Raw genomic sequence first — 97,512 nt, forward strand, 5'->3', positions numbered from 1 at the left:
CATCGACATGGCGTTCTCCTGGTCAGATAGAAGTTCTTCGTCCGCATTGTCCACACGGATGCGGTCAATAGCCTCTTCAATTATATCGCTGCCGAAGTTCGGCAACTTGTCGCTGTCGGCGGCGTGGTTCAGCAGATACAGCCATGCATCCACGGGACCGGACACCTCTTCGGCGGACTTCTTGAAGTTAGGCAGACTAAAGAAAATATACCTATTTTTCGGGAAAATCGGTTCGGCAGAACCGTTCTTGACTGCAGTTTTGCTATAGATCGCCCATTCATCCACATACTCATTTTCTGCGCCAAGCAGCTTAAAGTTGCAAATCCAAATGGAAATGGTCTCCGGCAACTCATAAAGCCTCTTTTTCTTGTCCTTCTTGGAAAGGGTCTTGTATTCAGCGGAAAGCTCCATTTCCTTCTTGCCCTTGATGATCAAGAACGCCTTGTAGAGAATGATTCGGTCGGCGAAGAATTCGTGCTCAAGGTTCTGCATCTCGATATTCAGAAAACGCCCCGTACCCGTTGTCGCAAAGACATCCAGGATAATCTTTTTCCTTTGCGGAACGCGGAAGCGGAGTTCCTTGTCGAAGGTGAATGACAAGTTCTTGATTTTGTCGTCACCTTCCAATTCAAGCACACCATTTAGAAAATCCTTCAGAGCGTCTTCACTGTCAAAGAATTCCTTAAACGCAGGATCCAGCCGAGGATCGAGATAGGTCTGGTTTGCAAAAACTTCATGTTTTTTATTCATATTATTTCAAATCAACCGGGAACGCCCCCGTATGGCGAATAGAGTTTGTCCCTATCTATGTATTAACACGCCATTTTCGAAAAATCGGTTCAAAACATCCCCCGTTTCAAGCAGTTTTCAGCGTAAAAAGATTTTTGCTGGAATTTTTCTATATTCTTGCCATGCTCGCTGCTTTAGTCAAAATGTCCCGGCCGGTCAATATCGTCATCGCCATGGTGACGCTCGCTATCGGCTACTACCTGCTTTCGGCTTTGCCCGTCAACCAGGGCGGCATCGAATGGGCACCCCTTGTTTTGCAAGCGCTGGGTTTTGCATTCGCCATCGCTTTTGCGAACATCCAGAACGACGTTTTAGACTTGGCCAGCGACAAGTTGAACCGGCCGGAGCGTCCACTCGTAAGCGGCAAGGTGTCGGTTACGGCGGCGCGGAGGGCGTGGATTGTATTACTTGCCCTCACAATCGCATGCGGACTTGCTGACAGCATTATCGCCACAAACGGAACCGCCTGCATCTTCTTTATCCTGCTTTCGGGGCTCTTGATTGCCTACAACAAGTGGCTCAAGCACATTCCGCTACTCAAGAACATGACGGTTGCCTTCCTGTGCGCCACCCCCCTCATCCTTTGTCTTTTCTACCCCGCAGGCTTGAACGCGTCCGACACCCTCGTCTCGGCGCTCTCCCATAAAATCGGACTTCTCTACCCCGCTATGTTGTTCGCATTCCTGCTGACCACGGCCCGCGAAATCTACAAGGACCTGGAAGACGAAACCGGCGACCTCAAGGCGGGCATCATGACATTCCCGCTGATTGCAGGGGCCCCCACCGCAAGGCGCCTCGCAGGCCTGATTTGCCTGTTCACCTGGGCCATTTTACCGCTCCCGGTCGCCCAGGGCTACTACCCCATGCTATTCCTGATTATTACCGGAATCGCCTTCACCCCCGCGGTGATCGCCATTCTCGTATTCGCAAACAAGCGTAATTACCGAAATTCCCAAAAATTGGTGAAAATCGCCATGTTTGCAGGCCTTATCGCCCTCGTCGTGAGTTGCTAAAAAGCCAAAAACAAATCATCACCAACAACTTCAGATTGAGCAATAGATCTGTATTTTCCTTGCATCAGCCCAACACAAACATTTAGACAAACAATCATGCATTTCATGTCTAAATCACATAAAAAATCATAGATTTAGACAACAAATCATTTTTAAAGCAATAAATGTTGGACAAATCCGACAAAGCATAGCCTACATTTACACAAATTGTAAATAAACCCACAAGGTTTTACACAAGTTGTAAAACCTTTTTGTTTTGCAACCTGTAATTTGGCGTTTTTGAGCCAAAATCGCCAAAATGGCACATTTTTTGCTTTACAGGGGCGGCCGCTTCCTTGCTTGCACCCGTCTGGGTGGGCTGTGACCTTCGAGGTAGGGGAAGCATACATTTCAAAGAGGCGTTATGCTCGACGAATTGCACGAAGAATGCGGAGTGATCGGCATTTATAATGGCGACACTGTCGTAAGGAATATTACCATGGGGCTTTACGCCCTGCAACACCGCGGGCAGGAAAGTGCCGGATTCGCGGTCACCGACGGAGACAAGATTCGCGTCCGCAAGTCAATGGGACTTGTATCGACCCTTCTCCGGGAACACAACATCGACGAATTTGACGGATTTGCAGGCATCGGGCACGTACGCTACAGCACCACCGGAGCCTCCACCCTGGCAAACGCCCAGCCGATTCTCGTCAGCTGCAAGTGGGGTCAAATCGCAGTCGCCCACAACGGTAATATCACCAACGCCGCAGAACTTCGCGCCGAGATGGAAGCCGACGGCCACATTTTCCAGACCACATCAGACTCCGAAATTCTCCTGCACGAAATCGCCCGCACAGATGCCGTCGATTTAGGCGAAGCCATCAAAAAGGCCGTCACGAAATTTACCGGCAGTTTCTGCCTTGTATTCATCAGCAAAGATACCATGTACGTAGCCCGCGACGGATTCGGATTCCGCCCGATGTCACTGGCGCGCATGGGCAAAGCCTGGTGTGTCGCCAGCGAAACCTGCGCCTTTGATTTGCTGGGCGCCCACTACATTCGCGACATTCAGGCCGGCGAATTCTTGACCATCACCAAGAACGGCCTCCATTCCGAGCGCTTTACGCAGAAGGATCGCCTCGCCCACTGCATTTTCGAATACATCTACTTCAGCCGCCCGGATTCCAAGATTTTTGAACAGAGCTGCGACAAGGTCCGCCGCAAAATGGGCAAGCAGCTCGCCAAGGAATGCCCTGTCGATGCCGACATCGTGATTTCGGTGCCCGACAGCGCCACTACCGCTGCCCTCGGCTACGCCCAGGCCAGCGGCATCCGCTTCGAAATCGGACTTCTCCGTAACCACTACGTGGGCCGAACCTTCATTGACCCCACGCAGAACGTGCGCGAACAGAAAGTCAAGCTCAAGTTCAACCCCATCGAAGGCGTGCTCAAGAACAAGCGCGTCTGTGTTGTCGAAGATTCCATCGTGCGCGGCACCACGCTCAAGATCCTATCCAAGATGCTGCGCGATGCCGGCGCCTTAGAAGTCCACATCCGCATAGCATCGCCTCCGGTAGCACACCCCTGCTTCTTCGGCATGGATTTCCCGAGCCAGGGCGAACTTGCCGCAAGCTCCATGACTCCTGCCGAAATCGCCAAGATGCTCGGCGTCGAGAGCCTGGGCTACCTGAGCGTAGAAGGCATGAAGGAATGTACCGGCGAAGGTGAAAACTACTGCGCCGCCTGCTTCGATAACGACTACCCCGACTACATCGGGACTGATTTAAGCAAGACTCGTTGCGGTTAAATCTGGTTGTACGTCCACTTGACGTGATCCAGCATGAATTCGTGGGCATCAAAGGCGAGCCCGAACTGTTCCTGAATCTTGCTCACGTCGAACAGCATGGGTTCATCGCCCCAGCCCAGGTCAGCTTCAATCACTTTGGACTTGCAGCCAGGCTTCATGGAAATCATCATTTCGGCGATTTCCTTCCAGCTCATCCAAACTTCGCCAAGACCGAGGAAGATTTCTTCGTTCTTGTCAGATTCCAGAACGCTCATGTAGAGCTTAGCCTGCTGACTGGCGTGAATAAACTGGGTACCGTCATTCTTGATGATGTTGATGTCACGGTTTTCCTTGACGGCCTGGGCCATAGAGAAAAATCTGCGGTCCGGCTGAGAACAGCCATCGGGCCAAGCGGGGTTACCGAAGGTATAACCCGGACGAATGATATTGCGGGTCATCTTGACTTCGGGGAACTGGGTTCCGTAACCGTGAGTAAAGCCCAGCACGAAAGCTTCGCCAGCGGCCTTGGTGGCTCCGTAAAGATCCACGGGCAAGTTGCTCGTGACTTCGCGCATGGTCGGGCGCATGCGGCCCATTGCCGCCGTGCTGCTGGTATAGATAAACTTCTTGCAACCGGCCTTTGCCGCATTTTCAAGCAGCATTACCGTTGCACGCGTGTCGTTTGTCAGCATGGTACTCGGCGTATCGCCCCAACCGAGAGCAATGTGGATACAGGCGTCGCAACCCTTGAGGCCTTCGGCCATCTGGTCAAAATCAGTCAAGGCACATTCCACAAAAGAAACGTTAGGCATTGCCTTGAGAGTCGGAACCTTGTTAGGATGCCTTGTGGCAATCACTACTTCATGCCCTTTTTCCAAAAGAGCCTTTACTACGTAGTGGCCAATGAAACCAGTACCGCCTGTAACAAAAACACGCATAAAAACCTCTCTTCACCTACAAAATACAAACCTTTTGCTATACAGGCAAGTGGGGCAAAGAAAAACTATTAACTATTAACTTGATAACTGCGGCAAAGTCACATATAATTGCTACATTATTCATACAGATTTTTCTAAAGAGGTTTAACGATGGCTCGTATGCGCGTTTTGGTTTTAATGGGTGGCCCGTCCACCGAACATGATGTTTCCGTTGTCAGTGGCACCGGCGTTGTTCGTGCCATGAACCCGGACCGTTACAACATTCACCCGGTGCTCATCGACAAAGACGGCACCTGGCACTGGTCTTCCCGCGAACTCTCCCCTTACCAGAAGGACAACTTCTCGGTGAACTATTTCCGCGGTCTCGAAGGCACTGCAGCCAACTGCAAAAAGAATCCTGCCCTTTCTGAACTCCCCGATGCCGACATCGCATTCCTCGCCTTGCACGGCAAATGGGGCGAAGACGGCCACATTCAGGCCTTGCTCGAAAACTGGGGCATTCCCTACACCGGTTGCGGCCTTTTGGCTTCTGCCCTCGCCATGGACAAGGTGAAGTCCAAGGAAATTTACAAGGCCAACGGTATTCCGACTCCGCCGTACCGCGTGATTTGGAAGCACGACTTCACGGGCGACACTCTGGTGTCTGTCTCCGACGAACTGGGTTTCCCGCTGGTGATCAAGGACCCGCTGGGCGGCTCCTCTATCGGTATCGGCATTGCCAAGGACCTGGACGAAGCCGGCAAGATTGCACAGGACCTGTTCAAGGATTCTAACCGCCTGCTCTGCGAAAAGTTCATTGCCGGCGAAGAAGCCAGCTGCGGCTACATCGAAGGCGAAAAGCCCCTGCCGCCCACCGAAATGCGCATGACCACCCGCGAATACTTTGACTATGAAGCCAAGTACAACGGCGAATGCAAGGAAATCACTCCGGCCGAATTCGATGCCGACCTTACGGCCCGCATCCAGGAACTGGTGAAGAACGCCCACTACGCCCTCGGCGGTGCAGGCTACAGCCGTACCGACGTCCGCATCACCAAGGACAAGCAGCTGTTCGCCATCGAAACCAACACGCTGCCGGGCATGACACCCACATCGCTCTTGCCGCAACAGGCAGCCTGCAACGGCATTACCTACAGCCAGCTCATCGACTTGATTATCGACAAGAGCCTCTACATCAAACGCTAAGTCACGGATAGCTTCATGCAATTCGACTTGTTTGTAGATACTTCGCGTAAGGGCATTTCCATGGCGCTTCTGGAATCGGATGCGCCGCGCCCCCGCTACACAGAATGCGTCGACGAAACGGCCCGCGGCGAAACCGCCTCGGCCATGCTAGACGCTCTCCTAGAAAAGACAGGCGCCACCCTTGACCAGATTACACGAGTCATGGTAACGGTGGGCCCCGGTTCTTTCAGCGGACTGCGCACGGGAGTCGCCTTTTGCGAAGGCTTATGCTTTAGCGGCAAGCGCAAGCTCTACGGCGTCTCTACGCTGCAGGCCCTCTCCTGCTTTGCAGCGGAGCCCGACAAGGCTGCAGTAGTCATTCGCGCACGCAAGGACTACTGGTACATGCGCCTGAACGAAAAAGAAAGCTTCATCGAAACGGAACAGGTGATAAAGGCCCTCAAGTCCAGCGAGGTAAACTACGTGGTGGTAGACGAATGTGCCGCCAGCGACGAAACCTTGAAATCGCTGTTCAGCGAAATCGGCGCCACCACCGTTATCGACAAGGGCAAACCCTTGAGCGACTGGGCCCGCCTATTCGAAAGAGTGGCCCCGAGCCTCATGCAAGAAGCAAACTACATCCAGCCGTCCTATTTCGAAAAACTGCACTGATAGGAAGTTCTATGCCCATCCGCAAGATGAATTCCGCCGACATTCCTGCCGTACTGAGGATTCAGGGCGAACTTGCTTTTCAGGACTGGAACGAACGGCAATACGAGCAAGAAATCAAGGCACCCTACACCTACGCCATCGTTTACGAAAACGAAAGCGGTATTTTAGGGTATGCCGTATTTCACTTGCTGGGGGCAGACTCCGAACTGCTATCCATCGCCGTCAGCGAGTCCGCACAGCGCAGCGGAATCGGGTCGCAGCTTTTGCAAGCAGGACTCGTACAGCTCGACCTGGACAAGTCGGACTGCTGCTTTCTAGAAGTCCGCGAAAACAATGTCAAGGCTCGCCGTTTCTACGAAAACCACGGATTTAATTTGTTTGGAATCCGAAAGAAATATTACGCCGACGGCGAAAACGCGGCCCTGTACCGCACCGAAGGAGCTAAAATTGACTAAGCTACCCACCAAAAAACAGATTCAGAAAAAGAAGATTATCTTGAGCGTCGTTGCGGCCGCCGCCGTGTTACTTGTCATTGCGTTCTACCTGATTATGACACAGAGCGGGCACTGGCTTATCGACGACGACGATTTCGAGCACGTAAAATGGGCCGTCGTTCTTGACGGACAATCCGCCGACATGGAACGTACCGACCTGGCCGCCGAACTGATGGCCAGCGGAAAGGTGGACTCCGTAATGATTCTCGGACGTCGCATCCTGCACAACAGAAGCAACGCCGAATTGTATCTGGAAGACTTCATGCGCCTTGGGGATTTCGACAGCAACGCCGTCTATATCGCCCGCCACGACGATCCCTCCACCATTGGCGAAGCCTTCACCATTATTCCCTGGCTCAAGAAACACAATGTCGACACCGTGTTGATCCTTACGGGAGCCTCTTCCACTTATCGCGTCAAGCGCATTTTCTCGAAGCTTTCGGGCGATTCTCCGGTCTACCTCACCAAGGACGTGCACCATTACTTCTACAACCCCGATTCGTGGTACACCAACCGTGAATCCCGCAAGGAATGGCTCCGGGGCTGGGCGGCCCTAGCAGTCTCCTATATCGACCTGCTGCCGGCAGGGCTCCTCACCGCAGAAGACTCCTTCTATTACAAGCCCATCGTCTCGGCCAAGGAATACGAAGCCGAAAAGAATCCCATCGTGGACTTGCAATCCCTATTGCCCAAAGTGCAAGAAAAGATGGTAGAAAATGCCGTCGAAGCCGCTGCCAAAGATACAACGGTAAAAGATTCTACGGTCAAGGATACGACTCAGAAAGAGTCCAAAAAAGAACCGGCCTCCAAGGCCGACTCGTCAAAAACAAAGTAGCGCAAGCACCGCCGTCAGCGGCGCATTCCAGTTAATGGCCGTTTCGTTACTTGCAAAGGAACAACGTTCGTCAGTATACGAATAACCGGAAAGTTCTCCCGGGTAATGAGGAGCACGGTGCATATCCTGACGGTCGCTGTTAATGCCGCCCACCAAAAGTCCCGGAATAGGATCATCCACGCCATCAGAATGGCTTAGCCTATGGTGCGGATCTTTAGGCGAACTCCAGGCAGAACCTGTCACAAAGCTAACGTCTACCGGATTACGTCCATAAATAAAGTTCAGCAATTCTCGGCACCAGAAATCCAGGGAATTTCCGCCCAGGCTGGGAGCCCAGCGTTTTACAATGGCCAGCGTCAACGCATGGTTTGCGATGTCGCCGTTGCTGCCCCAAATAAACTTGCGCATCGGGACACCGTAGGCATCGCAATTCTGCAAGTCAATGATTTCACGGGCCGTCATGTTCAGCGTCGTGCGGGCGTACAGCTGGAATTCCCTGTCAAAGTCCTGCAAGGCAAGGGCGATCCAGCCAAGATTCTGAGTATCACGCCAGTCCAAGCCCGACTTGGGGGGAATCACCTTCATGTCTTCCAACAGCAAGGGACGCAAACTTTCGGCCGAAACACCGTCAATGGCTTCGCCGCGGGCGTGCAATTCGCGGTATAGCATGGCGCGCGCCCAGAAAAACTCATCTTCCGCATGTTCGTCGCCGTAACCGCCACTGCCTTCGGTATTGTGGGGCCAGTCCACGAAGGGGCGCGAAACCGCCCACTTGTACGCCGACACCGCGGATTGCAAGCAGCGTTCTGCGAACGCCGTATCGCGATCGCGATACACGCGGGAAGCCGCCGCCAAGGCACCTGCAAAATTCAGGGTCGATGTCGTAGACTTTCCAAGAATCATGCGTTTCTGCAACAGGTCAGAATCTTTTGGCGAAACAAAGCCGTCCCAATGTTCAGGGGTCACCTTGAAGAACACGCCACCGTCCGTATCTTGCATGCGCAAGAAGAACTCCAGTTCAAAGCGAACTTCTTCCTTAAGGCTATACATCTTGAGCCCGTCGGGGCCCACAAAGGGTTCCTTAGCGTTTATAGACTTGTTCAACGGACTTTCGCATTCGCAATCGCCAACCATCTCGCAGGCAAGTAACAAGGTCGCCACAGAGACGCCGCCATTCACAATGTACTTGCCGTAGTCACCGGCGTCATACCAGCCACCGTGGGCATTCCAGGTGCCTTCGCGGTGCATGCTGGGGTGAAACCCTATACAGTCATCCAAATGGGCCGCAGGCCGGGCCCACTTCCCCGCAAAATCGGGCAGTAGTTCTACACCGCTGCGCTGGTAATAAAAAGACTTGATGTTTGCAAGCAACTGACGGAAAAGCCAGTCGTTCGATATTTCGAAGGGTTCCGTTTCAAAAAGGAGCGTTTCCTTCTCAGCGACTCCTTTTCGGAAAACCTGGACAATGAATATCCCCGTTAGGTTAACACCCGAAAAATCTCCGGACCAAAGCGTTTCCCCAGTATACTTACAAACACCGGAATGCTCAAAAGTCCCCTCGACAAATGAGCCTTCCCATAGAGTTGTTAATTCCGAGTTCTCAACTTGCCTTACCACACGGAAAAAGTAATCTTCCACATTACCGCAAACAGGTTCAAGCTCCTTGGGGTTCACAAAGATAATCTTTGCAGAATCAGGAGCATAACCGACATGGTTATAGCGAACAGGAATCTTCATGTTACAAGAATAGCTTTTCATGTGAAATTTCGAAGTTCCTGTGTTTACAAATCTGTTTACCGTTGCAACCGACTAAAAATCGTAGTTCAATGCAGCAATTATATAAAAATCCTTGTACTGGTCAGCTTTGCTATCCGGTCGATAATTGAAAATCGAGCCCAATGTCCAATCCGAATAAAGGGAACGGGAATGATGTATCCGCAATTTTGCAGAAGCGTCTAAATCCAGTTCCATTTCGTCGTAATCGGTGTCATCGATCTCGTAAGACAATAAATTCTGGCGCAGGCCACCCGACAGCGTAAGTTCCATGAATTCGGGAGACAGTTCGATTTCCATATTGTCCCCGAAGTTCCATTCAAATTCACGCATTTCGTTTCGGTTGTAAATCTTGTACCTGGGCATCAGGGAGAGCGTATTTTTCAACCCGTCCAAAGTGGTCGTCAAAGAAATCGGATAACGCTGTTCCAGATAATCGCTACCGTGGAAATAATATCCTAAGGCACCATAGGTTTCGTTCCTGAAATTGAAGGGCACCAGCAATTCATCCTGCTTGAATTCCGACATGTCCACAAAGGCCACCAAAGTAGCTCCCACCTTCAGCACATTCTTGGGCAGCTTAAATGCCAGGCCCAATTCAAGGGTATGCTTCATCAGTTTTTCTTCGAACTGGGTAGCCAGATATTCCTCTTCCGCAAGTTCATAGTACTTTGCAGCACTGATGGAGTCAATCTTGATGGAATCGGTACCGTTGAACACCTTCAACGTAGAACGACCGCTCCTGGGGCTAAACCAGGGATCATCATAGATACCCGAGGTGGCCGAATAATTGGCATACAGGCGCTGCGGTGTACTGCGAGTCCTGTAATTAAGGGCATACTTGAAAGTCAGACCCACCACTTCATTCAATTCAAAATCGTTCTTCAAGTAACCGTCATGAATGTACACCGTGCGCACCGGATCCTGCTCGTGTTTCCTAAGCCAGTCATCGTCAGCCCCGGTAAAGAGGCCCCAGCGGGAACCTTCGCCCATACCGAATATGTTGTAGTCGTCGCCTTCACCGGCCGCATTTTCGACATTCATGGTATAGCCAAAGCCCAGGTTCCAGAATTCGTAGACCTTGTGCTTCAAGTTACCGCCAATCATGCGGGTGTTCTGCAGCAAGTCTTCGGAACCGGCGCTGTAATATTCGCTACCCACGAACCTCAAGAAGCCCTCGATAAAGGTGGTAGAATTGGACCACTGGTACGATCCGGCAAAAGCCCAATGTTCATGGCCCCAGAATTCACCGCCCGTGGGTCGACTGTCATTCACGTAAGTCTGCTTCGCCACCTTAGAAGCCTTTGCCAACAGGGTCTTCAATTCGGCACGCATTTCAGAAGGAGTCTTCATGGAATTTTCACCGAAGATCGATTCCAACTGGGCGGTGCTGAGGGAATTCACCTGTTTTTCGTTGCTCATCAACTTGTTCAGCAACGCAAAATTCGACGGATCAAGCCCGGCATCCGAGAACACCTGGTTTATGGCGCGGATCTTGGCGGCATTCACCGTATCGGCGCCACCCACCGCAATCTGGCCGTTCAACTTGACATCACCCGGGTAAAAGAGCCAGTTTCCGTCAGCAAAGAAGGTTCTCGAAGATACCAGCGGGTTTGCCGTATTGGTTTCGGGCATTCCGCCGTCTCTCAAGAAGGGATCTTCCAGGTAATCCTTGCTAGCCACAAAACCCAAGGTTCCGTTAAAGCGGCGGTGCATGTTCCAGCGTACCTTGCCGCCAATCACCATTCTCTGGGCCTCGGCCTCGCCATCGTCAATGTAGTCCTGATACACATCGTAATTGCGGTTGCCTTCCAATTTAGGGGCATTCATTTCGCCTGCAAATACGGAACCCACAAACATGGGATCATTGGCAGAATTCTTGAACAGGGACAAATCGTACATGCCGCCAAAAGCATTGACTCCGGCCAAATAGAGTTCGCCACCATTCGCATAGAAATCACCCAAAATCAACCGCTGCATTTCGTCTGTATAGCTGGCTTGCAGCTGGTACAGCTTAAGGTTATCCCAGGAATCGCTAGAAGCGTCAACCGTAAATTCCAAAAGGGCTCCCGACGGCGATTTCATGGACAAGTTCGCATTCCAGTTCGTAAAGAATCCCGGAACCTGGAAATAATTGATAAAACGCTCGCCCGGCTGCACAGTGTCTTTGTCAGAAACGTAGGCTTCGCCCGTCGAATTATGGCGAGTGAGCACCTTGTGATAGCCCAGTTCAACACCTACGCTACCCGAAACAGTCCAACTTGAATCCGTAGGAGGCTCGTTGTGGCCCCTGGCATACTTAACCGCATCGGCATAGGGGTTGACCGGTTCATCGCCCAAGGTATTCTGATAATACCCGGAATTCCTCGAATACATGGTCTTGTTCTTTTCCAGGGACTGGCGAATATCTTCGGGAGGAATATCATTGGACACTATGCCAATCTCGTTCCCGTCGATAATGGAACTTCTCTGCCTAAGATTGTTTTCGCCAAAATCAAGAATGGCCACCTCGTTCACATCCAGGTGGGCACGTTTCAAGCTCACCGAAGACCCCTCACCGGCAACCACGGCAATGCGGTTGTTCGATAAAGAGGTGGCGTCAAGATCCACTACAGCACTGGCTGTAGCCCACACGCCAATGTTGGGGCAATCTTCAATCTGGGACCACTGCATAGAAACAGCGCCGTTGCGCACGTAGACTGCCGCACGGGAAGCATTCCTGACGATACCGTCACGAACTTCCAGGGTACCGCTTTCCACGGCTACGCCAAAGACGGCGTTTTCGATACTGACCCCTTGCAATTCGGAACGCTTCACACCCGTAATGGAAATACCGTTCCAGGATTTGCCCCCCTCGGCAGAAGTCATCACAACCTGATTGTAATGTTCACCCATTACGGCAAGGGAACCACCACGGACATCGATTCCGGTTCCCTCGTTAAAGAAGATCTCGGTTCCCGCTTCCACAACCAAGGCCCTGCCTTCGGGCACAACCAAGGTCTCTTGCACTAGATACGGAGACTTGTCTTTTTTCAAGAATCCGCCAATTTCACCCCCAATAATACTCCCCTGCTGGCTCCCCTTATCAACGGCAAAAGCACTCACGTGGAGTGCTGCCATACATATTGCGGTTGATATCCAAACCCTAAGTTTCATCAACGCACCTCGTAGTCCTTCTTAGCTCTTGATGTGTAACCACTCTTGTGAACGACTTCGATATCAAAATGATTTCTTGCGTCACGCGAGAGGTTTACTGGAATCTGGTAATCCAGGTTATGGATTTGCGAAAGAGATTCCTGCAAGATAACCTTGCCGTTTTGTCGAACCGTTACCTTGTACAAAAATTCGGGATCGTTTTCGGGAATTCGGATTCTAAACTGCAAAGTCTGTGAAATGCGGTCCGCGATATCCTTGGGCGGAGGCGGCACCCTCAAGATTTCCTTCGAAGGCCCCATGACATCTACCGTAAATCTCTTGTTCGGGTAGCAACCCATGACCTTGGACGCTTCGGCCTTGTTCGAAGCCTGGTCTTCGACGCGCACCACATATTCATGGCGGCCCTTTTGCAGTTTGAGTCTCTTTTGAGAATTCTTGGTCACCGTTTCTTCGGAGACCCTGCTTCCGTCCGCTTCAAAGGTCAGCACGCCAGCATCGTTTTGCATGTCGTCCACCACCACATTGGCTACACAGCGCAAGGAGTCGTAAGAGGCAATCAATACCGACGGAGACTTGGTGTTGACACCAGAGCAAGCCTTGTTCATCTGGAGATCAATACTCTTGGTGCTCGTCAGTCCGGCACCCTTGAATTCCAAGGTAGCCTTGTCCGCAGTCCAAAGACCGTTTTCGTCGTTAATCAGCACCGATTCGGAGAAAGCATGGATCTGTCCATCTGCGGCGCGAACCAGGTTGTTAGAGGTAAAGCCGTTACCCACCTTCAAGATGAGGGAAGCGGATTCGTCAGAGGTACGGTAAGAACCGTCGACCGTAAGGCCATCTTCGCAAATTTCAGCCGGAGAGCTTGTGCTTACCACAAAGCCGTTCTCGGGAACCGCGGCAGCGGCCTGCCGGGCCTCTTCTTTCAGCTGTTCCTGGAATTCCTTGTCGGCCTTCTGCATTTCGGCCTGCAATTCCCTTACAGACTTGGACTTGTCGGCAAGAATCTGCATCAAGCGCTTTGCAAAGCGGGCTTCACCCGAAGATGCAAGCTTTACCACCACCAGCGAATCCGTACCGAAGGTCGTCTCGCCAGCACCAATCATGACAGACCTGTTAGAACCAACAGGTTCAATTTCAAGCTTACCCGTCTTCAAACCCGCAAAGAAGGTCCCTTCGCCACCGATGTAGCCTTCTGTACCGCGGATCGATGCAGTTGCAGTCCCCGTCTTAAAGATGAATTTCGACTTCTTGTTTTTGAGCTTGTGTACGGCAAAGTTCAAGAAACCCTTTTCCACGTCAATCTTGGTTTCAAAGCCGCCCTCTTCGTTGGGCTCAAAAAGGCTTTCCATTTCGACAATGGTCTTTTCGCCGATCATGATAGAGCTGCCGTCAGGGAGACCGAAGACCACTTCGGATTCTACGCCCGTGCGCACCTTGTCGGATTGATAAATCTTATCGCCGGCACCGATAGCTTTCCATGTGCTCTGTTTGGCCTTCCAGCGGTCCACATCGCCCAATGCCATGCGAACTTTGCCGACTGCCGGAGCAGAAAATACCATCGCTGGCACCACGGCAAGAATCATCAACGAACGTAAAAACATTTTGCTTGAATCGGAAAATCTGACCATCGTAAGCCCTCTTCTCTATCTCTCAAAAAATATTCTTTTTTTTTGAAAAAAGCACTCACTTTTTTTATCAGGTGATATAAATCAAGCCTCCCCTCCCCACAATCTTTAGCCACCGGCCAACTTCACCGTATAGCCCCGCTTTTCCAGTTCCGTTTTAAGCAGATTTCGCTTGTCGCCCTGGATTTCTATGACAAAGTCCTTGACGGAGCCGCCAACGCCGCACTTTTGCTTGAGTTCGCGGCCCAATTCCTTGAGTTCCGGCTCGTCGAGAGGCACGCCGGTCACCACGCTGGCCATTTTTCCGCCACCCAGACGCTTAAGCTGGATGCGCACAACGCCATCGCCCTGGGGACGCTCGGCCTTGGGCTTTTCTTGCTTTACACGGCCCCCTAGAGCCGTAGAATATACCAATGTAGAACGATCTTCAATACTCATACTTAGAACTTAGAAATTTTCCCTATAAATAGGAGATGCCCGCCTGTGCGGGCATGACATCTCCAATATCTTCAACGTCTCGGCTTATTTGTGCTTCGGACGGCGGTAACCGAAGGACTTCAAGAGCTCATCGCTATTCTTGATATTGTCGCCCTTACGCTTCGTCGTTTCGCCGTAGCCATCGCAATCACGTTCCTTGGCGTTGCAGTTCTTCTTGTTATCCGGGTTGTAAGTATTGTCCGGAATTGTACAACGTGCCTTGGAATGGATTGTAGCCTGGACCTTGTAAACGAAGGCGCCCGTAGCATATTGCTTGCCATTGTCGGCCTTCACAAAGCCATCCTTATCCGGTTTCATTTCGAAGTACATCTTCAAGAGACCAGCTTCGTCCGTGTAGCTCGGGTCATTCAGTTCCTGAGTGAAGCTGAAGTAATCCACAAAGTTACCCAGAGACGTGTACACCCAGATCTGGGCTTTCAGCTTGGTGTCGAAGAGGTTCACCTGGCTTACGTCGCTCGGGATCTTGAAGCCGTCTTCGCAGAATTCCGCGACATATTCTTCCACCGTAATCTTGTGGGCCTTCTTGGCATCCGTACGTTCGAGAGCGATCAATCCATCCGGAGTAATCAAGTCATCCAAAGTAGCGAGGCCAGCCACACCGTCGATCACAGGCACCTTGATATCCAAGGCAAGGGTCGGGCCCAAGTGCTTGGAAGACCCAGATACACCCGGATAGGGTTCCTTACCGCTACCCTCCTTGGTCTTGAAGCTGCCACCGATCAAGGTTTCCACTTCATCGCCCGTAGTCGGGTTCCTGATGCTCACAGCGAAGGTTTCACCCTTTTCAGGCGGATTCACGGCATAGTACTCGTCAATCTTATCCTTCGAAATTTCAGTCACCGGCTGTTCGATAGAAATGTCAACATCCTTGCTGTCCTTCATGTAAACATAAACCACAGCGGAGTCTTCGTTGCCAGCCTTGTCGCGGTAGAAGCGAACAATCACGTTCGGGCCCTTTGAAAGTCCCTGGAGGTTCAACGTATCCTGTTCGACACCGTCAACCGTCCAAACCACCTTCACAGAATTCGAACGAACCACTTCCTTGTCGACCGGCGAGATGATTTCGACCTTCGGACCAACCTGGTCAACCACAATGAACACGGATTCCGTAGCAACGTTGCCGTACTTGTTCATGTAGGAGTAGGTCACAGAGTAACCGACATCGCCTTCGGTGTTCTTGACCATCTTGCCGTTCTTGTCGACCGCGTAAGAAATCACCCTGTCGTTTCCGAGGATATCCTTGCCACCCGTAGTAATGGTGAACATACCTTCGGTCACGCTATTGCCGGACTTGGAATTCTTGCCAGAACCGTAGATCTTCTTGGAGGCACCCTGTTCCATCAGTTCACCAGCCGGGCCCTTCACAAAGACTTCACCGGTCAAAGCGTCAGCCTGGTAAGAGACTTCCACTTCCTTGCCGTCGATAGTCGTCGTGTAGGTCACCGTGATGACTTCAACAGAATCAACCTTGCCCTTTTCGTTGATCACCGGAACCTTTATGGGTTCACCGTCCTTATCGGTCATGTAAGAGACCTTCACCGTATCCTTACCAACGATTTCCTTGTAAGTATACTTGTACTGGTTGCGGTTCACCAGCGTTTCGACCACATTCTTTGCGGTTTCGTCGCGCATGATCTTGCTGTCGGCAACCTTGGTCATCTTGTCCAAAGATCCCTGAATCTTGGATGCCTCAACAGGTCCGAGGCTAACTTCGATACCGATAGCGGTATCAAGCTTGCTTGCGGGGTCCTTGATCTTCACCCAGATAGAATCCTTGGACTTGTTGACATAGATATTGGTATCGGCCTCACCCATGTCTTCCACAATGGTGAACACGTTGTCGGCATCGACCAGAGTCTTCTTGCCCGTAACCGTCACAGACGGGATAGAGTTGCTGTAGTAGATCCGCAACGTATCGCGACCGGCGTAATCCTTGGTCGGATTCCTCCATTCCACGATAATCGTGGTATCCTTCGCAATCTTCAGACCTTCCTTACAAAGGGAGTCGCCATCCTGGACCCAGCAAAGCTTGTTAATCGGTTCGTTGATATAGATTACGTCAGGATTTTCCCAATCCTTTCTCTTGGATTCGGCTTCGATAATCTTGACCTTGGTCCATTCCTTCACGTTACCGATATTGATCTTGACCTTGGCGGTATCAGCAAATTCACCGTCATCCACACGAACAGTCACATAGTAACTGCTCTTGGCTTCGTAGTCAAGCGTATCCTTCAAAATCAGGGCGCCAGTCTTCGGCTCGATCTTGAAGGTAGCCGTATCGCCACCGATAAGCGTATAGGTCAGGTCCGTGTATTCCGGAACGATATCCGGATCGGTTGCACGCACCGTATCCACCACCGAACCCTTCTTGGTGTCTTCCTTGACGGTAATCGTCTTGTCCGTAATAGAAGGCGGTTCGTTCACATCGTGGACATTCACCGTAATAATCTTCTTGACCGTATTGGGACCACCAGAAATCAGGCTGCGATCCGTGACATCCACCATGTCCGTAATAGCCACTTCGATTTTTAAGGTCGGGTTCTTTTCATAGTTAAGATCAGCACAGTTGTCCTTCTTAACCGTTACAACACCAGTCTTTTCGTCGATATCGAAACAACCGCTCGGATCGTTGGAAATTTCAAAGTGCATTGTAGTATCGAAGCGGTCCCAATCAAACCACTTGATGGTATCGACAACGGTACCCTTCGGAGAATTTTCAGCGACACCGATAGTGTCGGTCCTAAACTCAGGCGGTTCGTTCAAGTCGAGAACCTTCACCGGGATTCTAATGTTGTTATACACCGTTTTGAGCGAGGTATCACCGTAGGTCAATTCAACCCAGTAGACGGAATCCACGCCGCAGATATAGCTTCCATCTTCGCAGTCAATGGAATCAAGAGCAGCAAGCATGACTCGCATCAAGTCCGTAGAATCCTTTCTCAGTTCGAAACGAGTAGTATCGCCACCGGTCATCTTGAAGTCGTTATCATACAAGGCCGGATTCCTGGACAAGGAGTCGATATCGCTGGGGTGTTCCACATGACCAATGGAATCGCCCGGATGGTTGCCTTCGACAACTACACAAGGTTCAGCAGTATAGAGCGGCTTTTCGTTCACGTCAACCACGCGGATTATACGATAGAGAGTATCCTTCAATCCCTTCGGGTCTGTCACGACAATGCCCATCGTGTATTCCGGATCCGGATCATCACGAGACGTTGCGTTTCTGAGCTTTTCGTAATCAAGCAGCTTCTGGTCCTTGACGGTCACCGTAATCACACCGTTTTTGCCCTCAATGTTAAAGAGGTCGGAACCCTTCGTAGACACACTCGAAATTGTCGAGCCAGCATCGAACCAGGTAACCTTGGCACCAGCAACATGGCCCGTATCTTCGTCGACGTAATGGTACTGGAACAAGACCATACCCGTCTTAGAGAGCAAACTATCGTCGGTATTTTCCTTGACACCTACCGTAAGGATAGAATCCTTCCAAACACCACGATCCGTGGTATCGCAATGGGCAACGCAGAACGGCTCAGAATCGTCACCACCGTCCGGAGTAGGACCGTCAATGATGATTTCCGGCTTTTCGTTGACATCCTGAATATTGACAACCACATTGGCAGTGTCATACAGGCATTCACCATCATACCTGCCTGATGTCTTATTCCATTCGCAGTTTTTAACCAGAACATCGAATGTGTAATTATGAACAGGCAATTCGTAATCCATCTTGGACGGGTCATTCACAATAACCCTATTGGAGTCCATTGCAAATACGAAGGTTTCATCCTTACCGATAATCGAATATTCCAAGTGACCAAATTCCTTGACATGCTTGGTATCCAGTTCAACAACCTTCAGTTCACCAATGACAGCACTATCCGGCAGGTTTTCATCGGGTTCAAACTTGGCATCGTCGGCAATCGGAGCTTCGTTCACGTCCACGACCTTGATGATACGGAGGAGCGAATCATACATGCCATCCGGATCATCGGGATCACTTACGTAAATTGTCAGCTCATGAGTTTCCTTAATCTTTTCGTAGTCAAGCTTGGAACTGTCCTTCACAGAAACAATCAGTCGCCATTCACCACTTACCTTCTTCATTTCAGCAACAAAGAGGGATTTGGCGTCCGAATTGTTAGTGTTACTAAAGGTTGCTTCCAACTTGGTATGGTTGACAAGAAGATCCTCATCGCTAACAGCATAGTTAATGATTTCATAACCCGTCGGCGAATTTTCATTCACCGTCACAGTCAAGACCTTAGCCGGATTACGAGGTTCATCGCAGTTTTCGGTGCAAGTTTCATGGCAGGTTTCGCCAGAGCAAACTTCGCAATTATCGTCCTTGCAGATTTCGATGCACTTATCACCTTCGCATTCAGGAATAATATGCGGCGGTTCGGGGACATCCTGAATCTTAACAAATACAGTCTGCTTTGCAGGCTCAGCGCACTTCGGCGGATTAACCTTTTCATACTTGCCGGCACTATTCTTTGCTCTTTCGCAGTTATTTACAATAACATCGAATTTATAGACCTTGGAATCATTCTCGTAATCCAACTTTTTCGTCAGGACTAACAGGGAGTCCTTCATTTCGAACGGATAGTTATTGGGATTATCGAGAGTGAATTCGCGATAGCCGAATTCATCCTTATGCAATGTATCCGGATCATACGTATGGACATAGCCCACAGAACCACCCGCAGCGAGATCTTCCTTCGGGTAGAAGGTATAGTCATCCTTATCTGCAGCCTTAATATCATTATTCAAGTCTTCAACACCCGTGATAACCGGATCTTCGTTCACGTCAACAACCTTGATGATACGGAGGAGCGAGTCTCGCAAGCCCTCCCGGTCATCGGGATCTCTAACGTAAATTGTCAACTCATGAGTTTCTTTGATTTTTTCATAGTCTAGCGCAGAGCCATCATTCACAGAAATAATCAGTCGCCATTGACCACTCACCTTCTTCATTTCGGCAACAAAGAGGGATTTGGCGTCCGAGTTGTTAGTGTTATCGAAAGTTACTTCCAACTTGGTATGGTTGACAAGAAGGTCTTCATCACTAACTGCATAGTTGATAATTTCAAAACCCGTCGGAGAATTTTCATCCACGGTCACGGTCAAGACCTTAGCCGGATTACGAGGTTCATCGCAGTGGTCGATGCAAGTTTCATGGCAGCTTTCACCCTCGCAAACTTCACACTTATCGCCCTTGCAGATTTCAATGCACTTTTCACCTTCGCATTCAGGAATAATATGTGGAGGTTCGTCATCGTCAGACAAGGTGATTATCACCGGGGTGGTTATCGGGAATTCACCATCAGTCACCTGGACCAAGAATTCAAACTTGTGATCAAGAATGCTGGGATCTTCAAAGTCCAAAGCTTCTTTATTGGCAACAGTGATCTTACCAGACTTTTTATCCACAATAGCAAACGGGACATCGTTATCCGGATCGTCATCTTCGTTCACCGGAATCGTATAGTAAAGCGTATTGAATTTGGGCTTAATATCATCGTCAGCGGCTATTACTTCACCAACAAAGGTTCCCACTTCAGAATTTTCCTTAACATCGAACGGGCCCACATCCGTAAAGTACGGTTTTTCATTCACGTCGGTTACAGCGATTTTTTTGGCAATCATAGTATCCAGACCAGCACCAGCCTGATCCGTAAAGGTCAAAGTCACGTCAAACACAGAATCACCGTGAGCAGCCATAATGGCTTCGAAGTCAAGTTCATCCTTAACCTTCAGCACGGCCCAATACTTGTCAACGCCACTTACATCCTTCGTCTTTTCCATGACCATTTTGAACAAATCTTCAGCAGATTTCTTTCCGGTTTTCTTGTTATTATCCGTAATAGTCGGAACAATCTGAGTCAACAAATTGGCCATATCATCTGCATCCGGATCAGTCACTTCAAAGTAAGCCATCGCCAGGCCAATCGTCGAATTTTCAGCAACCCGAATAGTATCACCAGTTGTGTCAATAATGACAGGCGGTTCGTTGACATCAAGAATATAAATCTCGACTTCCTGCGGGACCTTATTCAAATTATCGAAAACTTCAACATTGAATACATAAGGCAACGAATGAGTTTCATAGTCAAGCTTTGACTTATCCGCAACCGTAATCACACCCGTTTGAGGATGGATCGTAAAAGGAACATCATTCGTTTTATCGGCATCTTCATTCACAGGAATCGAATAGACCAACGTGTTAAATGCAACATCCTTATCGGGATCTTCTGCATGAGCACGATTCGGGTCAACTTTAGTACCAACTTCAGAATTTTCAGGAATCGTGTAAGGACCGAACTCAACAAAGTAAGGAGGTTCGTTCACATCGGTAATTTTAAGGGTTGTTTGCGCTGTAACAGTTTTGCAACCTTCTACACCGCCCTTATCTTTAAGGCTCAATGTAACCAGATATTCCAATTTTATTCTGTCGCTTTCATAATCCAATTCATCATGTTTTGCAACTGTAATCGCAACGAATTTTTCAGTTTCATTGATAGCGATATTAAACAAATCATTAAGCTTTACAGGATGTTCGTCAGAACCAGCCTTATCAACCATTTCAATGACAAAATCCGTAAAATCTTGTCCTTCAATAGGAATTTTAGCAACAGTATCATTCGGTGAAACTGAATTTTCTGCAATCTTGTATTCTTTTTCAACATCACCAAAATCAAACAGCGGAACATTCAGAATATTCAAGTCAAACAGACCATCACTACCTTTAGGCAAAACCGCACCATTCAAGTCATAAATTTTCATTTTAAGAATTTCGGTCGGTTCATCACCATCATCATCCAAGAACACATTAAGGTAAACCTTTTCTTCCGGTTCCTTAGCATTTCGAGGAATTACAACATCCCCAGAACTAGTTCCGCACACAGGGAATTTAGGATAATAATTTCCATCTTTATCTTTATTAGGATACACATTAAAGTCCGCAAGTTCAGCAGTAGACTTAGACAAATCAAAGCAATACTTAAAGCTAGCACCATTTTTAGTTTCGGCACTCAATTTTATAGGAATAACCGTAGTCGTATTATTTTCAACAAAGCCACCCATAGCAGATGCAGTCGCAAGTTTAGGCGGAAAAACAGGAACATATCTAAAAGCTTCATCGCCTCTAATTTCATTTCCTATAACAATTTTATTAGCAATCATCTGCCCGGCAAACTTCATATTACATTTAGTTGTAATCGTTCCGGTGCAAATAAAAGTTCCCTGCAAAGTTCTATCATTTGTATTTTCAAAAACAATATCTCCATCCACATAAATCATAAACATACCTTCGTACTCTTTATTCGACAAAAGAGTACCATCATACATCACCTGAACTTCAGCCTGATTACCAAAGGTTATGCTTTTTGTAAAGATTCTTGTCAGACGACCGCCCTTAGGCATATTAATATGCAATTTGGAATCACTATTAATTGTAACGCTTTCATAATAAAGATCATAGGGTCCCTCTTCATCAGGCACATTAATTCTATGTTCTCCTTGCGCTACCAATGTTTTACCATTATATGGAGCACTGCTCAAAGAAGGGACCGTTGTTTTTTTCTCAACAAAGGCAACCTGATCATTAGCACATACACCTGTCGTTGCCGCTGAGCCAACCTTTAAATCCCCATCAATACTCTTATACACTCCATTTTCCATTTCTTCTGTATGCCACGGAAGACCTGATGGAATAACAGTATCCCCCTGAACACAGACCGTACCTTTAAAATGACCTTCAGTACTAAAAGTCAGTGTCTTTTCAACACGGAGAGGCCCTGTTAAAAACTCTGTTCCTTTTGCATCACTCGCTGCATGCAAATCAACATTACCACCAATGATAACAGGTCCACCCACAAGAGCGCCCGGACCAGCTATTACAAAGTCACCATCAGAAGTTCCGACCCACCCCTTTTCTTCTTTTACCTCTAAGCGATTACCGACCTTAAAGCCGGTCGTAGCCCAGAGTTTGTACTTCATCAACTCGCTCCAAATTTCCTGAGCTTCATCATCAGTCGCACCAGGAAAATATAACGGCTCAAGAGGAAAAGTTTCCTCTTCTTCATCCGCAGCAAAAGATGGGACCGCCAGGGCCAGTACAAGGCCGAGTTTAGCAATTATGTTCTTTCCAAACCACATAATTAACTCCTAAAAAGCTTTAGTGTATAATACACCCCTGTATTTTACCATTATAAAAGATACAAAACTTTTATAATTATTACAATAGTAATATAGAAAAAGCATTCATTTTTATTCCAATTTATTCACAAGATACTCACATTTTGTCAAAAGTGCAAAAATGCGTGACCTGAGACACGCATTTTCGTTTTCAATTTTGGAAATTTGGACTACTTTTTCTTCTTGTTGGACGGGCGCTTGTAACCGAAAGGTTTCAGCAGTTCGTCGTTGGAACTGAAGTTGTCGCCAGCGACCTTGGCATTGGCGCCGTCGAAGGGCGGAACGGAGCAGCGCAGGTGGTTGCTCAACTTCGCATCGACCTTGTACACGTAGGCACCGGTAGCCATAAGCTTCTTGTTCCCTGCATGCACGTAGCCATCGTTATCCGGTTTCAGTTCGAGGAACATCTGCGTCAGGCCGGCTTCATTTGCAAAGCTAGGATCGTTCAGTTCCTGTGTAAAGCCGATATCGTTCACATAGTTACCCAGCGAGGTATAGACCCAGACTCTGGCTTTCAGCTTGATATCGTACAGGTTGAACTGGCTCAGGTCACTGGGAACAGGGGTTCCCGGCTCGCAGAATTCCGATACGTATTCTTCGACAGTATATTCCCTATAGCCAGCCTTGGCATCGTCGTCAAGGCCCGTCGTATCAACACCGACACCCTTATTCGAGATTTTTCCATTCGGAAGAACCAAGTCGTCGAGGGTGGCCAGGCCACTAACGCCGCTTACGGTAGGCAACTTGACATCAAGAGCAAGGGTCGGGCCCAAATGCTTGGAGCTCTTGACTCCCGGATACGGAGCCTCGCCGCTACCCTTCTGGGTCTTGAAGCTGCCACCGATCAAGGTTTCCACTTCTTCTTCGGTAGAGGGGTTCCTGATGCTTACGGCAAAGGTCTGGCCCTTCTTAGGCGGATTCACGGCATAGTATTCGTCTACCTTATCCTTGGTCACAACCGTTACGGGCTGTTCCACAGAGATATCGATATCCTTGCTATCCTTCATAATCACGTAAGTGGTGTCAGAAGCCTCGTTGCCAGCCTTATCCTTATAGAAGCGCACGATTACGTTGGGTCCCTTTTCCAGTCCCTGTAACACGAGGGTATCCTGCTTTACGCCGTCGATGGTCCATTCCACCGTCACAGAATTGGAGTGGATAACCTGCTTATTGGTCGGAGAAAGGATTTCAACCACCGGAAGCGTCTGGTCAAGCACCACGAACACAGCCTGCTTGGCAGCATTGCCGTACTTGTCCACATAGGTGTAAGACACCTGGTAGCCGCGGTCGCCATCCGGGTTCTTGACCATGTTGCCCTTACGGTCAACAACATAGGTCAGTTCCACAGAATTACCCGTAGCCTTGTCCACGTAGTCGTAAGAGACCTTGAAGATTCCGCTGGAGCGGTCCGCGTTCTTGGAGGCGATAAAGCCGCCATTACCGTCCACGTAGAGTGCCTTGCCGGTTTCGGCATCAGCCTGGTAAGAAATCGTCACCGTCTGGCCGTCAATCACCGTTTCGTAAGAGATGGTAATGACTTCAATGGAGTCGATCTTGCCCTTCTCGTTTACAATAGCCTGTTTCACCACGTTGCCCTTGTTGTCGGTGACGTAGCTAACGGTCACGTCCACGCCGGCAACCTTCGCCGGGTAAGAATTCAAGACGCTGTTGCCATTGATCGGCGTGCTTGTCGTATTGGCGTGCAGCACGTCAAGAGCCACCGTCTGGTTCGCCACCGCAGAAAGCGCATCGTAAGTGGCCTGCGGAACATCAACCTTCTTGGTCAAGTCCACAGGAATGGTAAAGCTGTATGTGGTATCGCCGTCAATGGGATCCTTGTCTGTAACGGTCACCGTAATGCGGCTCACCGTATCCTTGACATACACGTTGGTATCGGAATCGGCAGGACGTTCTACAATCGTATAGATGTTGCTGGCCAAGTTGGCATCGTTTGCAGCAGAAACCGTAACCACCGGCGAAATATCGCTGTAGTACGCAGTAAAGCAATCCTGGGCGCAACCCTCGAAGCCGTCCACATCGCAGACTTCCTTACAGATTCTGTTGATGCCCGGTTTAAGGGTCGTATCGGCGCAAGGCTGTCTTACCTTGTTCACTTCCCAGCATACATTGAGAGAATCCCTGTTCGTATAGATGACTTCGGGATACTTCCATGTCGTATCTTCGTTGCTGGCTTCGACAATGTCAATCGTCGGACCCGGAACATCGTCCACCACGACGGTAACATTCTTTATATGAGAAAGTCCGCCAACATCCGTGACTTTCACCGTAATCTGAACAAACGGAGTCTTTTCGCGATCCAGGCAGTTGTCCTTCTTGACTGTAACAGAACCGTCCGGAGCCATTTCAAAGCAATCGCTATCATCCTTGACCAGGGTAAAGGTCCAGGTATCGCCCACATCAGGATCCTTCGCCTCAACAACACCCACGTCCGTCCCCTTCTTGGGATTTTCCGTGACATGTAACGTATCGGTGGTAATAACCGGCGGTTCGTTCACGTTGTGCACATGAATCGTCATCGTGTCGATATCGAAGAGTGCCGGATTATTCTTGTCAACCAACTTGACCACCAAGATATAAGTGGTTTCCATGGTTTCGTAATCCAGTTCTTTCTTCGTGGTGATTACACCGGTCGAATCAACAGCGAACACATCTGTAGCCCCACCGATTGCTTCAAAAATATCCTGCCTAAATTCAGGTATGGAATCATGTTCCTTCCACTTTATAGAATCAACACGAGTTTTAGGCGGCATATGTTCGGCAATATCAAATTCCTGAGCATCAAGAATCGGGGATTCGTTCACATTGAGAACAGGGATTGTAACCGTGGTATCAGAAGTCTTTTGATACAAGGTATCTATCACAAATACACGAATCTTGATTTCAGTAATCGATTCGTAGTCCAAAATAGAGCTATCCTTAACAGTCACCAAGCCGGATTCAGACACATTCACATAGTCGGTAGAGTCCACAAGAGCGAATTTACAATGCGTGCAGAACTTGTCTCCACGGATTGCAATTAGGCTATCGATACGTGTACCGACAGGCGAATTTTCAGGAACGGAATCCAGGACAATCTTCTTAAGGGATGCCGGAGTCGGATCATCGATAATCGGGAGCGGGAAAGAGCCCTGACGCTTGTTACCCGGCAACACGGCCCCAGCCAGACCAAACACCTTCATCGGAAGGGTTTCTTGTCCTTCGAAGAGAGTATCTATAGCGACGTTGATGTAAACCTCATAAACGCCACGAGGAACTGTATCGCCCAGCAGGATCTTTACAGAACCCGTATCGACCCCACAAACGTGAGGAATACTGTTAAAGTCCTGAATAGAGGCAATCTTGGACGTCGGATCCGTAAGGCTGGAATCCTTTATGTCAAAGCAATACTTAAAGCTGACATCCACCGACGAAAGCGTATCAAGCTTAATCGGCACAAGAACGGTCAAGTTATTTTCAATGAACTTGCCTTCGGCAAGGGCCGTCGGGTCAAAGTCCAATGTAACCGGATTAAACGGAACGAAGATAAAGTTACTTCCGTCAAAATTATAGTTTATGTAGATAGAATCCGCGAGCAACTGACCAGCCAGCTTAATATGGTCTTTAATGGTAATTGTACCAGTCGTGAGAATTGAACCCTGAAGTGACGGATGGCTGTTCTGGTTGGTAGACGGGAACATAATGTCTTCTGTTGTATAGAAGAGCAACGTTCCATTATAGTCCTCGTTATCTTGTCTTATATAGGTTCCATTGTCCAATGTATCATATTGAACAGCAATATTTGTTTGCGACGAAAAAGATATTCCATTCTCCAGGAAAATTCTAGTAAGGCGACCTCCATTTTGCATATTAAACAAAAGGGTCGCATCATTTGTCAATGTAATGTGATCAAGATAAATATCGAAAGGCTCCTTAGAATCGCCTTCAGGAACATAAATTTCGTAGATTCCATTATCGACTTCAATAGCTGTTTCAGCTCTTGAATTCTCAGTAACAACTCCCGTATTAAGATTGGTGACACGGGTATTCAATACTGTGGAATAGGTAGGAACACTACTCAATGTCGGCATATAGAGATTGTTTCTAACCTCGGGAACTTTAAGTCCTTTAGTGGTGTCAAAGCAATCTTTATAGCCATCATTACTATTGACAGAAGCTGTTCCTTCAACACCAAAATGTCTGTACTCGTCTCCTATAAGCGAAGCATACACACCAGGAACATCTCCTTGAACACACTGATGTCCATGGAATTCATTAGACTTAGATGCAAAATTGGTTTCCTGACCAATAACAATACTTCCCGTCACATTCACAGGTCCGTTAGTAAAAACCTCGGGCCCCATCTTAATCTTAATATCTCCACCAATCAAAATGGGTCCACCTACAGTATCAAGCCCATTGTCAAAATAAAGATTTCCATGAGAAGTACCGAACCACCCCGTAGAGTCCGTTACACGAATAAAGCCGTTTCCAAAATCAATGGCTCTCGCACCGAACATTTTATACTTCATCAGGTAGTCCCATTCGTCTTCTTGGGATTTCGGGTCAAGCCCAGACGCGTTTTCAAAGTAAAACGGCGCAATATCCATAGCAGAGGCAACCCCCACTACGGCAAAAATCATCCATAATTTGTCTAACATTTTTTTTACATTCTTCATGATTTACCCCCTGCAACCACAGGTTTTACGCTCCTACCCTCAAAAATAATTAATTTTGTTTACATAGGTTACTTTTTTTTCACATTTCCCGATGAATTTCATGGATTAGATGTCCAAAGTCATGGAATTTTGCAGTTTAAGCCGCTTTATCTTGACAAAAATCACGATATATTGCTAAATTGCGGGTTCCTAGGCCCTGCGCAATGACTATTTGCGGGCAAATCGCCAGGGCGAAAGCAGCAACGGACTTGCGGATTTTTATGTGCTCAGGTAGCCTAGGATTTCTTTTTGCAACCCTCAAGGTTGCCTTTTTTGTTGAGATTTTATGATTCTTTGGACGATCCGTCATACGAAACCATATAACCCGAATGACGTCTGTTACGGCAGACTGGACTTTGACGTCTCCCCTACTTTTGAAAGCGAAAGCGACGGAGCACTGAAGGCTTTGCTGGAAGCAGGCGCAAAACCCACGCGCATGTACACCAGCCCCCTAAAGCGCTGCCTGCGCCTGGCCGAAAAGGCCGAAAAGGCCACCGGGCTTACCATGGAAAAGCGCGACGAGATCATCGAAATGAATTTTGGTTCCTGGGAAGGCCAAAAGCTCACGGAAGTCCCCCGCGAAGAAATGGCAGCCTGGGCCCACGACCTGCGCGGCTACAAGTTCAAGGACGGCGAATGTTTTTACGACATCGACCGCCGCGTGCAGTCCCTGCTGGACACCCTGGATGACGACGGCGAATTCCTGTGGATTACCCACGCCGGCGTGATTGCGGCACTCCAGCATTTCGCCTGCGGGCTCCCCGACTCCGACTTTGTAGAAGGCGCATTCAGCTACGCCATGGTGACCCGCTTCGAATTCAAGCGCGACGCCAACGGACACTACCGCGGAACCTTTACGAAAATTCACGACGGTATCCAGATGCAGCCGCTTAAGATTGGATAACGTTTAAAGAAACGTATGGATTCTCGCCTGTGCGAGAATGACTTAGAAATCAAACGACATCAGGGCCTGGACGCCGCCTTCGAGACGCGGCAAAACGGCCAAGTGCATGGGGTTGTCAAAGTCGCTCAACAGGGCGTCGACGGCAGCATCACCCACGGAATACAAATAAAGTAAGGCAATCGCCCAAATATATTGGTTGCGGTTCTTGCGGTAATAGGTCACGCGCTCACTGACGCGTTCGTATTCTTCGGAAGTGGTACTTTCTTGTTCTACGATATGCTTGCGGTCCAGGTAATATTCCACCATATTCTGGGACGTCCAGATACTGGTGGCAGAACCGATGAACGCCATATACAATAGGCCCATCTTGCCGAACTCTCGGTTGTACATCTGTCCAAAACCGGGAATAATGGACCATAGCAAGGCAGTCTTCATGCTCTTGAGTTCAACGCTGCGGTAGTTGTTGTTGTACCAGATTCCAAAGGCATCAAAGAAGCTGTACAGGTAAAGGCCATACATCCAGGCGGTTTCTGCCTTTCGCAAGTCTTCCTGTTCCATCTTCTTGTCGCTCTTTTCGTGAACGCGACCAATAAATTCGGTTCGCTTTTCGTGGTAGTACGCAAGACTATCGCGATTTTTCTCGCGTAAGACCCTGTCGGTATAGAACGCCACGGAATCGCGCAAGGGTTCGGCCTGTTCGAGCACTCGCTTATGCTGGTAGCTCTTGTTCGCCGTAACCTCGTACAAAAGCAAAAGTTCGATACCCGTGATAAAACCGCCTCGCACATAATGTTCCGTATAGTACTGACCGCCACCCGGGAAAATGGCGAAAAGCATGGTCATGGCAAGGGAATTGCGCTTGGTGGGGATATCCCATTCGTTTACGGTGAGCGTGTCGATAGCGGTGATGCCAGTCTTCCCTTTTTGCAAAGGGTCTGCCGCAACAACGGAATCTGCCACCATAGAATCAACTTTCACAGAATCGGCCTGCGCCCACACCGCCGTCCCAAAAGACAGTGTCAAAACAAAGCATAAAATAAGCGAGCGCAAAAACATCGGGAGGAAAGATAGTAAAATGAACAGCGAAAAAAATTTCCAAAACAGCGGTCTACAGCAAATAGAATTTCTATTTTCAGGGCACCATTTTTGGTGAGGAGACAATAACGTGCTCTTTTACCTTTACGATGGCAAGAAGGAAAACAGCGCCAATGGTGCTGGGGACCTTGAAACAATGTTTAGGTACCAATTCTTGCCGAACATGAACGCCTTCTTGGACGTTACCGTTCCTACTGCCAGCTCAGAAGTGTACTACCCGGATTATCCGTTCGTCTTCCATTTTGGTGTTCAATTTTCAGAGAAGTTCGGCTTCGTGAATCTTGGTTCCGAACTTGGCTACAGAATCGAAACTCGTGGCGAAGACAAGGTTTCGCCCCCGAACGAACTGAACGTGGGTATCGAATCGGACTTTGAATTTTCACAGATTGTAACCCCGTACGTCGGACTTAACCTGTACATGCTCGTCGGCAAGTATAGCGAAGAAGGCAAAAATGTGGGGAAAAGCCACACGGGCAAACTAGGAATCAATCCCTATGCCGGTTTGAACATCGCCTTCAACGATATCGTTTCGCTCGATATTCATGGAAGTATTCTCACTGGCAAGAAATACCTGGAACACACGACTCTTAACGACAAGGTTGTAATTACAGCCGGCACCGGTATCTACGTCAATTTCTAGTTCCAATTCATATCTTTTTAAAAGACCCCAGGTCACACCTGGGGTTTAATTTTTTACTTTTTTTAGCGGAGATACTCCATTGTCAAAATATGACACAAACTTTATGTATATTTGACAACGTAAAGGAAACGACATGACGCACAACATGGACAACGAAATGAATATCAAGGAACTTGCACAAGAGATCCAGAAAGCGCTTTTGGCACGCGGCGAAATGATGGCCACTGCCGAATCGCTCACGGGCGGCCTTGTGGCAAGCCACATTGTAGATATTCCGGGAAGTTCCGCCATTCTGGCCGGGGGCATTGTGGCCTACCAGAACGAGGTGAAGGAATCCCTGCTCGGCGTCCCGCACCAGGTGCTCGAAAACGAGGGTGCAGTCTCGGCCGAAACGGTAAAAGCCATGGCCGAAGGCGCCCGCAAGAAGTTCGGTTGCGAATGGGCAATCGCCACTTCCGGAATCGCAGGCCCTACCGGGGCAGAACCCGGCAAACCTGTCGGTACGGTATGGATGGCTGTCGCCAATAGTTTGCAAAACGAGGCTTTTTGTAAAATTTTCGAAGGAAACCGCACCGAAGTGCGCGAAAAAAGCGTGTATAGTGTATTGGGCAAGCTACTTTTTTTACTGAATAACCAAAAAAGCACTTGCACAAGTGAACACTAAATATTATATTTAAAAACGAAAAAACAAAATGGAGTCCAAAATGGCTAAGAAAACAACAAACACCCCGACTAGCAACCTTTCCGCAGACAAGGCCAAGGCAGTAGAAGCCGCCATCGCCCAAATCGAGAAGAATTATGGTAAAGGTTCCATCATGGCTCTAGGCCAGCAGCCTGTCGAAGACATCCCCGTCATTCCTACGGGTTGTATCCAGCTGGACATGGCTCTTGGCGTGGGTGGTTTCCCCCGCGGCCGTATTATTGAAATTTATGGACCGGAATCTTCGGGTAAGACGACCTTGACCCTGCACGCCATTGCCGAAGCCCAGAAGCTCGGCGGTGTGGCGGCCTTCATCGACGCAGAACACGCTTTTGACGCAGTCTACGCCCGCAAGCTCGGCGTGGACATCGAATCCCTCCTGGTTTCTCAGCCGGACACCGGTGAACAGGCCCTGGACATCGCCGAAACCCTCGTCCGTTCCGGCGCCATCGACATCATCGTCATTGACTCCGTGGCAGCCCTCGTGCCCCAAGCCGAAATCAACGGCGAAATGGGCGACAACCATGTGGGTCTGCAGGCCCGCCTCATGAGCCAGGCCCTGCGTAAGCTCACCGGCATCCTTTCGAAGTCCAACACCTGCATGCTGTTCATCAACCAGCTGCGTATGAAGATCGGCGTGATGTTCGGCAACCCCGAAACCACCACCGGCGGTAACGCCCTGAAGTTCTACGCTACCCAGCGTATCGACATCCGCCGCATTGCCGCTATCAAGGACGGCGAAGAAGTCATCGGTAACCGTACCCGCGTGAAGGTGGTAAAGAACAAGGTGGCAGCGCCCTTCACCCAGTGCGAATTCGACATCCTTTACGGTTGCGGCATTTCCCGCGAAGCCTCTATTCTTGACCTCGCTACCGAACTGGACATCATCCAGAAGAGCGGTTCCTGGTTCAGCTACAACAACGAACGTATTGGCCAGGGTCGTGAAAACACCCGCCTGTTCCTGAAGGACAACGTGGAACTCTGCAACGAAATCGAGCAGAAAATCCGCGAAAGCATGAAGGACGTGGAACTGTTCAAGCTGAACGAAGGTGACGCCATCGAAGCTGACGACAGTGAAAGCGTAAGCGTCGAAGAGGACGCATAAAACCTATTCAAGTTCAACTTAGAATGTATGAGTCCTGGAGCTTACAGCTCCAGGATGACTTCATCAAACATTTTCTTCCTGAAGAGCAACAAACCCTGGCCTATCCTTTAGCCATTGGGATGGGTCGGGGTTTTCCTTTGTTGTGAATTTTCTATATTCCATACCATGAAGGCAGAATCTATGAAGGCAACACTCCGGACAGCAGCGACATTCCTTACGCTTGCGTGCTCCGCCGCCTTGTCACAGACTTCCTGCCCCCATTTCTTATTGAACAGCCCCATGGTGGTAAACATCGAAGGCTTCTTCGTAAACGAGAAGATGTCCCGAGTGAGTCTCGATGTGGAATGGAGACACCACCCCGAAGCGCTTGATACCTTTTTCGTGAACCAGCCGGACGTTCCGAAATTCAACTTCGTGACCGCAGGCGAATACCGCTACATGGAATTCCCCGATATCAAGGTCAAGCGCCAGTTGGGTACCCACCACCTGAAAGAAAACATCGGCGAAACACCGCTGAAACTCGATGACATGGAACTTTTGGCCAACGGCCAGTTCCTGTGCAGGGATTCCAGCATCCAGAAGCCCAATATTCTTTCGACCGCCTTCTCCATGGCCTGGTGGAACCTCGTGGCAGACAGCCTGCCGCAGCCATCCAAGGTGACAATGAACGGAGCCCGCAAAGAAAAGCGCAACTTCTGGATCCGCCAGTGGAAAAACTACTCCGGCGAAATGCTGCCGACCCTTGTAAAGCTGGAAAGCGAAAAATACAGCGGCGAACTCTGGATCCGTTCCGCCTACACCATTCAAGCACTGCAAGCCGACCCGCTCAAGAACAGCGTCGAGGGCAAGCCGAAACCGCCACTGCCGGATTTATTTAGAAAAATTCCTGTGAAAGGGGAAAGAAAAATACCCCTGATACTCAAGCTGAACCAGGAACTGCTGCGCGAGTGATCCGCCGTAGAAGCGTTCTTCGGTACGTCTCCAGCCACCCACTTCCAAGATAATATTCTGCAAGCCCTCGTTCCAGAAGAAGTGGGCACCCAGCATCGCCTTGCCGTAACCCAGGGATTCCTTTCGGACCGTATTCTTTTCGCGCAAGAAACCGGTCTTGTAGAAATTGGACTCGAAAATGGCTGCAAAATGGTCTGTCAGGGGGACTCGGCCGTAGGCATCCAGCGCCAGCAAGAAATCGCGGTTAAATACGGGGATATTCCTGCGATAATCGTAGCTCTTGCCTTCGAAATCGGTACTGACATCCATCAATATATAGTGGAACTTTACTCCGAGAATGGAACCCTTGGGCAAGGAATAGCTCAAGTTGAAGGCCATATCAATCAACTGGGTGTAATCAAAGGCCGCTTCGTCCTTATAGATATTGTCCACCACATAGTCCGCATTCCAGCTTTTGGCAATACGGCCCTCGCCCTCCACTTCGGCGGTCACCATTTCCAGGTTCGAGCGCATGTAGAGATAGCTTTCGTAGACAACGTTCGCTTCGATTTGCGGATTGGTCTTGAAAGGGCGAACACCGATGCCGGCCAAGTAGCCCGCATAGAACGGCGAGACTTCGATAGCGGCGTCCATGCGCAAGTAAGAGGGCAGGCTTTCCAGGCGTTCGCCGTAAGCCAGTTCATCGAGAGGTTCGAGCCAGGTGTAATGCAGCATGCCGGTGGCCTGGGGCAACCACTGCCCCCACACGAACGGCGTGTTCCCTAGGACGCTCCAAGAGAGGTTGGGTCCATAGCGGAATCCAAAATTTGCATTTTCATTGAAACCATCGGCAAAAGACGCGACGTTACAAGTAAAAAAAATTATAGAAAAGGCCAATAATTTCTTAAAATAAGTCATTTCGGAATAAAATTTAAAATATTTTCCCCATTTGCGCCATAAATTCTTATTTTGTAGGCATTAATTTATAGGAGTCACTATGAAGCTCTCTCATATTTGCGTGCTTGGCATAAGCGCCCTGATGTTCTGGGCCTGCTCAAACCGCTATTCCTCCCCCATCCTGATCGAACGCGGCGAAGGTCGCAACGAATACGAACGCGAATACTTTGCCGTCAAGGAAAGCATGGGTATCGACAAGCGCCTGAAGGACGTGTTCAAGCAAGGCTATATCGAAGAAGGCATGACCAATGATATGGTGAACCTCTTGTGGGGCCCCCCTGATCACGAAAGAACTACCGAAAAGCAGAGCGTGTGGGAATACTATACCCGCGAAGGCGAACTCATTACCCGCCTCTTCTGGAAGCACCCCGACCAGGCTCGCTTGAAGGGCTACGAAGAAGAATGGATCTTGGAAAAGATCGAAGGCGACCGCTACGGTGGTTCTCCGGCTCCGACTTCCAAGCACTCTTCTAACTACTAATAAGCAGTTTTATGCGAAAAGATACGCCCTCGGACTACCGGGGGCGGTCTTTTTTTACTAAATTTAGGCGCGTTAAATTTTAAACCTCTCAAGGAGTTAATTATGCGTCAGTATATCATCGCTGGTAACTGGAAGATGAACAAGACCGTTAGCGAATCCATTCAGCTCGCTAAGGATATCGTGGAAGCCGTCAAGGACGTGAAGAAGACCGAAGTGGTCATCGCCCCGACTTACCTCGCCGCCGCTAAGGTCGCCGACGTCATCAAGGGTTCCAACGTGAAGCTCGCCATCCAGGACATCCACTGGAAGGACCAGGGCGCATACACCGGTAAGGTTTCTGTGGACATGGTCAAGGAAATCGGTGCCGAATACATCATCATCGGCCACTCCGAACAGCGCCAGTACTTCCACGAAACTGAAGAAACTGTGAACCTCAAGGTCAAGAAGACTCTCGAAGCCGGCCTGAAGCCGATCATCTGCATTGGCGAAACCCTCGACCAGCGCAACGGTGGCAAGCTCGAAGAAGTTCTCTCCACCCAGGTGAAGGGCGCTTTCGAAGGCGTTTCTGCTGAAGACGCTGCCAAGTGCGTTCTCGCTTACGAACCGGTTTGGGCAATCGGTACTGGCGTTACCGCTACCGACGAACAGGCTCAGGACACCCAGGCTTTCGTCCGCTCTGTTGTTAAGGGCATCTACGGCGAAGCTGTTGCCGAAGGCATGCGCATCCAGTACGGTGGCTCTATGAAGGGCGCCAACGCTGCCGGCCTCCTCGCTCAGAAGGACATCGACGGCGGTCTTATCGGTGGTGCAGGTCTCAAGGCCAACACCTTCATGGAAATCATCGCCGCTGCAGAAGCCAAGTAATTTCCGGTAAAACTTTAAACTCAAGGTAAAACGACTATGACAACTCTCTTTTGGATTGGTATCGTCCTCCACGTGTTCCTGTGCCTCTTCCTCATGTTGCTCGTCCTGGTTCAGAACGACAAGATGGGCGGTCTCGCAGGTCTCGGCGGCATGACTTCCCAGTCTGCCTTCTCTACCGCAGGTGCCGCGACTTTCATCCAGAAGTTGACCCGTGTCGTGGCCGTGATCTTCTTTATCGTGGTATTCGCCCTCGGCCTCATCACTGCCAAGCAGGACCAGGCTGTAGAAGAATCTTCGATGCAGAAGGCTACCCGCGAAAACGCAGCTCAACAGCAGGCTCCCGCTCCGGCTCTGCCGACGGACTTTGCTGCTCCGGCAGCTCCCGCTGCTGACGTGGCTCCGGCTACAGAAGCTCCCGCTGCTCCGGCTGCTGAATAAGGTTTTGTTTGGCGCAGCTTAGGCTCGTCAACAGCCTGCGGTCGTGGTGGAATTGGTAGACACGCTAGCTTGAGGTGCTAGTGGGAGCGATCCCATGACAGTTCAAGTCTGTCCGACCGCATTACGAAGTCCGCCCTTCAGAACGAGGGCGGATTTTTATTTTATAAAAGAGGTTTTATATGCAGAATACATTAGTCGCACCGGTTGGAGTCTTGGGCTTTGGCGTCGAAGGCCAGAGCACGTTCAATTATCTTGTTCGTAACGGCATCAAGGACATCGTGGTGATGGACAAGAATCCGGTGAACTTGCCGCAAGTGCCCGCAGGCGTGAACGTGAAGGTGAGTTCCGGCGAAAGCTACCTGGACGGCCTTAAGGACTGCGTGACCGTGGTGCGTTCTGCAGGCGTATACCCCATGAGTCCGGAACTGTTCAAGTTCCAGATGAATGGCGGCCTGATGACGAGCCAGATTCAGCTGTTTTTAGAACAAACTAAATCCAAGAAGGTGGTCGGCGTTACGGGCACACTCGGCAAGGGTTCTACCGTGAGCATGATCAGCCACATTTTGACCAAGTGCGGCGTGAACAACGAGATTGGCGGCAACTTCGGTGTGCCGGCATTGGACTTGCTCGAAACGGAAACGGCAGACCGAATCAGCATTCTGGAACTTTCGAGCTTCCAGCTGATGACATTGTCCTTGTCGCCGGATGTAGGCGTGGTGCTGCGTGTTTCCACGGAGCACCTCGACTGGCATAAGACTGTTGAAGAATACCGGGACGCGAAAGCCAACCTGGTTCGTTGGCAGAAGCGTGCCGGTACGTGCGTGTACCTGAAGGATGCGGCCCCCACCGCAAAGATTGCAGCAGAAAGCCCCGCTGGGACAAAGTATGCAGTTAGCTTGAAGGATGGTCCGAGCGCGGGCGACGGTGACGCCGTGATTGAAGGCGCAACCCTCACCATTGATGGCGAAAAGCTGTTCCTTTCGGACTGCAAGGTGCGCGGCATCTACCAGCTTGAAAACATGGCCGCCGCAACGCTCGCCTGCAAGGCCTTGGGCATCAAGGTTGCTGATGCATTCAATGCATTGAAGAGCTACGAGACTCTCCCCTTCCGCATGGAATTCAAGGGCGAAAAGAACGGCATCGAATTCTTCAACGACAGCTACGCCACTCGCCCCGATGCAACCATCGCGGCAACAGCCAGCATGAAGCGCCCCTTCGCGCTGATTCTCGGCGGTTCTGAAAAGAATGCAGACTTCACCGAGCTCTCGCAGATTCTGGTGAACGACCGCCCGAACCTGAAGCGCATCGCGCTCATCGGCGCTACAGCAGAACGCATGCTGGAATCGCTGAAGCAGGCCGGGCTCAAAGTCACCGCAAACATCTTCCCCACTCTGGAAGAAGCTTTTGCAGACAGCTTGAAAATCGGCGAAGGCGGCACCGTCATCATGAGCCCCGCCTGCGCAAGCTTCGGGCTGTTCAAGAACTACAAAGTCCGCGGCCAAGTCTTCGACAAGCTCGTCGCCGATTTGTAATTTAGAACCATCTCTTTTATAATCATGCCGCACGCTGTGCGGCATTTTCTTTTTTATTCAAACAACAAGAGGAGATTTCCACCATTCGGGGACCATGCGCACTAAGCAACAAGTTGCTAAGTGCTGTCCGCCCGCATCTCCGTGCGGGAAGACAATATGGAGAAGCATTTTATTTTTAGCTTTACTTGTAGCGAGATGAATAATAAGAAGAGAAATGCAGACGAAACGTGTAGATAATAAAGCGTCGGCCAAGGAAAGGGAGGGTGCAGGGAGGGAACCGTGCGGCCTTCGCAACTCCGAGCTGGGTTCCCTCCCGCATATAAAAAGAACTTGTTTTTTAAAAAGAACTTTTTTTTCACTTTTTTTATAAAAAAAAGGCCCTTACCCCTTTACAAGCGGAGCGATTTAATCTAAATTTGGGTCGTTCCGCTAAGGACCACGCGGTCGTGGTGGAATTGGTAGACACGCTAGCTTGAGGTGCTAGTGGGAGCGATCCCATGACAGTTCAAGTCTGTCCGACCGCAGAAGAAAGACTCAGTGAAAACTGAGTCTTTTTTCGTTTTATACTCCCCCCTATTTTTTGAGCCGAGCGGTATGCCATAGAGTCGAACGGTTAGAGCCGAACGGTATATGTGAGCCTCAAGCGACTCATCATAATGAGTCGTGGAGGCGAGAGTGAGGCGATGTCACATTTTTATTTATGCGATAGAGCCGAACGGTAATAAAAAGTCTTCCTAACGCCGAAACGTTAGGAAGACCATTGGAGGTGTATGTAGAGAAGATTATTTTGCGAAGTTCACTACGAAGGTCTTATTGCCCTGCACATGCTTGAGCATGTAGACACCCTTCTTGAAACCCGCAGCCTTGAGGGCAGCAGAAGCATTGCCCGTACGAGCCAAATCAATGGTTCCAAGTACAGTGCCCTTCAAGTCAAACACGCGGTAGGACTCGGCAACCTTGTTCTGGAACTTGGCTGTAGCGATTGAAGTCTTGCCAGGTTCGGCATCCTTGCCTGCCGCGAATTCAATGTAGTCAATGTCCATCCAGTCACCGGTCACAGTAAAGCGGAGAATGTGCTTGCCGGCGGCGAGCTTGACATTCGCCTTGACCAGGCCAAAGTCATCATAGTTATCTTCGCCATCATTCTTGGGCACCGCAATTTCTTCGGTAATATCGTCGCCATCAATAGACAACTTAAAGCTTCCACTCGTGCTACCAGAAGCCACAGAAGCGAACATGGTGTAATCACCAGCTTCGGCAACCTCAACAGTGTATTCCAGCCATTCGCCGCTCTGGTTGTAGCCCACGACATAGCCACCGTTCTTCTTGTAAATGTCTACGCCAGTGCCTTCGCGGTAGCTCTTGCCACCATTGCTTTCGGCACCATGGTCTTCGGAATCATTGTCGGAGTAGGAATCGTTGCCAGCACCGTAACCCGGTTCATCGAAGTTTTCCATTTCGATCTTGCCCGGAATAGCCCAAGCCTTGCCACCGAAAGGCGTCTGCGGTTCAGGTTCACGCTTGGTGCCCTGGAATTCCCATTCCAGAAGACCCATGGTGGAATCCTTAGAGCCCTTGAACACGAAGAAGAGTTCATCGACAACACCAGAAAGGCCGCTCATTTCGCAATCGTTATCAACATAAGAGTTCCAATTGCCGGTCTTAGCGAGTTCGCAGGTACCAGCGAGCGTACCACTCACAGAACCCTTATGGATTTCAACCTTGTTGCCATCGCCCACGTTGGCGGCCTTGATGCGAAGGTTCTGGGCTCCATTACCGAAATCAACGCCAGAAACGCGAATCCAGGATTCCTTGGTAGCAAGCGGAGTCAGCACATGTACAACGGGCTTACCCTTGGTCCAGTCGGTACGGCTGCGCACATTGCGCTGCTTGGAACTGGTGAGAGCCTTGTAGGTATTATAGGGGTCAAAATTCTTGATCTGCTTGGGACCTTCACGGGTAAAGGTCAGCTTGTTCATCCTGTCTCCACTCCAGGTGAGTTCATCGATGGACACGCTTCTGTGGTTTTCCTTGTTCGGGCTATTAGTGCACTGGCCCGACTGGGTGCAGGAACCCGGATGTTCATCCGCAGTCACCAAGCGGCGGTCATGGTACACGGCGTACCACTTGCCCTGGAATTCAGCAAAGCCCTGGTGGTTGTTGCCGCCCTCGTTATGAGCATCGGGCACAGCACTGATTCCGGGGATAACCGTACCAACGAACGTGTAAGGGCCCGTAATCTTGTCAGCCATGCCGTAATCGATTACCTGAGGAGGCGTATTGAAACTCAAGTAGTACTTACTCCCCTTCTTGTGGATATAGGGAGCTTCGAAGGAATTCTGAGCACTGACGCGCGTCAGGGAATTCTTGTCGATGGTAATCTTGCCATTGTTTTCGGTAAACTTGATGATGTCCAGGTTGCTGCCATAGGGGCGCTGACCGTTTTCGCCACCGCCGAAAATCACGTAACCCGTGCCGTCATCTTCAATGAAAATTCCCGGATCGAAACAGTGTGCAATGCCGTCGCAGCCACCAATCACGCTGGAGCCATAGGATGCAGCAATGTAGTTCACGCCATGGGTTTCCTTGACGGGGTCGGTATAAGGGCCGTCGATGCTTGTCGCAGTAAGCATACCCACGCCGCTAGCGCCGTTGGGGTAAACGATGTAGATTCTACCCTTATGGACAGCGATACCAGAAGCCCAAGTATTGTTGGGGTAATCCCCAAATTCGCGCATGGAGCGGAAAACCATGCCGTGGTCGGTCCAGTTTTTCATGTCCTTGGACGTAAATGCATTAAGGCCCACGATATCGTAGTCGTAATTCTTCTGGGGACTGTAGTCATCCACATCGGTCAAGATGTAGAAGGTACTATCGTCGGCTGCAGCCGAAGGGTCTGCCAGGTAATGGTAAGTTGAAATTGGATTATCGGCCAAGCCAAATACGGCAAGGCCAGCCACAAGGCAAGCTGCCTTTTTCCACACCTTTTTGTATTCCATTTATCACTCCATGCTGGAATCTACACACGTAGACCCATCCGAAGTTTAAATTACCCCTTTTTTGCGTAAAAATCCGTTTATTATCCATATTGCTATGGATAAATTGACAACGGGGAAATTTTTCTAAATTTACACCCAATGAACCGTTTTGAACTTCTAAAGACTTCAAAAAAATCGAAAGCGCGCCTCGGCGTGGTCCATACCGACCACGGCGACGTAACGACGCCTATTTTTATGCCCGTGGGCACCGAAGCGACCGTAAAAGCGGTCACTCCTGCGCAGCTGAAGGACATCAAGGCCGAAATCATTTTGGCCAATACCTATCACCTGTACCTGCGCCCTACAACCCCGCGAATCGCCAAAGCGGGTGGAATCCATAAATTTATGGGCTGGGACGGTCCCGTTTTGACGGATAGCGGCGGATTTCAGGTATGGAGTCTCAAGGACTTACGCAAAATCACCCCCGAAGGGGTGGAATTCAGAAGCATTCTAGACGGTTCAAAGCACTTTTTTAGCCCCGCAAGCGTGATGAACGCCCAGCGCGAAATCGGCGCAGACATCATTATGGCCCTGGACGAATGCACCCCGTACCCCAGCACCGCCAAGGAAGCCGAACATAGCCTCAAGTTCACGCTCAAGTGGACCGCCGAGGCCATGCAGTGGCTCAAGGAACACCCGCCCATTCACGGTTACGACCAGCAGTTCTTCGGAATCATTCAGGGCGGCATGCACAAGGACCTGCGCAAGCAAGCTATTGAACGCATTGCGGAACTGGGCCCCGACGGTTACGCCATGGGCGGCCTTTCGGTGGGCGAACCTACCGAAACCATGTACGAAATTGCAGACTTCTGCACCGACATTCTGCCCCAAGACCACGCCCGCTACGTAATGGGTGTGGGAACGCCGTGGAACTTGCTGGAACTCATCGAACGTGGCGTGGACATGTGCGACTGCGTGATGCCGACCCGCAACGCCCGCAACGGAATGCTGTTTACCAGCGAAGGTGTTTTGCGCTACAAGGCCGCCCGCCATGCCGAAGAATTCGACAAGCCCGTAGACCCGAATTGCGACTGCTACTGCTGCCGCAACTTCAGCCGCGCCTACTTGCGTCACCTGCACCACGCCGGCGAATCCCTCGGATTCACGCTTGCCAGTATCCACAACCTGCACTTCTACCTGCACCTGATGCGCGAAGCGAAGCAACACATCGCCGACGACGATTTCGAAACTTGGAAAAAAGCCAAGTGTGAAATACTCCAAAGAGACCTACAGTAGTCTTTAGCTTTGGGGAAAGGAGGGTGTTAGGGAGGGCGGAGCCTTCCCTAGTCATAGATGCCCTGCGATAAGCAAGGCATCGAACAGGAAACGGGAAAAGTGCGAGATTCTGCAACGCGATTTGCAGTAAGTGGATTGCTTCGCCTTTTCAAGGCTCGCTATGACGTTTTAAAAAGACAAAAGCCTCGGATCAAGTCCGAGGCTTTTTAATAGTAAAGATAATGCCGGGGCCAAGCCCGGCACAATACCTTAGCGGATGCTGATACGGGCGGTCTGTGCAGACTTTGCAGTCTTCACGCGGACAACGTAGTTGCCACGGTTCACGCCTTCGAGCGACACCACATGATTACCGGCAGAATTTTCGACACGGTTCATCACGAGGTTGCCCATCATGTCGAACACCTGGATACGTGCTGCGGCCGTAGTCACCACATTGAGCTTATCGCCGTTCACGCTGAGCTTGAGCAGGCTAGCAGTCTTATGGGCAATGCCACCCACAGTGGTATTAACACACTTGAGGTCATCCAAGTAGAGATAGTCATATTTAGGCTGATACTGTGCGGACAAACCATGAACACCGATAACTTCCCAAGCCATCTTCTTGATGTTCGACCAGTTCAGATCGATTTTGGGATCAGCCCAACTCGGCTGCTTAAAATCAGCCTGAGCGATAGTCACTAAAGTCCAATCAGCGGCATCCAGAACATTCTTGCTGTGGTATGCATAATCCTCAACCTGGCCATCTTGAAGTTTGATGGTATGAGCGGAACCCTTGTAACGATAGCTAATCACTGGGCAAGCGCTCAAATCAAGACCCTTAGACGTATCAGCATTCGTGTTGAGGCCGAGAGCAACGAACGGATCGTACTTGTACTCGCCTTCGTCCCAAACAATTCCAGTAAGACCGACAAAGCCCTGAGTTCCGTTGGTCGGGTCAGCCGAACCAGGGAACACCACTACATAACCCGGAAGGGTCGAATCATAAACATTGGTAATGGAAGAATTGCCCTTAGAAGCATTGTCAGTGTATGCGTACCATGTACCCTCAGTATTGAGGACTTCATCTCCGTCTTCAACATCGTCAATGATCATGAGGTCGGTAATCACCGGAGCAACAGAAGAAGAAGAGAGAATCGGAGCAACGCTAGAACTAGACTTGCCGCCCTGACCATTGCTGGAGCTGGACTTGCCGCCCACAGAAGAAGAGGACTTCGGAGTGTCACTGCTGCCACCGCTAACTGCGGTGAAGCTGAGGCCGTCGCACTTCACGTCATCGATGTAGAGGTACGGATACTTGGGCTGGTTCATATCGTCCGGAATTTTTTCCAGACCCTTGATTTCCCAAGAAAGACGAGTTGCATTTTCCATCTTGATCGGCTTAGAGCGAGAATCGTCACCCCAAGTTTCCTGCTTGAGCATGTCCGTCGTAATTTCGACTTCCTTCCAGCCTTCGGAAGCGTCCTTGTTCACGCGGTGGTAATTGTAGTCGGTCACGTCCGTCGTTTCGATAGCGAAGTTGTGGCTAGCACCCTTGTACTTATACTTGATAGTCTTGCACTTGGCAAAATCAGCGTAAGCCTTCGGGGAATCCTTGGCCGGTTCCTTCAAAAGCGTGAGGAACATCTTGATATACGGGCCGTAATCAAGAGTTCCCTTACCGATCTTCACATCCTTAAGAGCAGCGACATACTTGGAAGTATTCTTGCTGTCGCCACTCACCGGATAGACAACCTGATAGGTTTCGTTGCCGAAATCATCCGTAATCTTGTCGTTAGAAATGGAGCTTGCACCGCCATTTTCCTGGTCTTCGACAGCAGCCCATGCACCGCCAAGATAACCATAACGGTCGCCATCTTCCATGTCATCGAGAATAGAAGTTGTTGCCCCATTGGCAACGCCCGTAGAGAAACCGCTTTCTTCTTCGGAACTTCCATTCTGGAGACCACAATCCTTATAGGTTACACCCTTGTTCATGTAACCCTTGACATTTGTACCTGACTCCGAATAGGAGAAACCATTCTCAAAAACAGCTGTCGTAAATGCAGCAGAGGGTTCATCCATAGCAGACGCATTCCAGTTAGTCCAGGACACTCCTTTCTGCTTCATCCAGCTAACCCACTGCTGAGCAGAATTGAAGTCCATACGTCCCTTACCACTAGATTCGGTAACACCCCATTCCGTAGCAAAAACAGGCACCTTTTCCATCGCCGCTTCGGCAGCCTTGTTGTAGCCTCCATCACCCATGTAGTGCGTTGCGGAATAGAAGTGGAGCGTACAGCCATAGTTATTATCTTTGATACCAGCGTTAGCGCATTTATCCGGCTGGCTAGACCATCCCGGGCTACCCACGAGGATGAGATTATCGGAATACTTACGAATAACCGGAATCACCTGATTAGCATGCTGCGCCACGGTTTCCATACTACCGGTCGGTTCGTTCCAGATTTCGAAAATCACATTGTTGTACTTGCCATATTCTTTAGCGGCATATTCGAAGAACTTGACAGCATCATCGGTAAAGCCATCGGATGATTCGATGTGCCAGTCAATAATGACGTAAATATCCTTATCGACAGCAGCGTTCACCACAGACTTGAGCAAAGCCTTCTGGAATCCTTCACCACCCGTCGTATAAGAACGGCCCGAGCTATTGAACTTTTCATCAGCGGCACCGAGTGCAAAACGCACGACTTCGATACCCATGTCATCAACCAAGCGGTTGATTCCCTTTTCGGAGTAAAAATCAGTAGAATAGGTATTACCCGAGCTCCAGAAGAGGCTCATGCCAGTCACCTGGACCGCCTTTTGAGCATAATCGGAGCAAGATCCCGATAGTTTGCCACCGTTTGCTACGAGTTTACCGTATGTGCTTACAGGGCCAACCCTGCTTGCGCTGACTGCCATGGCGGACACCGCAGCCATGGATAAGATTGCTAGAATCTTTTTCATTCTACACCTTTTTTGTTTTTTATGTGATGCCCAAAATCCCTTGAATTGAAAAATAGTAATGAGACCCACAAAATCCTTGTAATATTTTGTATAACCTTTTTTGAGCCCAATAAACACGTTGAACCTTAACATCTTTTTACAAAAAAGAACGCCCGCCCCGAAGGACGGACATTCTCCATTGTAAAAATACAAACACCTCTTTTTTACAATTATTCCACGGACTTGCCCTTTTCGACAGCGTCAGCAAGGGACATTCCCGTAAATTCCTGAGCGCTGAACCAGCGGCCGCTCTTCTTGTCGTCGAGCAATACAGAAACCATAGAACCCGGGATCACGCTTTCCGGAGCATTGGGAGCGTTGGGACCACCGAGATCCGTACGGAGCCAACCCGGATCCATCACGTTCATCATGACGTCGGTACCGTTCAGCTTGCAGGCAAAATCCTTGACAAATTTTGTCAGGGCAGCCTTGGCGCAGGCGTATGCCATAAGTTCGGGTTCATTGGCGATACCGCTGGTGGTAAGCTGCATACGGCCAAAGCCACGCTTGATCATTCCCGGCAAGAAATGGTAAGCAATCTTAATGGGAGCCAAGAAGTTCACGGCCAGAGCCTGGTGGAAATCTTCCATGGTATTGGTAAGGTAATCGGTAAAATAGTGGCTCATGAGGCCCGCGTTGTTGAACACCAGGTCCACCTGGACTCCCCAGCTATCAATTTCAGCAAGGGCGGCATCGATTTCGGCTTCACTTTCAAGATTGCAACCCACGGCGCGAACTTCGACACCATACTTCTTGATTTCGTTGATTACCGGTTCTGCGTGGGACTTGTCGCGGCCCTGCAGAATAATGTTGGCACCAAGTTTTGCCATTTCGATAGCGGTAAGTCGGCCTACCCCGCGGCAGCCACCCGTAATCAAGGTCCATTTGCCCTTAACATCAATCATAAATCATCCTTTGGTTGTTTTGCGAGGGTTACCCCACCCTCTCGGTTTGTAGGAATAAAGATACTCTTTCACAAGCCAAAAGTACCACCTTTGGGAGCAAATTCTGTATACAATGGTAAAACAAGGGAGGCCTTTTTCTAAATTTGTTCCAAATAATTAAGGATCTAAAAATGAAAGACTCTAGAGACAACTGGGGTTCGAAGCTTGGTGTAATCCTCGCGGTTGCAGGATCGGCTGTCGGACTTGGCAATTTCTTGCGTTTCCCGGTGCAGGCTGCTACAAATGGTGGCGGCGCATTCATTATCCCCTACCTCATCGCCTTCTTGCTTTTGGGCATTCCCCTTTCTTGGATGGAATGGACTCTTGGTCGCGCAGCAGGCAACAAACACCACGGTACCGCCCCCGGCGGATTCCACTACATTTTTAACGGCAAGCCCTGGGCCAAGCACTTAGGCTCGCTGGGACTCTTGCCGCCGCTGTTCATCAGCTTCTACTACATCTTTATCCAGTCCTGGATTTTGGCGTTCACTTATTACTCTGCCACCGGCAAGCTCATGGAAGTGGTCGCCGGCGGTTACGAACCGATGAAGGAATTCTTCGGCAACTACATCATGCTGAACACCAAGGTCGGCCCCATTCCGGCTGCAATCCTGTTCTTCTTACTGACTTTCGCCTGCAACATGGGCCTTTTGTCCTTCGGCGTACGCAAGGGCATCGAACGCGTGAACAAGGTAACCATGCCGATTCTCTTGATCATGGGCATTATCCTCGTGGTACGCGTGCTCACCATTAGCGACATCGGTAAGGGCCTTGCCTTCGTTTGGAACCCGGACCTTTCTGAAATCTTTAACCCCACCGTGTGGCTTGCCGCCTCGGGCCAGGTGTTCTTCACCATGAGCCTCGGTATGGGTATCGTTTTCTGCTATGCAAGCTACCTGAAGCCCAAGGAAGACTTGGTGCTTTCGTCCTTGACTGCAGGCGCCACCAACGGCTTTGCCGAAATCATTCTGGGCGGTACCATCGTGATTCCGATGGCAGTGCTCATTGCCGGCAACAACATCGAAGAATGCGCGAAGCTCGGTACCTTCGGCCTCGGTTTCCAGACCATGCCCTTCGTATTCGGCCAGCTGCCCTTTGGCGGATTCTTCCAGACGCTTTGGTTCGCCATGCTCTTTATCGCTGGTGTCACTAGCGCTATTTCTATCATCCAGCCACTGATTAGCTTCTGCGAAGACGACTTGAAAATCCACAGGAAGGGCTCCATTGCCGCTACGGGCATTGTGACTTTCCTGGGTGGCCTCGTGGCTATCTTTGGCCTTGCTGCCGGTGCTGTGGACGAACTGGACTTCTGGGGCGGTAGCTTCTTGCTGGTGGTGCTCGGCACCATTCAGGCCTTCATTTTCGCCTTCGTTCTCGGTCGCCGCAAGTCCGACGTGATCGGTGAAGACGGCAAGCCGGAATGCGAAGCTTTCGCCCTCATGAACGACGGTGCAGCCCTCAAGCTCCCTCGTTTCTTTAGACCCATTATCATGTACGTTTGCCCCATCTACCTGGCCGTTGTCCTTGTAGCATGGATCATTCACGACGGCATGGGCGTGTTGCTGTTGAGCAATGTTCCCGCCGATGCCAAGGTCACCTTCCTCGGTAGCGAATTCTCGCAGATTGGCTTTACCTGGGGCGTACGCGGTTTCCTGCTGACGCTGGTGATTCTGTTGAACATTCTCATTTACTTCGCCTGGAAACGCAGCGGTACAGCAAGACTCAAGACGATTCTCCATAAGCAGAATATGGAAGTCGGCGGTTCCAGAGAAATCGAGGAGGGCTAACCATGGAATTTTCTACTAGCGGCCTGGTCTTTATGATCCTTTCGTGGGCAGGCATTATCGGAATGTGCACCTTCTGTTTTTACAAGGTGTTCAAGAAGAAAAAATAACTTTGAGGATTTATGAAGCTTACCAAGTATAAGAGCTCCATCGCATACCTGATTTTCGTTTTTTGTAGCATTTTTGTGCAAATGGGCTTGTTTGTCCATTTCCAGCGGTGGCTCTCGTTCTCCTTCGAGGGTTCCGCCTTCTGGTGGCGCAGCATGCTGTTGCAGGTCGCCATTTTTGCACCCAGTATCTTTATGCTTCCGGCAGCCAGCTATTTTGCAGGCCGATTCCACAAGGGCCGCGTCATGGCCTGGTCTTCGGTGGGTATGCTGGCCTCCGTGATTGCCGTCGTTGTCTGCTACGTGGCCGGCGCCGAATGGGTAGCTTACGGTCTCCTTGGCCTGTACGGAATTTTCCTCGCCGTCCTCAGCCCGGCTAAGCTCGGCATCATGAAAGAAATGGTTGAAAGCGAAGACCTGGTCAAGATCAACTCTTGGTACATGGCGCTTTCGGTGCTCGGCACCGCAGCCGCAGCCTTCTTTGCCATGGGACTTTCGGGCAGGCCCGATTCTCCGGTCAGCATCGATCTGACCCTTTGGATTTACCTGGGTCTGAGCGTTGTCACGACGATTTCCGGTTTTTGCATCAAGGTCGGCGAATCCCACGACAACCTTAAGCTGCGCTCCCCCATGCGGAACTTCTCTGCCACTTGGAGCCACCCCATTGTCCGTCTTTCGATTCTTGGTCTTGCCACTTTCTGGGGCGTGACTCAGATTTTCTTGATTTTGATCCAGAACATGGCCGACATGCTCAACACCGCCGTGATTCCGGTTTCCATGTTCATCGTGACCGCGGGCTACGTGATTGGCGCGTTCTCTGCCAGTAAGGCTTCCAAGGGCTTTGTGGAAACAGGCCTGATTCCGTTTTCGGCAGCAGCTTCGGCCATTACCATGTTTGCGCTTCCGCTGGTTCAGAATGGCTGGCTTCAAGCGATTCTTTACGGTGTGATTGGCTGGTGCGCCGGTTCTGCCTTCGTGATTTTGCGTACGGTAATCCAAAGCTTTACCAGGCCCGATACCGCAGGCCGTATTCACGCCGTTGCAAATGCAATCCAGATGGCTTTGCTGGTGGTGATTATGGGCGGCCAGACCTTGCTCTTGATCTTTACGCCCATTACGCTGGATTACTGCTTCATGATTTTGGCAGTGATTCTCGCCCTCTGCTTTATTGCAAACCTCAGGAATAACCCGATGGCCCTTTTGCGCGCGGCACTGCGTTTCGCATTCACTTTTGTATTCCGCTACAAGGTGAAAGTCATGGGCGTGCAGAACATCCCTGAAACGGGTCCGGTTCTTTTGGTGGGTCCGCACTTCAGCTTTATTGACTGGGCCGTGCTCCAGATTGCAAGCCCGAGACCGCTCCGCATCGCCAGCAACCGCAACACTTTTGCAGACTGGTACCAGCGTTGGCTTTCTCACGGCAAGTTCCTGATTAGCATTAACCGCCGCGACCCGGCGCCCGCCATGGAAGAAATCCGCAAGGCCCTCTTGAACGGCGAAGCGGTGGTGATTTTCCCTGAAGGCGAAGTTTCCAAGACCCCGTTTGTTTCGACCTTCTCGCTGGATTACTCCAAGGCCATCGAAGGTACCGAAGCTCCGATCATTCCGTTCTACATTCAAGGTCTTTGGGGCAGCCGTTACAGCCACGCCAGCGAATGCGTGAACCGACCGCAGTCCTTTAACCGCATTATTAGTGTCGGTTTCTCGAGGCCGCTGCCGACAAACGCTACCGAAAAAGAAATTCGCCACGACCTGGAACTCTTGGACACCGACATTTGGAACATCGCCATGGACCATTCCGCCTCCATTGTTCCGCTCTGGTTCAAGGCCATGCGCAAGCGTCGTAGCCGCGTAATTTTGATTGACCCCGCCGGCAACCACGTGAACGGTTACGGCATGATTCGCCTGTGCCACTACCTTGGTAAAGTCATCAAGTCTGTCACCAAGAACGACAAGAACGTGGGCTTCATGATGCCCACCAGCCGCGATGCCGCTCTCGGTATCATGTCGATTCTCGGCACCGGCAAGACCACGGTGAACCTGAACTACTCCGCTCCGGTGGATACAATTCTTGGCTGCATTGAAAAGGCAGACCTTTCGACCGTCGTGACGACCCGCCCCTTCTTCGACAAGCTTTGCGGCAAGAACCCGGCCTTCAGCCAGATTGCCGGCAAGTGCCAGATGATTTATCTGGACGAAGAAGAAGCCAAGATGTCTACCGTTTGCCGTCTTGTTTCAGCACTCATCATTCGCACTTGCCCGGCCGCCTTGTTGCGCCGTCTGTGGTTCACCTCGGCCAAGCTCGAAGACGATGCCGTGATTCTCTTTAGCTCGGGTTCCGAAGGCACGCCGAAGGGTGTCGAACTCACCCACAAGAACGTGATTTCGAACGCCCAGCAAGGCGACCACATTCTCAAGCTGCGTCGCACCGACGTAATGACCACTTTGCTCCCGCTGTTCCATTCCTTCGGCTTTACCATGACCTTCATGATGCCGCTCCTGGATGGCGTGCCCATGGTGCTTTGCCCGGATCCCACCGACATCAAGACCTTGGCCCGCGTGTGTGCCCAGTACAAGACCACCATCATGATGGGTACCCCCACCTTCCTTCGTGCCATCGCCATCAACCGCTGGGTTCACCCCATGTGCTTGGATTCTCTGCGCTACATTATCGCCGGTGCCGAAAAGCTCCGCCCCGAGATGCGCGAAACCTTCAAGCTCAAGTTCGGTAAGGACGTTTACGAAGGCTACGGTTGCACGGAACTTACGCCGCTTGCAACGCTCAACGCCCCGAACGTGCTGTTGGACGACTTCTTGACCATGGAAAAATGCTGCGACAATTCCAGTATCGGTATGTCGGTGCCGGGTGCCATTTGCGCTATTATCGACCCCGAAACCAACGAATTCTTGCCGCAGGGCGAAGAAGGCATGTTGGTGGTTACCGGTCCGCAGGTAATGAAGGGTTACCTGAAGGACAAGGAAAAGACCGATGCCGTGGTCATCAATATTGATGGACGTCGCTGGTACAAGACTGGCGACAAGTGCACCATCACTCCGGATGGATTCGTTCAGATTCTCGGCCGCTACAGCCGCTTTGCAAAGCTGGGTGGAGAAATGATTTCTTTGACCGCCGTGGAACTGCGCATTGCAGAATCCAAGGTCATGGAAGATTGCGAATTCGCCGTCACGGCAGTGCCCGATTCCGCCAAGGGCGAACGCATTGTTCTTTTGGTCAAGGGCAATGTGAACGCCGAAGACGTGTCCCGCAACCTCCGCAAGGCAGGCATTCCGCCGCTCATGCAGCCGGGTGCCGTATTCGTGGTCGACAACATTCCGAAGCTGGGTTCTGGCAAATGGGACTTCAACGGAATGAAGAAATTGGCCCTGGAGCTTGTTGAAAACAAGGCATAGCCCCCATTAAACAACTATTACACGGCAATTTATACATAGAGTGTAAATTGCCGTTCTTTTTTGCAGATAAAATTGTATATTAATGGGGCTAAAAAATGAGCAAGGAGATTTTATGGAGCAAATTGTTAAAAAGGTTCAGGAACTGGGACTGACGCTCCCCAAGTGCCCTGCACCGCTTGCGGCCTATGTTCCCGCCACCCGTAATGGCGATACAATCTACGTTTCTGGCCAGTTGCCCTCTGTAAACGGCGATTTCTCCGCATTTTGCGGATCTGTCCCCACTGAAATCTCGGTGGAAAAAGCCACTGAAGGCGCCGCCATTTGCCTCATGAACAACGTTGCCGCCGCACTCTCCATGCTAGAAGAGAATGAATCCCTCCGCCTAGTCCAAATGCAGGGTTTTGTGCAATCCGCCCCCGGATTCCATGAACAGCCGGCCGTATTGAACGGCGCCAGCGAACTTGCCGTGAAGATTTTTGGAGAAAACGGAAAACACGCCCGAACCGCAGTAGGTGTGTCAAACCTTCCGAAAAATGTGGCCGTCGAAATCAGCTGTACCTTCCAGGTCATCAAGGCTGAAGCCAAGTTTACCGGCCGTTACGGCTGGATTGAAGGCTAAAAAGTCCAATTTTTCATAAAAAACGACCTTTTTAAGACCATCTCGGCATCCGAGACGGTCTTTTTTATCAAAGTTAGCCATTTTCAATACACATTTACTTTATTCAAAATCATAATTTAACCAAACTTTCACCAAAAACAAGCAATTTTTCAAGTACAAAATTCAAACTTCGTACAAAATTAAACCAAAAACAAGCAAACTTTCAAGAACAACTACACTAAAAACTGTAACTTTTCCAAAAAATCTTTAAAAATTTTCAGTATTTCAGTCAAAATCTCTTGCCACCAGGGGGCATTCGTTCTATATTTTCGGCATAAATTTTTAACGAAACCCAAAATTCAATAGGAAAACATATGGCAAATTCTCCATTAAGCGGCGCAGAGGTGATTATCGAATGCCTCAAACGCGAAGGAATTGATACCATTTTCGGTTATCCCGGTGGATCGGCCATCCCGATGTTCGATGCCATTCTGGATTCTAATATTAAGGTAGTGCTCACCCGCCATGAACAGGGCGCTACCCACATGGCCGACGGTTACGCCCGTCAGACCGGCAAGGTCGGCGTCGCTCTCGTCACTTCTGGCCCGGGTGCCACCAACACCTTTACCGGTATCTACACCGCCCTTATGGATTCTAGCCCCATCGTCGTGCTCGCCGCACAGACGACCACTCCGAACTTGGGTAAGGACGCCTTCCAGGAATGCGACACCAGCGGTATGACTTTTGCAGCCGTGAAGCATTCTTACTTGGTGAAGGATTCCAACGATCTTCCCCGCGTGATGAAGGAAGCCTTCCACATCGCACGCAGCGGCCGTCCGGGCCCCGTGCTTATTGACTTGCCGAAGGATGTGACTGCAGGCCCCTGCACCGCTCCGTTCACCGACAAGATGGATCTTCCGGGCTACAAGATTCCGAGCTACGCCTCTACCGAAAGCGTTGAAAAGGCTGCCGAATTCTTGAAGAAGTCCAAGAAGCCGCTTTTGCTCGTTGGCCACGGCGCCATGATTTCTGGCGCAAGCCGCCAGGTGAAGGAACTCGCCGAAAAGTTGAACGCCCCTGTGTGCTGCACCTTGCTCGGCCTTGGCACCTTCCCCACCGACCATGAACTTTCTCTCGGTATGCTCGGCATGCACGGTACCGTGTACGCCAACAAGGCCGTTCTCGACTGTGACCTGATTCTTTCCATCGGTAGCCGCTGGGACGACCGTATTACCGGTAAGCTCGACGTTTTCTGTAAGGACGCCATCAAGATGCACATCGACATCGACCCGGCCGAAGAAGGCAAGGTGTTGCAGCCGGATGTGTTCATGTGCGGCGACGCAAAGCTCGTTCTGGAACAGCTCTTGCCGCTCGTGGGTAAGCTCGACACCGCCGAATGGGTGAAGACATGCCAGTCTTGGAAGAAGCGCTTCCCGCTGACCTACCCGAAGCAGGGCGGTCTCCGTATGCAGCATATTGTTCAGACTGTTAGCGACCTCACTCAGGGCAAGGCCATCGTCACGACCGACGTGGGCCAGCACCAGATGTGGGTAGCACAGTTCTTCCACACCAATTATCCGCGTCAGCTCCACTCCAGTGGTGGCGCAGGTACCATGGGCTTTGGCCTTCCGTCTTGCATTGGCGCCGCTTTCGGTAACGAAACCGGTTGGCCGGTGGTGACCTTCTGCGGTGACGGTGGTTTCCAGATGACCGAAGCAGAACTTGCAACGGCCGCAATCCACAAGCTCCCCATCAAGATTTTCGTGATGGACAACAAGTACCTGGGCATGGTGCGCCAGTGGCAGGACATGTTCTACGACAAGCGTTACAGCTGCGTGGACATGAAGGGCAACCCCGACTTCGTGAAACTGGCTGAAGCTTACGGCATTCTCGGCCTGCGTATCAAGCGCGCTGCCGACGCCGAACGCGTGATCCAGAAGGCTTTGGAATACAACGAAGGTCCGGTGCTCATCCACTGCGAATGCGAAAAGGAAGACAACGTGTTCCCGATGATTCCGGCCGGTGCTCCGATTACGAGCATGATTACCGAACAGCCGAAGACTCAACTTGAAAAGCCCACGGGATCGACCTAAGGAGATTTATCATGATGAAGGATAAAGCACATTCTATTAGTTTGTTGGTTGCAAACCGCCCGGGCGTGCTCGTGCGTATTGCACTCGTGTTCTCCCGCCGTGGCTACAACATCGATTCTCTGGTGGTCTCCCCCACGCTGGACCCGAACTTCAGCCGCATGAACATCATCGCTCACGGTAATCCCGAAATCTTGATGCAGATCATCAAGCAGCTGGAAAAGCTCGTGGACGTGGTGCAGGCCAAGGACCATACCGATACCGACGCCGTCGAAAAGGAACTCGCACTTATCAAGGTGCGTTGCACTCCGGATCAGCGTACCGAAATCCTGCAGCTTTGCGATCACTTCCACGCCAACACCGTGGACATGACTGCTACCTCCATGATCATCCAGATCACGGGCAACAGCATGAAGGTCGACACGCTCAAGAGCCTGTTGCAGAAGTTCGAAATCGTCGAATATATTCGCACGGGCAAGGTCATCATGCTCCGCGGCGAAGAACAGACTTAAGAGACCGCTCGGCTCTATCGCATTCATGTAAATGTGATATCGCCTCGCTCTCGCAATCGCGACCGGTTAAAACCGGTCGCTTTTTGCTCACGGATGTCATGCCCGCCACCGAGCGGGCATCTCCGTTTCTACTTAAACAAGAAGCGCCTCGCAAAGCGAGGCGTTTTCTTTTATTCTTTCACTAAGACCTTTTCAATCTCAGCGATGTAGATGGAATGCATAGAATCGCTGGAGCCGATTTCATAGTTCTGTTCCAGGACGTTTCTGTCGATGAAGCTGGCTTCGTCAAGCTTTTGCATGTACATCTTGCGGCACACCAACACGGTCGTCGCATCGTTGAAGACGGGAACATTTTCGAGGGTCGAAACAGTCATGCCGGTCTTTGCGATTTTATCTTCGTTGCGGCCAGAAACACGACCAAAGTAACCGAGTTCCTTCTTGAAGTTTCCACCGAAGAAGTTAAGCGTAAAGCGTTCACCGGCATCCACGAATTCCTTGGTGTAGCGCGTCTGGCGAATGAACACGAATGCAGAAGGTTTGCCCCACATAATGCCTACACCGCCCCAGCTTGCAGTCATAGCGTTGGTCTTGCCACCCTTATCGGCAGCGATAAGCATCCATTCGTTACCGATTGCAACAAAAGGATTCTGGTTCAGTTCTTCGGGTTTGATCGTTTTAAACATTGTTTTCCTCTATAGATTGCCGCGTCGCTACGCTCCTCGCAATGACGTTTATTAATTTATCTAAAACCCTAGGACTGCTTCGGAGATTTCGTTGGCTTCATCAGAGTAATTGTCTGCATAGTCGGGATTGAATTCGCCCCAGCCATCGCTGGTGCCGCACCCCACGCCAACATCCAAAGAGGACCACTTAAACGCAGCAAACACATGCTCAAAGCGTTCCATGAGTTCCGTAAAGAAATCCTCGGGAAGTTCGTCTTCCACAAGCACCGAGCCGTCCATCGCCAGGAGTTCACCTTCGGGAAGTTCCTCGAAACGGCATTCATACTCATCCATCATGACATCGTCAACCGAATACCAGTCCCCCGTATCTTCGCTGGGCAAATCCATTTCGGGATATTGCTCCATCAGGGAATCGTACAACGCAGAAAGCTCGTCAGTGGTGCCGACGAAACGCATCAGTATTCGACAACTCATACAGTCTCCATGATTACTGCAAATATAGCCCTTTTTCGCCCAAAAACAAACATTTACTTACAAAAGAGACTCCCAAAGCACCCTAAAAGCGAAAACGGGACATTTTGTACCACTAAAACGTCCAAAATCACACAAAAACGACACAAATATCAAAAAAGTAAGATTTTTTTCAGTTTCCCACTTGTCGGACTATCCAAAATTTTATATCTTATATGTCAGAACTCTTTGTTCTCCTCCTAACCCCCAAAAAACTGGCTCGGCTTTGCCGGGTCAGTTTTTTTATTGAATTGGCCGAAAAACGCAAAAAAAGCTAAATTTACAGCACCATGAAAAAGTCAGTACCTATTACGCTGCTCACCGGTTACCTCGGAGCCGGAAAAACCACCCTTCTCAATTTTGTTCTCAATAACCAGCAAGGTTACCATGTCGCCGTCATCGTCAACGACATCGGCGAAGTGAACATCGACCAGACGCTTATCGAAAAGGGCGGAAACATCACCAAAGAAGATTCAGGAAAGGTAGTTCCGCTGTCCAACGGTTGCATCTGCTGCTCCCTGAAGACCGACCTTTTGGAACAAATTGCCGAACTCCTGGAAATGGACAAGTTCGACTACATTTTAATCGAAGCCAGCGGCATCTGCGAACCCGTTCCTATCGCACAGACCATTTGCGTTGCCGGTTCCCAGCTGCGCAGCCGTAATGGCGCACCCCTCGCCTGCCATTTGGACAACGTTGTTTCTGTGGTGGACGTCGCTCGCCTCGCCGACGAATTTGCCGGCGGCCAGAAACTTTTGGACGACAACCTCGAAGAAGAAGACATCGCAAACTTGCTCATCCAGCAGATCGAATTCTGCAATACCATCGTGATGAACAAGGTCGATAGTTTGTCTAAAACCGACTTGGAACACGTGAAGGCCGTGGTGCGCGCACTGCAGCCCGAAGCCAAGATGATTGAAACGAACTACGGCAAGGTGGATATGAAGGATATTCTGGACACCAAGCAGTTTGACTTTGAAAAGGTCGGAAGCTCCGCCGCCTGGGCCAAGGAACTCATGAAAGAGACGACGCCTGAAGACGAAGAAGACGATGACCACGACGAACATGAACATCACCACCATCACGATGATGACGATGATCATGACGAACACGAACATCATCACCATGACCATGAAGACCATGATCACGAACATGAAGACCACAGCCACTGCGACCATGAACATGGCGTATGCCACTGCGGACACCATCATGACAAGGATCATCCGCACGGTGACGAATACGGTATCAGCACCTTCGTGTATGAACGCCGCCGCCCGTTAATTCGTGAACGCTTCGAAGTGTTGCTGGACGATTACCCCACCAGCATTATCCGCACCAAGGGTCTCGTGTGGTTCGAAGACGAACGCGATAACAGCTACCTGTTCGAACAGGCCGGCAAGCAGGCATCCGCCCAGAATTTCGGACCTTGGTTCGCCAGCGAAAGCGAAGCAGAACAGAAGCGCATTCTGCGCGAAAATCCGGACCTGGTAAAGGTATGGGACGAAAAGTACGGTGACCGCATTATCCGTCTCGTCTTCATTGGCCAGCACATGGACAAAAAGAAGATTATCGCCGCGATGGACAGCTGCTTAGGCGAATAAGAGACCGCTCGGCTCTATCGCATAAAAAAATTTCGCCCCGACATCGTCGGGGCGTTTTTCGTTTAAAGGCTCGCTTCGAATTCGGCGAGGAAGCCGCGGCCCTGTTCCCATTCACGGAGGTCGGAGTCGGAATTGATGTGGCCGAGAGCGCCGGCGTTAAAGACCTTGACGCCCCAGGCGTTCGCGAAGAACAGGGAACGTTCCATAGTGACGAAGGGATCGTTTTCGCTGGCCACCACGCAGGCTGGGATCGGGAGCTTTTCGAGGGGCATGGGAGCAAAGCTCTTGATGATGTCTATATTGTCCACATCGCTGGGAGAAACGAGGAATGCGCCCTTGACGTGCGCAGGCACGCCTCCGCAGGTCGCGGCCTTTAGAAGCCAGTTTACGGTGGTGCAAACGCCTAAACTGTGCGACACCAGGATTGTATCGCCCTTCAAGGCGCGAACAGCCTTATCGAGGGTTTCGACCCATTCGCCCTTTTCAGGATTGTCCCAGCAACGCTGTTCCACGCGGGTAGCGTTAGGCAGGCTCTTGGCCCAAAAAGTTTGCCAATGCTTCGGTCCAGAATTGTTCAAGCCAGGTACAATCAGATAGTTCATGTTTACTCCCAAGTCTAAATTTCAATCACGATTTTAAGCGCGAACTTCCCTACAAAAATAGTATAAAAGAGATCCGAGGGGAACTCGAATCTCTTTTATTTATGTCTATGGCGCAATTTTAGAGAGAGGCGACTTTCGCCTTAGCGTCGGCCATGGCGCGGACCACAAGGGAGGCGCCATTTGCGCAGTCTCCGACTGCGTAAATGTGGCGAGCCGGATCCGGAATGATCGCGGTACGCGGCGTGAGCTGGAGGCCCAAATCGTTCACGATACCTTCGGCCGGAACTCCGGTGAAGCCCATGGCGAGCACCACCAAGTCGGTATCGATGACTTCGGTAGAATTCGGGACTTCGTTCGGCTTGAGCGGGCGGCCCTGTGGCGACATTTCCCATTCCACGCGGACAGCTTCTACACCAGCGACGCGACCGTCTTTCACGATAAACTGCTTGGACGACACGTTCCAGCGGCGTTCACCGCCTTCGTGCTGGGCGTAGCTGGTACGCAGCATGTACGGCCAATCCGGCCACGGAGTGGACGGAGAACGTTCCTCGGGGGGCTTGGGCATGAATTCCACCTGGAGCACGCTTTCGCAGCCTTCACGGATGGCCTTACCCACGCAGTCGTTACCCGTATCGCCACCGCCAATCACCAGCACCTTGCGGCCCTTGGCAGAGAACTTTTCCGGATTCTTTTCGCCAGGCATATTTGCACCGTGCAAGAAGTCGAGAGCAAGGAAGATGCCTTCGGCGTCGCGGCCAGGAATCTTCAAGTCGCGGGCATTCGGCGTACCGATAGCGAGGAAGACGTAGTCGAAATTCTTGTGGATGTATTCAGCAGAAATATCCTTGCCAATTTCGGTGCTGCAAACGAACTTGATACCGGCTTCTTCAAGAAGCTTAACGCGGCGGTCGATGACAGACTTGTCCAGTTTCCAATTCGGAATGCCATAACGCAGCAAGCCACCGACTTTTTCGCGCTTTTCGTAAACAGTGACGGCAAAGCCCTTGCGGCGGAGCGCTTCGGCAGCAAACAGGCCCGAAGGACCAGAACCGATGACAGCCACCGTCTTGCCATTCCATTCGGCAGCAGGAAGCTTTACCCAGCCTTCTTCGAAAGCGGTTTCGATGATGAACTTTTCAATCTGGCGAACCATCACGGGATCGTTATGCACATTGCCTGTGCAAGCGGATTCGCAGAGTGCGGGGCAAACACGACCCGTGAATTCCGGGAAGAATGCCGTCTTGCTGATGACATTGTAGGCGCGTTCTGCATTCCCTGCGGCAACAGCTGCATTGAATTCAGGAACCAAGTTACCCAGCGGACAACCCGCGCCATGGCAGAACGGAATTCCGCACGTATGGCAGCGGCTAGCCTGACCGATAATTTCGACAGAAGTCAGTCTGCGTTCGACTTCGTTATTGTCCTTTACACGCTCTTCAACCGGGCGGTAAACATCTGCAATTCTTTTTACTTGTTCCATATAAACCTCAAGCCTTCTTTGCCAATGCGTTGCGGTAGTCTACCGGGAAGATCTTCACGAACTTCGGACGTTCGCTGTTCCAGTTTTCAAGGATGCGCTTACCCTTTTCGCTACCCGTTGCTTGAACGTGCTGTTCAATGAAGTCGAGAAGTTCACGTTCGCTTTCGGTACCAGCAAGCACACTTTCGAGGTCCACAGAACCCACGTTGCAGCTCAAGTCGAAGTGACCCGTCTCGTCGTACACGTAAGCAAAGCCACCCGTCATACCTGCGGCGAAGTTCACGCCTACACGACCGAGAACCACCACGCGGCCACCCGTCATGTATTCGCAACCGTGGTCGCCCACGCCTTCGGAAACAAGGAGCATACCGGAGTTACGGATACCGAAGCGTTCGCCAGCGAGACCGTTGATGAACACCTTACCGCTGGTACCACCGTAACCGATGACGTTACCGGCAATGACGTTGTCTTCAGCCTTGAAGGTAGCGTTGTGCGGCGGGCGCACGATAATCTTACCACCCGAGAGGCCCTTGCCCATAAAGTCGTTGGCTTCACCTTCGAGATCCAGCGTGACACCCGGTGCAAGGAAGGCACCGAAACTCTGGCCTGCGACACCCTGAAGGTGAATGCGAATGGTATCTTCGGGGAGGCCCTTCACGCCAAAGTGACTATCCACTTCACCGGAAAGTTCCGTACCCACCGTACGGTCGGTGTTGTGCACCACCGTGCAGAGTTCCACAGCCGTACCCTTTTCGAGAGTTTCCTTGACAAAGGGCAGGAGTTCGCGACGGTCAAAGTTGACCAGTTCTTCCTTCACATAGTTTTTGTCGTAGGACTTGACGCCGCCTTCCACAGTCTGGAAGATCTTGCTGAAGTCGAGGTGCTTGGTCTTGTAGAAGGCAATAGCGTTGTCCTTTTCCAGGAGGTCGCTACGGCCGCAGGCTTCATCGAGAGAGCGGAGGCCGAGGCTTGCGAGGATTTCGCGGACTTCATCAGCGATGAAGAAGAGGAAGTTTTCGACATATTCCGGCTTACCGGCAAAGCGCTTACGGAATTCGGCATCCTGAGTGGCGATACCCATGGGGCACTGGTTGGTATGGCACTTACGGTCCATGACGCAGCCAAGGCTTACGAGCAGGTTGGTTGCAAAGCCGAATTCTTCGGCACCGAGGAGAGCAGCCACCACAATGTCGCGGCCCGTCTTGAGCTGGCCATCGACCTGGAGCTTGATACGACCGCGGAGGTCGTTGAGCACGAGAGTCTGTTCCGCTTCGGCAATACCGAGTTCCCACGGGAGGCCGGCATGCTTGATAGAGGTGAGCGGAGATGCACCCGTACCGCCATCGTGACCAGAAATGAGCACCACGTCGGCATGAGCCTTGGCAACACCGGCAGCCACCGTACCCACACCCACTTCGGACACGAGCTTCACAGAAACACGAGCCTTCGGGTTGGAGTTACGCAGGTCATAAATGAGCTGTGCCAAGTCTTCGATAGAGTAAATATCGTGATGCGGCGGAGGAGAAATCAGAGAGACGTTCGGAGTCGAGTGACGGATGCGAGCCACAAAGTCGTTCACCTTGTGAGCCGGCAGCTGGCCACCTTCACCGGGCTTTGCACCCTGAGCCATCTTGATCTGCAAATCCTTTGCATGGCGCAGGTAGTCAATGGTCACGCCAAAGCGGCCCGAAGCAATCTGACGAATGGCAGAGCTACGGATATCGCCGTTTGCGGCCGGAGTATCACGATCCGGGTCTTCACCACCTTCACCGCAGTTGCTCATGGCACCGATGCGGTTCATGGCGATAGCAATGGTTTCGTGTGCTTCGGGGCTCAAAGAACCAAGGCTCATGGCGCCAGCCACAAAGTGCTTGACGATAGATTCGCGGCTTTCGACTTCGGAAATGTCGATCGGAGTAGCTTCCTTGAACTTGAAGAGGCCGCGGAGCGTTGCCTGACGTTCAGACTGGTCGTTAATGAGCTTGCTGTAAACCTTGAACTTTTCGTAGTCGCCACCCTGCACGGCCTGACGGAAGGCTGCCAAGGACTGCGGAGTCCACAAGTGCTTTTCGCCTTCTTTGCGGTAAGCGTACTGACCACCGGACTGAAGCACCTTGCTTGCGTCAGCAAAGGCAATCTTCTGGCGAGCGCCCACTTCGGCAGCAATTTCTTCGAGACCGATACCTTCGATGCGGCTTGCGGTACCCGGCAAGAACTTTTCCACCAGTTCGTGGTTCAGACCCACGGCTTCGAAAATCTGAGCGCTGCGGTAGCTACGGAGGGTAGAAATACCCATCTTCGACATGATTTTGAGAAGGCCCTTATCCACAGCCTTCACGTAGTTGGCAGCAGCCGTCACCGGATCCACATCCAGGTCGCCGCTGTGGCACATGTTGGTAATGCTCTGGAAGGCCAGATACGGGTTGATGACCGTAGCGCCAAAGCCCAGCAACAGGGCAAAGTGCATGACTTCACGAACTTCACCAGACTGCACCACGAGACCGATTTCCGGGCGAACACCAGCTTCCACCAAGGCGCGGTTCACGCTGGCCGTAGCAAGCAGCGACGGAATAGGCACGTAGCCCCAATCGATGTTCTTATCGGTGAGCACGATGATATCAAAACCATCATTCACGGCACGCACGGCATCGCCAGCGAGGTTCTGCAAGGCGGCTTCCAGGACTTCCCCATTGCCACCGAGCGGGAACTGCATCTTGAGTTCCTTAGCCTTGAAGGCCTTATCGCCGATGTTTTCGAAACGACGGATTTCGTCTTCGGTCACGATCGGGCGCGGAATCTTAATGAGGTGAGCCTGTTCCGGAGTTTCTTCCAGAATGTTACCGTGGTTACCGATATAAGTGGTAAGGCTCATCACCAGTTCTTCACGAATCGGGTCAATAGGCGGGTTCGTCACCTGGGCGAACAGCTGCTTGAAGTAGTTGAACAGCGGCTGCGGCTTGTCCGAAAGCACGGCGAGAGCGGCATCGTTACCCATAGAGCCGATGGGTTCTGCACCGGTCTTTGCCATGGGCTGCAAAATAATGGAAAGGTCTTCGGCAGAATAACCGAAACGCTTCTGCTGCACCAGAATATCATCGGGCACGTCAGAGGGGTTGATTTCGCTGAAGAGGCCACGGACACTCATCTTGTTTTCGGCAACCCAACGGCGGTACGGCTTGCTACGGGCCACGTATGCCTTCATTTCGGCATTCTTCAAGATGTGGTGATTTTCGAGGTCGAGGTAAATGATTTCACCGGGTTTCAGGCGGCCCTTTTCTTCGACTTCGTCATCCTGCAAATCGAGCACGCCCGTTTCAGAAGCCATGACGAAGAGACCGTCTTTACACAAAGTGTAACGAGCCGGACGAAGACCGTTACGGTCAAGGATTGCACCGGCATTCACACCGTCAGAGAAAGCGACGGCAGCAGGGCCATCCCAGGGTTCCATGAGCATGGATTCGTATTCAAAGAAGCCACGCACGTCGCGGCCGAGGTAATGCTTCTGGCCCCAAGCCTGCGGCAGGAGCATCATCATCGCATGCGGGAGGCTACGACCCGCAGCGACGAGAAGCTCAAACATGTTGTCAAGGCTAGCAGAGTCGCTCTGACCCGGCATAATCAGCGGCAAAAGCTTCTGCAAATCGTCACCGATGACTTCGCTCTTGAGGAGCGGTTCGCGGGCGCGAAGGCTGTTCAAGTTACCGCGCAAGGTGTTGATTTCACCGTTATGAGCGAGGTAGCGGAAGGGGTGTGCCAGCGGCCAAGTCGGGAAGGTGTTGGTAGAATAACGCTGGTGAACGAGAGCCAAGGGGCTTTCGAAATCGAGATCGTTCAAGTCCTTGTAGAAGCCTTCGATCTGGCTTGCCAGCAACAGGCCCTTATAAACAATGCTCTTGCGGCTGCAGCTGCAAACATACACGCCCTTGCAGGCCTTTTCAATCAGGCGGCGCACCACATAAAGCTTGATATCAAATTCTTCGTTGGTCTTGAACTTGGAACCGTCAAAGAACACCTGGCGAATATGCGGCAAAGTCTTGCGGGCAGTTTGACCAATGGCAGAGGCATTCACCGGCACTTCGCGGAACTGCACCACGGCAACGCCTTCGGATTCCGCAATGCGCTTGATTTCTGCATCGAGAGCGTCGGCTGCCAAGGTGTTTTCGACAAAGTACATGGCAACGCCGTAACGAGACGGCAATTCCGGGTAAAGCTTGCGGAAGAACTTATGCGGCATGGAAAGCAAAAGACCCGCACCATCACCGGTTTCCGGGTCTCCACCTGCTGCACCACGGTGCATGAGTCTTTTCAAAACAGTGATACCCTGCAACACAATCTGGTGCGAGGCAACATTATTAATATTGGCAACTAAACCGACACCGCAGGCGTCATGTTCGTTGGCTGGATCGTAAAGTGCTTGAGCGTTCATAATAATCCCTTTTTAATTTTTGCGCTCCATATTTGCAAAAATCATGCCAAGCCGACGAAAAACCATCCAATTATTGAAAAATTGGTCAAAAATGTAAAATACAAAAGAATCCGCAAAAATTTACGGATTCTAAAATTTCAAAAAACGTAAAACAACTTGCGATTGTTACAATTTTTGTAATCAATCTACAAAGCGTTTCTTTCTTCCAAGAACAAGCAGCGTCACTACTACGGCAACAAGCAACGCGGCCGAAACACTAATCCAGAGGGCAGACCCACCCACCGTCAGCTGGAAGAACAACACCGAGAGACTCCAACCTATAATTGTCTGGAATACAACCATCAAAGTCCCGTAATAACGCCCCAGTTCACGGAAGGCCGTTCCAAGAGCAGCAAGGCAGGGCACATAGAGTAGAATAAAGAGCAAGTAAGCAAACACCTGGAACTTACCTAGCGAGAAATGCGCACGCATCCCCTTCATGGCCGAGGCAACTTCTTCGTTTTCGGCATCTTCGCTTTCTTCGATAGCATCTTCGACGCCCAGCGGGTTCACCAGCTTGCCAAAGACTTCCGAGAGGTTCACAGGAATAGAGATGAACGCTTCTTTTGCAGTTGCCTTCAGGCTAAAGCCTTCTTCCTCTTCTTCGCCTTCTGCAGCATCTGCGCCAGCCTGGTCTTCGATGCTGTAAAGGGAATTCAGCGTACCCACAATTGCTTCTTTTGCGAAGAGTCCGGTAAAGAGCGCCACAGAGGCGGGCCAGTTGTCCTTCTCAACACCGAAGGGTTCAAACACCGGCGTAATGGCAGAGCCCACCACGCTCAGCACGGACTTATCATTATCGTTGTTGCCAAAACTACCATCGGTACCGATAGAGCCCATAAAGCCGAGCACAGTCACCATGATAAGCACAATCTTGCCCGCACGGAAAATGAATTCGCGGAGGCGAAGCCAAGCATGCCTAAAGAGGTTGCGGAACTTGGGCAAATGGTAAGGCGGCAATTCCATAATGAAGGTGGATTCCTTGCCCACGAACAGAGTCTTTCTCAAAAGCAGGCCGTACAAGAGCGCAATCACGATGCCGACCATATAGATACCGAATACCAGGTTGCCAGCCGCCTTGCCAAAGAAGGCCGCACCGAACAGCGCATACACCGGGAGCCTTGCGCCGCAACTCATAAACGGCACCAGGAACAAAGTCAAGAATCTTTCACGCTTGTTCTCCAGCGTACGCGTACCCATAAGAGCGGGCACAGAGCAACCAAAACCCACAATCATTGGCACAAACGCCTTTCCGGGGAGCCCCAGGAACCGCATGAACCTATCGGCCACAAAGGCCGCACGAGACATGTAGCCCGAATCTTCCAGGAAAGAGAGACATAAAAACATGAAGAAGATAACCGGAATAAACGTGGACACCGTCTGGATACCGGCGCCAAGGCCGTTGGCGAGGAGCGCCACCACAAATCCCGGCGCATGGATCTTTTCCAAAAGTTGCGTGAGGCCATCCACAAAGATTCCGCCCACCAGGATATCGAAGAAATCGATAAACGCAGAGCCCACCGTCACAGCAAACCAGAAAACGAGATACATGGCCACCAAGAACAGCGGGATACCGAGGATACGGTTCAAGAAAAACTTGTCGAGCTTATCGGTACGCGTGCGTTTGTTGGTGTTATCGCGAATCACCTGCGACACAATGTTGCGGGCATAGGAATAGCGCGAATCCGCCAAGGCAAACTCCACTTCTTCGCCCAAGTCTTCTTCAATCTTGTCGTGCGGAATAGAAACATTCAGGCGTTCAGCCACTTCCAATACGCGGCCACTATGTTCCAAGTACTGCACCGCTGTCCAGCGAGGGGTCGCCCCCAGTTCTTTTGCCACCGGCTCAAGCGTTCCCGAAATATCGGCAATCAACTTTTCAAGCACTTCGGAATGCTGCACAGCCTTCGGGAGCGGAAGTTCGTTACTGGAATGGAGCAACTTGTGCAAATCATTCACAAAGCCTTCGCAGCTTTTCGGCGACACGGCAGTGAGCCCCACTGCTGTCACGCCCAAGATTTCTTCCAGCTTTTTCAAGTCGATATGCACGCCGCGCTGGGCCGCAATATCCATCATGTTCACGGCGAGCACCATGGGCACGCCCTTTTCCATGAGCTGGCTGGTCAGGAACAGGTTGCGTTCCAAATTCGTCGCATCCAGAATGTTCACCACCAAGTCGGCTTCGCCCTTGAGCAAATAATCAAGAGCGGCGCGTTCGTCTTCGGAGTTTGCGAACAATGCATAAATACCCGGCAAGTCCACCACGCGAATGGTGTGGTTGTCGAGCTTAAAGGAACCTTCTTTCTTTTCTACCGTTACGCCGGGCCAATTACCCACAATCTGGTTAGAACCCGTCAAAGCATTAAAAAGCGCAGTCTTTCCGCAGTTCGGGTTACCCGCAATCGCAATCGTAAATTCTTCTTTGTCAATAGCCATTACACTCTCTCCAGCATCAGCACGTTAGCTTCTTCTTTACGGAGCGAAAGCCTGTAAGAAAGCACCGCAACCTCAATCGGATCGCCAAGAGGCGCCACCTGCAGCACTTGCAATTCTACTCCGCGCACAAGCCCCATCGAAAGAAGTTTAGACTTGTACTGCGAATCACCCGTACGATACCCCACAATCTTCACTTTGTCGCCGCGCTTAAGTTCCGAAAACTTAGGAGTCGAACTCCATTCTTTCGTTTTCGACTTTCCGCCACATCCACAACTACAACTCATCTTATCCTCTTACAAGCATCACCTAACAGCGCCCAAGCTTACTTCTTCGAGCACTTCACAACTTTCACTTTTTTTGCAGCCGGACTCATATCCGAGGGCTTCATAAAGTCTTCAATTTTCCCAAGCGTTTCTGCAGAAAGGATATGTTCCATGCAGCAGGCATCCTTATCGGCAATGGCCTCGGAAACGCCAAGCTTAATCAAGAAACCTTTCAGCAAAATATGACGGTTCAAAATCAGGGCCGCCACGCGCTCCCCTTCTTCTGTAAGTTCCACGCCGCTGTAGGGTTCTTGCGTTACAAGGCCAAGCTTTTTAAGTTCAATCATGGCCTTTGCCACCGACGGCATTTTGACGGTAAGGGCCGCAGCAATGTCCTTGACGCGGGCGATGCCGTTGGCGAGGCGCAAAATATGCACCATTTCCAGGTAATCTTCGAGACTTTGGCTTAATTTTGTGTGTTCCATTCGAAATCTCCAATCCGGATTCGACAAGTTAGAATCACCTAACATTATTTAGACAGGGCTAATATAGATATTCTAACTTTATTAGTCAAGACTAAATTTGTTACCTAGACAAAAATTTTTAGGATTGACCAACATTAAGCTCTCCCACCAAGACAGTTTTACAAATTTCGTAATCTTACATCCGTTTTTTCAATTTTTGGAAAATCCCAATGTTTTGTAAGAACAGTGAATTCTGGCTTTTTTCACAAATTTCGCCATTTTTCGGTTTTGGCACGGCTTTTGCTCATGGAAGAGCGAAAAATTCAAATTAGGAGATAATTGCCATGAGCAATGAATACAGATTAAAAGCCATCAAGGAAATCGCCAGCGAAAACGCTGGCGCCAACCTCCCCGCAGCACCCGCAAACATCGACTTCTACGGTGAAGACGTCTTCAACGCCGAGGCCATGCGCGCTTATCTTCCCAAGGACATTTGCAAGAAGCTCTTCGCCACCATCGACGGCGGCGCACCGCTTGACCCGAGCATCGCCGGCGAAGTTGCCCATGCCATGAAGAAGTGGGCCATCGACCGCGGCGCTACCCACTTTACTCACTGGTTCCAGCCCCTTACCGGTTCCACCGCCGAAAAGCACGACTCCTTCCTCGAACCCGAAGACGGCAAGGCCATCCTCGCCTTCAGCGGCAAAAACCTGATCGTCGGTGAACCGGACGCCTCTTCCTTCCCCAGCGGCGGTCTCCGTTCTACTTTCGAAGCCCGCGGCTACACCGCCTGGGATCCGACCTCTCCGGCCTTCATCAAGCGTCACGGCAACGGTGCAACCCTCTGCATCCCCACCGCTTTCTGTAGCTACACTGGCGAAGCTTTGGACAAGAAGACTCCGCTTCTCCGTTCTATTCAGGCCCTCCAGAAGTCCGCCGACCGCCTCATGGGTCTCTTCGGTGTCGCCCAGCAGAAGGTCACCGTCACTCTCGGTGCCGAACAGGAATACTTCCTGATTGACAAGCGTTTCTACCTGCAGCGTCCGGACCTGTACCAGGCCGGCCGTACTTTGTTTGGTGCCGCTCCTGCAAAGCACCAGCAGATGGAAGACCACTACTTCGGTAGCATTCCGGCCCGCATCATCAACTTCATGAACGACGTGGAAAAGGAACTCTGGAAGCTCGGCATTCCGGCCAAGACCCGCCACAACGAAGTTGCCCCGGCTCAGTTCGAACTCGCTCCAATGTTCGAAGAAGTGAACCTCGCTTGCGACCACAACATGCAGATTATGGAAGTGCTCCGCCAGGTCGCTGACCGCCACGGTCTCGTCTGCCTGCTCCACGAAAAGCCGTTCGCCGGCATCAACGGTTCCGGTAAGCACAACAACTGGTCTGTGAACTACGGCAAGACCAACCTGTTGAACCCGGGCAAGGACCCGCACCAGAACGCCATCTTCCTCACCACGCTCTGCGCCGTCATCTACGCCGTCGACACCCACGCCGACTTGCTCCGTATGGCTGTTGCCAGCGCCGGTAACGACCACCGCCTCGGTGCCAACGAAGCTCCTCCGGCAATCATTTCCATGTACCTCGGCGACCAGCTCGCCGACGTTATCGACCAGCTTGAAAAGGGCGATCCGAAGTCCAGCAAGCAGGCCGGTGCCCTGAAGCTCGGTTCTGACACGCTCCCGCCGCTCCCCCGCGACGCTACCGACCGTAACCGTACTTCTCCGTTCGCCTTCACCGGCAACAAGTTCGAATTCCGCGCTCCGGGTTCTAGCCAGAGCTGCTCTGAACCGAACGTCATCCTCAACACCATCGTCGCCGAAGCCTTCGACCTCATCGCCGACAAGATGCAGAGTGTTCCGGCCGACAAGTTCCACGAAGAATTGCAGAACCTGTTGCAGAAGATCGTGAAGGAACACAAGCGCGTGATTTTCAACGGCAACGGCTACACCGACGAATGGGTGGAAGAAGCAGCCAAGCGCGGTCTCCCGAACATCCGCACCACCATGGAAGCCCTCCAGGCTCTCAACAAGAAGGAAAATGTGGCCCTGTTCGAAAAGTACGGCGTGTTCAACAAGCGCGAACTCGATTCCCGTTACGAAGTCAACATGGAAGATTACCACAAGAAGATCCACATCGAAGGAAAGATTGCTTTCGATATCGCCAAGAATGTGGTTCTCCCGCAGGTGCTCTGTGCTTACAGCAACGCCCTCAAGACCAACGAAATGGCGATCGCCCAGGGATTCGCCGCCGTTGACAATTACGCCAAGGAAATCGGTGAAAGCTACAAGGCTCTCGCTGCAGCAACCGACCGCATGGAAAAGGCTCTCGGCGACAAGCACGAAGCAATCCTCGATGCCATGGCAGACCTCCGCATTGTCGTCGACAAGATCGAAAGCGTGATCCCCGACGAAAAGTGGCCGCTGCCGAAGTACAGAGAAATGTTGTTTATTTACTAATCGTACTCCTGAACCTCATAATAATCCGAACCTCAAAAATGCAATTCGTCGGCCCCGTGCCGGCGGATTGCTTTTTTACATCATTCACCAATAAATAAACTATATTAGTCGCCATGGAAGCCGCCCCGAAAATCCGACTTTTCCCGAAAATCATCCTTTCGGTTTTATTTTGCGCTTCCCTGATTTTTGCAGAAACTGCAGCCAGCGATTCCCTAGTGTTCGAAAAAGAACACAAGCTTTCGATTGTCGGAATCATCCTCCCCCACAATTCCCTGAAGAATTCGGAGACCTTGCACAGCTGGCCCTTCTTTGCATTCCCCGCTCCCGCTTGGCTGACGAATTACAAGTGGCAAAAGCCGGGCAAACTCGCCACCCTCAAGGGCTCTGCCGCAGGCGAAGCAAACTTTGCCGGCTTAGGGCTAAAGCTGGATGTTTCCGTAGAACTGATTCACTTACTGGAACTCGGCATTCAGGCGAACGGAGGAACCGCCCTCAACTACGGAAAGACCTCCACTTTCATGGGCGTCTATGATGCCGAAGAACGCAACTACCGTCAAGACATCATCTTTACAGAATACGCCTACGGATTCACCTACAAATCATCCCTGACGCTCCCCCTGCTGGTTTTACTCCCTAAAAGCAACTGGACCAAAATCATCTTGAAACTGTCGGGCGAATACGCCTACTCCGCCTACACCGGCGCCGACGATGGAGAAGTCTGGAAAGCGGGCAACGGAAACATGGTAAACGGTTTCCGCTACAAATACGGCGGCACCTTAATCTACATGATGCCCTTCAAGCGAGTGCCCATGGCCATGCTGGCTGCAAATGTGAGCGGATTCAAGCACGCCTACGATTTCGATCCCATCTATAAAGATTACAATCCCGCCTTCAAGACCGTAAGCATCGTGCCCATGCTTTCGTTCAAGGTCAACGAAACTTGGAACGGAATGCTCATGGCCGCCATATCGAGAGACCGCCGCTACGAACACGACCATTACAAGGCGAACGAAGAACTGTTGCAAAAGCAAGTTGGCGCAGAATGGGATCTTCGCACCATCATGTGCATTTTCACCCGAAAATTCTAAAATGCCCCCTATTGGGGCATTGCCATATCCATAGAATTTTTATATATTTATGCACGTATTAACATATTTGCATAGACTTGGGATGCCGGTCCGACCCGCCCCACGGAGATTTTATGAAGATTATCGACATTCTGAAGCAAGATAAGATGAGCCTCTCTTTTGAAGTTTTCCCGCCTAAAAAAGAGACTAGCTTCGAAAGCGTGAAGGCAGCCACCGAATCTATCGCCGCTCTCGGTCCCTCCTTTATGAGCGTTACCTACGGCGCAGGCGGCGGCGTTAGCCACTTCACCCTCGATATCGCCAAGAACCTCAAGCAAAAGTTCGGCATTCCGATGCTCGCCCACCTTACCTGCGTTTCTAGCAGCAAGGACACCGTTCACCAGCGCATCGAAGACATGAAGGCCGCCGGCATCAAGAACGTGATGGCGCTCCGCGGAGACTTGACTCCGGAACTCATTGAAAAGGGCCGCGACAACTGCGACTACCATTACGCCGTGGAACTCATTCGCGAACTCAAGGCCGCCGACGCCGATTTCTGCATTGGTGCCGCCTGCTACCCCGAAAAGCACCCCGAAAGTGCCAACCAGGCTGAAGACATCAAGCACCTTAAAGAAAAGGTGGACGCCGGTGCAGACTTCCTTACCACCCAGATGATCTTTGACAACAACCTGTTCTTTAGTTTCCTCTACAAGCTCCGCGACGCAGGCGTTACCTGCCCGGTACTCCCCGGTATCATGCCGATTACGAACGCAAACCAGGTGGAACGCGCCATCAAGCTTTCCGGTTCCTTCATGCCGCAGCGTTTCAAATCTCTGGTGGACAAATTCGGTAGCGATCCTGAAGCCATGAAGCAGGCCGGCATCATTTACGCCAGCGATCAGATTATCGACCTGTACGCCAACGGCATCACCAACGTTCACGTATACTCGATGAACAAGCCCGACGTTGCCGAAGGCATTCTCAAGAATGTGACTGCGATTTTGGGAAAGAACTTTAAATAAGTTCCGACTTTACTTTTTAATCAATCTGAGAATCCCCTGTTTATTGTATTCAGGGGATTCTTTTGGGAATGGATTCTTCGCTTCTTGACGAAGCACATAGTGGACACCTTCGCCCAGATCCACCTCGGAGCCGGACTTGGCAGGAACACCATCGCCGAACAGGCTGTCGACAGCCATGAGCAAAGCCTCTTGCGGGTCTTCGGCGCTAGCGGCTATGCACAAATCAGGCAGCATGAAAGTCGCAAGGCCCAGTGTATAAATAGTCTCGCCCGCTTCTACAAAGTTAATCCACGGATCCATGGGATATTCACCGTCACCCACTTCTTCGCGGAAGCCGGCATCTGTCCAGGCCGCACCACATTGCTGCATATAGACGCCCAAGGCACCAGCGTTGAACACCTTGAGAATGGCCATATTCACCTGAGTCACTTCGTCAATATTCTTGACCTCGCCAATCAAGAACAGCAGGGACCTGTGAGCCTCAATTGCTGCAGCGGCATCAGCAGAAATATCCTGATGTTCCTTAAAAATATCGGCAAGACCAGGCACATGTTCCTTGCGGACCACCTTGAACATCACGCCGCAACCGGGAATAATCACCGACTGGGCATCGGCGGCCAGCGTTGCAGTTTCGGTCAGGGCGAGAGGTTCGCCCACTTCTTTAGTCAAAGGGAATGCGAGAATGAATTGAGGCATAGTTCAAAGCACCTTCAGCGCAGTTAAATGTTATTAGTTGTCAGAACGTCGCTCACGGCATTCTTTAAAAGGGCGTTATCCTTCGGTTTAGGCAACGAGACGTTTCCTTTTTCGCTCATGGCCGCAAGCAAAGTCTCGATAGAGAAATTCGATTCGCTGATGGTTGCCGCATAACCTTCGCGGGCTAAATCCTGGGCAAGAATCACCTGTTCGTACTGCCCGGGAGTCGGCACAAAAATGCATTTCGCGCCAAGGACAGCCATATCCATCACCGTACTGTAACCGCCGCGGGACACCACCCACTGGGCTCCACGAACAGCTTCTGCAAACTCCCTATCGGGCAAATGGGTATGGAAATCGATATTGCCTTCGCTCCAGGATTTCACTCCTAGAACAGGCTTTCCTAAAATGATGGCATGACGACCGGGAACCTTGGCAAGTACATTGCGCAGCAACGATTCAAAGCGACTCCGCGCCGGTTCCACGCCCGAGACAATGGCTACAAACTTGTAGTTCCGGGGAGTTTCTGTCCCAAGATGATTTTCAAAACGGGACAAGGCCCCCACATACTTTACCGGCACCGGCGACTTGTTCACATGGGAAAGCCCCGCCGCATACCCTGGGAATTCGGGCAAGTCCGGAACCCAGACTTCATCAAAATGCTTCATGACCGAAGCATGCCAAAGCATTCCCACAGGCTCAAAAGCCGAAAGCACCTTCGGGAAGGCAATGCGACGCTGGTGCGTCATATAAACGGATTTCGCATGGCGACTATAGAATCCGAAACGGTTGTCGGACACCAGAACATCGTAATGGTAGCGTTCCACCATTTCTTCGGCAAAGCGATGTTCATAATTCATCACCTTCCGCAGATGGACGCCGTTCTTGGCTAGCCACAAGCCCATGTTATAGCCGTGCTTGGGGTAAACGATATTGTAAGACGGAGCCAGACGCTGGCGAAGTTCCTGGAAGAAGCCACGCAGCAAGGTAGCGTTAGAACGCACCACCGCCAATTCCACCTCGGCACCTTGATTCAGGAACTCACGAACCACGGGCACGCAACGGGTTGCATGCCCAAGTCCCCAATCCAAAGGTGCTACCAGGACTTTCAACGAGAAGCCTCCAGCCAGGCATTGGCCCAATCGCCGTGGTCATAATCCTTATCGTGCTTGTCACCTTCGTCCAGACGAAGTTCCAAGACTCGTACGCCCTTGACATCCACCGTAATGGATTGCTTTTCGGTAGAATACATGCGCTTGCTGTGGAACAGTTCGCGATCATCTCCCAGCACAATGAAGGATGCGCCATCGCCACCAACGCTCTCGTCATCAAGACCGATTGTTGCATGGAACTTGTCGAAGGAACGAGGGAGCGTAAACTTCATAAACGAAGGTGCATGGGAACCGATTCCGTAACGGAATACTTCCTTGTCAATGGTAATCTTTCGATGTTCCACCGTCGTATTCTTCTGGGGCTGTCCCCAGGCCTGGTCAAAGCTATCCATCTTCAACTCAGAAAGCAACAGTACGTTGGGTGATTCCACAAAGAAATCCTTTACCAGCCTAAGGGTGTCTGCATCCGGCATCACACATTCAAGGGTCACGCGGTTCATGCCCGCCTTGATCTTGGTCGAATCCAGCATCAACGTATCCGACGGCAGCGAAAGCATCAGTTCTTCCTGCAGTTCGCCATTCAAGGAATAGGCGTAAGTGATGGTTTCGGGGAAACGCTTGTTCACGATCATGGCGTTATTTTCCATGTCACTCACAAAGAAATTCTGCAAGTAGGTAGACACGCCCTTCTTAGCCGTAATCTTATAAATCGCCAAGGGATAGCCAAAGAGTTTAGGTTCAATCAGCACCCTTTCGCTCTTGTAATCTTTCAAGATTTCGTCCACCTGATCCGTGGTCTTGAAGCCCACCACACGGGACTTGCGGTTCAATTCACCATAGCCATCCTGACCGCGAACCATATAGATGTTTCCATTCGACACCTGCTGCCACTTGGCAAAGGTTTCATTGTCCCAACTCATGAAGGAGCGTTCACTGAAGGAGCTATGTCCCGAGGCAAGCATCTGCCAGGGGCGCGCATAGATAAAGATGGAATTCTTGGGATAGCTTTCGAGAGCCTTGTCCAAATAATCTTCTTCACCCAGCAACTTATTCTTGTAATAGAGCATATTGTGGCGGTAGCTATCCCCATGGTAAATCATGAGTCCAAGCGAAAGTGCCGCCGCCACGGCCAGAATAATCTTCCCCGCCGCCTCAGGTTTCATCTTAGTCGAAAAGACCAGGGCGTCGTACAGGCCAAGGGCCATAATCAGGGCGAACAACGGGAGCGCCACCAGCACGTAACGCTGGTTAATGTCGATAGTGAAGGTTCCCGACACATTCAGGAGAATCACAAAGATCTGCAGGCAGAACAGAATGCCCAGCAAGGCACCGCGCCAGTAGCGCCGAGAATAAATCAGACGGAACAGGAGCCATGCAGTAGCCGCCAACAGAATAACGGTAAAGGTCGTGTAGAAAGGATTCTGCATAATGCCGCCAAAAGACGGATCCTTATTCAGATTCAGCATGACTTCAATATTCGTCTTCAGGTTGAACCAGAAGTTTTCAAGGGAATGGGCCGCATGTTCGCCCCCCTGGAAATCGTAACCGCGATAAGCGGCCATGGTATTCACCGAAGGCCAGCTCACTACAATCACTGCGGCCACAAACAGCGGAAGCCTGTGAGCCTTTTCAAAGAAATACTTGTAGTAGTAAAGAGCGAAGGGAATAAACGCAAACACGGTTTCTTGTCTAGTCTGGGCAAAGAAGCCAAGCAGCGGCACTGTGAGCAAGAAATGTTTCCAGTTCACCTTGCTTGCCGGTACAAAGGCATACCAGGCCATCAAAACCGCAAGCAGGAATATGTACAGCACTTCGGTGGATGCCGAACGGGCCTGCAACAGGTAAATAGGCATGCCACCTAGGAATGCCGTCGCCGCCAGAGCCGCCCATTCATTCTTGAACCACTTGGAAAGGGCAAAGAAGAAGAACAGCAGACTAAGCAGGTAGAACGGGAAGTTCACCAGCAAAGCCGTATCGCGATTGGGTGATGCAAAATTAAAAACCAGCGAATAAACAAAACCAAGAGCCTTGCCCTTAAAGTTGTTCACCTCGGTTTTACAATCCAGCACGCCATTGTTCCATACGCCTTCGTTACAAATGCCACCCGTATGTTCAAAATACATCTGGAGCCCCATGGACTCCCAGCTAGTTTCATCGCTCAAGACTCGGTGGGTATTGCTGATGTTCCCGAACATGAATACCGAAAACACAAGGGCAATGCCCGCAAAGGCACAAATGCTTTTTCCCGAGGGTTTAAAACCTTTCCATCCTTGGGCAATCACCGGAATATTGACCACCAAACCCACAATCAGCAGGATGAAGGTCGAAAGAATGGAGTAATAACCCCAATCGATATCCCAACGTCTAGCGTAAGAAACGGTCAAATTATTAAAAATGAGGAATGCGACAACCAATACGGCCAGCGTAATTCCAATAACAGTAAAATGCCTGCGGCCAATGCCCAGACGCTCAAGAATATTCTTCATGCCTTTAATTTAGCTAATACTTGATAAACAAAAGCCCTTTCAGATACCTGAAAGAGCTTTTTCATATTCATTTTTAAGAGTTTATTCTTTTTCGATGTACTTATCCATGAACTCTTCGACCGGAAGCGGTTTCGAGTAATAGAAACCCTGCAGGCTCTTGATCTTGAAGCGCAACAGGAATTCTCGCATTGCAGGCGTTTCAATACCTTCTGCAGTCACTGAAGAAGAGAAGGAATCGGCAAGTTCCGAAATAAAGCGCACCGTTTTCTGGTCAGAGGGATTCTGCTCGATATTCATCACAAAGCTACGGTCAATCTTCACCGTGGTCACCGGGAGCTCACGCAGCACGCCGATAGAACTGAATCCCGTACCGAAATCATCAAGGGCAACCTTGATTCCACGATTGCGAAGCCTCGTGAAAATATCCTTAAGAAGAGTCATATCCAAAAGACGGCAGCGTTCCGTGATTTCCAGGCACAGGTTCTGCGGCGGGAACTTTTCTTTTTCCAAAACCTCCAGAACACTATCCACAAAGTCTGGCTTTTCAAGCTGCGTGTACGAAAGGTTCACGTTTATCACAAAGCCCGGATAAGCTTCCAAGAATTTTTTGGCATCCCTGATAGACGTTTTCAAAATCCACTTGCCCAGTTCCGGGAACAAGTTATCCTGTTCCAGGACGTCTACAAATTCCACCGGGGGAACAACGCCGTATTCCTCGTTTTTCCAGCGAATCAAGGATTCAGCGCCAATCACCTTTTCGGTATTGGCATCCACAATCGGCTGGTAACACAAGTAGAACCCTTCGCAGTTGTTCACAATGCTGTTGCGGATCACGTTGATACGTTCAATCGCAAAGCGCTTGTCGTCATTTACGTTGTTCTTAAGAACGAACAGTTCACCCAAGTGATTATTCTTGGATTCATAATAAGCAAAGCGCAAGCACGAATAAACCGTTTCTGCGGTAACATCAAATTTTTCCAGATTAACGGCACCAGCCACGAACGAAAGAACCACGCGAGTTCCGTCCACATTAAATTCATGAATGGAGTTGTACTGGATGCGCTTGTACAGGTTCTTCAAGTCTTCAACAGAGGCACTTTTACAGACAATGGCGAACTTGGTTCCATCCAGTCGATACCAATCGCCCAGGCCATGGGCCTCGGTCTTGAGCATCTTTGAAAATTCCTGCAGCACGCGGTTTCCGAAGGTGTAGCCGTAAATTTCGTTCAGGCGCGAAAAATCATTAATGCCCAAAGTCATTATCTGCAAACTTTCTCCACGCCAGTTTGCCGATTGCAAATCTTCCAAGAAACCATAAAGGCTTCTCATGTTGGAAACATCGTCAAAATAACTCAGGGTGTCGTTGTTCTTGATAGTCCCGCCAAAATAGTCGGGTTCCCCTTTTTCGTTACGGAGCAATACACCGCGGCAAGTGCAAACAATGTAGCGTCCGTCTTTTGTCAGCACACGATATTGAAGATTATGTTCAGTCGCTTCGCCCTTCATGACCGCTTCAATATTTTCTTTATAAGCGGCACGGTCATCCGGATGAATTTTTTCCATCCAGGCATAGGTGACACCCTGCATGTATTCATCTGGCAAACCGAAATAGCGAACAGCCTCTTTGGACCAACGGGTCCAATCGGTCCTCACATCAGTAACGTAAGTATAGGCCCCATTCGCAAGTACCGAAAACGCCTCGAACAAGGAATCAATTTTCGTTTTTACAACGCTATCCATCATTTTCTCCTTCTGATGCAACAACGCAGTTCTTGCCCAACTTCTTGGCCCTGTACAAAGCCTTGTCAACGCGAACAAGCGCTGCATCAGCGCTTTCGCCCTTCCTAAGTTCGGTCACACCGGCACTCACGGAACGACGTCCAGCTTTTTCAAATGTAACATCATTGAAAGCGACGCGCACCCTATCGGCAAATTCTATAGCCGTTTTTAATGAAGAATCCTGCAAAAGCACCATAAATTCTTCACCTCCCCAACGGCCTATAGGAGATTTCACATCCATAATCACCGGTACCGGTCGCAAGGAACTACCACCATGAAGTTCGTATTCCTTTTCGCACATGGCTTCAAAATCAACCATGTCAAAATTTGCGGCATCGACCCCGGACACTCCAGTTTCATCGGCCACTCTCCGCAAGACATGGCCAATTTCTTTTATGACGTTATCACCTTCCTTGTGGCCCCAAGTGTCGTTAATTTGTTTAAAATTATCGATATCCAGCATTACCAAGCAGCCGGGCCTTCCCAATTCCACGCACTTGGTAATTCTGCGCTGAATTTCGCCACGGTTAAACACTTCCGCAAGGGAATCCGTAATAGATGTCAACGCAAGTTTCGCATTGACTTCAGCCTGTTCCTGAGCCGTTACATCAATGAAAGTGGCCAGGCGGTTAATCATGGAAACCTTGCCCGAGAACGTCTCTTGAGGCATTTCAAAGTCATAACGCTCCCCTCCCTTGCCTTCGCGCATTCCCGCTACCACAAGGGTCGCGTTGTGTTGGTTCACGCAGCAGCCCGTACGCAAGAATTCGCTAGAGGAATAAAAGCCCGAGGTAGAAGCAATGCTCTGCAACGGCAGCGTTTCTCCACTGATTTCTTCTTTACCCCAAAAGATTCGACGCACCACACAAGAATAAACTTTGACAATTTCAGGGCCAAACACCCCGACCTCACGACCATCTTTTCGGACACTTGCAAGAATCGTCCACGGGTCGCCATAAGCGAGACGCACTTTCATGCCTTCGTCGACATCCGAAGACATGAGCATGGAACCATCCTCATTACATGTCAACGGAGAACGCATGATGTCGATCCCGTTGCGCTTATAGAACAGCGGGAACTCCAACGTGTTGTAAATAAAGTGTTCGTCATTGGGAATATTCAAATAGCGATGATAAATTTCATAGGCAGGGACGCCGTCCAATTCGTACAGTACAGGGCCCTTCGCTTTTGTCACCAAAAATTCACGGCCAAGGGGTTTCCAACCAATGACGTGAGTAGTATAGATGTAGAAGTCTTCACCGCCTATCAAAAGGACAACTACACCCTTTCCGGAATACCCGCCCACATTGGAGAAGACACAAGTTTCTGTACTCGTCAAATTCGGATTAATGGCGCCACCGCCAAAAATGGCAATCGACGGATCCACATCCTTGAATGCATCACAGAACGGCGTCATGGAAACACCAAGGGTCGTGATTTGCAGTTCAACAGCCTTCACCCAAGGATTCGCCTTGATTTCTTCCTTGATACTGCCCACCACATCAACGGCATTTTCAGCACTTATGGTATACTGCAACAATTTGAGCTGCGTCGTGGGATATTCGAAAATGGTGCAGATAATGGAAATCTCGGCATTAGAAAGCCGCCCATCCACAATATTACCGCCCGTGGAGCAGCCCATGTAAATGGAATCCGGGAAATTCTGCGAAATAACGTCACAGACAAGATCGATTTGTCCCCGATCCATAGAATTGGAATAGATCTGGAATACCAAATGAGAAAACACCCTTGACTTGCACCAAAGGCCAATCTTGTCGAGGTCGCGTTTCAACGACGTAATGCTGTGATAATCAAACTGGAACTGTTTCATGAATTGGCAATATCCCCTATACCATTATACCATATAACAATATAGAAGATATATCAATGATGACAATTTTGTTTGAAAAAAGTTACCGTAAATATTCCAATTTGGAATATTTGTGATTAAAACGGCTAGACTGCGAATTTTTCGATAATTTCGGCAATTCCGCCGTGATTATTGTCGGCCTTGGTCACATAATCGGCCACGGATTTTGCCACCTCGGAGGCGTTGGCCATGGCAATTCCCACCCCGGCGGCCTCAATCATGGGACAATCGTTTTCTTCGTCGCCCACGGCTATGGTGTCAGAGAGGGAAACCTTGTAATAATCCGCCATAAAACGCACCGCATCGCCCTTGTTACTCTGCATATGCGAAAATTCCAGCATTTCGGGCTTGCTGAACACGTCAAAGAGCTTGCCGGCAGTGGTTTTGCGCATTTCGGCTCTAAAATCTACCAAGCTATCGTGATCAAAGGGCGTAATGATATTCACCTTGATAGGCGGCTTGACCACCACATTGATGAACTCGCCATAGTATTCGCGGATATCCTTGACCACCACGTAATCCATCTGCATAATACGGCAGTAGTTCTTGAGCTGTTCAGTTTCGTATTCCGAAACCACCAGATCGCCCGAGTAGGTGTGCGCGTGCATGCCGTGCTTATGAGCCTCATCCATAATGAACTTGACGTCATCTACGGAGATTCGGCGCGTGAGGATGGATTTTTCGGTAGCGTAGTCGTAAATGAGCCCGCCGTTGAAACTCACCAGGAAGAATCCCGGCTTGTCAAAGCCGTACTTTTGAGCCAGCTGCTTTGCACTGGTAAGCGGACGCCCGGTGCAGAGCACCAGCTTGTGCCCGCGAGCAAGCATTCCCTCGATGGCCTTCATGTCCACATCGAGAATGGTCTTGTCGTCGGTCAGGAGCGTTCCGTCCAAATCGGTAAAAAGCAGCTTCATGCAGGCTAATTTAGAAAATCAAATACGTCATTGCGAGGAGCCTAGGGCAACGCGGCAATCCAAATATGAATTTCAGAAACATTTACTATATTCCTTAACATGAAAATCGATGAATTATTGAGCGAAGCGAAGACTGTGGCCATTTTCGGGCATGTTCGTCCGGACGGCGACTGCGTGGGTTCAACCACCAGTATCTACAACTACATCAAGGACAACTACCCCGCCATTACCGCGGACTTGTTTCTTGAAAACTTCCCCGACAGCTACAAGATTCTGCGCGGCACAAGCGATGCCCGCTCCGCCTGGACTGCCGAATGCAATGACGGCAAGCCCTACGACTTGGCCTTCTTGATGGATACCCCGAGCTTTGAGCGCGTGGGTGCAAACGGAGCCGAATGCGTCAAGGCTGCCAAGAAGACTGTCAACATCGATCACCACATTTCTAACCCGCTGAACCTTTGCACCGTGAACTTCGTGGAGCCCGAAGCAAGTTCGGCCTGCGAAGTGCTGTTCATGCAGCTCTCCAAGGACAAAATCAGCCAAGAAACAGCCAGCACCCTGTATCTTGGAATTGTCCACGACACAGGCGCCTTCAAGTACAGTTGCACCGGCAAGCGCACCATGCAGGTGGTGGGCGACCTTATCGAAAAGGGCGTCGACTTCGCCAAAATCGTAAACGAAACTTACTACACCCGCACCTACAAGCAGACCCTTATTACGGGCTTTGCCATGCAGCAATGCAAGCTCGGCTTGGGCGGTAAAGTCGTCTACAGCTACATCACGCCCGAAGACATGGAACGCTTCGGTGTCACGCCCGTGGAACTTTCCACCGTCATTGACACCATCCGCGAAGTCGGCGGCACCGAAGTGGCCTTACTCCTGTACCCCGTGAACGGCAAGTACAAGATTAGCCTGCGCAGCAACTACATTGTAGACGTGAACGCCATTGCCAAGGAATTCGGTGGCGGCGGCCACACCCGTGCCGCCGGTGGCGACACCAGCGACAACCCCGAAGTGGCTATCGAAAAGATCCTGGGGCTGATTGAAAAGCAGCTTTAAAATATTTTACGACCAGCCTTTCTCTTTTTTTGGTATATTAAAATACGATAGAAGGAGAATAGCATGAAGAGCAAATTCATACACGGACTGTCGGCAACCATAGTCCTTACGGCAGCTTTCCTAGCAGGATGTTCCGATAACGCAAGCGACGCTGTAGATGCGTCAAGTGAACTTTCTAGCAGTTCCGATGCAAGATTGTCTAGCGGTCAAGCAGACAGCCCCACACAAGGTTCCTCAAGTTCTGAAGTTTCAGGCTCCGTGGAATCAAGCGCAGCAGAAAGTCCCTCCAGTTCAACAACAACATCGTCATCTAGCGAAATAGAGGCGCCTTCAAGTTCTGCAACTACGTTATCATCAAGCGAATCAGAGACACAATCAAGTGCAAATGTCACGCCATCTAGTTCCTCGGTTTCAAACTCCGCAACTAGCAGCAGTACAGACACCTCACTTTTTGAACCGATTACGCGATCTTCCAGCAGTTACAGCAAATTACGCAACGAACCCGAAGACGAACGCCATAAGATTTACCGACTGCTCTACCCTGTCGAAAACGGGACGCTTGACACGGGCTATTTTGACCAAGGCGGCTGCGAAATCCAGAACGACGGATCCTTTGCGTGCCGTCAAAAAAGCTGCATTGAATATGTCGGAGGATACATCGACTTTCATAGCGAAGGAATGTTTCCCAATGACGGGGACGAGAGACATGCTAAATATTTCCAGGGAAACACCGACGAGACAAGGCTCATCGACATCAATTTAGGCGACAGCGCCCTTACCTCGTACATTCCCTACGCCGACATCCCGGAATTCGACATTGAAGGAATCAAGGCCCAGCTTTCGACACTCCCGGCAGCCACATGTACCACTTTGGTGCAGTTTGTCAGCAATTATAAAATGAGCGCCAGCGGACTGCCCGAAGGTTTTGTCTTGCACCTAGACGCCAATTTCGCTCTCATGCCATTAGAACGCGTGACGGAACCCTATTCCATGGTATTCCCTAAAGATGAGATTGACACCGTCAAGGCAAACATTTCCAACAGCGAAAAACGCCTTGAACACGGGTACACCTTGTTTGATGAAATTAGATATGCCAAGGAATCCCTTTTCTCCAAGAGTTCCATTGAATACAACACCTATGTCAGTAACCAAGGCTGCGGTATCGTGGCACAGACATACAATCCCATGCCATCAGGTGCCGCCGGCAGATGCCAAGGCTGGATTATCCCCGAAAGAGCCAGAGAATTCTCGGTGCGTTTCATCAACACTTCGGACAAAACCCCGGCTTCGTTCACATGGAAGCTGACCTACATGGATCAGTTTGGCCGTGGCGGCACCATCGACATCACGACACAGCTCAAGTAGCGTTATACTAGGAACAGCGCAAAAGCGAGCAGTACAAATACGACGCCGCTAAACCAGTTGAGGTTGCGGTTCGCCTTCGGGCTATTCAACAGGAACTTCTTAACTGCACCCGCCAAAATCGCGACCGAGCCGAACACAATCAGCGTCGCGGCAATGAATTCTAAACCGAGAAGTGCGATTTGCAGACTCGGGTGAATGGGACGGTCCATTTTAACTGCCGGCGGAATGAACGAAAGCAAAAAGAGGACTGCCTTCGGGTTCGTCAAGTTCATGATGACGCCGCGTAGGTAAAGCTTGCGACCCGGAAGCGACGTTTCAGCCCCCTTGGCATGTCCGTCTACCACCGTACCAGCACGGACTTGAAAACTTTTGTAGGCCAGATAAAGCAGGTAGGCAGCCCCCAGGCACTGCATCACGAAAAAAGCCGTCGGACTGGCGGCAATCAAGGCCGAAACGCCAGCCACCAAAAGCCCCGTTTGCACCAAAATGCCCGTACAAAGGCCCAAAATCACACAAAAACCGGCGCGGGCACCGTGAGTCGCACTTTGTGTAAGGACAAATAAGTTGTCGGGGCCAGGAGCAATCCCTACCACTAACGCGGCAATGAAAAATTCAAGCATAATCGGCCCTAAAACAGCCTCTAGAGTTTGCTCAAGAAGCTATCCACATCCAGCTCGTCGAGGTCTTTCTGCAAGTCCGAAAGCATGTCGTCCGAAATGACCGCCGGTTGCACCTTTTCGGCATCTTTTGCAGCCATGGCACCGGCAATTTTTTCAGCCACATTTTCAAATTCCGACGGAGCAGAACCTTCACGGGGACTGGGCAAGCTTTCGCCCTTTTCGGAACGTTCTTCGGCCAGGGCTTCGGAGGCTTCCACCATTTTCTTGAGGGCCTCGGCTACCGCACCCATGGCACCGCCGTTGCTCACAACGGCATCGATGGCGCGACTCAGCTTCTTGCGGAGTCCGGCAAATTCTTCGCGATCCAACTCGGCAACATCGCCATGGTAATACATCAACGGAGTCTTGCAGCGGGCGCAGCAAAACACCATCATGTTGGCGCCATCACCTTGAATCTGGGCGTCAAAAGATGTACCGCAATGGGGGCAGTCAATATGGAATTCACTCATACCCTATAATTTAGAAATTTTACAGCGAATTCGCCCATATTTTTTTATTATTACGACATGCTTTGTCAGTGGCTTTATCATTTAACGAATATTGATCTTTTTGATGGCCGTCTGTTCCGTGCTGGTACAGCAGCCATGCTCTCCATCATCCTCGTCATGACCTTCATGCCGATCTATATCCGAAAGCTCCAGAGCCTCGATGCGACATCTGACTTCGACAAAGACGGCAAATCCAAGTCGCCCCCGATTATGGGCGGCCTCCTCCTGGTCATCGTGGTAGAAATTGTGTCGCTCCTCGTGTGCAAGATGAACGGCTATACCATTTCGACCTTGATTGTGCTTGCAGCGTTCTCTGCAGTAGGAGCCATCGACGATATTGCCAAGGTCAAGGCCAAGCGCCTCATCAAGCTGGGCAAGCTCAAGGCTGCCGACTACATGGACAAAGCCGACGGTATTTCCAGCAGCCTTAGACTATTCCTCTATTTCTTGTTTAGCCTGGTAGTGGCCATCTTCTGCTACAAGTTCATTCCCGAACTCAAAGGCGACCTGACTATCCCCTTCTGCCCCATCGACGTGTTCCAGATACACCTCCCCAACTGGATTTTCGTGGGCTTCATGACTTTTGTGATTGCCGCTTCTGCCAACGGCACCAACTTTACCGACGGTCTCGACAGCCTCGTTTCTGTGCCCATTCTTTCGAGCATGGTATTTGTCGGACTGGTGGCCTACGTGAGCGGCAACTTTATCTTTAGCCAGTACCTGAGCGTACCTTACCTGCCCGGCTGCGACGAACTGTTCCCGCTGGCCATGTCGATTGCAGGCGCTCTGCTCGCCTACCTGTGGTTCAACAGCCCTCCGGCCGAAATCTACATGGGCGACGCCGGTTCCGTGGGTTTCGGTGCAGCCATCGGCATCATGTTCATTCTGGTGCAGGCAGGACTCTTCCTCCCCATCGTCTGCATCATCATCATTGCCGAAGCTTGCTCCGTGTTGCTCCAGATTAGCTGGTTCAAGTTCACCAAGAAAACCACCGGCGAAGGCAAGCGCATCTTCCTTTGCGCTCCGCTCCACCACCACTACCAAAAGAAGTGGGAAGGCCGTTTCCCGAGCAAGCCCCTGATGAATTCGAAGATCGTGTGGCGCATGCACCTCATCAGCATCTTCGCGCTCATTTTCAGCATGGTGGTATTCTTCGGAATCAGGTAAGCCAGGTTCTTATTGAAATAGAGCCGGGCAGTCTTAGGGACTTCTAGTCCTTAAGACAGCGAACGGGGTGGTAGGATTTATAGGTAGTTGCAGAATGCTCTGTAAAAAGCCCTTCATAATCCCCATGCAGCGTCAAAAGCCTAATCTCATAGACACTTAACGGAGTAATGCTCCAAAAGCCGGTAGTTTCCCCAAGGTACCTATAAACCTTTTTCCCATCAGAGTGGTTCGCTACACCAGACGGAAACGCGGAAAAGCCGTAAGTATCCAAGCCATTTCCATCTACACCTTCATCCACAACGTAGTTCCAGCCACGTTTAGATTTTAGCTTTATACCCGCATAAAATTCTCCACCGGCAAAATCAATCAAGGTTTTCCATTCCCTCAACGAGGGCAAATGCCATTCCGGTGGGCAAACACCCTGAACATTTCGTGCAAAATTACAACTTGCCTCTGAGCCACAATTTATAGGATCTTCTTCGTCCGTAGCAAGACCCACCGAATCAATAACCGCGCTCCATTCGTAATAACGCCCCATCAGTTGACACTTGAGCGAATCACCGTCATAACACAAACTTCCTTGTTTCAACAATGGCATCGCAAGAGTGTCCCAGTAGTTTAGATTTTGAGCCATCCAAATCTGGTCGCCAATTTTCACCGTCTTGTAAACTTGTCCATCGCGCGGGTCCGTAAAACTGTCATATTTAATTTCAGGATTCAGAAGATCTTCTTTTGAAACATCCCATCTCCAGTTACGGGAAGTATCTGGGTTAACAGACAAATCATTGATACAGCGGACACTAAGTCCCATTCTGATATCCGTAGAAAATTCAGCGATGAAAACACTCGAATCCTCATGTTTCATGTCCGCATGGAAAGCATATTCAGGATTATCTTCACGCTGGGCAGATGTCCAGAAAAGCGCCGTGTAGCCATCGAAATCATAAACGCCATTATAATCCCTAAGACCAAAAGGCATTGCGGAAAAGCCATAGACGTCCGAACCATTCGGACCATCGAAATCAGTCTGTCCTGGACGAGCCACCCTATAAAAACTGGCCCAGCCTGTACGAGACTTGAGTGCCTTAGCCCCAGTCTTCAACCCTCCAGCCTCTACGGCCAAGACTTTCCACTCAAAGATACTCGGCAAATGCCAGCCTTCGGGACAAATTTCAGTAGCGACATCCCAGGAGTACATGCGACCGGCCAATTCACAATTTTTCGCATCGTTTTTAAAGCACCACATTTTGCCGTTAAGAAGCGGAGTCTTTACACTATCGGAATAATTCAAGTTTTCCGCCATCCAAATCTGGCCACCGATTTTCACCGATCTGTAAACCTTGCCGTCGCGTTTATCAACGAAGGAATCATACTGAGCATCAGGATTCCAGATGGATTCTTTAGTGATTGTCCAATCAAAATCAGATTGAAGCGCCCACGAATAATCTTCCGACGAAGAAACTCCTTTATCTGTCAAGGCGCTACTGGAAGACTGCTCTGCGGGAGAACGGTCACCTTCAACACCATGGCTGCGATGGGAGTCACGCTCCCCGTTATCGTCGCGTCCGTCATCAATGATGGCACCGGAAGAATAATCCGTATTTTCCTGTTCCGAAGAAGCTGAATTCGAGTCGTCTCCGCATGCAGAAAAAATCATAGCCGCGATCACGGCCGTAACCATTGCAATATTTTTTTTCATTCCTAGCTCCGCAATAAATCAAACGGAATATAGAAAATCTTTAATATTCAGCTTAGATAATTCTGCACATTGCTATATTGTAGCGTATGAGCAACATTATCGAAACTTTGAATGCGGCTGGCCAGCAGGAACTGGTAGCCAAGCTTGAATCTTTGAGCGGCGATGCCCGCAAGAATTTGGAACGCGATATCGAAAGCCAGAACTGGGAAGAACTCAAGACGCTTTACACCGAAAAGTCCAACGCCTCGCTTGACGACAACGTGACCGGCGACTTGAAGCCCATGCCGTTCAAGACCGCTATCGATGACCTGCGCTACGATTTTTGGAAAGAGACTGGCGAAATCCTGCTCGGCAAGGGCCAGGTAGCAGCATTCCTGGTTGCAGGCGGTCAAGGTTCCCGCCTCGGTTTCGATGGTCCCAAGGGCATGTTCGACATCGGTCTCCCGAGTCACAAGAGTTTGTTCCAATTGCAGGCAGAACGCTTGCAGAACTTGGCCGCACAGGTGGGTCACGCGATTCCCTGGTGCATCATGACGAGCCCGCTGAATCATGAAGCGACCGTCAACTTCTTTACCGAGCACAACTTCTTCGGTTACGCCCGCGAAAACATTCGTTTCTTTGAGCAGGGTACCATTTGCGCCCTGACTCCCGAAGGAAAGGCTGTCGTCGACAACGACCGATTGGCACTTGTTCCCGACGGAAACGGAGGATGCTTCCGCGCTCTCGCCCAGAGCGGCACCCTCGCCTGGCTCGTCGAAAAAGGCGTGCGCTACGTATTCCTTTACAGTGTGGACAACGCCCTCTGCCGCATTTGCGACCCGGCCTTTATTGGCGCGCTCGCCAGCGAAGGCCGCAGCATGTCCGCCTCCAAGGTGGTGCATAAAGCCGGCCCGAACGAAAAGGTGGGAATTTTTGCCTTGCAGAACGGCAAGCCCGGCGTGGTTGAATACAGCGACCTTCCGGAACAGTACCGCGACATGACGAACCCTGACGGAAGCCTCGTATTTGACGGCGGCAACCTCGCCATTCACCTGTTCAAGATCGAAGGACTGCGCAAGCTGCAGACCAGCAAACTCCCGTGGCACACCGCCCGCAAGACGGTCTGCGGTATCGAGAAATGCTGGAAGTTCGAGCAGTTCCTGTTCGACGCCTTCCCGCAGCTGGGCTCCATGATGCCCTTCGGCGTAGTCCGCGAAGAAGAATTCTCTCCAGTGAAAAACGCCGAAGGAAACGATTCGCCGAAGACCGCACGCACCATGATCGGTCGCCTTCATCGCGAATGGCTCCGCAAGGCTCACGTAGAAGTGAAGCCGGGCAAGCTCTACGAAATTTCGCCCACCCTGAGCTACGCAGGCGAAGGCCTTTCTCGCCGTCTGTTCGAACGCGAACTGGGCAGAAACATTCTGGAATTCGACGAGGAATAACGACCTGAAGTACTTTACTTACAAGGTTTTAATCCACATTTTGTTGAGAGTGCCGGATGTTTTCTATTCGGCACTTTTTGCAGTTGCATTCCCGGTATACAAGTCGTTACATACCGAGCGCGCCTACGGACGCACGGTCAAGCACCTTGCCAAGGCAAAAGCCTATCTAAAAACGAACATACAAGCCCGCGACGTCTTTAAAGGAATTTTCTGGAACGCGCTGGATTCTTACCGAGGACTCGCCCGCTTCAAGAATGTTGAAAGCCGCCTCGTCTTCGAAAACGAAGAAATCATTCGCGAGGCCGTAAAACACGGCCCCATTGCCGCCATCAGCATTCATCAGGGGGCATTCGAGCTCTTGCACCGCAGCCTATGCCGCTACAGCGAACATGTGCACCTGATTACCGATTCCGTTGGCGATCAAGCATTCCGCAAACTGCTACAGGAACTTCGCAGCGATCCGAACCTCACCGAATACCACCCCGAAGAAACGGGCAAGCTGATTCGCAACTTGTTCAAGACCAAGGGAATTCTCGCGATGGTTGTCGATCAGGGGCGCCACACCAAGGGTAACGAAGTTGAACTCTTTGGACAGTCCTCTACTCTCTACCTGCGTCTTCCGCAAAAAGTGAACCAAATGGGTGCAGGCATTGTCACCTTCCGCACCTGGACAGACAATTCTCCCGAGCACAATATCACAATCCGCTTCGAAAAGTACTACCCCCCGAAGTCCGATTCACTGATTAGCGATATTTCAAAAGAAATAGAAAATTGGATATCCCAGCACCCCGAACAGTGGAGCTGGAATTATCACGGAAATTTTAAGATTTAGCCGCCCAGCAATGTATCCTTAATACGCTGGAAGGTAGATTCTTCTTCGCCACTACGCACCATAATCACGATTTTGGACGTGGCATAGTGATCTGTAAAATTGACAACTTGTCCGCGTTCTTCAGTCACCGACAAAGCGGCGAGACCGAGGTCGGCGCTGCCGGCACGAACGGAATCAATAATATTGTCAAAATCCATATCGATGACTTCAAGATTGCGGCCCAAGTAATTGGCTACATAGCGGGCAATTTCGATATCGATACCCACGACTCCCCTTTTTTTGCAACGGAATTCAAAAGGCGGGAAGTCCGCATTGGTCGCAACCCTCAGCACCGGGCCATCAACGGAATCCACATGGACCTCGTACTTCGTTTGGCCTCCGATATAGGAGTCAAAAATAGAATCGTAAACACCCATGGCGCGCATCTGGATCAAGGCGATATTCACGGAATCCAGCAGGCCCATGTTTTCTTTTGCCACAATACCAGCGTAGGATTCTTCCTTAAAAACCTCATTTAAGATTCGCAAAGAAGGGTTTTTGCGGGCAAATACCTTAGCGGGCGCATCATCACTGAGCACCGCGTCAATTTTTCCCTGAAGAAGAGCATCGACCGTTTCGGACAATGTCGGAAATTTTTCAACTTGGATCTTGACGGAATCTCCGCCATATTCGGCTGCGTAAATTTCAGCCGTCGTCCCCTCGATCACCCCTACTTTTTTATTACCGAGGTCATTAATGGAAAACACCCTGTTTTCAGGGATTTCCATTCTAGTGCACCCCAGCAATGCAATAGCGACTAGCAATGATGCAACAACCCTCAAACTATTCATCATTACAAAAACCTCAACATTTTATTACAATATAAGAAAAATTCGGGCATTTTCAATGCAAAAAATGTAATAAATAGGGTTTAAACGTCCAAATCAGTTCAAAATCAAGCATTATCCGTAAAAAAATCTATCTTTAGACGCAAAAAGAGTGAATCATGGCGCTAAATCAAGAAGAAGAATTCCAATTAGCGTGGATTAACAACCACCACATGGAAGACAAGGACGCTCAAATGCAGAAGGCTGCTGAAGCTGAAGCCGCCGCACGCCCCGCACGGGCCCCGCGGGGGCGTAAGATGCGCCGCAGCCCCAGCGCCTGGGAACTCCCCGTACCCGAAGACGAAATCGACCTCCACGGCATGACCTCGGACGAAGCCGCAGAAGCCGTAGAACGGCGCATCGATGACCTGATGATTGCGGGCCTCAAGGTGCTCAGGGTCATCCACGGCGGCGGAAACCCCAGCTACGGCAACGTGAAGCGCATTATCGACCGCAAAGTCCGTTCCGAATGGAGCAACCGCATCCAGCTGTACAAAGTGGAGCCCGACAACGCCGGTTCCAGCATCATGATCCTCGGAAAACCGCGCCCCGCCCCCGCCAAAAGGGCCTCCAAACTCCCCAAGAAATAAAAATTCGACTTTTTTCATTTTTTTGCGCCTTTCCCCTTTAAATTCTTTCCATTTTTTTCTATTATTGGACCACCGAACCGGAATATAGCTCAGCCTGGTAGAGCGCTTGCTTCGGGAGCAAGAGGTCGTGAGTTCGAATCTCGCTATTCCGATAAAAACGAAAAAGACTCCTCAACGGAGTCTTTTTTTGTTTTTCATTGAAAATGGACGAGATGAAGAACTCACGAAGTGAGTTCGACTAACTTGCCCCATGAGCAAAGCGAATATCGGGCAAGTTAGAGATTTTGGCGCAAGCCAAAACCCGCAGGGCAAAAGTTGAAACGAAGTGAAACTTTTGCCTCATCTCGCTGTCACCTATTTTTCCGCCAACATGCATTCTTTATCAATTAAATTCAAATTAGTGTTCATCGTGGCGGCAATGACCGCATTCTGCCACGCTAGCGATGCCTCCAGCCGTTTTTTCAGGCTCGGCTCCAGCATCGGATTATCCTACGATTTTTTAGTAGGCAAAGAAGGCAACCTGATGAACCCAATGGACTTTAATGGCCCCGGATTCCTGCTCGCCATCAACACCATCTTCAACTTCCGCGATATTCCCGCAATTCGCACCGGGTTGACGTATAACGTCCGCTCACTCCAGAACAATGCTGGATACCGAAACACCAACCTAGAACGAAACAACTACGTGCATTACGAGACAGTCAGCTTAGGCATTCCCGTCCTTGCGCATTTTCAAACCAAAAGTATCTTCTACTTTGATGCCGGACTAACCTTCGCCTTCGTCATTGATGCAAAAGAAGGGTATTACAGGAATAGAAACAGCTCCGTCGGTTTACGGACAAGGTGGGATGGCACGGGAGTATCTTTTTGCGACGTGCAACTCACAACTGGCACCGGAATCTTGCTCGGGGATAAGCTTGAATTGGGATTGCAGTCCCTATTCGGACTAACAACCGTTCTAGACGCAAGCAAAATTAACAAGCGCTACGACGACATCAGCGTACACCTGCTCTCTTTCAGCATCGCTTTAGGCTACTATTTCATTTAGCTAGTCCCGGAGACAACGAATAGAGAATCCGTAGTACTTGTTGCTGGGGAACAGGCTCGCCTGCTCGCTGTAAATCAATCTCATGCTGTACGCGTAGTCGTTATTGTACTCAGTAGAACTCCAGAAGGACGTACCAACGCCATCTTCGTCGAACCCAAAGAGTTCCCTGTTGCCAGCAGGCAGTGCGGAAAAACTGTAGATGTCCGTGCCGTTGCCATTACTATACCAACCCGTCTGTGACTTGAGATATCTACCTGCCTTTAACGAGCCGCCCACAGTAGTAAACAGGACATTCCATTCGTCATCATTAGGCAGGTGCCACCCCTCTGGACAAATACCCTGAACTGTGCCCGTAAGGCCACATTCCTCGTGGTAGCCGCAGTCCAGCGGGTTCGCGACACCGTTCGCGAGTTTTACAGAATCAATGGCCGCAGCCCATGAGTACAGGCGACCATATTTATCACAGTATTCAGGGGAATTGTTATAGCACCAACTATTTCCCTTTAAACTCGGCGTTTCATAGTTATCAGCATAGTTGAGATTTTCCGCCATCCATATCTGACCACCAATAGTCACGGTCTTGTAGACCAGACCATCACGATTATCCGTTAAAGTCTTTTTCGCAGCATCGTATACACTACCAGCTAGAGACGAACCAAAATCCGCTTCCGAGCTAGAGCAAACCGCATCTTCGGCAGAGCTTGATAATTCTTCAGCCTTTTCGCTACTACTCTGAGTAACATTTTCAAAAGATCCATTGTTTACCGACGTAGACGAAGAGTCATCGCCGCAAGCAGCAAAGAAAAGAACAGCAGATAATGCAACGCCTAGAATAAAAGTTTTTCTATTCATAAAGTCCACCTTAATTGATTAAAATATAGATAATGGAGAAAGCAATCAACGTTCCCAATATAAATTCTTAGAAACAAGACGAATTTTGCAAAACTTATGAGCCGAATATTGCGACCAAGCTTGCATGGGCAGGACTGAGGCGATTAATTTTCTTTAACCAACTGATTGCACACTTTCCAAATCCATTTGGTAGATTTTATACTGCAAACATATTATACCCACTTGACATATACACACGAAATAGGTATATATCACCCCATGAGCAAACATATCAAGACACCGACAATCGGAGAAATTCTCAACGAAGAGTTTTTCACCCCCATGGGTTTGTCCGCCTACAAAGTTGCCCAGGCAATCAACGTTCCTGTTTCAAGAATTCAGGACATTCTTCACGACCGCCGAAGAATTACCGTTGACACATCTTTGAGACTCGCCAAGTTCTTTGGCGTTTCCGATGATTATTTCATCTCCCTGCAAGATGACATCGACATTCGAAATCTCAAAATAGAGATTGCCTCAGAACTGGACAAAATCAAAACCTTCGAACCCGTGTGAATTTTCGCCGAGGGGGATTCCTCCCCCACATCACCTTACAAAGGCAAGTTCCACTGGAATGAGAGTCCTACTCCGCCGATATATTCGTTGTTTGCAACGTGGTTAGACCTCCACTTCATAAACTGCATATCCATCTGAAGCGCCACAAAGAATTGCGGTTTGATATTATAACCTAGCCTATACCCATAGCCATAGGTATAACTATCGGCATTAGTCTTCCTATAAAGCTTGCTTTCGAAATACTCGGTATTTCCGTTTGTGGAAAATATGTAGTTGAACGAGCCATACAGTTCCAGAGACACATCGTAGAGTGTAATGGACCATGTCAAAGGCTTTATTCCGATGCTCCAGAGCGAAACAGTTTCATCGCCATCATGGTGAGAATAACCGAACCGCTTGAGTACAAAGGAGAGTTTGTAGTCCACGATATTTTCGGGTTCATTAAAGAACCCCGCGTCCAAAGAAAGTCCCACAATTCCGGCTGGTTTGTAAATGTCGTTGGAAGACTGAATTCGGCTATCGCCTACATAGCCAGCCAAGAATACGGCATGCGCGTTAATGCAAAGAGCCAGTAGGCAAAAGACTAGAAGGCGTTGCATAAATTAGCCTCCCGCTTAATTTCTGCCCAAACTTCAACGGTTTCATGGTTGACAGAACGGCGTTCACGACAATAAACAACATGGTTTTCAGTCTTGCAAACATCCCAATCGAATCCAGAAATATTCTTTCTAAAGAAGCCATCCACTTCTGGTTCCAGAATTTTCAATGTCGAAAAAATCGTATCCCTTTTTGACGGCGATTCCGTTGGAATAAGCGATGAAGAATCTTTGGTCATATAGGATCTATATTGCGTATATCCCGACTTGACCACCGAATCCCCGTAAACGCATACTTTGCGACAGTCTAGGCTACCAAACAGCAACGTATCGGGAGTCGTTTCGCCGCTATGGTCACTAAAATACTCTTTGTAGAAGCACCCCTGAAAGTCTTCTATGGAAAGTATTTCCGGCGACCCGGAATCGTTCTCCATCATATAGGCGCAACCACTGGGAATTAACAGCGCAAGCCCTAGGGAACAAAAGGCTATGCAAATTCTAAATACCGTAGAAATATTGAATAAATTCTGTTTCATAATTTGTAAAAAATATTGTATTCCCTTCTATCTCACACACCTTACCGAGAAGCCGAAATTCTTGGGTTTGGACATGTAGCCGAACGCCATGGATTTGCTGGTGAGGTACCACACACGGGCATTTTCGGGAGCGATACCTTCCGAGGAATCGTCGCTGCTCCAGAAGAAGGCGAACTTCGCCATATTGCCATAGGTTTCGTCATCAAAGCGATTGCCCGCAGGCATGGCTGAAAACTTGAGAGTATCGTTGCCGTTGGTATCGCCCGACCAGCCATAATCTGCCTTGAGCAAATAACCCGCATTAAAGTCGGCGCCCGCCGCAGTCCACAAGCTTTCGAAATCAGCATGCGTGGGCAAGCGGAAACCTGCAGGGCATGCCCTCTTGGCTGCATCCCAGGTATAAAAACGGCCATAGACCATGCACTGGTCTTCGTCATCTTTGTAGCAGGAACTGCCTTCAGTTTTGTAATTCAGGTTATCGGCAAACCATTCGAGCCCGGCCACCTGTACCGTGCGGTATTTCTGCTTGTCGCGGGAATCCTTGAATTCGTTTTTCTTTTTAGACTTAGGGGCCGCCGAAACGCTGACCACCAACAGACTCACAAATAGGACTAGCCAAAACTTCATGGTCCAAAAATAACTAATTTTCTATTTTCTGAAAAAAAACGGAGTCCCATGTCTATATCAAAAACTATCGCCGCATTCCTTTGCACAACAGCCTTCTGCCTTGCCGCCCCCAACGATTCCGCCACCAAAACACAGGCCAATGCCGCTACCCAGGCGTCCGCCCCAAAGACCGCACCCCAGGTTTCTCAAGAAGAAATGCTGATTTTCAAGGCGCTGTTGCAAAGCCCGCTTTTCAAGGACAACTTCGTTCAGTCTTGTACCGTGCAATCCATAGAATGGTTGGGCGTAAACCAGGCCGACAAGACTTGCAATTGCGCCTACAACCGTCTCGTTAAAGACGGGAAGTTTATCAACCAGATTATGAGCTCCATCAGCGGTGACAACATCGATTTTGAAAAATGGGGCTTCGACTTTGTGGAGCCTTGCATTCCCCAAAACTACCCCGCCGAAACGGACAACGCCTTCGTAAAGGAATGCCTAAAAGCAGGCGATGTGGACAAGGCCACCTGCGAATGCGTGCTAACGTCAATCAAGAAAGACTACACCGTGCATGACCTGATGAAAACCGCTTTCGAAAACCAGAAAAAACTGGAAGTCGATATTATGCTTAAAGCAGCACAGTGCCTTTCGAAATAAACTGATTTCCCTTTAAAATCATCCCTATAAAAAAACTAACGGCATCCCCCCCAAGGGATGCCGTAGTTGGTGTTTGGGATGTTTGGTTTCGTATCCATAAGATAGATTCGTACGGGGTGAAAAGGTATGGTTTCTGTATACAAAGCGTTGTTGTACTTTACAACGCAAAGTGACAAAAATGTATCGAATGTAGCCATACGCTATACTATAGTTTCAAAAAGAGCTAAAAAAGCGTATTTTTTTGAAAAAACGCCATATTTTTATTAAACGGGGTCCCCTTTTTCGGCCTTTTTTGCCCAAATTTGAGCGTTTTTAGGGTTTGGCACACCTTTTGCATAATAAAGGCGGTAAAAAAGAAAAAGAGGCTAATATGTCTGATTTTAACAACGATGCAGAAAAAGTCTTGGCGAAGGCGCAGAGCCTGCGCGACCGCTGTTCCCATTCGTACCTGGGAGCGGCACATTTGGCCGTGGGTCTTGTAGAAGGCCCGGATGCCACCCTGAAGAAACTCTATAAGTCCAAGGGCGCGAAGACAAACGAGCTCCGCGGCAAGCTGGAACCCTTCGTGCAGAAGATTCCGCGTATGGAAGGCGTGAACCCCGACGTGGAACCGGATAACGACTTGAACCGTATCTTGCGTGCATCCGTGCAGGCGGCGCGTCAGGTGAATCGTATGGTGACTCCGGGCGACATGCTCGTGGCCCTCATGAAGTTCTCGGGCGACCGTGGCCTTGCGAAGGTGTTCGAAGATGCGCTGGGTTCCGTGGAAGTCGTGGAAACCTGGCTTTCGGACCCGTTTGCAGGGGCTGCCAACGCCGAAGAACAATCTCCCTTGAAACTCTACGGCCGCGAGCTGGTGGAAATGGCCGCCGACGGAAAGCTTTCGCCGGTGATTGGTCGTGAAGAGGAAATCCGCCGCGTTATCTTGATCCTTAGCCGAAAGACGAAAAACAACCCGTGCCTGGTGGGTGAACCTGGCGTGGGTAAGACCGCTATTGTCGAAGGGCTCGCCGAGCGAATCTATCGCGGCGATGTGCCTGACGCTTTGAAGGGCAAGAAGTTGTTCGCGCTGGATTTGTCCGCCTTGATGGCGGGTGCAAAATACCGTGGAGATTTCGAGGAACGTTTGAAAGCCGTGCTGGACGCTCTTGAAGAAGACGGCAACACGCTGTTGTTTATCGATGAAATCCACACCATCGTGGGTGCGGGCAAGACCGAAGGCTCCATGGACTTGGGCAACATGCTCAAGCCGAAGCTGGCCCGTGGTGAACTGCACTGCATCGGTGCGACGACCACGCAGGAATACCGCAAGTACATCGAGAAGGATTCCGCATTGGAACGCCGTTTCCAGCCTGTGCAGGTCGACGAACCCAGCGAAGAAGAATCCATTTCTATTCTGCGTGGCATCAAGGACGGTTTTGATGCCCACCATGGCGTGCGTCTGCACGACAACGCGCTCGTGGCGGCGGTGAAACTTTCGAACCGCTACATTAGCGACCGATTCCTGCCGGACAAGGCAATCGACTTGATTGATGAAGCCGCAAGCCTTGTGAAGACGCAAATGGATACGGTGCCGGAAGCCTTGGACACCTTACAGCGTAAGGAACTCCAGATGAAGATCGAGGAGCAGGCCTTGGCGAAGGAAACCGACGACAACAGCGTGAAGCGCTTGAAAGAACTCCGCGAAGAGCTCGCTACGACGGATGCGGCAGTAAAGCTGATGCAGGATCGTTGGCAGGAACGCCGCGCCAAGAACGCCGAACTCCAGGGACTCAAGAAATCCTTGCAGCAGGCGAAGGACGAGATGGAGCAGGCCGAAGCCCGCTACGACTTGAACCGCGCCGCCGAACTCAAGTACAACAAGATTGTGAACCTGGAAAAGGAAATCGCCGCAAAGACCGAAGAAATCAGGAAGGCCGCAAGCGACGGCGACCTGAGCGAAGAGGTGACGGAAGAAACTATCGCCCTTGTGGTAAGCCGTTGGACGGGTATTCCCGTGACCAAGCTTTGCGAAGGCGAAAAGGCCAAGTTGTTGCACCTGGACGAACGTCTGCATGCCCGCGTGATTGGCCAGGACGAAGCCGTGGAAGCGGTTTCCGAAGCCATCTTGCGTAACCGTAGCGGTTTAAGCCGCGAGAATGCACCCATTGGTAGCTTCTTGTTCCTGGGCCCGACGGGTGTCGGCAAGACGGAACTGGCCCGTGCGCTTTCAACAGAATTGTTCGACAGCGAGGCGGCTCTTGTGCGTATCGACATGAGCGAATACATGGAAAAGCATAGCGTTTCGCGACTCATCGGTGCGCCTCCGGGATACGTGGGCTACGATGAAGGCGGACAGCTGACCGAAGCCATCCGGCGTAAACCCTACTCCGTCGTCCTCTTCGATGAGATAGAGAAAGCGCACCCGGATGTCTTCAACGTCCTGCTGCAAGTGCTCGATGACGGTCGTCTGACGCATAACAAAGGTCGTTTGGTCAATTTCAAGAACACCTTGATTATCATGACTTCCATCCTCACGGAGGTGCAGCTCCGCGCACAGGTTCGACCCGAGTTCATCAATCGTATCGATGAGATCATCCAT

General features: G+C 50.5%; 70 protein-coding genes, 3 tRNA genes and 1 other RNA gene. 39 read left to right on the forward strand and 35 right to left on the reverse strand.

The window, feature by feature from the left end; all coding sequences use genetic code 11:
• The coding region (locus tag ACJMNB_RS09185; RefSeq protein WP_405341702.1) for a PD-(D/E)XK nuclease family transposase at nucleotides 1–750 on the reverse strand (750 nt) is incomplete at its 3' end.
• A 161-nt stretch (nucleotides 751–911) separates the two neighbouring features.
• Here ACJMNB_RS09185 and ACJMNB_RS09190 point away from each other — a divergent pair.
• Both ACJMNB_RS09190 and purF read left to right on the forward strand, forming a co-directional pair.
• Nucleotides 912–1,802 carry a geranylgeranylglycerol-phosphate geranylgeranyltransferase gene (locus tag ACJMNB_RS09190; RefSeq protein ID WP_405341704.1) on the forward strand — a complete coding sequence of 297 codons (891 nt, stop codon included), beginning with the start codon at nucleotides 912–914 and terminating at the stop codon, nucleotides 1,800–1,802.
• A gap of 403 nt (nucleotides 1,803–2,205) precedes the next feature.
• Complete coding sequence (gene purF / locus ACJMNB_RS09195) at nucleotides 2,206–3,591, forward strand: amidophosphoribosyltransferase (RefSeq protein WP_405341706.1); 1,386 nt, start codon at nucleotides 2,206–2,208, stop codon at nucleotides 3,589–3,591.
• On the opposite strand, the gene ACJMNB_RS09200 is transcribed toward purF, so the two are convergent.
• Nucleotides 3,588–4,508 carry an NAD-dependent epimerase/dehydratase family protein gene (locus tag ACJMNB_RS09200; protein WP_405341708.1) on the reverse strand — a complete coding sequence of 307 codons (921 nt, stop codon included), beginning with the start codon at nucleotides 4,506–4,508 and terminating at the stop codon, nucleotides 3,588–3,590. The two genes, purF and ACJMNB_RS09200, sit on opposite strands and share 4 nt — an antisense overlap.
• A 150-nt stretch (nucleotides 4,509–4,658) precedes the next feature.
• On the opposite strand from ACJMNB_RS09200, the gene ACJMNB_RS09205 reads away from it, so the two are divergent.
• Genes ACJMNB_RS09205 through ACJMNB_RS09220 form a run of 4 tightly spaced genes read left to right on the forward strand, consistent with a single transcriptional unit; the run spans nucleotide 4,659 to nucleotide 7,673 of the window.
• Complete coding sequence (locus ACJMNB_RS09205) at nucleotides 4,659–5,693, forward strand: D-alanine--D-alanine ligase (protein ID WP_405341710.1); 1,035 nt, start codon at nucleotides 4,659–4,661, stop codon at nucleotides 5,691–5,693.
• 15 nt (nucleotides 5,694–5,708) lie between these two features.
• A complete protein-coding gene (gene tsaB, locus ACJMNB_RS09210; protein ID WP_405341712.1) occupies nucleotides 5,709–6,344 on the forward strand; it encodes a tRNA (adenosine(37)-N6)-threonylcarbamoyltransferase complex dimerization subunit type 1 TsaB in 636 nt (211 codons plus the stop codon).
• A gap of 11 nt (nucleotides 6,345–6,355) precedes the next feature.
• A complete protein-coding gene (gene rimI / locus ACJMNB_RS09215; RefSeq protein ID WP_405341714.1) occupies nucleotides 6,356–6,799 on the forward strand; it encodes a ribosomal protein S18-alanine N-acetyltransferase in 444 nt (147 codons plus the stop codon).
• Nucleotides 6,792–7,673 (forward strand): hypothetical protein, encoded by an 882-nt coding sequence (locus ACJMNB_RS09220; RefSeq protein WP_405341716.1) that lies wholly within the window; start codon nucleotides 6,792–6,794, stop codon nucleotides 7,671–7,673. Before rimI ends, ACJMNB_RS09220 begins: the two co-directional genes overlap by 8 nt.
• Here ACJMNB_RS09220 and ACJMNB_RS09225 read toward each other — a convergent pair.
• The 6 genes from ACJMNB_RS09225 to ACJMNB_RS09250 form a co-directional block, all read right to left on the reverse strand.
• The gene (locus ACJMNB_RS09225; RefSeq protein ID WP_405341718.1) at nucleotides 7,659–9,410 is read right to left on the reverse strand and encodes a glycoside hydrolase family 9 protein; all 1,752 of its coding nucleotides are present in this window, start codon (nucleotides 9,408–9,410) and stop codon (nucleotides 7,659–7,661) included. The genes ACJMNB_RS09220 and ACJMNB_RS09225 overlap by 15 nt on opposite strands.
• 72 nt (nucleotides 9,411–9,482) lie before the next feature.
• Nucleotides 9,483–12,602: a hypothetical protein gene (locus ACJMNB_RS09230; RefSeq protein ID WP_405341720.1), complete on the reverse strand. Its 3,120-nt coding sequence runs from the start codon at nucleotides 12,600–12,602 to the stop codon at nucleotides 9,483–9,485.
• Nucleotides 12,602–14,230 (reverse strand): FecR domain-containing protein, encoded by a 1,629-nt coding sequence (locus tag ACJMNB_RS09235; protein WP_405341722.1) that lies wholly within the window; start codon nucleotides 14,228–14,230, stop codon nucleotides 12,602–12,604. Before ACJMNB_RS09235 ends, ACJMNB_RS09230 begins: the two co-directional genes overlap by 1 nt.
• A 105-nt stretch (nucleotides 14,231–14,335) precedes the next feature.
• Nucleotides 14,336–14,665, reverse strand: a complete 330-nt coding sequence (locus tag ACJMNB_RS09240; RefSeq protein WP_405341724.1) for a stress response translation initiation inhibitor YciH — start codon at nucleotides 14,663–14,665, stop codon at nucleotides 14,336–14,338.
• An 84-nt stretch (nucleotides 14,666–14,749) separates the two neighbouring features.
• The gene (locus tag ACJMNB_RS09245) at nucleotides 14,750–21,913 is read right to left on the reverse strand and encodes a cadherin domain-containing protein (protein ID WP_405341726.1); all 7,164 of its coding nucleotides are present in this window, start codon (nucleotides 21,911–21,913) and stop codon (nucleotides 14,750–14,752) included.
• A gap of 1,184 nt (nucleotides 21,914–23,097) precedes the next feature.
• Nucleotides 23,098–27,603 (reverse strand): cadherin repeat domain-containing protein, encoded by a 4,506-nt coding sequence (locus ACJMNB_RS09250; protein ID WP_405341728.1) that lies wholly within the window; start codon nucleotides 27,601–27,603, stop codon nucleotides 23,098–23,100.
• A gap of 187 nt (nucleotides 27,604–27,790) precedes the next feature.
• Here ACJMNB_RS09250 and ffs point away from each other — a divergent pair.
• Nucleotides 27,791–27,887: signal recognition particle sRNA small type (gene ffs, locus ACJMNB_RS09255), an RNA gene on the forward strand.
• Nucleotides 27,888–27,928: 41 nt separating this feature from the next.
• Nucleotides 27,929–28,546 (forward strand): histidine phosphatase family protein, encoded by a 618-nt coding sequence (locus ACJMNB_RS09260; RefSeq protein ID WP_405341730.1) that lies wholly within the window; start codon nucleotides 27,929–27,931, stop codon nucleotides 28,544–28,546.
• A gap of 42 nt (nucleotides 28,547–28,588) precedes the next feature.
• Here the strand turns inward: ACJMNB_RS09260 and ACJMNB_RS09265 are convergent, their stop codons facing one another.
• Nucleotides 28,589–29,569, reverse strand: a complete 981-nt coding sequence (locus ACJMNB_RS09265) for a DUF5683 domain-containing protein (RefSeq protein WP_405341732.1) — start codon at nucleotides 29,567–29,569, stop codon at nucleotides 28,589–28,591.
• Nucleotides 29,570–29,711: 142 nt separating this feature from the next.
• On the opposite strand from ACJMNB_RS09265, the gene ACJMNB_RS09270 reads away from it, so the two are divergent.
• The 4 genes from ACJMNB_RS09270 (at nucleotide 29,712) to ACJMNB_RS09285 (ending at nucleotide 33,037) form a co-directional block, all read left to right on the forward strand.
• Nucleotides 29,712–30,281 carry a hypothetical protein gene (locus ACJMNB_RS09270; RefSeq protein WP_405341734.1) on the forward strand — a complete coding sequence of 190 codons (570 nt, stop codon included), beginning with the start codon at nucleotides 29,712–29,714 and terminating at the stop codon, nucleotides 30,279–30,281.
• A gap of 133 nt (nucleotides 30,282–30,414) precedes the next feature.
• Nucleotides 30,415–30,945 carry a CinA family protein gene (locus ACJMNB_RS09275; RefSeq protein ID WP_405341736.1) on the forward strand — a complete coding sequence of 177 codons (531 nt, stop codon included), beginning with the start codon at nucleotides 30,415–30,417 and terminating at the stop codon, nucleotides 30,943–30,945.
• Nucleotides 30,946–30,985: 40 nt separating this feature from the next.
• Nucleotides 30,986–32,086: a recombinase RecA gene (gene recA, locus ACJMNB_RS09280; protein ID WP_163438503.1), complete on the forward strand. Its 1,101-nt coding sequence runs from the start codon at nucleotides 30,986–30,988 to the stop codon at nucleotides 32,084–32,086.
• Between the two features lie 165 nt (nucleotides 32,087–32,251).
• Entirely contained in the window at nucleotides 32,252–33,037 is a 786-nt protein-coding gene (locus tag ACJMNB_RS09285) for a hypothetical protein (protein WP_405341738.1), read from the forward strand.
• On the opposite strand, the gene ACJMNB_RS09290 is transcribed toward ACJMNB_RS09285, so the two are convergent.
• Nucleotides 32,957–33,769 (reverse strand): hypothetical protein, encoded by an 813-nt coding sequence (locus ACJMNB_RS09290; protein ID WP_405341740.1) that lies wholly within the window; start codon nucleotides 33,767–33,769, stop codon nucleotides 32,957–32,959. The genes ACJMNB_RS09285 and ACJMNB_RS09290 overlap by 81 nt on opposite strands.
• 244 nt (nucleotides 33,770–34,013) lie before the next feature.
• Here ACJMNB_RS09290 and ACJMNB_RS09295 point away from each other — a divergent pair, with 244 nt between their 5' ends.
• From ACJMNB_RS09295 to ACJMNB_RS09320, 6 genes are all read left to right on the forward strand, one after another.
• Nucleotides 34,014–34,454, forward strand: a complete 441-nt coding sequence (locus ACJMNB_RS09295; RefSeq protein WP_405341742.1) for a hypothetical protein — start codon at nucleotides 34,014–34,016, stop codon at nucleotides 34,452–34,454.
• 102 nt (nucleotides 34,455–34,556) lie between these two features.
• Nucleotides 34,557–35,318, forward strand: coding sequence for a triose-phosphate isomerase (tpiA, locus tag ACJMNB_RS09300; RefSeq protein WP_405341744.1), 762 nt, complete (start codon nucleotides 34,557–34,559; stop codon nucleotides 35,316–35,318).
• A 36-nt stretch (nucleotides 35,319–35,354) separates the two neighbouring features.
• Nucleotides 35,355–35,756: a preprotein translocase subunit SecG gene (secG, locus tag ACJMNB_RS09305; protein ID WP_405341746.1), complete on the forward strand. Its 402-nt coding sequence runs from the start codon at nucleotides 35,355–35,357 to the stop codon at nucleotides 35,754–35,756.
• Nucleotides 35,757–35,793: 37 nt separating this feature from the next.
• Nucleotides 35,794–35,877, forward strand: a tRNA-Leu gene (locus ACJMNB_RS09310).
• A gap of 58 nt (nucleotides 35,878–35,935) precedes the next feature.
• Nucleotides 35,936–37,288 (forward strand): UDP-N-acetylmuramoyl-L-alanine--D-glutamate ligase, encoded by a 1,353-nt coding sequence (gene murD, locus ACJMNB_RS09315; protein ID WP_405341748.1) that lies wholly within the window; start codon nucleotides 35,936–35,938, stop codon nucleotides 37,286–37,288.
• A 440-nt stretch (nucleotides 37,289–37,728) separates the two neighbouring features.
• Nucleotides 37,729–37,812, forward strand: a tRNA-Leu gene (locus ACJMNB_RS09320).
• A gap of 258 nt (nucleotides 37,813–38,070) precedes the next feature.
• Here the strand turns inward: ACJMNB_RS09320 and ACJMNB_RS09325 are convergent.
• Nucleotides 38,071–40,287, reverse strand: a complete 2,217-nt coding sequence (locus ACJMNB_RS09325) for a carbohydrate-binding protein (protein ID WP_405341750.1) — start codon at nucleotides 40,285–40,287, stop codon at nucleotides 38,071–38,073.
• Nucleotides 40,288–40,425: 138 nt separating this feature from the next.
• Between ACJMNB_RS09325 and tgt the strand changes: the two genes are divergently transcribed.
• Complete coding sequence (gene tgt, locus ACJMNB_RS09330) at nucleotides 40,426–41,562, forward strand: tRNA guanosine(34) transglycosylase Tgt (RefSeq protein WP_405341752.1); 1,137 nt, start codon at nucleotides 40,426–40,428, stop codon at nucleotides 41,560–41,562.
• 249 nt (nucleotides 41,563–41,811) lie between these two features.
• Here tgt and ACJMNB_RS09335 read toward each other — a convergent pair whose 3' ends face one another.
• Together ACJMNB_RS09335 and ACJMNB_RS09340 are read right to left on the reverse strand one after the other, a co-directional pair.
• Nucleotides 41,812–44,511 carry a cellulase family glycosylhydrolase gene (locus ACJMNB_RS09335; protein ID WP_405341754.1) on the reverse strand — a complete coding sequence of 900 codons (2,700 nt, stop codon included), beginning with the start codon at nucleotides 44,509–44,511 and terminating at the stop codon, nucleotides 41,812–41,814.
• Between the two features lie 209 nt (nucleotides 44,512–44,720).
• Nucleotides 44,721–45,455 (reverse strand): SDR family NAD(P)-dependent oxidoreductase, encoded by a 735-nt coding sequence (locus ACJMNB_RS09340; RefSeq protein WP_405341756.1) that lies wholly within the window; start codon nucleotides 45,453–45,455, stop codon nucleotides 44,721–44,723.
• 170 nt (nucleotides 45,456–45,625) lie between these two features.
• On the opposite strand from ACJMNB_RS09340, the gene ACJMNB_RS09345 reads away from it, so the two are divergent.
• The 5 genes from ACJMNB_RS09345 to ilvN all read left to right on the forward strand — a co-directional run bounded on the left by ACJMNB_RS09345 (nucleotide 45,626) and on the right by ilvN (nucleotide 53,996).
• Nucleotides 45,626–47,281, forward strand: coding sequence for a sodium:calcium symporter (locus ACJMNB_RS09345; protein ID WP_405341758.1), 1,656 nt, complete (start codon nucleotides 45,626–45,628; stop codon nucleotides 47,279–47,281).
• A gap of 119 nt (nucleotides 47,282–47,400) precedes the next feature.
• Nucleotides 47,401–50,796, forward strand: coding sequence for an MFS transporter (locus ACJMNB_RS09350; RefSeq protein ID WP_405341760.1), 3,396 nt, complete (start codon nucleotides 47,401–47,403; stop codon nucleotides 50,794–50,796).
• Nucleotides 50,797–50,908: 112 nt separating this feature from the next.
• Entirely contained in the window at nucleotides 50,909–51,415 is a 507-nt protein-coding gene (locus ACJMNB_RS09355) for a RidA family protein (protein WP_405341762.1), read from the forward strand.
• A 353-nt stretch (nucleotides 51,416–51,768) separates the two neighbouring features.
• On the forward strand, nucleotides 51,769–53,487 hold the full coding sequence (gene ilvB / locus ACJMNB_RS09360; protein WP_405341764.1) for a biosynthetic-type acetolactate synthase large subunit: 1,719 nt from the start codon (nucleotides 51,769–51,771) through the stop codon (nucleotides 53,485–53,487).
• 11 nt (nucleotides 53,488–53,498) lie between these two features.
• Nucleotides 53,499–53,996: an acetolactate synthase small subunit gene (gene ilvN, locus ACJMNB_RS09365; protein WP_405341766.1), complete on the forward strand. Its 498-nt coding sequence runs from the start codon at nucleotides 53,499–53,501 to the stop codon at nucleotides 53,994–53,996.
• Between the two features lie 170 nt (nucleotides 53,997–54,166).
• Here ilvN and ACJMNB_RS09370 read toward each other — a convergent pair whose 3' ends face one another.
• Nucleotides 54,167–54,679, reverse strand: coding sequence for a flavin reductase family protein (locus tag ACJMNB_RS09370; RefSeq protein ID WP_405341768.1), 513 nt, complete (start codon nucleotides 54,677–54,679; stop codon nucleotides 54,167–54,169).
• A 60-nt stretch (nucleotides 54,680–54,739) separates the two neighbouring features.
• Entirely contained in the window at nucleotides 54,740–55,153 is a 414-nt protein-coding gene (locus ACJMNB_RS09375; RefSeq protein WP_405341770.1) for a hypothetical protein, read from the reverse strand.
• Between the two features lie 326 nt (nucleotides 55,154–55,479).
• On the opposite strand from ACJMNB_RS09375, the gene ACJMNB_RS09380 reads away from it, so the two are divergent.
• Complete coding sequence (locus ACJMNB_RS09380) at nucleotides 55,480–56,790, forward strand: CobW family GTP-binding protein (RefSeq protein ID WP_405341772.1); 1,311 nt, start codon at nucleotides 55,480–55,482, stop codon at nucleotides 56,788–56,790.
• Nucleotides 56,791–56,852: 62 nt separating this feature from the next.
• On the opposite strand, the gene ACJMNB_RS09385 is transcribed toward ACJMNB_RS09380, so the two are convergent.
• From ACJMNB_RS09385 to ACJMNB_RS09410, 6 genes are all read right to left on the reverse strand, one after another.
• Nucleotides 56,853–57,392 (reverse strand): RBBP9/YdeN family alpha/beta hydrolase, encoded by a 540-nt coding sequence (locus ACJMNB_RS09385; RefSeq protein ID WP_405341774.1) that lies wholly within the window; start codon nucleotides 57,390–57,392, stop codon nucleotides 56,853–56,855.
• A gap of 118 nt (nucleotides 57,393–57,510) precedes the next feature.
• Nucleotides 57,511–58,872, reverse strand: a complete 1,362-nt coding sequence (locus tag ACJMNB_RS09390; protein ID WP_405341776.1) for a glutamate synthase subunit beta — start codon at nucleotides 58,870–58,872, stop codon at nucleotides 57,511–57,513.
• A gap of 7 nt (nucleotides 58,873–58,879) precedes the next feature.
• A complete protein-coding gene (gene gltB / locus ACJMNB_RS09395; RefSeq protein WP_405341778.1) occupies nucleotides 58,880–63,298 on the reverse strand; it encodes a glutamate synthase large subunit in 4,419 nt (1,472 codons plus the stop codon).
• Between the two features lie 180 nt (nucleotides 63,299–63,478).
• Nucleotides 63,479–65,773 (reverse strand): Fe(2+) transporter permease subunit FeoB, encoded by a 2,295-nt coding sequence (gene feoB, locus ACJMNB_RS09400; RefSeq protein WP_405341780.1) that lies wholly within the window; start codon nucleotides 65,771–65,773, stop codon nucleotides 63,479–63,481.
• On the reverse strand, nucleotides 65,773–66,057 hold the full coding sequence (locus tag ACJMNB_RS09405; RefSeq protein WP_405341782.1) for a ferrous iron transport protein A: 285 nt from the start codon (nucleotides 66,055–66,057) through the stop codon (nucleotides 65,773–65,775). The genes feoB and ACJMNB_RS09405 overlap by 1 nt, the downstream gene beginning before the upstream one ends.
• A 38-nt stretch (nucleotides 66,058–66,095) precedes the next feature.
• Nucleotides 66,096–66,521, reverse strand: coding sequence for a metal-dependent transcriptional regulator (locus ACJMNB_RS09410; RefSeq protein ID WP_405341784.1), 426 nt, complete (start codon nucleotides 66,519–66,521; stop codon nucleotides 66,096–66,098).
• 323 nt (nucleotides 66,522–66,844) lie between these two features.
• On the opposite strand from ACJMNB_RS09410, the gene ACJMNB_RS09415 reads away from it, so the two are divergent.
• The 3 genes from ACJMNB_RS09415 to metF all read left to right on the forward strand — a co-directional run bounded on the left by ACJMNB_RS09415 (nucleotide 66,845) and on the right by metF (nucleotide 71,054).
• Nucleotides 66,845–68,965: a glutamine synthetase III gene (locus ACJMNB_RS09415; protein ID WP_405341786.1), complete on the forward strand. Its 2,121-nt coding sequence runs from the start codon at nucleotides 66,845–66,847 to the stop codon at nucleotides 68,963–68,965.
• Nucleotides 68,966–69,078: 113 nt separating this feature from the next.
• The gene (locus ACJMNB_RS09420) at nucleotides 69,079–70,053 is read left to right on the forward strand and encodes a hypothetical protein (protein ID WP_405341788.1); all 975 of its coding nucleotides are present in this window, start codon (nucleotides 69,079–69,081) and stop codon (nucleotides 70,051–70,053) included.
• A gap of 113 nt (nucleotides 70,054–70,166) precedes the next feature.
• Nucleotides 70,167–71,054: a methylenetetrahydrofolate reductase [NAD(P)H] gene (gene metF / locus ACJMNB_RS09425; RefSeq protein WP_405341790.1), complete on the forward strand. Its 888-nt coding sequence runs from the start codon at nucleotides 70,167–70,169 to the stop codon at nucleotides 71,052–71,054.
• Nucleotides 71,055–71,063: 9 nt separating this feature from the next.
• Here metF and ACJMNB_RS09430 read toward each other — a convergent pair whose 3' ends face one another.
• The 6 genes from ACJMNB_RS09430 to ACJMNB_RS09455 form a co-directional block, all read right to left on the reverse strand.
• Entirely contained in the window at nucleotides 71,064–71,750 is a 687-nt protein-coding gene (locus ACJMNB_RS09430; RefSeq protein ID WP_405341792.1) for a hypothetical protein, read from the reverse strand.
• Between the two features lie 23 nt (nucleotides 71,751–71,773).
• Nucleotides 71,774–72,862 (reverse strand): glycosyltransferase, encoded by a 1,089-nt coding sequence (locus tag ACJMNB_RS09435; protein ID WP_405341794.1) that lies wholly within the window; start codon nucleotides 72,860–72,862, stop codon nucleotides 71,774–71,776.
• Nucleotides 72,859–75,348 carry an NPCBM/NEW2 domain-containing protein gene (locus ACJMNB_RS09440; RefSeq protein ID WP_405341796.1) on the reverse strand — a complete coding sequence of 830 codons (2,490 nt, stop codon included), beginning with the start codon at nucleotides 75,346–75,348 and terminating at the stop codon, nucleotides 72,859–72,861. Before ACJMNB_RS09440 ends, ACJMNB_RS09435 begins: the two co-directional genes overlap by 4 nt.
• An 81-nt stretch (nucleotides 75,349–75,429) precedes the next feature.
• Nucleotides 75,430–77,091: an EAL domain-containing protein gene (locus ACJMNB_RS09445; protein WP_405341798.1), complete on the reverse strand. Its 1,662-nt coding sequence runs from the start codon at nucleotides 77,089–77,091 to the stop codon at nucleotides 75,430–75,432.
• On the reverse strand, nucleotides 77,081–78,958 hold the full coding sequence (locus ACJMNB_RS09450) for a diguanylate cyclase (protein WP_405341800.1): 1,878 nt from the start codon (nucleotides 78,956–78,958) through the stop codon (nucleotides 77,081–77,083). The genes ACJMNB_RS09445 and ACJMNB_RS09450 overlap by 11 nt, the downstream gene beginning before the upstream one ends.
• 125 nt (nucleotides 78,959–79,083) lie before the next feature.
• The gene (locus ACJMNB_RS09455) at nucleotides 79,084–79,911 is read right to left on the reverse strand and encodes a Cof-type HAD-IIB family hydrolase (RefSeq protein ID WP_405341802.1); all 828 of its coding nucleotides are present in this window, start codon (nucleotides 79,909–79,911) and stop codon (nucleotides 79,084–79,086) included.
• Between the two features lie 99 nt (nucleotides 79,912–80,010).
• On the opposite strand from ACJMNB_RS09455, the gene ACJMNB_RS09460 reads away from it, so the two are divergent.
• Nucleotides 80,011–80,970 (forward strand): bifunctional oligoribonuclease/PAP phosphatase NrnA, encoded by a 960-nt coding sequence (locus ACJMNB_RS09460; protein WP_405341804.1) that lies wholly within the window; start codon nucleotides 80,011–80,013, stop codon nucleotides 80,968–80,970.
• A gap of 63 nt (nucleotides 80,971–81,033) precedes the next feature.
• On the forward strand, nucleotides 81,034–82,335 hold the full coding sequence (locus ACJMNB_RS09465) for a hypothetical protein (RefSeq protein ID WP_405341806.1): 1,302 nt from the start codon (nucleotides 81,034–81,036) through the stop codon (nucleotides 82,333–82,335).
• Between the two features lie 2 nt (nucleotides 82,336–82,337).
• Here ACJMNB_RS09465 and ACJMNB_RS09470 read toward each other — a convergent pair whose 3' ends face one another.
• Together ACJMNB_RS09470 and ACJMNB_RS09475 are read right to left on the reverse strand one after the other, a co-directional pair.
• Nucleotides 82,338–82,955, reverse strand: coding sequence for a LysE family translocator (locus ACJMNB_RS09470; RefSeq protein ID WP_405341808.1), 618 nt, complete (start codon nucleotides 82,953–82,955; stop codon nucleotides 82,338–82,340).
• Between the two features lie 20 nt (nucleotides 82,956–82,975).
• A complete protein-coding gene (locus tag ACJMNB_RS09475; protein WP_405341810.1) occupies nucleotides 82,976–83,464 on the reverse strand; it encodes a hypothetical protein in 489 nt (162 codons plus the stop codon).
• Between the two features lie 57 nt (nucleotides 83,465–83,521).
• On the opposite strand from ACJMNB_RS09475, the gene ACJMNB_RS09480 reads away from it, so the two are divergent.
• Nucleotides 83,522–84,670 (forward strand): phospho-N-acetylmuramoyl-pentapeptide-transferase, encoded by a 1,149-nt coding sequence (locus ACJMNB_RS09480; protein WP_405341812.1) that lies wholly within the window; start codon nucleotides 83,522–83,524, stop codon nucleotides 84,668–84,670.
• 43 nt (nucleotides 84,671–84,713) lie between these two features.
• Here the strand turns inward: ACJMNB_RS09480 and ACJMNB_RS09485 are convergent, their stop codons facing one another.
• Nucleotides 84,714–86,369: an FISUMP domain-containing protein gene (locus ACJMNB_RS09485; protein ID WP_405341814.1), complete on the reverse strand. Its 1,656-nt coding sequence runs from the start codon at nucleotides 86,367–86,369 to the stop codon at nucleotides 84,714–84,716.
• An 86-nt stretch (nucleotides 86,370–86,455) separates the two neighbouring features.
• Here ACJMNB_RS09485 and ACJMNB_RS09490 point away from each other — a divergent pair, with 86 nt between their 5' ends.
• Entirely contained in the window at nucleotides 86,456–87,793 is a 1,338-nt protein-coding gene (locus ACJMNB_RS09490) for a UTP--glucose-1-phosphate uridylyltransferase (protein ID WP_405341816.1), read from the forward strand.
• 49 nt (nucleotides 87,794–87,842) lie between these two features.
• A complete protein-coding gene (locus tag ACJMNB_RS09495) occupies nucleotides 87,843–88,625 on the forward strand; it encodes a lauroyl acyltransferase (protein ID WP_405341818.1) in 783 nt (260 codons plus the stop codon).
• Here the strand turns inward: ACJMNB_RS09495 and ACJMNB_RS09500 are convergent.
• The gene (locus ACJMNB_RS09500) at nucleotides 88,622–89,392 is read right to left on the reverse strand and encodes a transporter substrate-binding domain-containing protein (RefSeq protein WP_405341820.1); all 771 of its coding nucleotides are present in this window, start codon (nucleotides 89,390–89,392) and stop codon (nucleotides 88,622–88,624) included. The genes ACJMNB_RS09495 and ACJMNB_RS09500 overlap by 4 nt on opposite strands.
• Before the next feature lie 218 nt (nucleotides 89,393–89,610).
• Between ACJMNB_RS09500 and ACJMNB_RS09505 the strand changes: the two genes are divergently transcribed.
• From ACJMNB_RS09505 to ACJMNB_RS09515, 3 genes are all read left to right on the forward strand, one after another.
• Nucleotides 89,611–90,081, forward strand: coding sequence for a Smr/MutS family protein (locus ACJMNB_RS09505; protein ID WP_405341822.1), 471 nt, complete (start codon nucleotides 89,611–89,613; stop codon nucleotides 90,079–90,081).
• 78 nt (nucleotides 90,082–90,159) lie between these two features.
• Nucleotides 90,160–90,233: transfer RNA gene (locus ACJMNB_RS09510), tRNA-Pro, on the forward strand.
• 218 nt (nucleotides 90,234–90,451) lie between these two features.
• Entirely contained in the window at nucleotides 90,452–91,129 is a 678-nt protein-coding gene (locus ACJMNB_RS09515) for an outer membrane beta-barrel protein (protein ID WP_405341824.1), read from the forward strand.
• Here ACJMNB_RS09515 and ACJMNB_RS09520 read toward each other — a convergent pair whose 3' ends face one another.
• Entirely contained in the window at nucleotides 91,130–91,981 is an 852-nt protein-coding gene (locus ACJMNB_RS09520; protein WP_405341826.1) for a fibrobacter succinogenes major paralogous domain-containing protein, read from the reverse strand. It abuts the gene before it with no gap.
• 258 nt (nucleotides 91,982–92,239) lie between these two features.
• Here ACJMNB_RS09520 and ACJMNB_RS09525 point away from each other — a divergent pair, with 258 nt between their 5' ends.
• A complete protein-coding gene (locus tag ACJMNB_RS09525) occupies nucleotides 92,240–92,536 on the forward strand; it encodes a HigA family addiction module antitoxin (protein WP_405341828.1) in 297 nt (98 codons plus the stop codon).
• Nucleotides 92,537–92,571: 35 nt separating this feature from the next.
• On the opposite strand, the gene ACJMNB_RS09530 is transcribed toward ACJMNB_RS09525, so the two are convergent.
• The 3 genes from ACJMNB_RS09530 to ACJMNB_RS09540 are packed head-to-tail and all read right to left on the reverse strand — an operon-like array spanning nucleotide 92,572 to nucleotide 94,295.
• Nucleotides 92,572–93,135, reverse strand: a complete 564-nt coding sequence (locus ACJMNB_RS09530; RefSeq protein ID WP_405341830.1) for a hypothetical protein — start codon at nucleotides 93,133–93,135, stop codon at nucleotides 92,572–92,574.
• Nucleotides 93,120–93,668 (reverse strand): hypothetical protein, encoded by a 549-nt coding sequence (locus ACJMNB_RS09535; RefSeq protein WP_405341832.1) that lies wholly within the window; start codon nucleotides 93,666–93,668, stop codon nucleotides 93,120–93,122. The genes ACJMNB_RS09530 and ACJMNB_RS09535 overlap by 16 nt, the downstream gene beginning before the upstream one ends.
• 27 nt (nucleotides 93,669–93,695) lie before the next feature.
• On the reverse strand, nucleotides 93,696–94,295 hold the full coding sequence (locus tag ACJMNB_RS09540) for a fibrobacter succinogenes major paralogous domain-containing protein (RefSeq protein WP_405341834.1): 600 nt from the start codon (nucleotides 94,293–94,295) through the stop codon (nucleotides 93,696–93,698).
• A gap of 48 nt (nucleotides 94,296–94,343) precedes the next feature.
• Here ACJMNB_RS09540 and ACJMNB_RS09545 point away from each other — a divergent pair, with 48 nt between their 5' ends.
• Together ACJMNB_RS09545 and ACJMNB_RS09550 are read left to right on the forward strand one after the other, a co-directional pair.
• Nucleotides 94,344–94,931 carry a hypothetical protein gene (locus ACJMNB_RS09545; protein WP_405341836.1) on the forward strand — a complete coding sequence of 196 codons (588 nt, stop codon included), beginning with the start codon at nucleotides 94,344–94,346 and terminating at the stop codon, nucleotides 94,929–94,931.
• A gap of 370 nt (nucleotides 94,932–95,301) precedes the next feature.
• Nucleotides 95,302–97,512 (forward strand): ATP-dependent Clp protease ATP-binding subunit (locus tag ACJMNB_RS09550; RefSeq protein ID WP_405341838.1); only part of this gene is annotated, 2,211 nt, incomplete at its 3' end.

The sequence above is a fragment of the Fibrobacter sp. genome, assembly GCF_045131395.1.
Taxonomy (GTDB): Bacteria; Fibrobacterota; Fibrobacteria; order Fibrobacterales; family Fibrobacteraceae; genus Fibrobacter.

Bases quoted from the DNA above. Each gene is read 5' to 3' on its own strand.
- ACJMNB_RS09340 (WP_405341756.1), bottom strand. From the start codon at position 45,455: ATGATTGATGTTAAGGGCAAATGGACCTTGATTACGGGTGGCTGCCGC.
- ACJMNB_RS09260 (WP_405341730.1), top strand. From the start codon at position 27,929: ATGATTCTTTGGACGATCCGTCATACGAAACCATATAACCCGAATGAC.
- ACJMNB_RS09450 (WP_405341800.1), bottom strand. From the start codon at position 78,958: ATGAAACAGTTCCAGTTTGATTATCACAGCATTACGTCGTTGAAACGC.
- murD (WP_405341748.1), top strand. From the start codon at position 35,936: ATGCAGAATACATTAGTCGCACCGGTTGGAGTCTTGGGCTTTGGCGTC.
- ACJMNB_RS09240 (WP_405341724.1), bottom strand. From the start codon at position 14,665: ATGAGTATTGAAGATCGTTCTACATTGGTATATTCTACGGCTCTAGGG.
- purF (WP_405341706.1), top strand. From the start codon at position 2,206: ATGCTCGACGAATTGCACGAAGAATGCGGAGTGATCGGCATTTATAAT.
- ACJMNB_RS09465 (WP_405341806.1), top strand. From the start codon at position 81,034: ATGAAGAGCAAATTCATACACGGACTGTCGGCAACCATAGTCCTTACG.
- ACJMNB_RS09345 (WP_405341758.1), top strand. From the start codon at position 45,626: ATGAAAGACTCTAGAGACAACTGGGGTTCGAAGCTTGGTGTAATCCTC.
- ACJMNB_RS09350 (WP_405341760.1), top strand. From the start codon at position 47,401: ATGAAGCTTACCAAGTATAAGAGCTCCATCGCATACCTGATTTTCGTT.
- ACJMNB_RS09390 (WP_405341776.1), bottom strand. From the start codon at position 58,872: ATGGAACAAGTAAAAAGAATTGCAGATGTTTACCGCCCGGTTGAAGAG.
- ACJMNB_RS09225 (WP_405341718.1), bottom strand. From the start codon at position 9,410: ATGAAGATTCCTGTTCGCTATAACCATGTCGGTTATGCTCCTGATTCT.
- recA (WP_163438503.1), top strand. From the start codon at position 30,986: ATGGCTAAGAAAACAACAAACACCCCGACTAGCAACCTTTCCGCAGAC.
- secG (WP_405341746.1), top strand. From the start codon at position 35,355: ATGACAACTCTCTTTTGGATTGGTATCGTCCTCCACGTGTTCCTGTGC.
- ACJMNB_RS09415 (WP_405341786.1), top strand. From the start codon at position 66,845: ATGAGCAATGAATACAGATTAAAAGCCATCAAGGAAATCGCCAGCGAA.
- ACJMNB_RS09470 (WP_405341808.1), bottom strand. From the start codon at position 82,955: ATGCTTGAATTTTTCATTGCCGCGTTAGTGGTAGGGATTGCTCCTGGC.
- ACJMNB_RS09410 (WP_405341784.1), bottom strand. From the start codon at position 66,521: ATGGAACACACAAAATTAAGCCAAAGTCTCGAAGATTACCTGGAAATG.
- ACJMNB_RS09480 (WP_405341812.1), top strand. From the start codon at position 83,522: ATGCTTTGTCAGTGGCTTTATCATTTAACGAATATTGATCTTTTTGAT.
- gltB (WP_405341778.1), bottom strand. From the start codon at position 63,298: ATGAACGCTCAAGCACTTTACGATCCAGCCAACGAACATGACGCCTGC.
- ACJMNB_RS09380 (WP_405341772.1), top strand. From the start codon at position 55,480: ATGAAAAAGTCAGTACCTATTACGCTGCTCACCGGTTACCTCGGAGCC.
- ACJMNB_RS09370 (WP_405341768.1), bottom strand. From the start codon at position 54,679: ATGTTTAAAACGATCAAACCCGAAGAACTGAACCAGAATCCTTTTGTT.
- ACJMNB_RS09475 (WP_405341810.1), bottom strand. From the start codon at position 83,464: ATGAGTGAATTCCATATTGACTGCCCCCATTGCGGTACATCTTTTGAC.
- ACJMNB_RS09515 (WP_405341824.1), top strand. From the start codon at position 90,452: ATGCATTCTTTATCAATTAAATTCAAATTAGTGTTCATCGTGGCGGCA.
- ACJMNB_RS09250 (WP_405341728.1), bottom strand. From the start codon at position 27,603: ATGAAGAATGTAAAAAAAATGTTAGACAAATTATGGATGATTTTTGCC.
- ACJMNB_RS09455 (WP_405341802.1), bottom strand. From the start codon at position 79,911: ATGAAGCTGCTTTTTACCGATTTGGACGGAACGCTCCTGACCGACGAC.
- ACJMNB_RS09545 (WP_405341836.1), top strand. From the start codon at position 94,344: ATGTCTATATCAAAAACTATCGCCGCATTCCTTTGCACAACAGCCTTC.
- ilvB (WP_405341764.1), top strand. From the start codon at position 51,769: ATGGCAAATTCTCCATTAAGCGGCGCAGAGGTGATTATCGAATGCCTC.
- tsaB (WP_405341712.1), top strand. From the start codon at position 5,709: ATGCAATTCGACTTGTTTGTAGATACTTCGCGTAAGGGCATTTCCATG.
- ACJMNB_RS09485 (WP_405341814.1), bottom strand. From the start codon at position 86,369: ATGAAAAAAAATATTGCAATGGTTACGGCCGTGATCGCGGCTATGATT.
- rimI (WP_405341714.1), top strand. From the start codon at position 6,356: ATGCCCATCCGCAAGATGAATTCCGCCGACATTCCTGCCGTACTGAGG.
- ACJMNB_RS09490 (WP_405341816.1), top strand. From the start codon at position 86,456: ATGAGCAACATTATCGAAACTTTGAATGCGGCTGGCCAGCAGGAACTG.
- metF (WP_405341790.1), top strand. From the start codon at position 70,167: ATGAAGATTATCGACATTCTGAAGCAAGATAAGATGAGCCTCTCTTTT.
- ACJMNB_RS09535 (WP_405341832.1), bottom strand. From the start codon at position 93,668: ATGAAACAGAATTTATTCAATATTTCTACGGTATTTAGAATTTGCATA.
- ACJMNB_RS09500 (WP_405341820.1), bottom strand. From the start codon at position 89,392: ATGGAAATCCCTGAAAACAGGGTGTTTTCCATTAATGACCTCGGTAAT.
- ACJMNB_RS09235 (WP_405341722.1), bottom strand. From the start codon at position 14,230: ATGGTCAGATTTTCCGATTCAAGCAAAATGTTTTTACGTTCGTTGATG.
- ACJMNB_RS09375 (WP_405341770.1), bottom strand. From the start codon at position 55,153: ATGAGTTGTCGAATACTGATGCGTTTCGTCGGCACCACTGACGAGCTT.
- ACJMNB_RS09200 (WP_405341708.1), bottom strand. From the start codon at position 4,508: ATGCGTGTTTTTGTTACAGGCGGTACTGGTTTCATTGGCCACTACGTA.
- ACJMNB_RS09325 (WP_405341750.1), bottom strand. From the start codon at position 40,287: ATGGAATACAAAAAGGTGTGGAAAAAGGCAGCTTGCCTTGTGGCTGGC.
- ACJMNB_RS09245 (WP_405341726.1), bottom strand. From the start codon at position 21,913: ATGATTGCTAATAAAATTGTTATAGGAAATGAAATTAGAGGCGATGAA.
- ACJMNB_RS09335 (WP_405341754.1), bottom strand. From the start codon at position 44,511: ATGAAAAAGATTCTAGCAATCTTATCCATGGCTGCGGTGTCCGCCATG.
- ACJMNB_RS09405 (WP_405341782.1), bottom strand. From the start codon at position 66,057: ATGAGTTGTAGTTGTGGATGTGGCGGAAAGTCGAAAACGAAAGAATGG.
- tgt (WP_405341752.1), top strand. From the start codon at position 40,426: ATGAACCGTTTTGAACTTCTAAAGACTTCAAAAAAATCGAAAGCGCGC.
- ACJMNB_RS09525 (WP_405341828.1), top strand. From the start codon at position 92,240: ATGAGCAAACATATCAAGACACCGACAATCGGAGAAATTCTCAACGAA.
- ilvN (WP_405341766.1), top strand. From the start codon at position 53,499: ATGATGAAGGATAAAGCACATTCTATTAGTTTGTTGGTTGCAAACCGC.
- ACJMNB_RS09430 (WP_405341792.1), bottom strand. From the start codon at position 71,750: ATGCCTCAATTCATTCTCGCATTCCCTTTGACTAAAGAAGTGGGCGAA.
- ACJMNB_RS09440 (WP_405341796.1), bottom strand. From the start codon at position 75,348: ATGAAGAATATTCTTGAGCGTCTGGGCATTGGCCGCAGGCATTTTACT.
- ACJMNB_RS09460 (WP_405341804.1), top strand. From the start codon at position 80,011: ATGAAAATCGATGAATTATTGAGCGAAGCGAAGACTGTGGCCATTTTC.
- ACJMNB_RS09295 (WP_405341742.1), top strand. From the start codon at position 34,014: ATGAAGCTCTCTCATATTTGCGTGCTTGGCATAAGCGCCCTGATGTTC.
- ACJMNB_RS09530 (WP_405341830.1), bottom strand. From the start codon at position 93,135: ATGCAACGCCTTCTAGTCTTTTGCCTACTGGCTCTTTGCATTAACGCG.
- tpiA (WP_405341744.1), top strand. From the start codon at position 34,557: ATGCGTCAGTATATCATCGCTGGTAACTGGAAGATGAACAAGACCGTT.
- ACJMNB_RS09275 (WP_405341736.1), top strand. From the start codon at position 30,415: ATGACGCACAACATGGACAACGAAATGAATATCAAGGAACTTGCACAA.
- ACJMNB_RS09190 (WP_405341704.1), top strand. From the start codon at position 912: ATGCTCGCTGCTTTAGTCAAAATGTCCCGGCCGGTCAATATCGTCATC.
- feoB (WP_405341780.1), bottom strand. From the start codon at position 65,773: ATGGCTATTGACAAAGAAGAATTTACGATTGCGATTGCGGGTAACCCG.
- ACJMNB_RS09520 (WP_405341826.1), bottom strand. From the start codon at position 91,981: ATGAATAGAAAAACTTTTATTCTAGGCGTTGCATTATCTGCTGTTCTT.
- ACJMNB_RS09205 (WP_405341710.1), top strand. From the start codon at position 4,659: ATGGCTCGTATGCGCGTTTTGGTTTTAATGGGTGGCCCGTCCACCGAA.
- ACJMNB_RS09285 (WP_405341738.1), top strand. From the start codon at position 32,252: ATGAAGGCAGAATCTATGAAGGCAACACTCCGGACAGCAGCGACATTC.
- ACJMNB_RS09230 (WP_405341720.1), bottom strand. From the start codon at position 12,602: ATGAAACTTAGGGTTTGGATATCAACCGCAATATGTATGGCAGCACTC.
- ACJMNB_RS09385 (WP_405341774.1), bottom strand. From the start codon at position 57,392: ATGAACTATCTGATTGTACCTGGCTTGAACAATTCTGGACCGAAGCAT.
- ACJMNB_RS09355 (WP_405341762.1), top strand. From the start codon at position 50,909: ATGGAGCAAATTGTTAAAAAGGTTCAGGAACTGGGACTGACGCTCCCC.
- ACJMNB_RS09420 (WP_405341788.1), top strand. From the start codon at position 69,079: ATGGAAGCCGCCCCGAAAATCCGACTTTTCCCGAAAATCATCCTTTCG.
- ACJMNB_RS09505 (WP_405341822.1), top strand. From the start codon at position 89,611: ATGGCGCTAAATCAAGAAGAAGAATTCCAATTAGCGTGGATTAACAAC.
- ACJMNB_RS09445 (WP_405341798.1), bottom strand. From the start codon at position 77,091: ATGATGGATAGCGTTGTAAAAACGAAAATTGATTCCTTGTTCGAGGCG.
- ACJMNB_RS09540 (WP_405341834.1), bottom strand. From the start codon at position 94,295: ATGAAGTTTTGGCTAGTCCTATTTGTGAGTCTGTTGGTGGTCAGCGTT.